The organism is Sulfitobacter sp. SBS6 (assembly GCF_048285585.1).
In the GTDB taxonomy this organism is placed as follows: Bacteria; Pseudomonadota; Alphaproteobacteria; order Rhodobacterales; family Rhodobacteraceae; genus Sulfitobacter; species Sulfitobacter pontiacus.
The window spans coordinates 57,672-168,825 of sequence record NZ_JBLWBA010000004.1 but is presented as its reverse complement, the minus strand read 5'-3'; the positions used below and the strand labels follow the sequence as shown (position 1 = coordinate 168,825).

111 protein-coding genes (2 of these 111 only partly in view) are annotated in these 111,154 nt (G+C 61.1%); 48 read left to right on the top strand and 63 right to left on the bottom strand.

Features of this window, described 5'->3' with window-relative positions:
- Positions 1–347, bottom strand: partial view of a hypothetical protein gene (locus ACNQ62_RS02085; protein ID WP_037965461.1) — the 5' portion only. It extends 250 nt beyond the left edge of the window; only the first 347 of its 597 coding nucleotides appear in the window; it begins with the start codon at positions 345–347; the stop codon falls past the left edge of the window.
- Positions 328–2,094: a dihydroxy-acid dehydratase gene (gene ilvD / locus ACNQ62_RS02080; protein ID WP_005850463.1), complete on the bottom strand. Its 1,767-nt coding sequence runs from the start codon at positions 2,092–2,094 to the stop codon at positions 328–330. The genes ACNQ62_RS02085 and ilvD overlap by 20 nt, the downstream gene beginning before the upstream one ends.
- Positions 2,095–2,246: 152 nt before the next feature.
- Here ilvD and ACNQ62_RS02075 point away from each other — a divergent pair, with 152 nt between their 5' ends.
- The 5 genes from ACNQ62_RS02075 to ACNQ62_RS02055 all read left to right on the top strand — a co-directional run bounded on the left by ACNQ62_RS02075 (position 2,247) and on the right by ACNQ62_RS02055 (position 9,269).
- A complete protein-coding gene (locus tag ACNQ62_RS02075) occupies positions 2,247–5,348 on the top strand; it encodes an ABC transporter transmembrane domain-containing protein (protein ID WP_418094094.1) in 3,102 nt (1,033 codons plus the stop codon).
- Positions 5,345–6,235, top strand: coding sequence for a CPBP family intramembrane glutamic endopeptidase (locus tag ACNQ62_RS02070; protein WP_304950849.1), 891 nt, complete (start codon positions 5,345–5,347; stop codon positions 6,233–6,235). The genes ACNQ62_RS02075 and ACNQ62_RS02070 overlap by 4 nt, the downstream gene beginning before the upstream one ends.
- Positions 6,236–6,293: 58 nt before the next feature.
- Positions 6,294–7,259 (top strand): acetyl-CoA carboxylase, carboxyltransferase subunit beta, encoded by a 966-nt coding sequence (accD, locus tag ACNQ62_RS02065; RefSeq protein ID WP_005850460.1) that lies wholly within the window; start codon positions 6,294–6,296, stop codon positions 7,257–7,259.
- Positions 7,256–8,530 (top strand): bifunctional folylpolyglutamate synthase/dihydrofolate synthase, encoded by a 1,275-nt coding sequence (locus tag ACNQ62_RS02060; RefSeq protein WP_418094093.1) that lies wholly within the window; start codon positions 7,256–7,258, stop codon positions 8,528–8,530. The genes accD and ACNQ62_RS02060 overlap by 4 nt, the downstream gene beginning before the upstream one ends.
- Before the next feature lie 97 nt (positions 8,531–8,627).
- Positions 8,628–9,269: a hypothetical protein gene (locus tag ACNQ62_RS02055; RefSeq protein ID WP_005850458.1), complete on the top strand. Its 642-nt coding sequence runs from the start codon at positions 8,628–8,630 to the stop codon at positions 9,267–9,269.
- Here ACNQ62_RS02055 and zapE read toward each other — a convergent pair.
- The gene (gene zapE, locus ACNQ62_RS02050; protein WP_418094092.1) at positions 9,266–10,324 is read right to left on the bottom strand and encodes a cell division protein ZapE; all 1,059 of its coding nucleotides are present in this window, start codon (positions 10,322–10,324) and stop codon (positions 9,266–9,268) included. The two genes, ACNQ62_RS02055 and zapE, sit on opposite strands and share 4 nt — an antisense overlap.
- 124 nt (positions 10,325–10,448) lie before the next feature.
- Between zapE and ACNQ62_RS02045 the strand changes: the two genes are divergently transcribed.
- A complete protein-coding gene (locus ACNQ62_RS02045; RefSeq protein WP_009825556.1) occupies positions 10,449–11,690 on the top strand; it encodes an MFS transporter in 1,242 nt (413 codons plus the stop codon).
- Here ACNQ62_RS02045 and ACNQ62_RS02040 read toward each other — a convergent pair.
- The 6 genes from ACNQ62_RS02040 to ACNQ62_RS02015 all read right to left on the bottom strand — a co-directional run bounded on the left by ACNQ62_RS02040 (position 11,687) and on the right by ACNQ62_RS02015 (position 16,529).
- Positions 11,687–12,622, bottom strand: a complete 936-nt coding sequence (locus tag ACNQ62_RS02040) for an alpha/beta fold hydrolase (RefSeq protein WP_418094091.1) — start codon at positions 12,620–12,622, stop codon at positions 11,687–11,689. The two genes, ACNQ62_RS02045 and ACNQ62_RS02040, sit on opposite strands and share 4 nt — an antisense overlap.
- On the bottom strand, positions 12,619–13,539 hold the full coding sequence (locus tag ACNQ62_RS02035; protein ID WP_418094090.1) for an ornithine cyclodeaminase family protein: 921 nt from the start codon (positions 13,537–13,539) through the stop codon (positions 12,619–12,621). Before ACNQ62_RS02035 ends, ACNQ62_RS02040 begins: the two co-directional genes overlap by 4 nt.
- Entirely contained in the window at positions 13,536–14,156 is a 621-nt protein-coding gene (locus ACNQ62_RS02030) for an HAD family hydrolase (protein WP_005850450.1), read from the bottom strand. Before ACNQ62_RS02030 ends, ACNQ62_RS02035 begins: the two co-directional genes overlap by 4 nt.
- 49 nt (positions 14,157–14,205) lie before the next feature.
- The gene (locus ACNQ62_RS02025) at positions 14,206–14,655 is read right to left on the bottom strand and encodes a YaiI/YqxD family protein (protein WP_418094089.1); all 450 of its coding nucleotides are present in this window, start codon (positions 14,653–14,655) and stop codon (positions 14,206–14,208) included.
- A 9-nt stretch (positions 14,656–14,664) separates the two neighbouring features.
- Positions 14,665–15,498 (bottom strand): S-formylglutathione hydrolase, encoded by an 834-nt coding sequence (gene fghA, locus ACNQ62_RS02020; protein WP_418094088.1) that lies wholly within the window; start codon positions 15,496–15,498, stop codon positions 14,665–14,667.
- Positions 15,499–15,599: 101 nt separating this feature from the next.
- On the bottom strand, positions 15,600–16,529 hold the full coding sequence (locus tag ACNQ62_RS02015; RefSeq protein WP_037942638.1) for an AEC family transporter: 930 nt from the start codon (positions 16,527–16,529) through the stop codon (positions 15,600–15,602).
- Between the two features lie 149 nt (positions 16,530–16,678).
- On the opposite strand from ACNQ62_RS02015, the gene ACNQ62_RS02010 reads away from it, so the two are divergent.
- Positions 16,679–17,296, top strand: a complete 618-nt coding sequence (locus ACNQ62_RS02010; protein ID WP_418094087.1) for a TetR/AcrR family transcriptional regulator — start codon at positions 16,679–16,681, stop codon at positions 17,294–17,296.
- Here the strand turns inward: ACNQ62_RS02010 and paaK are convergent.
- The gene (paaK, locus tag ACNQ62_RS02005) at positions 17,293–18,603 is read right to left on the bottom strand and encodes a phenylacetate--CoA ligase PaaK (protein WP_418094086.1); all 1,311 of its coding nucleotides are present in this window, start codon (positions 18,601–18,603) and stop codon (positions 17,293–17,295) included. The two genes, ACNQ62_RS02010 and paaK, sit on opposite strands and share 4 nt — an antisense overlap.
- Entirely contained in the window at positions 18,600–19,037 is a 438-nt protein-coding gene (paaI, locus tag ACNQ62_RS02000) for a hydroxyphenylacetyl-CoA thioesterase PaaI (protein ID WP_386168850.1), read from the bottom strand. Before paaI ends, paaK begins: the two co-directional genes overlap by 4 nt.
- Positions 19,038–19,150: 113 nt before the next feature.
- Between paaI and ACNQ62_RS01995 the strand changes: the two genes are divergently transcribed.
- A complete protein-coding gene (locus tag ACNQ62_RS01995; RefSeq protein WP_407474058.1) occupies positions 19,151–19,501 on the top strand; it encodes a DUF2794 domain-containing protein in 351 nt (116 codons plus the stop codon).
- A 31-nt stretch (positions 19,502–19,532) separates the two neighbouring features.
- On the opposite strand, the gene ACNQ62_RS01990 is transcribed toward ACNQ62_RS01995, so the two are convergent.
- The 3 genes from ACNQ62_RS01990 to ACNQ62_RS01980 form a co-directional block, all read right to left on the bottom strand.
- Complete coding sequence (locus tag ACNQ62_RS01990; protein ID WP_418094085.1) at positions 19,533–20,342, bottom strand: C40 family peptidase; 810 nt, start codon at positions 20,340–20,342, stop codon at positions 19,533–19,535.
- A complete protein-coding gene (locus tag ACNQ62_RS01985) occupies positions 20,339–21,721 on the bottom strand; it encodes a leucyl aminopeptidase family protein (protein WP_418094084.1) in 1,383 nt (460 codons plus the stop codon). Before ACNQ62_RS01985 ends, ACNQ62_RS01990 begins: the two co-directional genes overlap by 4 nt.
- Positions 21,722–21,788: 67 nt before the next feature.
- The gene (locus tag ACNQ62_RS01980; protein WP_005850435.1) at positions 21,789–22,166 is read right to left on the bottom strand and encodes a hypothetical protein; all 378 of its coding nucleotides are present in this window, start codon (positions 22,164–22,166) and stop codon (positions 21,789–21,791) included.
- A gap of 149 nt (positions 22,167–22,315) precedes the next feature.
- On the opposite strand from ACNQ62_RS01980, the gene ACNQ62_RS01975 reads away from it, so the two are divergent.
- Positions 22,316–22,966, top strand: a complete 651-nt coding sequence (locus ACNQ62_RS01975; RefSeq protein ID WP_005850433.1) for a carbonic anhydrase — start codon at positions 22,316–22,318, stop codon at positions 22,964–22,966.
- Positions 22,967–23,006: 40 nt separating this feature from the next.
- Positions 23,007–23,606 (top strand): NYN domain-containing protein, encoded by a 600-nt coding sequence (locus ACNQ62_RS01970; protein ID WP_418094083.1) that lies wholly within the window; start codon positions 23,007–23,009, stop codon positions 23,604–23,606.
- 99 nt (positions 23,607–23,705) lie between these two features.
- On the opposite strand, the gene ACNQ62_RS01965 is transcribed toward ACNQ62_RS01970, so the two are convergent.
- The 5 genes from ACNQ62_RS01965 to ACNQ62_RS01945 form a co-directional block, all read right to left on the bottom strand.
- Complete coding sequence (locus tag ACNQ62_RS01965) at positions 23,706–24,728, bottom strand: aspartate-semialdehyde dehydrogenase (RefSeq protein WP_005850430.1); 1,023 nt, start codon at positions 24,726–24,728, stop codon at positions 23,706–23,708.
- 76 nt (positions 24,729–24,804) lie between these two features.
- Positions 24,805–25,980: an MFS transporter gene (locus tag ACNQ62_RS01960; protein WP_418094082.1), complete on the bottom strand. Its 1,176-nt coding sequence runs from the start codon at positions 25,978–25,980 to the stop codon at positions 24,805–24,807.
- The gene (locus ACNQ62_RS01955; protein WP_184583561.1) at positions 25,977–26,753 is read right to left on the bottom strand and encodes an aldolase/citrate lyase family protein; all 777 of its coding nucleotides are present in this window, start codon (positions 26,751–26,753) and stop codon (positions 25,977–25,979) included. Before ACNQ62_RS01955 ends, ACNQ62_RS01960 begins: the two co-directional genes overlap by 4 nt.
- Before the next feature lie 124 nt (positions 26,754–26,877).
- Positions 26,878–27,552: a winged helix-turn-helix domain-containing protein gene (locus ACNQ62_RS01950; RefSeq protein WP_037942669.1), complete on the bottom strand. Its 675-nt coding sequence runs from the start codon at positions 27,550–27,552 to the stop codon at positions 26,878–26,880.
- 1 nt (position 27,553) lies between these two features.
- Positions 27,554–27,847, bottom strand: coding sequence for a hypothetical protein (locus ACNQ62_RS01945; RefSeq protein WP_009825534.1), 294 nt, complete (start codon positions 27,845–27,847; stop codon positions 27,554–27,556).
- Positions 27,848–28,036: 189 nt separating this feature from the next.
- Here ACNQ62_RS01945 and ACNQ62_RS01940 point away from each other — a divergent pair, with 189 nt between their 5' ends.
- The 3 genes from ACNQ62_RS01940 to ACNQ62_RS01930 all read left to right on the top strand — a co-directional run bounded on the left by ACNQ62_RS01940 (position 28,037) and on the right by ACNQ62_RS01930 (position 30,621).
- Positions 28,037–28,615, top strand: coding sequence for a hypothetical protein (locus tag ACNQ62_RS01940; RefSeq protein WP_341205363.1), 579 nt, complete (start codon positions 28,037–28,039; stop codon positions 28,613–28,615).
- 186 nt (positions 28,616–28,801) lie between these two features.
- Entirely contained in the window at positions 28,802–29,419 is a 618-nt protein-coding gene (locus ACNQ62_RS01935) for a ribonuclease HII (protein ID WP_180828402.1), read from the top strand.
- 101 nt (positions 29,420–29,520) lie between these two features.
- Positions 29,521–30,621 carry a site-specific DNA-methyltransferase gene (locus tag ACNQ62_RS01930; protein ID WP_418094081.1) on the top strand — a complete coding sequence of 367 codons (1,101 nt, stop codon included), beginning with the start codon at positions 29,521–29,523 and terminating at the stop codon, positions 30,619–30,621.
- A gap of 151 nt (positions 30,622–30,772) precedes the next feature.
- On the opposite strand, the gene ACNQ62_RS01925 is transcribed toward ACNQ62_RS01930, so the two are convergent.
- Positions 30,773–31,924 carry an alkane 1-monooxygenase gene (locus ACNQ62_RS01925; RefSeq protein WP_418094080.1) on the bottom strand — a complete coding sequence of 384 codons (1,152 nt, stop codon included), beginning with the start codon at positions 31,922–31,924 and terminating at the stop codon, positions 30,773–30,775.
- 79 nt (positions 31,925–32,003) lie between these two features.
- Complete coding sequence (locus tag ACNQ62_RS01920) at positions 32,004–33,068, bottom strand: A/G-specific adenine glycosylase (protein WP_418094079.1); 1,065 nt, start codon at positions 33,066–33,068, stop codon at positions 32,004–32,006.
- Positions 33,069–33,152: 84 nt separating this feature from the next.
- Between ACNQ62_RS01920 and ACNQ62_RS01915 the strand changes: the two genes are divergently transcribed.
- Genes ACNQ62_RS01915 through ACNQ62_RS01905 form a run of 3 tightly spaced genes read left to right on the top strand, consistent with a single transcriptional unit; the run spans position 33,153 to position 35,483 of the window.
- On the top strand, positions 33,153–33,662 hold the full coding sequence (locus ACNQ62_RS01915) for a DUF721 domain-containing protein (RefSeq protein ID WP_005850403.1): 510 nt from the start codon (positions 33,153–33,155) through the stop codon (positions 33,660–33,662).
- 13 nt (positions 33,663–33,675) lie between these two features.
- The gene (locus tag ACNQ62_RS01910) at positions 33,676–34,371 is read left to right on the top strand and encodes a DsbA family protein (protein WP_009825529.1); all 696 of its coding nucleotides are present in this window, start codon (positions 33,676–33,678) and stop codon (positions 34,369–34,371) included.
- Positions 34,371–35,483 carry a CaiB/BaiF CoA transferase family protein gene (locus ACNQ62_RS01905; protein ID WP_168592305.1) on the top strand — a complete coding sequence of 371 codons (1,113 nt, stop codon included), beginning with the start codon at positions 34,371–34,373 and terminating at the stop codon, positions 35,481–35,483. Before ACNQ62_RS01910 ends, ACNQ62_RS01905 begins: the two co-directional genes overlap by 1 nt.
- Positions 35,484–35,528: 45 nt before the next feature.
- On the opposite strand, the gene lpxK is transcribed toward ACNQ62_RS01905, so the two are convergent.
- The 6 genes from lpxK to ACNQ62_RS01875 form a co-directional block, all read right to left on the bottom strand.
- Complete coding sequence (gene lpxK, locus ACNQ62_RS01900; protein ID WP_418094078.1) at positions 35,529–36,521, bottom strand: tetraacyldisaccharide 4'-kinase; 993 nt, start codon at positions 36,519–36,521, stop codon at positions 35,529–35,531.
- The gene (locus ACNQ62_RS01895; RefSeq protein ID WP_418094077.1) at positions 36,518–37,747 is read right to left on the bottom strand and encodes a 3-deoxy-D-manno-octulosonic acid transferase; all 1,230 of its coding nucleotides are present in this window, start codon (positions 37,745–37,747) and stop codon (positions 36,518–36,520) included. The genes lpxK and ACNQ62_RS01895 overlap by 4 nt, the downstream gene beginning before the upstream one ends.
- Positions 37,748–37,753: 6 nt before the next feature.
- Complete coding sequence (locus tag ACNQ62_RS01890) at positions 37,754–37,996, bottom strand: DUF4170 domain-containing protein (RefSeq protein WP_005850395.1); 243 nt, start codon at positions 37,994–37,996, stop codon at positions 37,754–37,756.
- A gap of 42 nt (positions 37,997–38,038) precedes the next feature.
- Positions 38,039–38,833, bottom strand: coding sequence for a 3'(2'),5'-bisphosphate nucleotidase CysQ (locus tag ACNQ62_RS01885; protein WP_418094076.1), 795 nt, complete (start codon positions 38,831–38,833; stop codon positions 38,039–38,041).
- Positions 38,820–40,166, bottom strand: coding sequence for a TldD/PmbA family protein (locus ACNQ62_RS01880; protein ID WP_418094075.1), 1,347 nt, complete (start codon positions 40,164–40,166; stop codon positions 38,820–38,822). The genes ACNQ62_RS01885 and ACNQ62_RS01880 overlap by 14 nt, the downstream gene beginning before the upstream one ends.
- Positions 40,167–40,261: 95 nt before the next feature.
- The gene (locus ACNQ62_RS01875) at positions 40,262–41,791 is read right to left on the bottom strand and encodes a DUF2125 domain-containing protein (protein ID WP_418094074.1); all 1,530 of its coding nucleotides are present in this window, start codon (positions 41,789–41,791) and stop codon (positions 40,262–40,264) included.
- 233 nt (positions 41,792–42,024) lie between these two features.
- On the opposite strand from ACNQ62_RS01875, the gene ACNQ62_RS01870 reads away from it, so the two are divergent.
- The 3 genes from ACNQ62_RS01870 to ACNQ62_RS01860 all read left to right on the top strand — a co-directional run bounded on the left by ACNQ62_RS01870 (position 42,025) and on the right by ACNQ62_RS01860 (position 44,806).
- Entirely contained in the window at positions 42,025–42,774 is a 750-nt protein-coding gene (locus ACNQ62_RS01870) for an SDR family oxidoreductase (protein WP_037942693.1), read from the top strand.
- Positions 42,771–43,406 (top strand): enoyl-CoA hydratase/isomerase family protein, encoded by a 636-nt coding sequence (locus ACNQ62_RS01865; RefSeq protein WP_306285229.1) that lies wholly within the window; start codon positions 42,771–42,773, stop codon positions 43,404–43,406. The genes ACNQ62_RS01870 and ACNQ62_RS01865 overlap by 4 nt, the downstream gene beginning before the upstream one ends.
- A 197-nt stretch (positions 43,407–43,603) precedes the next feature.
- Positions 43,604–44,806, top strand: coding sequence for a TIGR03862 family flavoprotein (locus ACNQ62_RS01860; protein ID WP_418094073.1), 1,203 nt, complete (start codon positions 43,604–43,606; stop codon positions 44,804–44,806).
- Here ACNQ62_RS01860 and ACNQ62_RS01855 read toward each other — a convergent pair.
- The 5 genes from ACNQ62_RS01855 to ACNQ62_RS01835 all read right to left on the bottom strand — a co-directional run bounded on the left by ACNQ62_RS01855 (position 44,803) and on the right by ACNQ62_RS01835 (position 50,020).
- Positions 44,803–45,393, bottom strand: coding sequence for a glutathione S-transferase family protein (locus ACNQ62_RS01855; protein ID WP_418094072.1), 591 nt, complete (start codon positions 45,391–45,393; stop codon positions 44,803–44,805). The genes ACNQ62_RS01860 and ACNQ62_RS01855 overlap by 4 nt on opposite strands.
- Positions 45,394–45,423: 30 nt before the next feature.
- Positions 45,424–46,422, bottom strand: coding sequence for a DNA polymerase III subunit delta (holA, locus tag ACNQ62_RS01850; RefSeq protein ID WP_037942697.1), 999 nt, complete (start codon positions 46,420–46,422; stop codon positions 45,424–45,426).
- Positions 46,419–46,904, bottom strand: a complete 486-nt coding sequence (gene lptE, locus ACNQ62_RS01845; RefSeq protein WP_009825516.1) for an LPS assembly lipoprotein LptE — start codon at positions 46,902–46,904, stop codon at positions 46,419–46,421. The genes holA and lptE overlap by 4 nt, the downstream gene beginning before the upstream one ends.
- Complete coding sequence (gene leuS, locus ACNQ62_RS01840) at positions 46,891–49,437, bottom strand: leucine--tRNA ligase (protein WP_418094071.1); 2,547 nt, start codon at positions 49,435–49,437, stop codon at positions 46,891–46,893. The genes lptE and leuS overlap by 14 nt, the downstream gene beginning before the upstream one ends.
- Positions 49,438–49,522: 85 nt before the next feature.
- Positions 49,523–50,020, bottom strand: coding sequence for a DUF3576 domain-containing protein (locus tag ACNQ62_RS01835; protein ID WP_418094070.1), 498 nt, complete (start codon positions 50,018–50,020; stop codon positions 49,523–49,525).
- A 289-nt stretch (positions 50,021–50,309) separates the two neighbouring features.
- Between ACNQ62_RS01835 and ACNQ62_RS01830 the strand changes: the two genes are divergently transcribed.
- Together ACNQ62_RS01830 and ACNQ62_RS01825 are read left to right on the top strand one after the other, a co-directional pair.
- On the top strand, positions 50,310–51,287 hold the full coding sequence (locus ACNQ62_RS01830) for a porin (protein WP_064216085.1): 978 nt from the start codon (positions 50,310–50,312) through the stop codon (positions 51,285–51,287).
- Positions 51,288–51,390: 103 nt separating this feature from the next.
- Entirely contained in the window at positions 51,391–52,044 is a 654-nt protein-coding gene (locus ACNQ62_RS01825; RefSeq protein ID WP_168592296.1) for a YggS family pyridoxal phosphate-dependent enzyme, read from the top strand.
- On the opposite strand, the gene ACNQ62_RS01820 is transcribed toward ACNQ62_RS01825, so the two are convergent.
- Together ACNQ62_RS01820 and ribA are read right to left on the bottom strand one after the other, a co-directional pair.
- Positions 52,041–52,532 carry a L,D-transpeptidase family protein gene (locus ACNQ62_RS01820; protein WP_418094069.1) on the bottom strand — a complete coding sequence of 164 codons (492 nt, stop codon included), beginning with the start codon at positions 52,530–52,532 and terminating at the stop codon, positions 52,041–52,043. The genes ACNQ62_RS01825 and ACNQ62_RS01820 overlap by 4 nt on opposite strands.
- Positions 52,529–53,617, bottom strand: a complete 1,089-nt coding sequence (gene ribA, locus ACNQ62_RS01815; RefSeq protein WP_418094068.1) for a GTP cyclohydrolase II — start codon at positions 53,615–53,617, stop codon at positions 52,529–52,531. The genes ACNQ62_RS01820 and ribA overlap by 4 nt, the downstream gene beginning before the upstream one ends.
- Before the next feature lie 165 nt (positions 53,618–53,782).
- Between ribA and ACNQ62_RS01810 the strand changes: the two genes are divergently transcribed.
- From ACNQ62_RS01810 to ACNQ62_RS01790, 5 genes are all read left to right on the top strand, one after another.
- Positions 53,783–54,469 (top strand): response regulator transcription factor, encoded by a 687-nt coding sequence (locus ACNQ62_RS01810; RefSeq protein WP_005850360.1) that lies wholly within the window; start codon positions 53,783–53,785, stop codon positions 54,467–54,469.
- A 243-nt stretch (positions 54,470–54,712) separates the two neighbouring features.
- On the top strand, positions 54,713–55,501 hold the full coding sequence (locus tag ACNQ62_RS01805) for an exodeoxyribonuclease III (RefSeq protein WP_009825509.1): 789 nt from the start codon (positions 54,713–54,715) through the stop codon (positions 55,499–55,501).
- Positions 55,502–55,553: 52 nt separating this feature from the next.
- Entirely contained in the window at positions 55,554–56,474 is a 921-nt protein-coding gene (trxA, locus tag ACNQ62_RS01800) for a thioredoxin (protein WP_278374948.1), read from the top strand.
- Positions 56,475–56,501: 27 nt separating this feature from the next.
- Complete coding sequence (locus ACNQ62_RS01795) at positions 56,502–57,146, top strand: LON peptidase substrate-binding domain-containing protein (protein ID WP_005850355.1); 645 nt, start codon at positions 56,502–56,504, stop codon at positions 57,144–57,146.
- A 29-nt stretch (positions 57,147–57,175) separates the two neighbouring features.
- Positions 57,176–57,328: a Trm112 family protein gene (locus ACNQ62_RS01790; protein WP_386170634.1), complete on the top strand. Its 153-nt coding sequence runs from the start codon at positions 57,176–57,178 to the stop codon at positions 57,326–57,328.
- A 22-nt stretch (positions 57,329–57,350) separates the two neighbouring features.
- On the opposite strand, the gene ACNQ62_RS01785 is transcribed toward ACNQ62_RS01790, so the two are convergent.
- Positions 57,351–58,577, bottom strand: a complete 1,227-nt coding sequence (locus tag ACNQ62_RS01785; protein WP_418094067.1) for an FAD-dependent monooxygenase — start codon at positions 58,575–58,577, stop codon at positions 57,351–57,353.
- Positions 58,578–58,666: 89 nt separating this feature from the next.
- On the opposite strand from ACNQ62_RS01785, the gene ACNQ62_RS01780 reads away from it, so the two are divergent.
- The 4 genes from ACNQ62_RS01780 to ACNQ62_RS01765 all read left to right on the top strand — a co-directional run bounded on the left by ACNQ62_RS01780 (position 58,667) and on the right by ACNQ62_RS01765 (position 65,000).
- Positions 58,667–59,995 (top strand): amidase, encoded by a 1,329-nt coding sequence (locus ACNQ62_RS01780; RefSeq protein ID WP_418094066.1) that lies wholly within the window; start codon positions 58,667–58,669, stop codon positions 59,993–59,995.
- Positions 59,996–60,104: 109 nt separating this feature from the next.
- A complete protein-coding gene (locus ACNQ62_RS01775) occupies positions 60,105–61,286 on the top strand; it encodes an aminotransferase class I/II-fold pyridoxal phosphate-dependent enzyme (RefSeq protein WP_418094204.1) in 1,182 nt (393 codons plus the stop codon).
- Positions 61,287–61,303: 17 nt separating this feature from the next.
- Positions 61,304–64,225 (top strand): DNA translocase FtsK, encoded by a 2,922-nt coding sequence (locus ACNQ62_RS01770; RefSeq protein WP_386176031.1) that lies wholly within the window; start codon positions 61,304–61,306, stop codon positions 64,223–64,225.
- A gap of 172 nt (positions 64,226–64,397) precedes the next feature.
- On the top strand, positions 64,398–65,000 hold the full coding sequence (locus ACNQ62_RS01765) for a LolA family protein (protein ID WP_005850339.1): 603 nt from the start codon (positions 64,398–64,400) through the stop codon (positions 64,998–65,000).
- Between the two features lie 57 nt (positions 65,001–65,057).
- Here ACNQ62_RS01765 and ACNQ62_RS01760 read toward each other — a convergent pair whose 3' ends face one another.
- Together ACNQ62_RS01760 and ACNQ62_RS01755 are read right to left on the bottom strand one after the other, a co-directional pair.
- Positions 65,058–65,648 carry a lytic transglycosylase gene (locus ACNQ62_RS01760; RefSeq protein WP_174226590.1) on the bottom strand — a complete coding sequence of 197 codons (591 nt, stop codon included), beginning with the start codon at positions 65,646–65,648 and terminating at the stop codon, positions 65,058–65,060.
- Between the two features lie 71 nt (positions 65,649–65,719).
- Positions 65,720–66,601, bottom strand: coding sequence for an AEC family transporter (locus ACNQ62_RS01755; RefSeq protein WP_418094065.1), 882 nt, complete (start codon positions 66,599–66,601; stop codon positions 65,720–65,722).
- 84 nt (positions 66,602–66,685) lie between these two features.
- Between ACNQ62_RS01755 and hspQ the strand changes: the two genes are divergently transcribed.
- Entirely contained in the window at positions 66,686–67,012 is a 327-nt protein-coding gene (gene hspQ, locus ACNQ62_RS01750; protein ID WP_005850331.1) for a heat shock protein HspQ, read from the top strand.
- A gap of 36 nt (positions 67,013–67,048) precedes the next feature.
- On the opposite strand, the gene ACNQ62_RS01745 is transcribed toward hspQ, so the two are convergent.
- From ACNQ62_RS01745 to ACNQ62_RS01735, 3 genes are all read right to left on the bottom strand, one after another.
- On the bottom strand, positions 67,049–68,626 hold the full coding sequence (locus ACNQ62_RS01745; protein WP_418094064.1) for a gamma-glutamyltransferase family protein: 1,578 nt from the start codon (positions 68,624–68,626) through the stop codon (positions 67,049–67,051).
- A gap of 344 nt (positions 68,627–68,970) precedes the next feature.
- A complete protein-coding gene (locus ACNQ62_RS01740) occupies positions 68,971–69,450 on the bottom strand; it encodes an ATP-binding protein (protein ID WP_418094063.1) in 480 nt (159 codons plus the stop codon).
- Positions 69,447–69,788 (bottom strand): STAS domain-containing protein, encoded by a 342-nt coding sequence (locus tag ACNQ62_RS01735; protein WP_074636394.1) that lies wholly within the window; start codon positions 69,786–69,788, stop codon positions 69,447–69,449. Before ACNQ62_RS01735 ends, ACNQ62_RS01740 begins: the two co-directional genes overlap by 4 nt.
- A gap of 87 nt (positions 69,789–69,875) precedes the next feature.
- Here ACNQ62_RS01735 and ACNQ62_RS01730 point away from each other — a divergent pair, with 87 nt between their 5' ends.
- From ACNQ62_RS01730 to rarD, 4 genes are all read left to right on the top strand, one after another.
- Complete coding sequence (locus ACNQ62_RS01730) at positions 69,876–71,048, top strand: thiolase family protein (RefSeq protein ID WP_317937333.1); 1,173 nt, start codon at positions 69,876–69,878, stop codon at positions 71,046–71,048.
- A gap of 76 nt (positions 71,049–71,124) precedes the next feature.
- Positions 71,125–71,580 carry a GAF domain-containing protein gene (locus ACNQ62_RS01725; protein WP_037942737.1) on the top strand — a complete coding sequence of 152 codons (456 nt, stop codon included), beginning with the start codon at positions 71,125–71,127 and terminating at the stop codon, positions 71,578–71,580.
- Positions 71,581–71,615: 35 nt separating this feature from the next.
- A complete protein-coding gene (locus ACNQ62_RS01720) occupies positions 71,616–72,239 on the top strand; it encodes a LysE family translocator (protein WP_005850320.1) in 624 nt (207 codons plus the stop codon).
- Between the two features lie 105 nt (positions 72,240–72,344).
- The gene (gene rarD, locus ACNQ62_RS01715; RefSeq protein WP_340237035.1) at positions 72,345–73,271 is read left to right on the top strand and encodes an EamA family transporter RarD; all 927 of its coding nucleotides are present in this window, start codon (positions 72,345–72,347) and stop codon (positions 73,269–73,271) included.
- 56 nt (positions 73,272–73,327) lie between these two features.
- Here the strand turns inward: rarD and ACNQ62_RS01710 are convergent, their stop codons facing one another.
- On the bottom strand, positions 73,328–73,738 hold the full coding sequence (locus tag ACNQ62_RS01710; protein WP_037942746.1) for a nuclear transport factor 2 family protein: 411 nt from the start codon (positions 73,736–73,738) through the stop codon (positions 73,328–73,330).
- Positions 73,739–73,797: 59 nt separating this feature from the next.
- Here ACNQ62_RS01710 and ACNQ62_RS01705 point away from each other — a divergent pair, with 59 nt between their 5' ends.
- Complete coding sequence (locus ACNQ62_RS01705; protein ID WP_005850315.1) at positions 73,798–74,445, top strand: RluA family pseudouridine synthase; 648 nt, start codon at positions 73,798–73,800, stop codon at positions 74,443–74,445.
- A gap of 74 nt (positions 74,446–74,519) precedes the next feature.
- Here ACNQ62_RS01705 and ACNQ62_RS01700 read toward each other — a convergent pair whose 3' ends face one another.
- Complete coding sequence (locus ACNQ62_RS01700; RefSeq protein ID WP_418094062.1) at positions 74,520–75,959, bottom strand: aldehyde dehydrogenase family protein; 1,440 nt, start codon at positions 75,957–75,959, stop codon at positions 74,520–74,522.
- 165 nt (positions 75,960–76,124) lie between these two features.
- Here ACNQ62_RS01700 and ACNQ62_RS01695 point away from each other — a divergent pair, with 165 nt between their 5' ends.
- Positions 76,125–76,778, top strand: a complete 654-nt coding sequence (locus ACNQ62_RS01695; RefSeq protein ID WP_037965330.1) for a peroxiredoxin — start codon at positions 76,125–76,127, stop codon at positions 76,776–76,778.
- Between the two features lie 10 nt (positions 76,779–76,788).
- On the opposite strand, the gene ACNQ62_RS01690 is transcribed toward ACNQ62_RS01695, so the two are convergent.
- The 12 genes from ACNQ62_RS01690 to ACNQ62_RS01635 all read right to left on the bottom strand — a co-directional run bounded on the left by ACNQ62_RS01690 (position 76,789) and on the right by ACNQ62_RS01635 (position 86,967).
- Positions 76,789–77,505, bottom strand: a complete 717-nt coding sequence (locus ACNQ62_RS01690; RefSeq protein ID WP_418094061.1) for a glycosyltransferase family 25 protein — start codon at positions 77,503–77,505, stop codon at positions 76,789–76,791.
- A 44-nt stretch (positions 77,506–77,549) separates the two neighbouring features.
- Positions 77,550–78,350 carry a substrate-binding domain-containing protein gene (locus ACNQ62_RS01685; protein ID WP_037965326.1) on the bottom strand — a complete coding sequence of 267 codons (801 nt, stop codon included), beginning with the start codon at positions 78,348–78,350 and terminating at the stop codon, positions 77,550–77,552.
- The gene (locus ACNQ62_RS01680) at positions 78,347–79,063 is read right to left on the bottom strand and encodes an energy-coupling factor ABC transporter ATP-binding protein (RefSeq protein WP_418094060.1); all 717 of its coding nucleotides are present in this window, start codon (positions 79,061–79,063) and stop codon (positions 78,347–78,349) included. The genes ACNQ62_RS01685 and ACNQ62_RS01680 overlap by 4 nt, the downstream gene beginning before the upstream one ends.
- Positions 79,057–79,761 (bottom strand): ABC transporter permease, encoded by a 705-nt coding sequence (locus tag ACNQ62_RS01675; RefSeq protein ID WP_418094059.1) that lies wholly within the window; start codon positions 79,759–79,761, stop codon positions 79,057–79,059. Before ACNQ62_RS01675 ends, ACNQ62_RS01680 begins: the two co-directional genes overlap by 7 nt.
- A 40-nt stretch (positions 79,762–79,801) precedes the next feature.
- Complete coding sequence (locus ACNQ62_RS01670; protein WP_005850301.1) at positions 79,802–79,933, bottom strand: hypothetical protein; 132 nt, start codon at positions 79,931–79,933, stop codon at positions 79,802–79,804.
- 57 nt (positions 79,934–79,990) lie between these two features.
- Positions 79,991–81,193: a formate dehydrogenase subunit gamma gene (locus ACNQ62_RS01665; RefSeq protein WP_317937329.1), complete on the bottom strand. Its 1,203-nt coding sequence runs from the start codon at positions 81,191–81,193 to the stop codon at positions 79,991–79,993.
- Between the two features lie 86 nt (positions 81,194–81,279).
- Positions 81,280–81,873 (bottom strand): formate dehydrogenase FDH3 subunit beta, encoded by a 594-nt coding sequence (gene fdh3B, locus ACNQ62_RS01660; protein WP_005850298.1) that lies wholly within the window; start codon positions 81,871–81,873, stop codon positions 81,280–81,282.
- Between the two features lie 13 nt (positions 81,874–81,886).
- Positions 81,887–84,865, bottom strand: a complete 2,979-nt coding sequence (locus ACNQ62_RS01655) for a formate dehydrogenase subunit alpha (protein WP_005850296.1) — start codon at positions 84,863–84,865, stop codon at positions 81,887–81,889.
- Between the two features lie 101 nt (positions 84,866–84,966).
- The gene (locus ACNQ62_RS01650) at positions 84,967–85,155 is read right to left on the bottom strand and encodes a twin-arginine translocation signal domain-containing protein (protein ID WP_005850294.1); all 189 of its coding nucleotides are present in this window, start codon (positions 85,153–85,155) and stop codon (positions 84,967–84,969) included.
- Positions 85,156–85,211: 56 nt separating this feature from the next.
- Positions 85,212–85,820: a TorD/DmsD family molecular chaperone gene (locus ACNQ62_RS01645; protein ID WP_009825482.1), complete on the bottom strand. Its 609-nt coding sequence runs from the start codon at positions 85,818–85,820 to the stop codon at positions 85,212–85,214.
- The gene (locus ACNQ62_RS01640) at positions 85,817–86,434 is read right to left on the bottom strand and encodes a DUF3306 domain-containing protein (protein WP_418094058.1); all 618 of its coding nucleotides are present in this window, start codon (positions 86,432–86,434) and stop codon (positions 85,817–85,819) included. The genes ACNQ62_RS01645 and ACNQ62_RS01640 overlap by 4 nt, the downstream gene beginning before the upstream one ends.
- Complete coding sequence (locus tag ACNQ62_RS01635; protein ID WP_005850288.1) at positions 86,431–86,967, bottom strand: DUF3305 domain-containing protein; 537 nt, start codon at positions 86,965–86,967, stop codon at positions 86,431–86,433. Before ACNQ62_RS01635 ends, ACNQ62_RS01640 begins: the two co-directional genes overlap by 4 nt.
- A 365-nt stretch (positions 86,968–87,332) precedes the next feature.
- On the opposite strand from ACNQ62_RS01635, the gene ACNQ62_RS01630 reads away from it, so the two are divergent.
- The 8 genes from ACNQ62_RS01630 (at position 87,333) to ACNQ62_RS01595 (ending at position 101,210) form a co-directional block, all read left to right on the top strand.
- The gene (locus ACNQ62_RS01630; protein ID WP_418094057.1) at positions 87,333–89,285 is read left to right on the top strand and encodes a 4Fe-4S binding protein; all 1,953 of its coding nucleotides are present in this window, start codon (positions 87,333–87,335) and stop codon (positions 89,283–89,285) included.
- 37 nt (positions 89,286–89,322) lie between these two features.
- Positions 89,323–89,523: a DUF6494 family protein gene (locus ACNQ62_RS01625; protein ID WP_009825478.1), complete on the top strand. Its 201-nt coding sequence runs from the start codon at positions 89,323–89,325 to the stop codon at positions 89,521–89,523.
- Positions 89,520–90,587 (top strand): iron-sulfur cluster carrier protein ApbC, encoded by a 1,068-nt coding sequence (apbC, locus tag ACNQ62_RS01620; RefSeq protein WP_009825477.1) that lies wholly within the window; start codon positions 89,520–89,522, stop codon positions 90,585–90,587. Before ACNQ62_RS01625 ends, apbC begins: the two co-directional genes overlap by 4 nt.
- Positions 90,584–91,285, top strand: coding sequence for a DUF4444 domain-containing protein (locus ACNQ62_RS01615; protein ID WP_418094056.1), 702 nt, complete (start codon positions 90,584–90,586; stop codon positions 91,283–91,285). Before apbC ends, ACNQ62_RS01615 begins: the two co-directional genes overlap by 4 nt.
- On the top strand, positions 91,282–91,800 hold the full coding sequence (locus ACNQ62_RS01610; RefSeq protein WP_064217021.1) for a DUF6505 family protein: 519 nt from the start codon (positions 91,282–91,284) through the stop codon (positions 91,798–91,800). Before ACNQ62_RS01615 ends, ACNQ62_RS01610 begins: the two co-directional genes overlap by 4 nt.
- A gap of 368 nt (positions 91,801–92,168) precedes the next feature.
- Complete coding sequence (locus tag ACNQ62_RS01605; RefSeq protein ID WP_243250790.1) at positions 92,169–92,681, top strand: hypothetical protein; 513 nt, start codon at positions 92,169–92,171, stop codon at positions 92,679–92,681.
- Positions 92,682–92,728: 47 nt separating this feature from the next.
- Positions 92,729–95,374, top strand: a complete 2,646-nt coding sequence (locus tag ACNQ62_RS01600) for an NEW3 domain-containing protein (protein WP_132997868.1) — start codon at positions 92,729–92,731, stop codon at positions 95,372–95,374.
- Between the two features lie 97 nt (positions 95,375–95,471).
- Positions 95,472–101,210 carry a hypothetical protein gene (locus ACNQ62_RS01595; protein ID WP_418094055.1) on the top strand — a complete coding sequence of 1,913 codons (5,739 nt, stop codon included), beginning with the start codon at positions 95,472–95,474 and terminating at the stop codon, positions 101,208–101,210.
- A gap of 87 nt (positions 101,211–101,297) precedes the next feature.
- Here ACNQ62_RS01595 and pnp read toward each other — a convergent pair whose 3' ends face one another.
- The 8 genes from pnp to rbfA form a co-directional block, all read right to left on the bottom strand.
- Positions 101,298–103,433, bottom strand: coding sequence for a polyribonucleotide nucleotidyltransferase (gene pnp, locus ACNQ62_RS01590; protein WP_009825473.1), 2,136 nt, complete (start codon positions 103,431–103,433; stop codon positions 101,298–101,300).
- A gap of 215 nt (positions 103,434–103,648) precedes the next feature.
- Positions 103,649–104,122, bottom strand: coding sequence for a GNAT family N-acetyltransferase (locus tag ACNQ62_RS01585; protein ID WP_418094054.1), 474 nt, complete (start codon positions 104,120–104,122; stop codon positions 103,649–103,651).
- A gap of 103 nt (positions 104,123–104,225) precedes the next feature.
- Positions 104,226–104,495: a 30S ribosomal protein S15 gene (rpsO, locus tag ACNQ62_RS01580; RefSeq protein ID WP_005850267.1), complete on the bottom strand. Its 270-nt coding sequence runs from the start codon at positions 104,493–104,495 to the stop codon at positions 104,226–104,228.
- 194 nt (positions 104,496–104,689) lie between these two features.
- Positions 104,690–105,634: a calcium-binding protein gene (locus ACNQ62_RS01575; protein ID WP_418094053.1), complete on the bottom strand. Its 945-nt coding sequence runs from the start codon at positions 105,632–105,634 to the stop codon at positions 104,690–104,692.
- Positions 105,635–105,739: 105 nt separating this feature from the next.
- A complete protein-coding gene (locus ACNQ62_RS01570; protein ID WP_037965287.1) occupies positions 105,740–106,249 on the bottom strand; it encodes a DUF1643 domain-containing protein in 510 nt (169 codons plus the stop codon).
- Entirely contained in the window at positions 106,246–107,163 is a 918-nt protein-coding gene (gene truB, locus ACNQ62_RS01565; RefSeq protein WP_418094052.1) for a tRNA pseudouridine(55) synthase TruB, read from the bottom strand. The genes ACNQ62_RS01570 and truB overlap by 4 nt, the downstream gene beginning before the upstream one ends.
- A gap of 118 nt (positions 107,164–107,281) precedes the next feature.
- Positions 107,282–108,028: a phosphodiester glycosidase family protein gene (locus ACNQ62_RS01560; protein ID WP_005850259.1), complete on the bottom strand. Its 747-nt coding sequence runs from the start codon at positions 108,026–108,028 to the stop codon at positions 107,282–107,284.
- Positions 108,025–108,444 (bottom strand): 30S ribosome-binding factor RbfA, encoded by a 420-nt coding sequence (gene rbfA, locus ACNQ62_RS01555; protein WP_037953962.1) that lies wholly within the window; start codon positions 108,442–108,444, stop codon positions 108,025–108,027. The genes ACNQ62_RS01560 and rbfA overlap by 4 nt, the downstream gene beginning before the upstream one ends.
- A gap of 79 nt (positions 108,445–108,523) precedes the next feature.
- On the opposite strand from rbfA, the gene dapB reads away from it, so the two are divergent.
- A complete protein-coding gene (gene dapB / locus ACNQ62_RS01550; protein WP_418094051.1) occupies positions 108,524–109,339 on the top strand; it encodes a 4-hydroxy-tetrahydrodipicolinate reductase in 816 nt (271 codons plus the stop codon).
- Positions 109,340–109,429: 90 nt separating this feature from the next.
- A complete protein-coding gene (locus ACNQ62_RS01545; protein ID WP_235183737.1) occupies positions 109,430–109,786 on the top strand; it encodes a dihydrodipicolinate reductase in 357 nt (118 codons plus the stop codon).
- Between the two features lie 100 nt (positions 109,787–109,886).
- Here the strand turns inward: ACNQ62_RS01545 and ACNQ62_RS01540 are convergent, their stop codons facing one another.
- Positions 109,887–110,162, bottom strand: coding sequence for a DUF1674 domain-containing protein (locus ACNQ62_RS01540; RefSeq protein WP_418094050.1), 276 nt, complete (start codon positions 110,160–110,162; stop codon positions 109,887–109,889).
- A 90-nt stretch (positions 110,163–110,252) separates the two neighbouring features.
- Between ACNQ62_RS01540 and ACNQ62_RS01535 the strand changes: the two genes are divergently transcribed.
- Positions 110,253–111,154, top strand: partial view of an RsmB/NOP family class I SAM-dependent RNA methyltransferase gene (locus ACNQ62_RS01535; RefSeq protein WP_418094049.1) — the 5' portion only. 370 nt of this gene lie beyond the right edge of the window; 902 of the gene's 1,272 nt are visible here — the first part of the coding sequence; its start codon is at positions 110,253–110,255; its stop codon lies off the right edge, out of view.

Here is a 111,154-nt window from a genome sequence, read left to right as displayed (position 1 = left end):
ACATTCTGGAGCGAGGTTTCAGCCGCGATCTGCTGGGCGCTTGGCAGGGAGCCGGGTTTGGACTGGGTCAGGCTGACCGTGATCAACCCACGCGGTGCTGCCCCCGCAGAGGCAGGGGCCCCTAATCCGTCACAGCGTGCAATCACGGCAAAGCGCGCCTCGAGGCTGGTTTGGTCGATGCAGAAACCATCGGGGGCGACCAGTTCGACCCCTCCGGCCATTTTCGCGCGTGACAACGGCGGCTTGGCGGCACCCGAGGACGCGCCAAGCCCCTGACCGCCCTCGCAGGCGGTCAGAAGCATCACGCCAAAGGCGGCAAGCGGACCTTTACAGGTCCATATAGTCATGTGTTTCCGCCTTCGCGCCGGGATGCGTCACCGCACCAAGATAGGTTGGGCCCACAAGCTGCGCGTATTTCCACAGTGCACCGCTTTGATAGTTTGTTTTGCGGGCACCGGGCCAAGCCGCTTTGCGCTCTGCCATTTCCTCGTCCGAGATATCGACAGAGATCGAACCGGTGATCGCGTTCAGCGTGATCATGTCGCCCTGTTTGAGCAAGGCAATCGGCCCGCCATGTGCGGCTTCGGGGCCGACGTGACCAACGCAGAAACCCCGTGTCGCGCCGGAGAAACGGCCGTCGGTGATCAGCGCCACCTTTTTGCCCATGCCTTGACCGGACAGGGCCGCCGTGGTCGCCAGCATTTCGCGCATGCCGGGGCCACCAGCGGGGCCTTCGTTGCGGATCACGAACACGTCGCCTTCGCTGTAGGCCCGGTTTTGCACGGCTTCGAACGCGTCTTGTTCACATTCAAAGATCAGCGCCGGACCGGTAAAGACGATGTCTTCTTCGGACATGCCCGCGATTTTCACGATGGCTCCTTCGGGTGCCAAGTTGCCCTTCAGACCAACGACGCCGCCGGTCTTGCTGATCGGTGTTTCGATCGCGTGGATCACCTTGCCGTCGGCTTCGCGTTCGATCTTGTCGAGCTCTTCACCGATGGACAGGCCCGAGGCGGTCAGACAGTCATCATGCAGCAGGCCAGCCTTGCGCAATTCTTTCATCACAACAGGCACGCCGCCCGCGTCATACAGGTCTTTTGCCACATGCGACCCGCCGGGTTTCATGTCGACGAAGTAAGGCGTGTCGCGGAAGATGTCGCATACATCGCTGAGGTTAAAGTCGATACCCGCCTCGGCGGCCATAGCGGGCAGGTGCAGACCGGCATTGGTCGATCCGCCGGTGCAGGCCACGATGCGCGCCGCGTTCTCGAATGCTTCGCGGGTGCAGATGTCACGCGCGCGGATGTTCTTTTCGATCAGGTTCATGACGGCTTCACCCGAGGCCGCCGCATAGGCGTCGCGGGATTCATAGGGCGCAGGCATGCCAGAGGAGTTCAGCAGCGCCAGACCGATTGCCTCGGACACGCAGGCCATGGTGTTGGCGGTGAACTGGCCCCCGCAGGCACCGGCTGTCGGGCAAGCGACGCGTTCCAGAACCTCAAGCGCGGCTTGCGACATGCTGCCGTTCTGGTAGTTGCCCACGGCTTCGAAAACGTCTTGCACAGTCAGGTCGCGGCTGGCGAAATCGGCAGGCACATCGGCCCCTTCCGGGACTTTGCCCGGCAGGATCGACCCACCATAGAGGAACACGGAAGGGACGTTCAGCCGCAGCATCGCCATCATCATGCCCGGCAGCGATTTGTCACAGCCCGCAAGACCGACAATCGCATCGTAGCAGTGACCGCGCATTGTCAGCTCTACCGTGTCGGCAATCGCTTCGCGCGACGCTAGGGAAGAGCGCATGCCCTCGTGGCCCATGGCGATCCCGTCGGTGACGGTGATGGTGGTGAATTCGCGCGGCGTGCCTTGCTGCGCCTTGACGCCGACCTTGACCGCCTGGGCCTGACGGTTCAGCGCGATGTTACAGGGGGCCGCTTCGTTCCAGCAGGTTGCCACACCCACCAGAGGCTGGTGAATCTCTTCTTCGGTCATGCCCATTGCGTAGTAATAGGACCGGTGCGGCGCGCGCTCTGGCCCCTCGGTCACGTGCCGGCTTGGCAGTCTGGATTTATCAAAGCGGGTGTTGGTGGACATGTGGCAGGCCTCCCTGAGTGGACGTTTACACCGGAATAGCCACCCAGCCCTGTCGCTGCAAGGCTCAAGCCACCAGTTGAACAGCGCGGGCTGTGGGCTTAGGTGTTAAATAATCCTTGGCTCTGTGCCGCCCCTAGCGAAAGCGACCCTGCATGGAGCATTCGATTTTTTCCTTTATTTGGAAATACTCCCGTCGTGACCAACTGGTTTTGCTTGTCCTCACGCTGATTACCTTCCCGATCCTCTACATCACCCTCGAACTGCCCAAGCGCATCATCAACGATGCCATTGGGGCAGAGACCGATGTGATCGACGTTTTCGGGATGTCGTTCAGTCAGGTGCAGTTCCTGATGGTGCTGTGTTTTGCCTATCTTTTCTCGGTGCTGATCCACGGCCTGATGAAGATGCGTCTGAACACGATGAAGGGGGTGCTGGCAGAGCGGCTACTGCGTCGCTTCCGCTATCAGTTGATCGCGCGGATGATGCGTTTTCCGCGTAGCTATTTCGAAAACACCAGTCAGGGCGAGCTGGTGTCGATGGTCACCTCGGAGGCAGAGCCGATGGGCGGGTTGATGGGCGATGCGGTCGCCCAACCTGTGTTCCAGGCGGGGCAGATGCTGATCATCCTGCTGTTCCTGTTCCTGCAATCCCCGTGGTTCGGGTTGGCGGGCGTCGCATTGATCCCGTTGCAGGCGTATCTCATCCCGATGCTGCAGCGGCAGATCAACCTGCTTAACAAACAGCGGATCAAGGAAGTGCGGCACCTGTCGTCGGAAATCGGCGAGACCGCCGCCGGTATCACCGATCTGCGCACCAACGGCGGCTGGCGCTACCGACTGGCGCTGTTCACCGACCGGCTGGGCCAGCTTTTCGAGGTCCGCTTCCAGATCTATCAGAAGAAATTCTTCATGAAGTTTCTCAACAACTTCATCACCCAGCTGACACCGTTCTTTTTCTATGCCGTGGGGGGATATCTTGCGATCAAGGGGCAGATCACGGTGGGCGCGCTGGTCGCGGCCTTGGCCGCCTACAAGGATTTGTCGAGCCCGTGGAAGGAACTGCTGACCTATTACAACCAGACGCAGGACATGTCGCTGCGGTGGGATGTGGTCATTGAACGTTTCGCCCCGCGGGGCGAGATCGACGCGCGCCTGTTCGAAGGCGAGCCCGATGAAGTCCCGCATCTGCGCGGCCCAATTGTGCTGGAACATGTGTCTTTGCGCACGCCGGACGGGAATACGATCCTGGATGATCTGAACCTCGAAATACCCAAAGGCACGCGCGTTGCGCTTGAGATGCCCAACCAATCCGAACGCAACGCGCTGGCAGAGCTTTTGGTGCGCGAGGCCGTGCCGAGCCGCGGGCGGATCACGATGGCGGGGCATAATCTGGCAGAGCTGCATCAGGCCGTGCTTGCGGCGCGGATCGGCTATTCCGATGCGCACCCCTATCTGTTTCAGGGCACCGTCGGGGACAATCTGCTGATGCCCCTGCGGTCGAGCCCGAAAACCGTCCTCTGGGACCCCATGAAAACCGACCGCGCCGCGATCGAGACAAAGAGGTCGGGCAATAGTCTGGACAGCACCAAGGCGGATTGGCTGGACCCCGGGCTCGCCGATCTGAGCACCCGCGAGGACATTAACGACTGGTGGTATGAGCTGGCCAGCGCCGTTGGCACACAGGACATGATGTTCCGTCGCATGGCCGCCGACCGGATGGACCCGGACAAACACCCCGAGCTTGCGGCTCGCGTGGTTGCCCTGCGCGACGAGGTGCACGAGCGGCTGAAAGAGCAAGGGCTGGACAAGGTGGTGCACCGCTTTGACCCAGATCGGTTCAACCCGGCGCTGCCGCTTGGGGGGAACCTGATGTTCGCCGCGCCCATCCGCAGCATCTCGCAGGCGGGTCTTGCGCTTGAACGCAGCTTTCTGGCGATGATCATCGAACAGGGTCTGGCCGAGCAGGGCATCGCGATTTCACAGACGCTGGTAGAAACGTTGCACCAGACCTTTGGACGTGATGGCACCGACCACCCGCTGTTCACCGCGCTCGGCATCGAGGAAGAACTGTACGAACAACTGGTCGATATCGCGCTACGGCGTCGCGCCAAAGGGGATGAAGCGCTGAGCGAGGATGAATTCTCGTTGCTGCTTACTGTGCCCTTTGCCTTCACGGCCGAACAGATCGGCCCGGCTTTCCCTGCGACCTTCAAGGACGAGATCCTGAAAATCCGTAAGCAGCAGGGCGCCGAGATGCGCGAACGGGCGCGGGATATGTTCGTGCCGATCACACCTGACCAGTATCTGCCGCGTCTGACGATACTTGAAAACGTGTTGTATGGTCGGATTTCCGCCGTGGCGGGGCTTCAGGCGGATCTGGTTCTGGATGTGGTGTCGGACGTGTTCAAGAAACACGGGCTGCAACAGGATGTCGCGCTCAACGTCTTTGATCTGCCGGTCAGCATCGGCGGGTCAAATATCGCGATGATGTTCCAGGAACGCGCCGGATTCAGCCGCGCGGCGATGAAACGACCCGATATCCTGATCCTGAACCAGTCGCTTGCGGGGCATGACGCGGAAAGCTTGCAACGGTTGCGCGACAAGGTCAGCGAACTGCTGCCCGAGACGACCCAGATTTACATGGATAGCTCCTTTGTTAATCCTGACGATTTCGACATGTACATCAAGATCCGTGGCGGGCGCATTGACGGTCTGGCGCAGGTTGATACTCCCAGTCAGGACGACAGCATCTCGGACGATTTGCGACGCAAGCTGCGGATCATCGCGCGCAACGACTTGTTCGGCAACCTCGACCCGCGCAACCAGCGTCTGCTGGCCTTTGCGGCGCAGTGGTACACCGTCGCACAGGGCGAGATGGTCTTTGCTCAAGACCAACGGCCAGATGCGGTCTACCTCTGTCTGTCGGGGAAGGGAGAGCTGAGCTGGCGCGACCCTGAAGGGTTGGCGCATCACGTCTCGACCGTCGAAAAGGGGCGGTTGATCGGTGACCTTGCGGTCATCGTGAACGAGCCGCGGCAGATGGATTTTGTCGCCCTCGAAGACAGCCGTTTCCTTCGGATCGGTGCGGATCAATTCAAGTCGGTGGTTGAAAACGACCGTGTGATCCTGCTGAGCCTTCTACGCACGGTATCAAGCCATCTGACCAACGCCGCCGACTTGCTTCGTGCGGCACGGGTGGATATCCCGCGCGAAGACGAAGCCTTGCCCCCACCCGTAGGAGATGACCCCGCGTGACCCGATACGCTGCCCACAAAGCCTTTGTCGCCCCTGCGATCCCCTCGGCGGCGCTGTGGCGGCTGATCCTCGGGTTTCTTGCGGCAACCGCGATCTACCTGCTGCTCAACAACCTGATGTTCACCACCCTGTTCAACCTGATGGGGCCGCGTGCGGACGGGTTTTATGACAGCTTGCTGTCAGGCAAGACGCCGATGGCGATGTTCCTGCTGCTTGGCAGCTTCGGGTTGATGATCATCGGTGTGGCCGTGGTGACACGGGTGATCCACAAACGTCCCGTGCGTGGCCTGATCGGCCCGTCGGGGCTGGTGGTGCCGCAGTTCTGGGCCGTGCTCAAGATGCTGGTGCTGCTTGGTGCGGTGACCTATTTGCTGCCGCCTTGGAACCTTGGCGCGCCCTATGTGCCCAACCTCGCGCTTGGCACATGGCTGATGCTGCTGCCGTTTTCGCTGCTCGGGGTGCTGGTACAGGTCAGCGCCGAAGAGATCGTCTTTCGCGGTTATGTCCAGCAGCAATTGGCGGCACGGTTCAACTCTCCGCTGGTGTGGATGGTGCTGCCGGCCGTGATTTTCGCGCTTGGGCACTATCTTCCCGATCAAGCCGGCGAAAATGCGCTGGTCATAGCACTTTGGGCCGGTGTCTTCGGGATGTTGATGGCCGATCTGACCGCGCGGGCAGGGTCGCTGGGGCCGGCCATTGCAGTGCATTTCTGCAATAATGTCGCGGCGATCGTCATCACCTCTTTGCCCGATGACCTATCGGGTTTGGCGCTGTATCTGACCCCCTTCGGGATGGATGATGTCGACGCGTTGCGCGCGTGGTTGCCCGTCGATTTCGCGCTGATGCTGGTCAGCTGGCTTGCCGCACGGTTGGCGATCCGCCGTTGATTGCAATTTACTGCGCGTCAGCTTATTTGGAAGGCGAAACTGGAAGCAAAGGTTCACCATGAACTGGATCAACAACTACGTCCGTCCTCGGATCAACTCCATCTTCTCGCGTCGCGAGACGCCGGACAATCTGTGGACGAAATGCGAAGAATGCGGCACCATGCTGTTCCACCGCGAGGTGTCGGACAACCTGAACGTCTGCACCAGCTGTGGTCACCACATGGCGATTACCCCGCGTGAACGCTTCAAGGCGCTGTTCGACGGCGGCATCTTTACCGAAGTCAAAGTCCCCGCGCCGACGCCGGACCCTTTGCACTTTCGCGATCAGAAGAAATACCCCGACCGTCTGAAGGCCGCCCAGAAACAAACGGGCGAAGCCGAAGCGATGCTGGTCGCCACCGGTGAAATCGGCCGCACGCCGATCGTCGCGGCAGGTCAGGACTTCTCGTTTATGGCCGGGTCCATGGGCATGTATGTCGGCAACGCCATCATTGCCGCGGCTGAAAAAGCGGTTAAGCTGAAATGCCCGCTGGTGCTCTTCTCCGCCGCCGGGGGTGCGCGTATGCAAGAAGGCATCCTGAGCCTGATGCAGATGCCGCGCACCACCATCGCCGTGCAGATGCTGAAAGAAGCGGGGCTGCCCTATATCGTCGTTCTGACCCACCCCACGACCGGTGGTGTCACGGCGAGCTATGCGATGTTGGGGGATGTCCAGATTGCGGAACCCAATGCGCTGATCTGCTTTGCCGGCCCGCGTGTGATTGAACAGACCATTCGCGAGAAACTGCCCGAAGGCTTCCAGCGCGCCGAATATCTGCTGGACCACGGCATGCTGGACCGCGTGACTCCGCGCACCCAGATGCGGGATGAGTTGATCGACATCACGCGGATGCTGATGAAACTGCCCCCCGCGGTGCGCGGCGATCTGCCTGCGCCTACCGAAGGCGGCGATATTGCCCATGCGCTGACGCCAGAACCCGATGCGGCCCCCAAAGCCGAAGCGGCGGAACCCAAGGCGAAATGACGCAGAACACATCGGATGCAGTGCTGGCGCGTATGATGGCGCTGCATCCCAAGATTATCGACCTGACGCTGGATCGCATGTGGCGGCTGCTGAACGCTTTGGGCAACCCCCAGAACGACCTGCCCCCTGTGATCCATATTGCCGGTACCAATGGTAAAGGATCGACACAGGCGATGATCCGTGCGGGGCTTGAGGCGGATGGCCACCGCGTCCACGCCTATACCTCGCCCCATCTGGCGCGCTTTCACGAACGCATCCGCCTTGCCGGAGAGCTGATTTCCGAAGCCGCGCTGACCGAGATGCTGGATGAATGTTACGCCGCCAACAACGGCGAGAGCATCACTTATTTCGAGATCACAACCTGCGCCGCGCTACTGGCCTTTGCCCGTACTCCGGCGGATTATACCCTGCTTGAGGTCGGCCTTGGCGGGCGTCTGGACGCGACCAATGTGATCGACCAGCCCGCATTGACCGTCATCACGCCGGTGTCGATTGATCACCAACAGTTTCTGGGCACGACCCTGCCGGAGATTGCGGGTGAAAAAGCCGGCATCATCAAACGTCGCGTGCCCTGCATCGTCGGCCCGCAACAAGATGCAGCGCTCGAGGTGATAGAGACGCAGGCGGCACGCCACCACGCCCCCGTTTTTGCCTATGGTCAGCAGTGGCATGTGGCCCCCGAAGCCGGACGCATGGTCTATCAGGATGACTCGGGGCTGCTGGACCTGCCCAAGCCTAACCTGTTGGGCGCGCATCAGATTTCCAACGCCGGTGCGGCTTTGGCAGCATTGCGACAATTGGGGGCCTCCGCGCACGCCTGCGAGGTCGCTGTGACCCGCGCCGAATGGCCCGCCCGAATGCAACGTCTGCGTCACGGGCCGCTGATCGACAGTGCGCCGCAGGCCGAATTATGGCTGGACGGCGGGCATAACCCTGCTGCGGGCGAGGCCATCGCAGCGGTGCTAGAAGACATGCCCGCCCGCCCTACATTCCTGATCTGTGGCATGTTGAATACCAAGGATATCGGCGGCTATCTGCGCCCTCTGGCCGGTCATGCAGAACAATTGTTCGCCGTCTCGATCCCGGGCGAAGCAGCGACGTTGCCGGCCACCGAAACCGCGCGCGCAGCGATCGACGTCGGCCTGACCGCGCAAGAGGCACCTAGCGTCGCCGAAGCGCTTGTAACCATTGTCGCGAAGGTGCCCCACGCGCGGGTATTGATCTGCGGTTCGCTCTATCTGGCAGGAGCAATTTTGCGGGAAAACGGATAGGCTTTTAACAATTAGAATTGGCTATATTTACGATTTGTAGGGAATTTGCGTCCTAAGGTCCGAGGGTAACATTTTTGCCTTTGGGGGGACCAATGCAATGACCAATACGTATCAGAATTTCCTTGCGCTGCGCAGGATGGTGTTCGGCCATCTCCGTCTGCTCACGATCTTTGTCGGTGTGACCTTTATCGTCGATCACTGGCGATCTTCCGGGGGCCACGACACCGCGCAGGGCTATGCCAATGGACAGGTGGCGTATCTGGCCTCCGGTGGGCCAGCCTTTGTGCCGCTGTCGCCTGCGACGCTGCTCAACAAGATGCACAAGGACGCTTCTTTTGACGTGGGCGATGCAGTTAGCGCGATCGTCCAATCGTTCGATGATAGCAAACGCGGCCAAGTGCTTGAATCCTACCTGATCTGGGCGATCAGCACGGAACGGTCGGACAGCTATATTGATACGTTGCTGAACAGCGCGGCGGCCAAAGGCGATTTCAAAGTACCACCGGCGCTTACGACAGCCTCTGGTGCGCTGGATACGGCAGGTTTGCTGACGGCGGTTGTTGTCGCTGAACGCAAGGCTTTGGCCGCCCGCCAGACTGACGGCGATCAAGCGCATGCTCGCGACGGGCAGCAGATCCGCCAATCCGTCGCCTTTTACCACAATCAGGCCGCGCCACTCTATCTGGCCGCAGTCGATCTGCAGCGGGATGGATACGCCCCGGGGCGGCGGCGCAATTAAGCGCCCCAGCCTTCCCCCTGCATTTCGCGCAAACGCGATGCCGTACGCTCGAACTCGAAGGTGCCTTCCCCCTCAAGATATAGCATTTCGGGTTCGGCCGCGGCCGAGCAGATCAGCCTCACCTTAGCCTCGTATAACGCGTCGATCAGGGTCACAAAGCGTTTGGCTTCATTGAAGTTTGACCGGCCAAGACTGGGGATATCGTCCAGCATCAACACGCGCACGGCCTCTGCCAATGTCAAATAGTCTGCCGCCCCTAGGGGCCGACCACAAAGCGCGTGGAACTTGGCGCGGGCGACACCGTTGCGAAACTCCGGCACGACGACATCGCGCCCCTTCACCCGCAGGATCAACTCCTCCCCCGGGCCGCCAGCCAGATCATCCCAGACGGCATTCATCGCGGCGCGGCTCTCTGGGTTGACGGGGGTGAAATAGGATTTCGTACCCGCCAATCGGTCCTGTCGGTAGTCGCGCGGGCTGGCGAGCTCCATCACCTTCATCTTCTCTTTGATCAATTCGATGAAGGGCAGGAATATCTGGCGGTTCAGACCGTCTTTATACAGATCATCCGGTATCCGGTTCGACGTTGTCACCACCACCACACCAGCTGCAAAAAGCGCTTCAAACAGCCGGCCAACGATCATCGCGTCGGTGATGTCGGTGATCTGCATCTCGTCAAAGGCCAGCAGCTTCACGCTATTCGCGACCTCGGCTGCGACTGGCGCAATCGCATCGTCGACGCCTGTTTTCCGCGCCTCATGCATCGCGCTGTGAATTTCCTGCATGAACGCGTGGAAATGCACCCGCCGCGTTGGCACATCGCTCATATTTGCCGCGAACATATCCATCAGCATCGACTTGCCGCGACCAACACCACCCCAAAGATACAGACCCTGCGGTGGCTCGGGCGCGCGCTTGAAAAAGCCCTTTTTCTGCGGGGCCATCAAGGCGCTGCGAATGCGGTCAAGCTCCGGCAGCACGGCCTCTTGCGCGGGGTCCGGCGTCAGGCTGCCGTCGGCAACGCGGTTATCGTAAATGGTGCGTAAATCGGTCATGCCTTTGGCTTACAATGTGCCACAGGCTTTGGGAAGAACCCCCGCGGGCCGATAGGCGCGCAGTTTTGAAATTGACGGCCCCGGTTTCAAAGCTACGGTGGCGGCACGTGCTTCGGGGGTCATCATGGAAAAAAATACGTCAATCTTCACACCGGTGCTTATCGTCGGGTGTCTGATCATCATGGTGAGCTTTGCCGTGCGTGCCTCTTTTGGCGTCTTTCAGATTCCCATCGCGGAAGAGTTCGGCTGGCTCCGCTCCGAATTCTCGCTGGCGATCGCGATCCAGAACCTCGCCTGGGGCATCGGCCAACCGATCTTTGGCGCGATGGCCGAGAAGATCGGAGACCGCCGCGCCATTATCATCGGGTCCGTGGTCTATGCCGTGGGGCTGGTGCTGTCGGCCAATTCGGTGTCACCGATTGAACACCAAACCTATGCGTGGTTGGTGGGTTTCGGGATCGCGGGCACGGGCTTTGGCGTGATTTTGGCCGTGGTGGGCCGCGCCTCAACGGCCGAGAACCGGTCCATGTCGCTTGCCATTGCCACGGCGGCGGGCAGCGCGGGACAGGTCTTTGGTGCGCCGGTGGCGGAATGGTTGCTGGGGTTCCTCAGCTGGCAGGCGACCTTCCTTGTCTTTGCGGGCGCGATCATGGCGATGTTGTTGACGCTGCCGTTGATGCGCGCCCCCGCGATGGCCAGCAAGGCCGAACTGGAGGAAAGCCTGTCGCAAATCCTGGGCAAGGCGCTGCGCGACCCGACATTTACCTTCATCTTTATCGGCTTCTTTTCCTGCGGCTATCAGCTGGCCTTTATCACCGCGCATTTTCCTGCCTTCGTGACCGAACTTTGCGGTCCGATCCTTGCGGGTGGCGTGCTGCATAACATCGGGATCACAACAACCTCTGCCCTGGGTGCGGTGGCGATTTCCCTGATCGGTCTGGCCAATATCGCCGGAACATTGTTGGCGGGGTGGGCGGGCAAACGCTATTCCAAAAAGTACCTGCTGGCTGCGATCTATACCGGACGTACCGTGATTGCGGCGTTGTTTATCCTGCTGCCGATCACGCCGGTGTCGGTCATCCTGTTCTCCATCGGGATGGGGGCATTGTGGTTGGCGACGGTGCCGCTGACCAGCGGGCTGGTCGCGCATATCTATGGGCTGCGCTATATGGGCACGCTTTATGGGATCGTGTTTTTCAGCCATCAGTTGGGCAGCTTTATGGGGGTCTGGCTGGGCGGGCGGATGTATGACGCTTACGGCGATTACACCGCCGTGTGGTGGATCGGTGTGGCCGTGGGCGCGTTTAGCGCGCTGATCCATTTGCCTATCCGCGAGAAGCGGTTGCCCGGACTGGTGACGAGTTAATCCGTTGCTTTATCCGCCGTGTCGATATGCGCCTTGATCGCTGCAATGATCTGGGGCGCATGGGTATAGGGTAGGCCGTGGCCCGCGCCTTTGATCACCTCGTGTTCGGCGGCGCGGTTCCATTCGGCAAGGCTGCCGATGGCTGACGCGGGGATCACCTGATCGTCCTGCCCCCAAAGCGCCAGCACAGGGATATCATGCGTCCGGATCGCGCGGTGTTCATCCCGCAGCACATCCGCCAGAATACCGCGACGGCTGGCCAGTACCGCAGGAACATAGTGCTTATAGTCCAGCTGTTCGGCCTGATGGTCGTGGATGTGGCGGACCTGTACGGGGATGTCACGTTCGGCTCTGATGCCGCGCCGGAAGGTCGGCGGGAACAGCGCCAGCATCAGCCAATCGCCGAGCAGCGGGGTTTTGGCCATAAAGTCCACCAGCTTGTTCGGCACCAGCCCCATCCCTGCGGGCGCCAGCAGGATCAGCCGTTCGACACGTTCGGGGAAAGCGGCGGCAAAGCACGTCGCGATCGAGCCGCCCATGGAATACCCCAGCAGGGTGAAGCTGCCGGTGACGTCCTGATCTTCCAGCAAGTCTTGCAGCTGTTTGATAAAGAACTGGCGGTCCTGCGGGCCAGACGGACGGTCGGAATAGCCGCGCCCGTAAAGATCATAGGTGAGCGTCCGGTACCCCATCGACGCCAAGCCGCGGGCGACCGCGCGCCAGACAATGCTGGGAGTGGTCAACCCGTGGATGCAAACGACAACAGGGCCTTGGGCGGGGCCGGTCCACGCGTAATGGGTCACGCCGTCGGGCAGCTCTGCGAATTGGCCAAGGGCGCTGCCGCGGTCCGCGTCCTCCATTTCGGCACGGTTGCGTTCGATCACAAGCGGGATTGCGATGATCAGAGCCGCAATGAGAAGAAACCAGATCATCTGTGAGCGCGCCACCGGTCAAGGATATAGCGGCTGGTCATCAGGTCCAGATGCGCGCCGCCGCCGTTTTTGAACAGGGTGATCTCATCCTCTGACCGGCGGGTGAACGCGCCGAGATCATAGTAATCCGCGACGATGTCACCCGCGCTCAGCACACCTTGGGCGATCGGGATCTTCAGCTCGCCGATATGATCAACCGTGGTGTCGAGGCTGTCGACAAAGACCCGGGCACGGGTCAGCGCCGTATCATCCACCTCGCGCATGTCGGGGCGGTAGGCACCGATCAGGTCAAGGTGCTGGCCGGGTTGCAGCCACGCGCCCTTGATCAGCGGTTCGGTCGACATGGTGGCGCTGGTGATGATGTCCGCGTCGCGCACCGCGGTCTCAAGATCATCGGCAACGCGCAGCCCGTCGATATCACGTGCCATCGCCTGAGCATTGGGGGCGGATCGGTTCCACACCGTGAATTCGGCATCGGGAAACGCCGCCCGGTAGGCAGCGTGCAGTCCGCGCCCTTGGGTGCCCGCGCCGACGATCAGGATTTTGCGGCTGTCGGGGCGGGCAAGCCTGCGCGCGGCGAGCAGGCTGTCACCGGCGGTTTTCCATTTGGTCACGAGGTGGAAATCTACCAAAGCCTCGAGCGCGCCGTAATCATCTGCGTAAAGCGACACGCCACCGTTCACCATCGGTGCCCCTTTGGCGGGGTTGTCGGGAAAGATGGTGGCGGATTTCACCGCCAAACCCAGCCCGTCGATCCATGCGGCGCGGTTCAGCAAGGTGTCCTTGCCCCGATACAAAAACGTATCCGCGATTTCGGCGCGCGGCAGGTTGTGCCCCTCGGCCAGTGCGTCGGTCAGGCCGATCCAGTCCAGCAGGGCGTCGCCGGCGTCGAAGGGGATGATGTCGAACTGGGTCATGCGGCCTCTGCTTCCGTCAACAGCCCCGCAGCGACGAGCCTGTCAGCCCAACCGTCCGGCCCGGTGAAATGATGGGTCTGCCAGCCGCGGGCGTTGGCGGCGTTGATATTGTCGATACGGTCGTCGGTGAACAGAAGCGCGTCGCCGGACAGGCCCGATCCTTCCTCGAGCGCTGCATAGATCGCGGGATCGGGTTTGATCATACCCATATGACCCGAGATGAAATCGCGATCAAAGGCGCGCAGGAAAGGATAGTGTTCTGCCGCATGATCATAGGATTGGATGCCGAAATTGGTCAGCGAAAACACCGGCACGCCCTTGGCCTGCAGCGCCTCTTTCAGCCTGAGAGAGCGGGGGATCACGGGGGCGGCCATTTCGATCCAGCGATCATGCCACATGCGGATCTCATCGCGCCAGGCGGGGTTGGCCTCTGCGGCGGCATAGATCGTGTCGGTGAAATGCTGGCCGCTATCGACAAGATCGTTCATGCCATGCAGGTCCACCTCGGCGAACATGGCGCGGCGGCGGTCCTCTCCGATCACGGAGTCATAGAACCGTTCGGGCTGCCATTCGATCAGCACATTTCCGATGTCAAAGACGACTGCCGCTGGTTTCATGTGCTCTTCCTTTTGCCGGGTCGGTGGGGGCACCTGCGCCGCCCTTGCCCTATCGTTGTGCCGCGCGAAGCTCGCGTTCTAGCGCGTCCAGAAAACGGGAGCGGTCGTCCTTTGTAAACCCTTTGCCGCCGCCCTGGCGAAACGGGTCCGCGGCGCGCAGGTCGGCCATCAAATCACGCGTTGCCAGCACATTGCCAATATTGGCTGCGGTCAGCGCTTCGCCGTTGTGTTTCAGCACCCGCGCGCCGGCTTCGACGCAGCGGGCGGCAAGGGGAATGTCGCCGGTCACCACGACATCACCGGGGCCGCAGCGTTCGGCGATCCAGATGTCGGCGATGTCGGGGCCGTCGGGGACAATCACGGTTTCGACCAGCGGGTTCTGCGAGGGACGCAGCCCGCCGTTGGACACCACAAACATCCGCACCTTGTGGCGGGTGGCAACACGTTCCGCCTCTGCCTTCACGGGGCAGGCGTCCGCGTCGATATAAAGCACCGTCATCGCCGGGCCCTATCGCGCATAAAGCGCATCGGCGTGGAAGGCGATGTGGTCTTCCATGAAGGTCGAGATGAAGAAATAGCTGTGATCATAGCCCGGCTGCATCCGCAATGTGGCGTTCTGGCGGGCTTTCGCCATCGCCTCGGCCAGTGCTTCGGGTTTCAGCAGATCAAGGAATTGGTCATCGGTGCCCTGATCAATGAGGATCGGCCCGTCAAAGCCGCGTTCCGCCATCAAAAGCGTCGCGTCATATTTGGCCCAGGTCGTCTCGTCACTGCCTAGATAGGCAGCCAGCTGTTTGCGGCCCCAGTCACTGCTGGTTGGATGCGCAATCGGCGCGAAAGCCGAGACCGAGGTAAAGCGCCCCGGCAGGTTCATCGCCAGCGTCAGCGCCCCGTGCCCGCCCATGGAGTGGCCGCAGATCGCCTGCCGGTCCATGTCCAGCGCGAAGTTTTCACCCAACAGCGCCGGCAGTTCGTCGGCGATATAGTCCCACATCCGGAAATGCGGTGCCCACGGGTCTTGGGTGGCGTTCACATAGAAGCCCGCGCCCTTGCCCAGATCATAGGCGTCGTCGTCGGCCACATCCTCACCGCGGGGGGAGGTGTCGGGAAAGACCACCGCGATCCCGTGTTCCGCGGCCCATGCCTGCGCCCCCGCTTTGGTCATCGCGTTTTCATGGGTGCAGGTCAGCCCCGACAGGAACCACATCAAGGGCACCGGGCCCTGCTGCGCCTCTTCGGGCAGGAACAGAGCAAAGGTCATATCGCAGTTGCAGGCGGTGGAACGGTGGGAATAGACGCCTTGGGTGCCTTTGAAGCTGGCGTTTTCGGAAATCGTTTTCATCTGGCGTCTCCTGTGTCTGGTTGGTCTATGGCTATCGGCCCTCGGTCTGCGCGGCAAGGGCAGGACGCTTCGCTGGCTGAGTATTTGCAAAAGGGTGAAGGCTAAAGCGCGGTGACCCACGCGATGACGAGGCTAACGCTGAGGATGCTGAGCAGTGTCGAGACAAGGATTGCGGCAGACACCCGTTGCGGCCCGACGTTATAATGTTGGGCCAGCATATATACATTGCCCGCGACCGGCAGCGCGGCGGTGGCGATGATCACGCCCGCCTTATACGGATCGACGTTGAACAACCACAGCGCGGCAAAACCCACAAAGGCCGGGTGCAGCACCAGTTTGCAAAACGATAGCCAGCCCGCGACATGCAGCTTCTCCGCTGATTTCGTCGCCAGCGACGCCCCGATGGCAAAAAGCGCGCCGGGGGTCGCGGCCCCGCCGAGGATGGCGAGAAATTCGTTCATCGGATCAGGGATCGGGATCTGAAGGCCGGACCAGATAAAGCCAAGGGTCATGGCGACGATCATCGGGTTTTTCACCAGCCCCACGGAAATCGTGCGCAGGGCGCGGAGGCTCAGCTGACCATCGCGCGCCCCGGTGATCAGGATCACGATGAGGCTGGAAAACACGATCAGATCCACCGCCAAGGCCAGCACGACGGGGCCGATTGCCTCTGCCCCGAGCAGCAGGGTCAGCATGGGCACGCCGAGGAAGCCGGTGTTGCCGATCACGGCACATTGGGCCTCCATCGCGGTGGCGGGGACATCGAGGCGGCGCAGAAAGCCTGTCAGCGTTGCGATGCCATAGACAAAGCCGGTGCCCCATAGATAGGCCGCGACAAGGCGGCTGTCCCAGACCTCGGCCAAGGACAGGTTGGCGGAGAAGCGGAACAGCATGGCAGAGAGGGCGAAGTAGAAGACGAATTTGGTCAGATAGGCCGTGGCCTCTGCGGTGAAGAACCGCGTGCGCCCGGCCCAATAGCCCAAGCCGATCAGCGCGAAAAAGGGAAGTGTCTTGAGAAAGATCGCCAGCATGTGAAATTGGTAGCGGCTGGCTGTGCTTCGTGCAACGGGGCAACAGTGCTGTGACGCAAATACACAGGCTTTGGGGTGGGGGGCTGCATTTGGGACTTGGAACTGAACGGTTCAGTTTATACTCTGCCTTTCAAACTGCCGGAGCCTTCATGACCAGTGACCAGACCAAGGTTCGTAAGGGCCGTAAATTCGATCAGGTTCTTGCGGGGGCACGTGATGTCTTTATGGCAGACGGGTTTGAGGGCGCGAGCGTTGATGCGATTGCCCGTGCCGCCGGCGTGTCCAAGGCGACGCTTTACAGCTATTTCCCCGACAAACGTCTGTTGTTCATGGAGGTCGCCGATACCGAATGTGCCCGCCAGTCACGGCAGGCTTTCGAAGGTATCGACACAGATGCGCCGCCGCGTGTGGTGCTCGGGCTGGCCGGTCGGCATTTGCTGGGGTTCATCACATCGACCTTTGGTCAGCAGATGTTTCGCCTATGCGTGGCCGAATGTGATCGGTTCCCCGAGCTTGGCCAGCGCTTTTACAACTCCGGCCCAGCTGTGGTCCGGCGCGAGATGGCGGGGTATTTCGAGACCGCCGTCGCCCGTGGGCAGTTGTGTATGGAGGACCCGCTACTGGCGGCCGACCAATTCGGAGAGCTCTGCAAGGGGGATGTCTGGCTGCGACTGACCTTTGGGATCATCGACAGGATTTCTCAGGCAGAGATCGACCGCGTGATAGACAGCGCGGTCGATATGTTTCTGGCGCGCTACGCGGCTTAGCCCTTGGGCCGGTTGTCGATAATCCGCACCGCTTTGCCTTCGGAACGGGTGATGGTGTTCACATCGCCCACGTCGATCATCACGCTGATGCCCACGGTTTCCTTGATCTGCGCGGCCAGCTGCTGTGCCGCTGTTTGCCGGGCGGCATCGTCGACGGTGGCGTCGACACATTCGCACAGCACCCGCATCTGATCCATGCGGTCGGGCTTGCTGAGCTCGATCTGGAAATGCGGGGCGAGACCGGGGGTGGCCATCAGCGCCTCTTCGATCTGGGTGGGGAAGACGTTGACGCCGCGCAGGATGATCATGTCGTCGCTGCGGCCGGTGACTTTCTCCATCCGGCGCATGCTGCGGGCGGTGCCGGCGAGCAGGCGGGTCAGATCGCGGGTGCGGTAGCGGATGATGGGAAACGCCTCTTTGGTGAGCGAGGTAAAGACCAGCTCCCCCTGTTCGCCATCGGCCACGGGCTGCCCGGTTTCGGGGTTGATGACCTCGGGGTAGAAATGATCCTCCCAGATGTGCAAACCGTCTTTGGTTTCGACACATTCGCAGGACACGCCGGGGCCCATAATCTCGGACAGGCCGTAGATATCGACAGCGTGCATATCAAACGCCTGTTCAATCTCGAGCCGCATGGCATTGGTCCAGGGTTCAGCCCCGAAGATACCCACTTGCAACGAAGACTGGCGCGGATCGATGCCTTGACGGGCGTATTCATCCAGGATCGACAGCGCATAAGAGGGTGTGACCGTGATGCCGTCGGGTTTGAAATCCTCGATCAGGCGGACCTGTCGCGGGGTCATCCCGCCCGAGATCGGTACGGTGCTTAGCCCAAGGCTATCTGCCCCCAGATGCACCCCCAACCCTCCGGTAAACAGCCCGTAGCCATAAGCGTTATGCAGCATGTCGCCGGGTTTCAGCCCTGCCGCGCGCAAGGACCGCCCCATGACGCTGCCCCAATTGGCGAGGTCATTCTTGGTGTAGCCCACGACCGTCGGCTGGCCGGTGGTGCCCGAGGACGCATGGATGCGCGCCAGCTGGTCGCGGGGCACGGCGAACATCCCGAAGGGGTAGTTGTCGCGCAGGTCGGTTTTTACGGTGAAGGGGAATTTCGCCAGATCGCTCAGGTCGTTCAGATCGTCGGGGTGGACGCCTGCGGCATCAAAGCTTTGACGGTAGAAAGGCACATTCGCATAGGCGTGGTGCAGGGATTTTTTCAGCCGCTCCAGTTGCTGGGCGCTGATTTCATCGCGGCTGGCAAGCTCGATCGGGTCAAGCGATGATCGGGCAGGCGTGAGGTCTTTCATGGGGTCATTTCCTCCTCGAAATGGTGGCCTTTGATGGTGCGTGACAGGCCACGGAACAAGGCGATGGTGCGCCCGTCCTCCCCCGTGACAGTCACGTCATAGACGCCGGAGCGTCCGGTTCTGGATAGTTCGCGCGCCGCCGCGTGCAGCCGTTCGCCAGCCTTCCCCGGTGCGAGGTAGGAAATCTGGTTCTGCTGGGCGACGGCAAGCTGGTTGTAGCTGTTGCAGGCGAAGGCAAAGGCGCTGTCGGCGAGGGTGAAGATATACCCGCCGTGGGCGATGCCGTGGCCGTTCAACATGGCCGCGGTGACCACCATCGACAGATCCGCCGCGCCGGGGGCGATATGGTCGATGCGCATCCCCAGAGATTGGCTGGCCGTATCGGTGGACCACATGGCAGCGGCGGATTTTTCGGCGCGGAGTTGCGGGGTCATGGCGGGCCTTTATGTTTCACAATTTGGATGCTTGCACAGATAATGTAACGCTTTCAAGAGAATTGATCGGCGGCTCTCTTGATTTGAGCGGCGAAGGGCGCAACTGTCAAAACATGACAGTGCATATTCATCCCTCACACCCGCAGAATGAACGCGCGCCCGAACAGGTTTCCTTTCACCGGACGGAGCTTGGTCCGATCCTGTCGCTCTATGGGCGCATGGTCGCGGCGGGGGAATGGCGCGACTATGGAATCTCTTCGCTGCGCGAGGTCGCGGTGTTTTCAATCTTCAGACGCACTGCAGAGATGCCGCTTTACCGGATCGAGAAACGCCCCAAGCTGCGGTTGAAGCAAGGGATGTACGCGGTGATCGGGTCCAATGGACAGGTGTTGCGCCGCGGTCAGGATCTGGCTGCCGTGCTGCGCGTGCTGGAACGCAAGATGATCCGCGCCGTCGACCCCTAGACCGCCGCGCTGGTCGAGGGGGCGGATGGATTTAAGGCCATTTGGAAGGGCTGAGCCGTTTGTGCCCGGTCAGCGGGCCGTCGGTTTTGGCGATACGGGTCAGCGCGTCCTGGATGGGTTCGCGGGTGACGGCCATATGATGCGCATTGGCGTGGATCATGGTGGCGGGGTCGAGGACCAGCGCCACATGGCCTTTCCAGAACAGGAGGTCATTGCGTTGGATGTCGCGCGGGACGGGGCCTGCACCTGCTACGGTGTCGGCAACGCTGATCTGCTGCTGGTCGCTGTCACCGGGGCAGGGAATGCCGCAGGCGAGGAAGGCGGCCTGAACGAGGCCCGAGCAATCGATCCCCCAGCGGCTGTTCCCGCCCCAGAGGTAGGGCGTGCCGAGAAACAGCTCTGCCACGGCGGCGGGATCCGGGAAAGCGTGCGGCAGCGGGGCGAGGTGTTGGGTCGGGATATGGCCAAGCGAGGTTTGGGCAAATCGGCCTTCCGTTCCCGTCACCACAACGCGGCTGCCAAAGCTGAGGCTGCTGACATCCGGTGATTTCAGATCGGCACGCGTATAGGCGTGGGTGGCGGGTGCGGTGACGACGTGAGTCGGGGGGACCGCAGGGCCGATGGCGGTTTCGGATATATAACCGCAGTAGTTGTCCTTGGTCAGTTGCACATAGGCGGTGCCATCGGTGCGATCCAGCACGGTCAGCGCCTCACCCAAGAGCGCTTGTCGGTCGCGGGGGCCGTCGGGGCTGCGGTTCAGATCAACGACCGGTAGGGTGATCTGCGCCGCTGTCTTTTCGGTGATCCGCTTGGGGTCGGGATGCAGGCGTCGGTCGGTCATTTTGACAAGATCGCCCCGAGGCTGGCATGCAGCGCGCGTGTGGCCTGACCCACGCCGCCTTTGGCGCGGGCAGGGGCGGCGCTTGGTTGCCAGCCGTAGATGTCGAAATGCGCATAGGCGCTGTCGGTGACGAAGCGACGCAGAAACAGCGCGGCGGTGATACAGCCTGCGAACCCACCAGAGGGGGCGTTATCCAGATCGGCGATACCGGGTTCGATCAGCGGCTCGTAGGGGGTGTGGAAGGGCATACGCCAGACGGGGTCGGCGTGGGTGGCGGCAGCGGATTCCAACGCGGCGACGAAATCGGGATCGTCGCTGAAATAGGGGGCAAGATCGGGGCCCACGGCGACCCGTGCGGCACCGGTCAGCGTCGCCATAGAGATAATCTGGTCGGGTTTGTCCTCGTCCGCCAGTGCCAGCGCATCGGCCAGCACCAACCGGCCTTCGGCGTCGGTATTGTTGATCTCGACCGTGAGGCCCTTGCGCGAGGTCAGGATGTCTTGGGGGCGGAAAGCATTGCCGGAGACCGCGTTTTCAACCGCGGGGATCAGCACGCGCAGTTGCAGGTCCATCCCCGTGGCCATGATCATATGCGCCAGACCCAGTACCGCCGCCGCGCCACCCATGTCCTTTTTCATCAGACCCATCGATGCGCCGGGTTTCAGGTTCAGCCCACCGGTGTCAAAACACACGCCTTTGCCCACCAGCGTCAGCTTTTTCCCGGTTTTGCCCCAGTTCAGGTCGATCAGCCGGGGCGCGCGGTCGGCGGCACGGCCGACAGTATGGATCAGCGGCAGGTTCTGTGCCAACAGATCGTCGCCCGTGATGACAGAGATCCGCGCCCCGTGTTGATCTGCCAGTTTGCGCGCTGCGGCTTCCAGATCGGGCGGACCCATATCCGAGGCGGGCGTGTTGATCAGGTCACGGGTTAGCATCTCCCCTTCGGCGAGGGCGCGGATGTGATCGGCGTCGATCCCAGCGGGCGCAACAAGGCGGGCGGCCATCGGCGATTGCGTGGCATAGCGGTCAAACCGATAGGACGCGAGCAGCCACCCCAGAGCCTCCACCGCGAGCTCTGTCGCGGGCAGGTCGGCGTGCAGTTCATAGTCGCCCTTGGGCAGCTTTGCCGCGGCACCTGCCAGATGGAAGCGCCCCCGTTTGCGGGCGCTGGCCGTGCCGTAGCCCGCCAGAGCCATGCGCAGCGCGCCATCTTCGCCCGGCAGCGTCAACGCCTGCCCCAACGCGCCGGTAAACCCCTGTGCCGCGACCCAAGTGCGTGTGGCATCGGATTGCCCGTCGAGCCAGTCAGGCAGGGCATCGGAGGCAATCAGATGCAGCGGGATCGCAGCGGAGGAGGGATCGGCGAAGAGAGCGGACATAGGGCTGGGCCTTTCGTGCGTGATAGTCGCGCGCAGCCTAGACGTATCCTGTGGCGCTGCAAGCCCGTCAAAGGGTCACATCCTGCGTGTCCCAGATCGCGGTCAGCGACCGTTCGCCGATGCGGATAAGTCGCGTGAGCGTCGCCCCGATCGCGACGTGACTGTTCTGGTCAATCGCGCAGATCACATCCCCCGCGACGTTTGCCAGCTTTTGCAGCCCCACCTGTTCGGCAATCGCAATCAGCGACCGGCAGTTTTTACGCAGCTCAAGCCAGTTGGATGCCTGATACAGACGGTCGCAGTGGGACATGCGCAGGGCCAATTCCTCCATCGCGCGACAGACGACATCTTCGGCCCCTGATTCACCCAGTTGGTCATACAGGATACCCAGACGTTCCTGATCTACGCGGACTTGTTCGACTGGCCGCATTTGCAATACATACATTTGAGTCACCTCATCATTACGCCCCCACAGCGCATCTGCACTATGTCGGCCAATTGATGTCCAATTCGTTTACGGCCGTGTGCGTTTTCGCTCGAATGTGATGCGAATTCAGAGTATTTTGGCTAAAATTTAGTAAAGGCGAGACAGAGATGGATAACGCGAAACCGCTCCCGAATTATCTGGTTCAACGGTATCACGGATGGAAAGCAACCAGTTACGCTGAAAACGAGGCATGGTACCGCCGTTTGGCCACCGACGGGCAGCATCCTCGTGCGATGATCATTTCGTGCTGCGATAGCCGCGTGCATGTAACATCGATCTTTGGGGCGGATCAGGGTGAATTCTTTATTCACCGTAATATCGCCAACTTGGTGCCACCTTACCAGCCTGACGGGCAGCAGCACGGGACGTCGGCCGCGGTTGAATATGCGGTTCAGTCGTTGAAAGTCGCGCATGTTATCGTGCTCGGTCACTCCAGCTGTGGCGGTGTGCAGGGCTGTCTGGACATGTGCAAAGGCAACGCGCCAGCGCTGGATGCTAAAGACAGCTTCGTCGGTCGGTGGATGGATATCCTGCGCCCTAAGTACGATGCGGTATCGGACATCGAAGACCCGAAAGAGCAGGCGCGCCAGCTTGAGAAACACGCTGTTATGACCTCTCTTGAGAACCTGATGACGTTCCCCTTTGTGGCGCAGCAGGTCAAAGCGGGCGAGCTGACGTTGCACGGCCTGTGGCACAACATCGGCGAGGGCGGGCTTGAGTGCTATAGCGCCGATAAAGAGATGTTCCGGCCCGTATAATGGGCTGGTCTGACAGGGACGGTTCCGGCGGCACCTGCGCGTGATCGTTCCTGCGCTTTTGCTGACCGTGTCGATCATTGGTACGGTCATCGCGACCTCCCAGCCGGTTTGGGGGGATCTGGTTTTGCTGGCGGGGCCTTGTGCCATCGCCAGCGCCATCTTGCTCCTGCGCGAGGCCCGGGTCTGGTTGGCGGGGCAATCCCGGCGCAGTGCCCGTGGGGCGGTGGTGATTGACGGATCAAACGTCATGTACTGGTGGGGTGGTACGCCGCTGATCACGCCAGTGCAGGACGTGGTGCGCACCCTGAAAGACCTTGGCTTCAAGACAGGCGTGGTCTTTGATGCCAACGCAGGGCATCTGCTGACGAACGCTTACAAAGATGATGCGGCGCTGGCGGCGATGCTGAAGCTGCCGGTGGATCAGGTGATGGTCGTGCCAAGCGGATCGCCGGCCGATCCCTTCATCCTCACCGCCGCGCGCGAGATGGGGGCGGTTGTCGTGAGCAATGACCGCTACCGTGACTGGGCCGATGACTTTCCCGAGGTGCTGCGACGCGGGCATCTGATCAAGGGCGGATACCGGCAACAAGAGCTGTGGTTCGACTTTGCCACGCTGTCAGACAAACAGAACGCCGCCTGATGGCCAAAGCGCCCGCGGCAGCGTTGATCTGAACATGCCCGACATGAAAAAGGCCAGCGCATCGCACTGGCCTTTCCCGACATAAAGATCAGGGGGCGCTTAGCCTTTTTTCAACACTTCGCGGCCCAGCAGTTCCGCGATCTGCACGGCGTTCAATGCGGCACCCTTGCGCAGGTTGTCGCTGACACACCACAGGTTCAGACCGTTGTCGATCGTGCTGTCCTGACGGATGCGGCTGATGAAGGTTGCGAAATCGCCCGCACATTCAACGGGGGTGACATAGCCACCGTCTTCGCGCTTATCGATGACCATGATACCGGGGGCTTCGCGCAGGATGTCGCGGGCCTCGTTCTCGTCCAGATGCTCTTCGAACTCGATGTTGATCGATTCGGCGTGGCCCACGAAGACCGGAACGCGGACACAGGTCGCTGTGACCTTGATTTTGGGATCGACGATTTTCTTCGTCTCTACCATCATCTTCCACTCTTCTTTCGTGTCACCGCTATCCATAAAGACGTCGATATGCGGGATCACGTTAAAGGCGATCTGTTTGGTAAATTTCTTCGCGGGCTTGTCGTCGGTGGGGTTGTAGATCGATTTGGTCTGGTCCCACAGTTCGTCCATGCCGTCTTTGCCCGAACCGGACACTGACTGGTAGGTCGACACGACAACACGTTTGATCGTGGCGCGGTCGTGCAGCGGCTTGAGCGCGACAACCATCTGCGCGGTCGAGCAATTCGGGTTCGCGATGATGTTTTTCTTGGAATAATCGTGGATCGCGTCGGCGTTCACCTCTGGCACGATCAGCGGGATATCGGGATCGTAGCGGTACAGCGACGAGTTATCGATGACCACGCAACCGGCCTTGGCGGCCTTGGGCGCGTATTTTTTGGTCGCTTCCGAACCGACGGCGAACAACGCCATATCCCAGCCCGTGAAGTCGAACGTATCCAAGTCTTTCGTCTTGAGCGTCTTGTCGCCAAAGCTGACTTCGGATCCCATAGACTTGCGCGAGGCAAGTGCCACGATTTCGTCTACAGGGAAGTGGCGCTCGGCCAGAATGTTCAGCATTTCACGGCCCACATTGCCTGTGGCACCCGCGATGACGACGCGATAACCCATCTTAAAACTCCAATACTAAAATGTGATGGTGCGGGCCTCTTATACCGCTTGGGCCCGCGGGGGAAGGGGGCGCGGCCTATTCGCCTGCATCGCGGGAAAACAGGTAGACGAACAGACCCGCTGCCATGAGCGCGGCAAACAGGGTGAAAATCATCACATAGGGGGCCTGCGCGGTGACGGCGGGCTGGCTGGCCGCATAGACGCGGCCCGACAGGAACTGCGCCACGCCAACGCCACCAATGCTGCACAGGTTCAACAGGGTCATGCCCCGCCCGACCAGCTGCGGCGGCATAAAGCTGCGGCCGTGGGCGATGATCACCGCATAGGTCGCGCCAAAGAAACCGACAGCGGCCATCAGCGCGGTGGCAAGAATGATGCCACTGTCGGGGAAAAGCATAAGCGCCACCAAGGCCGCGAGGTTCAGCGCCGTGCCCCCGACAATCACCCATTTCGTGCTGCCGATCACGCGGTCCAGCGGGCCATAGGCGAGGCTGCCTGCCACCATCGCGATCCCCATCAACAGGGTCGCCCAGCCGATCTGGTGAGCGTTCGCGGCAAAGACATCCTCGAAATAGGGACCGATCCAAAGCCCGCGCAACGCTCCGACCTGGGCGTAGCTGACGCTCATGATGGGAAAGATGAACCACAGCGCCTTGATCTTGAACACGCCAAGAAGGCTGCCGCGTTGTTCCCCTTCGGGGGTGGCGGGGTCGCGCACGACGCTCCAGATGCCAATCGCCGTCAGCGTGGTGATGGCGCAAAGCCCCCAAAGCGACGCGCGCCAGCCGATCGTTTCCGCCGCAATCGCCATCGGATAGGATGCGACGAGATTGCCAAGCGTGCCGATGCCCACCATGATAGAGGCGAGCACGACAAAGCGGCTTGGTGCGAATTCACGCGCAAAGATATAGTAGGCTCCCATCAGCACCGGCGCACAGCCGATCCCGATCAGGACCATCGCCAGATTGATGTGCAGCGGCTGCGTCGCCACCGCGAACAAAGCCGCCCCGCCGCCTCCGCCCACCAGCAGCAAGCTGGCCGCCGTGCGCCGCGGCCCGACTGTATCCAGCGCCCATCCCACAGGCAGTTGCATCGCCGCAAAGGAGAAGAACCAAAGCCCCGACGCAAAGGCGAGGTCTTCGGGCGTGGCCCCCAGATCAACGCGCAGTGATGGGCTGAGCACGGCCAGAAAGGCACGGAAAAACTGGCTGAGCACATAGCCCAGCCCCAACAAAGCTACCCCGCGTGTCATGTCAGTGTGTCACGCCATTTGCCCGCAAGCGCTTGCGCCGCGTGGCTGAGCAGCAGAACATCCGCCCCGACCGCAACAAACTGCGCCCCGGCCTCAAGCGCGTCGCGGGTCATGTCGTCGTGGGTCGACAAGATGCCCGGTGCCTTGCCCGCCGCGTGTATCTTGTGCAGCGCGGTCATGATCGCGTCTTGCACCTCGGGGTGGAGCGCATTGCCCATGTACCCCATATCAGCCGCCAGATCCGCAGGGCCGATGAACACGCCGTCGATCCCGTCGACCGCGAGGATCGCATTCAGGTTCTCAAGGCCCTTCACGCTTTCGACCTGCACCAGCAGGCAGATCTCGTCATCCGCCGTGGTGCCGTAATCCGCGATCTGCGAGAAACGCGCGGCGCGGGTCAGCGCATAGCCGACACCGCGGTCGCCGTGAGGCGGATAGGTGACATCGCGCACCAGCTGGCGGGCTTGATCGACGTTATCCACCATAGGCACCAGCAGGGTCTGCGCCCCCGCATCCAGCATCTGTTTGATCAGATAGGTCTCCCCCACGGGGACGCGCACGACGGGGTGGCTGTCAGAGGCTTCAAGCACCTGAAGCTGCGCCATGATAGAGCGCAGGTCGTTCGGCGCGTGCTCTCCGTCAATGACCAGCCAGTCAAAACCGGCGGTCCCCATCAGTTCGGCGCTATAGGTGTCCGCAAGGCCCAACCAGCAGCCAAAGACGGTGTCGCCTTGTTTCAGAGCCTGTTTGAATGCGTTGAAGGGGGCTGGCATGGGCATGATCCTTGATGCTGTTTCAGCGTACCCTAGGGTCAAGCATCACGGAGTGTCCAGAGGGGGCGCTGCCCCCGTCGCGCAGGCGCGACTCCCCCGGAGTTTTCAGGGTAAAATGAAGAGTTCAGATGACCTTGATCACGTCTTTGTCGATGGCCAGCATATAGCCGCGCCGCGCGATATTCTTGACCAGCAGTTCCGACACGATCTGGTTGCCCAATGTATCGCGCAGACGTTTGATGCGCGTGGCCCCTGCTGCCTCGTCGCAGTCAGCGGCGGTCCGGCCCGAGATCATGCCCTCGATCTCGGAGCCTGAGAGCACGTCGTCATCCATGCGCGCTTCGGCAAGGACCGACATCGTTTCCATCGCGGCGGCGGTCAGTTTGAAGCCGAGGTTGTTGAGATAGACGGTGTTTTCCTCGCGGCTGATCAGGAGCGAGTTTACTTGTATCCCCACCCGTTCGATCTGCGCCATGCGGCGGTTGAAGCCCACGAGCATGATCAGGAACACCAGCGCCGCGACCAGCATGGCCGTCGCAAAGACCAGCAGCACGATGATCACGATCCGGTAGCTCGACAGGGTTTCTGAAAACGCGGTGCCCGATTGTGCGAGAATTTCAAGCAGTTTGATTTCGGCCTGAGTCGTCAGATCGTCGTTCTCGACAAAGATGCGTTCGACCTGCGCGTTAAAGGCATTGGCGTCGGGCAGGGCCCATAGCAACAGCCCTGCGCCGATCAGAATGATCGCCACAACGGCCGCGATACCACCGCCGACAAAACGCCCGCCCGTGCGGCGCATCTCAGAAGCGGAGGAAATTTGGTCCGGCACTCGCTTTCCTTTGGTTTAGGCCATCCTTGCCAAAGACAGAGACGATCGTCAGCAACGTCCAGCCATTTGCAGCCAGCCGGTCCGTCAATTGGGCCTGCGCCGAGGCACGGCTGCAGTCACCGGATACCTGCGCCACACCATAATGCAGGCGCAAGGGGTTTTCCTGCTTTGCCTTGTAGTCGGCAAAACATTCCGCCGCTTGGGCAGAGGGGGCGGAGAGGGCCAGAAGCCCCGCAGCAGCCAGGGAAAGGAGGATGTGTTTCATGACGATCAGACTGCGCCTATCCGGGCGGATATTCAATATCCATTGGGTCTGTACCGCTTTGTTATTCGATAACAGGGGGGTGTTATTGCCTGTCTGAGGGGGGTGCGGCCAGTTTGATCCCACGGCCTCGCTCTTGATGGCTTTGCATGGGGTGCTTCCCATGTTGCCCCCAACCGAAAGGATCAGACAATGCGCTTTACATTGCACCATAAATTCATCGCCTCGATTGCAGCCGCAGCCGTCGCTATCACCGCCTTGACTGCTGCCCCCGCCGCCGCGGGCGACCGCAACAGGGATCTGGCGAAAATCGCGGTCGGTGTTCTGGGCGTGGCCATTGTCGGTAAGATCATTCACGACAAGAACAAGCGCGACGAAGAACGTGCCCGGCAGGAAGTGTCAAAGCACCGCCATGCGCCAAACACTGTGTACCGCGCCCCACGCCCTCCACGGGCCGAGCGCGTGCCCGTCTACCGCGCGCCGCAATCGCGCCACCGGGTAGAGCCGCGTCCGCTGCCCAAGGGCTACAAGCGCAAGCAGCATCACACCCATGCCAATGCCAAGCTGCTGCCCAAACAGTGTTTCCAGAGCTTCGACACGCGTCGCGGTCAGGTGCTGATGTTCGGCCGCCGCTGTCTTGAGAATAATTTCCGTCATGCCAACCGTCTGCCGCAGCAATGCGCGCAGCAGATCCGGACCCATCGGGGCACCCGCTATGGATATGACGCCCGCTGCCTGCGCGGCGCGGGATACAGTTTGGCGCGCGGTTAATCTCAGCGTGCCAATACCGGGGGCATTTCGATGCTCTCGGGTGGGGAAGGGAGGGATGTTCGGGCATCCCTCCCTTTCTTATGTGCTGTGGATATCTTTTGCGATTGTGACATCGCAGTCTTTGCAAGGTCACAATTCGCGTGGGCGGGGCTTGAGCTTTGGCGCGGGTTGGGGTTTTCACGGATCATGAAACCAGATTTTGAATTTGAACGGGCCGCCCATGCGCGCGGCTTTGAGCGGGTCGCCGGCGTGGACGAGGTGGGGCGCGGGCCCTTGGCGGGGCCGGTCACTGCCGCTGCGGTGGTGCTGGACCCGGATCGCATTCCCGAAGGGCTGAACGATTCAAAAAAGCTGACCAAACCTGCGCGAGAACGCCTGTATGAAGAGCTTTTGCAGGTTGCGGATGTCAGCGTTGCCCATGCCTCGGTCGAAGAGATTGAAGAGCTCAACATCCTGAGGGCGAGCCACCTTGCCATGCTGCGCGCGCTGGAGGGGCTGAAGACCCCCGCCGATTATGCGTTGATCGACGGCAATATGATCCCGCGCGATCTGACCTTGCCTGCCGAAACCGTGGTCAAGGGAGACGCCCGGTCGCAGTCGATTTCCGCGGCCTCAATTGCGGCCAAAATATGTCGAGATTGTGTCATGTTGTCCTTGGCGCAACAGCACCCCGGATATGGCTGGGAAACCAACATGGGATACGGGTCGAAAAAGCACATGGAGGCGTTGCAGAAAATTGGTGTGACCCCACACCATAGACGTTTGTTCAAGCCCGTACACAACATGTTGTATCAAGATAAATAACTAACCACTTGATTCAAAAAAGAAATTGACCAGGAATCGTCTGTCGGGGCATCTTGTGGATAACCAAGAGCACACAATGTGCCGGGCAAGAGGCAGCTATTATGAAGACGATGACCAAGGGTGCGGCAGCACTCCCTTTAAACACGATCATTTCTGGCGACTGTATCGAAGCGATGAATGCGCTTCCGGCAGAGTCGGTGGACCTTATCTTTGCAGATCCCCCCTATAACCTGCAGTTGCGTGGCGACTTGCATCGCCCCGACAATTCAAAGGTGGATGCGGTCGATGATGCGTGGGACCAGTTTTCCAGCTTTGCCGTCTATGACAAGTTTACCCGCGAATGGCTGAAAGCCGCGCGGCGTCTGTTGAAACCCAATGGCGCGATCTGGGTCATTGGCAGCTATCACAATATTTTCCGCGTTGGTGCCGCATTGCAGGATGCGGGTTTCTGGATCTTGAACGACGTGGTGTGGCGCAAGTCGAACCCGATGCCGAACTTTCGCGGCAAGCGCTTTACCAATGCGCACGAAACCATGATCTGGGCCGGCAAGGACGAGAATTCCAAATACACCTTCAACTACGAAGCGTTGAAAGCGCTGAACGAAGGTATCCAGATGCGCAGTGATTGGGTGCTGCCGATCTGCACCGGTCACGAACGTCTGAAAGACGAAATGGGCGATAAAGCGCATCCGACGCAAAAGCCCGAAAGCCTGTTGCACCGTATCCTTGTGGGGTCCACCAACCCCGGTGATGTCGTGCTTGATCCGTTCTTTGGCACTGGCACCACAGGCGCCGTTGCCAAGATGCTGGGCCGCGACTTTATCGGGATCGAACGGGAAGACGCGTATCGCAAGGTTGCCGAAAAGCGGATCAAATCCGTGCGCAAGTTCGATAAGGAAGCGTTGCAGACCACCACCTCGAAGCGCGCCGAGCCGCGCGTGCCGTTTGGCCAGCTGGTTGAACGTGGCATGCTGCGCCCGGGCGAAGAGCTTTATTCCCTGAACGGCCGGTATTCCGCCAAGGTTCGTGCCGATGGCACGCTTGTCGGGAACGAGGTCAAAGGATCGATCCACCAAGTCGGTGCGGCTTATGAGAAAGCGCCAAGCTGCAATGGTTGGACATATTGGTGCTACAAGAAAGACGGCAAACGCGTGCCGATCGATATCTTGCGCCAGCAGATCCGGGCAGAGATGGCCAACTAGGCCTCTCCCCACTTTCACACCCTATTTACGAACACCGCCGGTGTCCTTGCCGCCTCATGAGAAGGCGTGCCCATAAGGACACTCACCTTGGCCCCGCCTTTCATTGGCGGGGTCTTTTTCGTTTCAGGCGGTCACGAAGGTTCAGCGATGTTCAGCGGGGATAGGGGGTCTTGCCCGCGTTATACTCGGCCCAGTCCGTGATCTCGGGGTAGTAGGTCCGGCGCCATTCCCGCACCCGCGGATTCATCACACGCCGCCAGACCCAGGGCATCATCGCGGCCATTGTCATGACGGGGTAGCCATAGGGCAGCTGCGGCGCTTCTGCGTCGCCATAGGTTTGCAGCACGGGAAACCGCCGGTCGGGTTTATAGTGGTGGTCGGAATGGCGTTGCAGATTGATCAGCAGCCAGTTGGACGCCATATGCGCTGCGTTCCACGAATGACGCGGCTGGACGTGTTCGTATTTGCCGTCACCCAGATGTTTGCGCGTCAGACCGTAGTGTTCGATGTAATTCACCAGCTCAAGCTGCCAGATCGCCACGCCCGCTTGCAGCAGGAACAGGCCCAGCCCGACCCAGCCGCCAAGGACCACGGCGAGGATCAGGCAGCCTGCTTGCAGCGCCCCATATTTGAAAAACGGGTTGCTCAGGTCGGTCCAGGGTTTGCCCTTGCGTGCCAGCATCGCTTTTTCGGCCTGAAAGCTGGACACCAGAGATTGCCGCAGCACGCGCGGGTAAAAGCGGTGGAACCCTTCGTTATAGCGTGCGGTCACCGGATCGCGCGGGGTGGCGACATAGCGGTGGTGCACCAGCAGATGTTCAGACCGGAAGTGCGAATACAGCACCATCGCCAGCAGTGCATCGGCCCAGAAGCGTTCGCGTCTATTGCGTTGGTGCATCAGCTCGTGGGCGTAGTTGATCCCGATGGTGCCCGTCATGACGCCGACGCCGAAGAAGACGGCGGCTTTCTCCCAGCCGGACAGATGCGCGGCCTGTGGCACGTACCATAGCAACCCGAATAGCGTGAGAAACTGCACCGGCATCCACGCGGTCGTAATCATGCGATACCAGAACAGGTCGCCGTCTGACGCGTCCGGATCGGCGTTATCAAGGTTCAGCCCCGCGATCGCGTCGATGATCGAAAACAGATACCATGTGACCTGCGGCATCAAGATCACGGTCCAGCCGCCGACGGTGGCGGAGACCCAGACCAGCGGGATCAGCGCAAAGGACAGGGCAAAAGGCAGCGCACGCCGGAACTGCGACAGCTGGTCGGTGCTTATGTTTGTGGTGGGTGAGGTCATGCTGCACGGCCTTTTCGGGTTATCTGGCCCAAGGGGATCGGGCAAAGCTTTGGCTGCGATAAACTATGCCGCGCCGCCGCTACCGGAGCAAGTCATAGGCTTTGCGCATCACCGTGGGCAGGTCCGACGGGCGGAAATCATCCCGCACGACAAAGTGCCCGCGTGCTGGCACCGTGTCATTCGGTAGGCGCGCGTGCATGACGGTCAGCATCAGGTGGAAATGCGTGAACGTGTGCCGCACCTCCCCCGCAAGGGGCTGCCAGTCGGCAGGCGCAGGCGGTGTGCCTGCGGGGCGTGGGCCTTCTGCCTCGATCCAGTCCGTGCCGGGCCAACCGAGCATACCGCCGAGCAACCCTTTGTCGGGGCGCGTTTCAAGCAGCCAGGCACCATCCGCGCGCTGCCCCAGATAGACCGTGCCATGCCGGATCGGCTTCGGCTTCTTCGGTGTCTTCTTGGGCAGTTCGGCCGCCGTGCCATTGCGGCGGGCAAGGCAGGGATCGCGCCACGGACAAATGCCGCAGGCCGGGGATTTGGGGGTGCAGATCGTGGCCCCCAGATCCATCACCGCTTGGGCGTAATCTCCGGGACGGGTGATTGGGGTCAGCGCCTGAGCGCGTGCCATGAGGTCGGGCTTGGCGGCGGGCAGGGGGGTGTGGATGTCATAGAGCCGCGCCATCACCCGTTCGACATTGCCATCCAGCACGGTGAACGGCAGATCAAACGCGATGGAGGATACGGCCGCAGCGGTATAAGGGCCAATCCCCGGCAGCTTCAGCAAGGCCGCGTGGTCGGCGGGGAACCGGCCGTCATGATCGGCCATCACAGCGCGGGCGCATTTCAACAGGTTGCGGGCACGGGCGTAATAGCCCAATCCGGCCCATTCGCCCATCACATCCGCATCCGCAGCCGCTGCCAGATCAGCGACCGTCGGCCAGCGCGCGGTGAACCGCTGGAAGTAGTCGCGGACGGTTGCGACGGTGGTTTGTTGCAGCATCACCTCGCTTAGCCAGATGCGGTAGGGATCGGGGCGCACGCCCGCCGCCCGCGCCGCTGGCGGCACGCGCCAAGGCATCGCACGCGCATGGACATCGTACCATTCCAGAAGGATCAGCGGGAGGTCGCCGGAGGGGTCGGTGTCACGCAATGTTTATAACCTTTTCGGTTGGGTATGGCTGGTGATACGAGGCGGGATCGCTATGTTGTGGCTAGTCATTCGGGAAAGATAGTCATGGCGCCACGGCGTACCAGTACAAAAGGGTTCAAAAGGACGGATAGCCTGCTTTCGGCCAAGATCCGTCAAGCGAGCGAGACTCGTGGCTTTGCCCAATCCCGTCTGTTGACCCAATGGGCCGAAATCGTCGGCCAGGACGTCGCGGCCATCTCGCGCCCTGTTGAGGTCAGCTATGGCCGGGGCGGTATGGGGGCAACGCTGACCTTGCTGACGACAGGGGCAAATGCGCCCATGCTGGAGATGCAGAAGGAACAGCTGCGCGCCAAGGTGAACGCCATCTACGGGTTCAACGCGATTGCGCGGGTGCGGGTGACCCAGACGGCTGCTACCGGCTTTGCCGAAGGCCAGGTCGCTTTTGCGCCGCAACCCAAGACCCATCCCGAACCGCCGAACGACCCCGTCTTGCAACAGCGTGCTGCCGAAACCGTCAGCCCTGTCGCGAACGAGGCCCTGCGCGATGCACTTGCACGTCTGGGCGAGAACATATTGAACAAGACCAAACGCTGAAAAAGGAAATCACATGAAACCGACATTCCCCATCCTTGCGGCTGTTGCCGTAGCTGCCGCAGGTGGCTGGTACGCTTTCAGCGGTACAAATGCCGTGAACAGCACACCGATCAACCCGCTGGTCAGCGCGGCCAACGCGCAGTCAGCCGACACGGCAGAGGCAGATGCACCTGCTGCAACCACCGAAATTCAGGACATGACATTGGGCAACCCCGATTCAGCGGTCCAGATCATCGAATACGCATCCTACACCTGCCCGCATTGCGCTGCCTTTGACCAAGGCCCGTTCCAGCAGCTCAAGGCGGATTACATCGACAACGACAAAATCGGCTTCACCTACCGCGAGGTCTATTTTGACCGCTACGGCCTTTGGGCGTCGATGGTGTCGCGCTGCGGTGGCGAGGACAAGTTCTTTGGCATCACCGACATGATCTATGCCGGTCAGTCCGAATGGGTCCGCGCCGGAGAGCCTGCCGCGATCGTCGAAGAGCTGCGCAAAATCGGCCGTCTGGCCGGGCTCGACAATGCTGAGCTGGACGCCTGTCTGCAAGACGGTGAAAAAGCACAGTCGCTCGTCGCATGGTGGGAAGAAAACCAGAAGGCGGATGACATCAACAGCACGCCAAGCTTCATCATCAACGGCAAGAAATACTCCAACATGCCCTATGCCGAGATGAAAGAGATCATCGACGCGGCGCTGGAAGAATAATGGCGGCCCCGCTGGCAGGGCTCAAGGTTATTGAGCTGGCACGTATTCTGGCAGGCCCTTGGGCCGGTCAGACGCTTTCGGATCTCGGCTGCGAGGTGATCAAGGTCGAAAGCCCGGCGGGCGACGACACCCGCCAGTGGGGGCCTCCGTTCATCGAGCGCGGGGAAGATAAATCCGCCTCGTATTTCCATTCGGCCAACCGGGGCAAAGCCTCGGTTGTTGTCGATCTGACCACCGATGAAGGTCAGGCCAAGATGAAAGAGCTTTTGGCCGATGCCGACATCCTGATCGAGAATTTCAAAACCGGCGGGCTTGCCAAATACGGGATGGATTACGCCAGCCTGTCCAAGCAGTTCCCCAAGCTGATCTATTGTTCGATAACCGGTTTCGGGCAGGACGGCCCCTATGCGCATCGCGCGGGCTATGATTTCATCATCCAAGGCATGTCCGGTCTGATGTCGATCACGGGTGAACCCGACCGTCAGCCGCAGAAACACGGCATGGCGATCACCGATATCTTTACCGGCATCTATGCCACCACGGCCATTCTGGCAGCGGTACACCAGCGCAGCCAGACCGGCGTGGGCCAGCATATTGATATGGCACTGCTGGATTGCGCTGTTGCGGTGACGGGCAATCAGGCGATGAACTATCTGACCACGGGCAATGCGCCGACGCGGATGGGCAACGCACACCCGAACCTGACCCCCTACGAGGTGTTCACATCCTCTGACGGGCATCTGATCATCGCCACGGGCAATGACGGGCAGTTCCAACGGCTGTGCCGGATGCTGGGGCTGGATGATATGGCAACCTCGGCAGACTATGCCAAGAACGCCGACCGCGTCGCCAACCGGCCCGAGATGATCCGCCGTTTAAATGGGGCTACCAGCCAACGCACCCGCGACGATCTGCTCGCCGCCTGCGAGGCAGAGGGCGTGCCGGCCGGGCCGATCAACGACATGGCCGATATGTTCGAAGACCCCCAAGTCATCGCGCGCGGCATGAAGGTCGAACTGGACGGGGTGCCGGGCATCCGGTCGCCGTTCAAATTCTCGGGCGCTGAACTGGCTTTGCATCGCGCCGCGCCAAAGCTGGGGCAGGACGACTAGGTTCGCCCCGAGATGCCGCCCGGGCTTCGCTAGAAGCTCTGGCGGTTATGCCGGTTTCGGCAGTCGATCCAGCGCGGCAAAAAGCGCGTTTTCAGGATCGAACTCCAGACGCACCGGCAGGGTTATCACCTTCATTCTGAAAGACGCGGGCAGACGCACCGCGTCTTTTTCCGTTGTGACCAGCTGTGCGCCGCGCAGGGCGGCATCCGCCTCTAGCCGTCCCATCAGCGCAGGGTTCAGCGGCTGGTGATCCTCCAGCGCTTCGGCGTGGACAATCTCTGCCCCCAGATCGCGCAGGGTGGCAAAAAACTTCTCGGGGTGGCCGATGCCTGCGAAGGCCAGCGCGCGGGTGTCGGACCAATCCATCCCCGTTTGCAGGGGGGCGAGTTCGGCACGCACATGCGGCAGCTCGTCGGGCAGGTCGGTCGCGTCAAACTGCGCCTGATCTTCTGCGCCACCGATGGACAGCACGATATCCGCCCGCGCCAGACCCGTAGCAACGGGTTCGCGCAAGGGGCCTGCCGGCAGGCACAGCCCGTTGCCAAATCCCTTGGCCGCATCCACCACCACAATCGATAGGTCCTGATGCAGCGCGGGGTTCTGGAAGCCGTCGTCCATCACAATCACCGATGCCCCCGCTTCCGCCGCGGCCTGCGCCCCCGCTGCGCGATCCTGCGCAACCCAGACATCGGCAAAGGCGGCCAGTAGCAGCGGTTCATCCCCCACCTGCGCGGCACTGTGGCGCGACGGATCAACCTGCACCGGTCCCTTCAGCGTGCCACCATAGCCGCGCGACACCACATGGGGCGTGTGATACCTGTCGCGCAGGTGTTCGACGACAGCCATGACCGTTGGCGTCTTGCCCGTGCCCCCGGCGTTGATGTTGCCGACGCAGACCACCGGAATATCCAGACGCAGCGGCGTGCCCGCCGCCAGCCTGCGGGCAGTGGCCTTGGCATAAAGCGCGCCCAGAGGTTGCAACAGGCGCGCGCGCCAATCGGGCGTGGGACGGTGCCAAAAGGCGGGGGCGCGTTTCATGATGTGGCCTCTCGCTGGTCAAGCGTTTCCTGCACAAGGTCGATCACCTTGTCGGTGACGCCCGCACCGCGGCTGATCACATCCCACCCCGCCTGCGCCATCGTCGCCGCCTGATCTGGCGCGATCAGCCGGTTCACGGCGGTACCAAGCGCTGTGGCATCATTCACGATCCGCGCGGCTCCTTCGGCAGCCAGCCGGGTATACAGCGGCAGATACCGCCGGACTTTCGGCCCGTACAGCACAGCCGATCCCAGGGCCGCGGCCTCGAACGGGTCACAGCCACCGCTGCCGTTGATCAGCGAGTTGCCCAGAAAGGACACAGGGGCCAGCCGGTAAAACAAGCCGATCTCTGCCGGATCATCGGCGATCATCACCTGGGTCGAGGCGTCGGGATAGCCCGCGTCGCCCCATCGCAGCACGCGAAAGTTCTGATCCTCCATCCGCTGCGCGAAAACATCGGCCTGCTTGGGGTCGGCGGGCGCGAGGATCAGCAACAGCCGGTGAGATAGGCGGAGCCCTTGGCGGTGCGCGGTGAGCACGGTGTTCAGCTCACCCTCGAGCACCTGATTGGCGAACCAGATCGGACGCCCCACGACCGCAGCCGACAGATCGGCCAGATCGGAATCCATACAAGGCAACACGCGGCCACCGGCCTGAAGGGCGGGGGTCAGCTCTATGTCCTTGCGGGCGAGCCCAAGCCGGACAAGCCGTTGCATCCCCGCCTCCGACCGCGTCATGATCGCCGAGAAATGCATCAGCAGATCGCGGGTCAGATCGCGCAGCCACCGGTCGCGCCGCCCGTCAAAGCCGTCGCTGTCGGCATCGATCAGGAACATCGGGCAGGCCTGTGTGGTCATCTCTGCAATCATATTCGGGTGCAGACGCCCCCATGCCCAGACACAGGCGTCGGGCTGCCAGTAATCGATAAAGTTTTTGGCAAGCGTCGGGTGGTCCTCGGGCAGGGTATCGATCAGCACGTCGGCTTCGCTACACGGCGGCAGGTCCACCGGCACCAAGGCTTGGGGAACGGTGATCAGAACACTCAGCCCCGGACGGCTCCGGCACAGGCGAATGGCCAGATCCTGTATCGCGAACAAGCTGCCGGGTTCGGGAGCGTGGCACCAGACCAGCTCTCCGGTGGGGCGCTTGGCCACGGGGGTGAATGGCGGCACGCCCCCGCGACCGGTAAAGGCGCGATAGGCCGACAGCCCAAGCGACCGCGCCATAAGAGTTTACCCCAGTTCTTCGGTAGAGGAGGCCGCAGCCTCTTCGTCGCGCAGACGGTGCAGATGCGCGATAAAATACCGCATATGCGCATTATCGACCGTGCGCTGTGCCTCGTTTTTCCAGGCGTCATAGGCGCTGGCGTAGTTCGGAAAAATCCCGACGACATGGATGTCATCGACGTTTTTGAACGCGGTACCGGTGGGCGAAATCAGTTCGCCCCCAAAGACGAGGTGCAAGCGTTGGGTCATATCGCGGTCCTTTGTTTTCAAACAGATGGCCTTGGGGGCAATCTAAGGGGTGGCTTGGGTCTGGGCAAGGCCGCTTAGCAGCGCCGCATGGACGGCATCGCCCCCCGCGACGACACCGTTCAGGCGTGGATCGGGGTTGTTGAACCGCAGGGGTTGCCCTGTGCGGTCGGTGCATTGCCCGCCTGCTTCGGTGACAATCAGCGCCCCTGCGGCGATGTCCCATTCCCAGCTTTTGCGCAACGTGACCATGCCGTCAAAACGACCCTGACCCACCAGCCCCAGCCGATAGGCCAGCGACGGACGGTGCGCGCGTTTGAAGCCGGGGTCGCCCTTGGTCCAATGCTGCATTTCCATCACCGGTTTCGTGGCCAGCACGGTCGCCTCGGGCAATGTGGCGATGTCGGAGACAGAGATGCTTTGCCCGTTCAGGGTCGCACCGGCCCCCGCCGCCGCGGCATAGAGCCGGTCGAGCATGGGCAGGAACACCACCGCCGCCGTGATCCTCCCGTCGCGCGCAATGGCAAGGGAATGGGACCAGGTGTCGGACCCTTCGATAAAGCTGCGTGTGCCGTCAATCGGGTCGACGATGAACAGATCACGCTGCCCCAGCCGCCGTGTACCGTCGTCGCTTTCCTCGGACAGCCAGCCATAATCCGGGCGTGCCGCCGTCAGCGTTTGGTGCAGCATCGCGTTCACCGCAAGGTCAGCCTCGGTCACCGGACCGGCATCATCGGGCTTGTCCCAACGCTGCGCGGTCTTGCCAGTGAAAGAGGTCGCAATCTCGCCCGAGCGGCGTGCGGCCTTGATCAGAAGTGAGAGGTCATCAAGCGCCGGCAAGGGTCATTCCCGAGACAAGAAGCGACGGCACAACGCGGCTCAGATGCGCGCGCGCGTCATTGGCCGGTACGATCGATTGCAGCATATCACGCAGATTGCCCGCGATGGTACATTCGTTGATCGCGTGGGTGATCTCGCCGTTTTCGATCCACAGACCGGACGCCCCACGAGAGTAGTCGCCGGTATTGGGGTTGATGGTCGACCCGATCATCGACGTCACCAAAAGGCCTGTGCCCATATCGCGGATCAGGTCTGCGCGGGTGGCATTGCCCTGGGACAGCGCGATATTCCATGTGGCCGGACCGGGGTTCGAACCGGTGCCGCGTGCGGCATTGCCGGTCGGGGATAGCCCCAGCTTGCGCGCGGTGGCCAGATCAAGGGTCCACCCCTGCAACATCCCGTCGTCCACGATGGTGCGGCGCGACGTGGGCAGCCCTTCGCCATCGAACGGGCGCGAACCTGCGACGCGGGGGCGAAACGGGTCTTCGATCAGGGACATGCCCTTTGGCAGCACCTGTTCGCCCATAGCGTCGCGCAGCCACGAGGCACCGCGTGCAATCGCCGTGCCGCTGATCGCAGACAGAAGATGCCCGATCAGCGCCGAGGAAATACGTTCGTCAAACAATACCGGATAGCCCCCCGTGGGCGGTTTGCGTGCACCCATGCGTTCAAGAACGCGCTCACCGGCTTTGGTGCCAATGTCTTCGGGGCTGCGCAGGTCGGCCTGGAAGATGCGGCTGTCGCCGTCATAGTCCCGCTCCATTCCTGTGCCGGTGCCGGCGATTGCAACGCAGGACAGCCCGCGGTCGGTACGGCGGTATCCGCCTTCGAACCCGTTGCTTGCCGCCATAAATACCTGTTGCGCGCCATAGCCCGCACCCGCGGACTGCACCTGACTGACACCTTTGACGGCTAGCCCTGCGGCCTCGGCGCGGGCGGCGTCATCCTGCAGCGCTTCGGGCGAAGGCTCGGGCGCGGGGTCGTAAAGCTCAAGCGCCTCGACATCCCAATCCGTCGCCAACTGGTCGGGATCGGCAAGACCAATGTAGGGATCTTCGGGGGCCTCTTTCGCCATTGCCACCGCGCGGATCGCCATTTCCTCGATCGTGCGGTCCGATGTGTCGGAAGCAGAGACATTGGCAGAGCGTTGCCCGACAAAAACCCGCAGCCCGATATCGACGCCTTCGGCGCGTTCGGCCTGTTCCAGCACCCCGCCACGCACATCGACGTTCACCGACGTCCCGCGCACGGCCATCGCATCAGCACTATCCGCACCCGCTTGACGGGCGGCATGCAGCAACGACTTGGTCAGCGCCTCAATGGATTGCGACATGGGGGGATACTCCTTGAATGGGTGAAAGACTGCTAGCGCCCCTGCCGCAGCTGTGCAAGGGACGCCAGTCGCTGGAGGGCCGTGGCCGCAAAGGGTTACTTGATCCGCTGCCCATTGGCGAGGATTTGCCCGTCGCGGGTAAATTCGAGCTTGGATTTCAGCGTATCCTCCTCACCCTCGGCCGGGACGGCGAACATGCCCATCATCATACGCGCACCCATCGCCATCTGCGCGGGCAGCAAGCCCGAGGACACCAGCGTATCGATCAAGGTGTTCCCGCCCACCAGCTTGAGGTCAACAGCGCCCGACGGCTTGAGCGCCGTGGGGTCGCTCTCGTCATGCTCGAACGTGACCGCGCCATTGCCGGTCAGCTTGGCCCCCAGTGCATCCACGATCAGCGCATTCAGGTTCACGCTATCCAGCTGTGCTGGCACCTGTCCGGTCTCGGCCATTCTGGTCGCGGCCTCGGGGTCAAAGTAATCCATCAGCAGCCGCGCCTTGCCGGACACATCCAACGACAGGTTGGCCGGATCGCGGGGCAGGGTGCCTTGCGGGTTGATCATGCCCCAGACCATATCCGACATGGTGAACCCTTCGAGGTTCAACCCAAGGGCCACATCCTGCGCATCGTCGGTCTTGAGCACCGGCGCGCTCAGGTTGAACGCCGCATTATCAAGGCCGAAGGACAGAAGGAAAGGAAACTGCTGCGGCTGCACTGACAGCGCCATGCCTTGACGCGAACCGGCATAGCTCATGCCGTCGGAGCTGGTTTCAACCGTGAAACGCCCCCCTTCAGAGGCGACAGCGGCAGACATACTGCCATTCTCGGGATCTTCGATGTCGACCGTCATGGTGCTGTTGCCGCTGGTGAACGTGCCCGCGCCGGTCATACCTGCCCGCAGCATCGCGGCCATATCACTGGCCTGCGCAATACCAAGCGGCAAACGCCCGTCGCCGTCGAACGTCATATCCGTCGAGGTGCCGTTGATCGTCGCGATGGCGGGCTCTTTGGGGTCTTTGAAGCGCATGTCAAACGTCATCGACGCAATGGACCCGTCCTGCGCATAGGTGCGCATATCGTCCAGCACCGATTTAGAGGCGTATTCGACGTTGTTCAGCACCACATTCAGCGACGCGTTGTCGGGGCCGAAGGTCTCGTCGCCCACCGTCATCTGATCCAGCGTCAAGCCTAGAAGACCGGCAGCATAGGCGCTGCTCAGGTCGGTCGGCGTCCCGCTCACGCGCATGTCCTGGCCGGTCTGGTTCACGACAAGCGCTGCGCGCACGCGGTCTTCATCCGGGTCGGTCGGGGTGATTTCGAACACCAAGGGCATTGCGTCGGGCATGACCACCGACACGGTGCCATCATCGTTTTGCACAAGGCTCAACTGTTCAAGCGACATCGAGATCTGGCCCAGATCAGGCTCGCTCGTCAGATCAAAGCGGACATTGCTCACCGCGAGCGTATCCCCGGATACCTTTTCGGTGGCCGTCAGCGCATAGCCCATGCTTTGCATATGGTCCTGCCAGTCACGCCACACATCCTGCGGCGTCACATCCGCCAAAGCGCTGGACGAGGTGAAAAGAACTGAGAGGGCGGCACTGCCGAAGAGAGGGCGGATCATGAAAAATTCCTTTGTCGCAAATCGCGGGCGGCTATCCGGTGACAGCGCGGTTGCGCTAAAGGTAAGCGCCCGACGCCACCTTACAAGGCAAAGCGACCCGCGCCAATCTGCGATGTTCCGCCCGCGGGGGCGCTTTTGATTGGCGCTGGCGGATGTTGTTGCTAACGATGTCACCAAACGCCGTGTACGGCAGGCCCCGTGCGGGTCTTATTGATGACAAAGGGAATTATACGATGGATATGACAGGTAAAACCGTGATGATCACCGGTGCCAGCCGCGGGATCGGGGCCGAAGCGGCACGGGTTTTTGCAGACGCAGGGGCGAATGTCGTGCTGATGGCGCGGTCTCAGGACGCGATTGCCGATCTGGCGGGCGAAATTGGCAAGCAAGCCATCGCGATCCCCTGCAACGTGGCCCGTTTCGGTGAGATGTCCTCGGCGGTGGAAACGGTGCTGGGAGCCTTTGGCGGCGTCGATGTGCTGATCAACAACGCCGGTGTGATCGAACCGATCTCGCATCTTTCCGCGTCGGACCCTGACGAATGGTCGCAGGTCATCGATATCAACCTCAAGGGCGTCTACAACGGCATGCGCGCTGTCTTGCCCGTGATGAAAGACGCAGGCGGCGGGTCGATCCTGACCATCAGCTCGGGTGCCGCGCATCACGCCATCGAAGCCTGGAGCCACTATTGCGCGTCCAAAGCGGCGGTGAACATGATGGGCCGGTCGATCCACCTGGAGGAAGCCGCGAACGGGATCCGCGCCATCGGCCTGTCGCCGGGCACGGTCGCAACCCAGATGCAGCGCGAGATCAAGGCAAGCGGCATCAACCCCGTCAGCGAACTGGCATGGGAAGATCACATCCCCGCCGATTGGCCCGCGCGAGCCCTGTTGTGGATGTGCAGCGCCGAGGCCGACAAATACTGTGGCGAGGAAATCTCGCTGCGCGACGAGGGCATCCGCAAAGCGATTGGTCTGGTATGATCGATTTCGACCGCGAAGGCCCCGTCTGGGTCGCGACGATCAACCGGCCGGACAAGGCGAATTCTCTCACCCACGAGATGCTGGTCGCCCTGGCCGAGTTCATGGAAGACGCCCAAGCCGCCCGCGCGGTGATCCTGACGGGTACTGGCAAAGTGTTCAGTGCTGGTGCCGATCTGGACGAGGCGCGCGCGGGGCTCGCTGTCTCTGACATATGGGAGCGGCTGTCGGGCGCGATTGCCGCGCTGCCGGGGCTGAGCATCTGCGCGCTGAACGGGACGCTGGCGGGGGGCGCTATGGGGATGGCCTTGGCCTGCGATCTGCGGATCTGCGTGCCCGGGGCCAAATTTTTCTATCCGGTGATGAAGCTGGGGTTCTTGCCGCAACCCAGCGACCCCGCACGTATGGCAGCCTTGATCGGCCCTGCGCGCAGCAAGCTTATTCTGATGGGCGGGCAGAAGATCACCGCCGAAGAGGCACTGACGTTCGGCTTGGTCGATCGTATTGTGCCAACGGAGGAGTTGATGCAAAGCGCACGCGATATCGTCGCCGATACCGTTGCCGCCACGCCCGAAATTGCCACCGGGATCAAAGCGATGTGCGCCCCGCCCGAAACCCCTGCCGAGATGCCCTAGTTCAGGCGGCTAGATAAACGGGACAAAGGGCACGCCGCAGCTTGCCAGCAGTGTAAGGCCCGAGATGATTAAAATGATGCGCATATTCTGTCCTTTTATTGGAATAAGCACGATCGTCGTGCATTTGGTTTAAGGTCAAGTTAATGGTGCCGCTGTAACTCACAGCTATATCCTTAACCCGAATGGAAGAGCACGTCATGACATCAGAAAATTTGCCCGCCCGCCGCGGGGTTGTCATCGGCGCGGGGCCTGCAGGGCTGATGGCGGCCGAAATGATGGCCGCGGCAGGCTTGGCTGTGACGGTCTGCGATCATAAGCCATCCGTCGGGCGCAAGCTGTTGATGGCGGGTAAATCGGGGCTGAATATCACCAAGGCCGAAGAACACGCCAAATTCCTGAACGCTTTTTCGACGGCGAAAGAACCGCTTGAACCCATTCTTAACAGTTTCGATGCTACGGCGGTGCAGGAATGGGCCAAGGGATTGGGGCAAACCCTGTTTACCGGCTCTACCGGGCGGGTTTTCCCGACCGTGATGAAGGCGTCGCCGCTGCTGCGTGCGTGGCTGGCGCGGCTGGCCGATTCAGGTGTTGCGGTGAACACCCGTTGGCGTTGGACCGGATGGGAAGACGGCGCGCCGGTGTTCGATACGCCAGAAGGCATGAAAGGCTTGCCGGCCGATGTCACTGTGCTGGCCATGGGCGGGGCAAGCTGGTCACGCTTGGGGTCCACCGGTGCCTGGGCTTTGCCGCTGCGCGACGCGGGCGTCGATATCGCGCCTTTTGCGCCTGCCAATGCAGGAATCGCGATGAACTGGTCGGCGCATATGGAGGCGCATTTCGGCGCGGCGCTGAAAGGGATCGGCTTGAAATCAGGCACCTACCGATCCCGGGGGGAGGCTGTTATTTCCGCCCGCGGATTGGAAGGCGGCGGGATCTATACCGTGTCGCGCGGGCTGCGTGAAGGGCACCCGCTGATGCTGGACCTGCTGCCGGACCAATCCCGCGAGGCGCTGGTCGAAAAGCTGGCTAAGCCACGTGGCAAGATGAGCGTGGCAAACTATCTGCGCAAAACGCTCAAACTGGACGTGGCCAAGATTGCGCTGCTTCAGGAAATGGCGCGCCCCTTGCCGGCGAACGCGACTGACTTGGCGAGGTTGCTGAAAGCGCTGCCGGTGAAACACGCAGGGCTGCGCCCGCTGGACGAGGCGATTTCCACCGCAGGCGGGGTAAAGCTTGATGCGCTGGATGACGGGTTGATGCTACACGCCCGCCCCGGCGTTTTCGTTGCAGGCGAAATGCTGGATTGGGAGGCCCCGACGGGCGGGTATCTGATCTCGGCCTGTCTTGCGACAGGCCGATGGGCCGGCCAACACGCTGCCGCTTGGGCGCAGCGGGATTAACCTTCGCGGGTGGCGGCGGCCTTGAACGCGGGGCGGTCACGCATGGACTTGGCCCAATTTCCCAGCTTGTCATCCACCCGCGCAAATCCCGCGCCGATGGACCAGTTGATGCAATGAGTCGCCAGCAAATCCGGTATGGTGACTTCCTCCCCCATCAGGAACGGCCCGTCCAACCTGTCTGACAGGATCGCGGCGGAGCGGGCGAATTCGGCTTTCAGGCTATCCTTGATCTCGGGAACGCGCTGTTCCTGCGGGAAAACAAAGCTGTGTTTCGCCGCAGCCCAAAGGATCGCATCCATTTCGTCGATCAGCCAGAAGGTCAGCGCATCCTGATGCGCACGGGCCGCGGTGCCAGGGGGGGCGGTCAGCGCGCCATGCTTGTCCGCCAGATACTGCATGATCGCGACAGAATCGGTCAGCACGTCGTCGCCGTCCACAAGTGCGGGAATTTTGCCGGACGGGTTGTATTGCTTGGCCTCGTCCGAACGTGGCGCACAGGGCAGGTGATCGTAGGGCTGGCCCAACTCCTCGAGCATCCACATCACCCGCATCGCCCGCGATTTGGTTGCCCCGATTACCTTATACATCGACATTTCCTCCCAAGAATTAACCTGAATTTAGCGTTGTGCCCCCAGCATGGCGAGGCGGATAAAGGCGCGTTCGACCAGCGCCATCGTCGGCGCGTGTTGGCCTGCTGACCGAAGCGTCAGGTCGGTGTCTGTCAGCACGGTCAATGCGGTTTCCAGTTTGGCCGCACCCCAGTTTTTGGCCTGACGCATGGCGCGATCGCGGTCGCGCACACCCCAGATCTGGCCGCCCGGATTGCTCGCGATGCGGTAAAGAGTGCGGAAATGACGTGTCGCCATTATGATCAGCGTCACGGCGTTCACCCCTTGGGCCTGCAGCTTGGCCATCACGGGGCCGATGTCGCCCGCGCGCGCCTCTGCCACGACGTGGAGAATGTCGTCGACCTCTGCCTCTGTCGAGGTGGGGGCGCAGTTGGCCACATCCTCTGCCGTGAGCGGGCCTGCGTCGCCGATCTTATAAAGCGTGATTTTATCGACCATTTGACGAAAATCGCCCGGATCAAGTACCCGCGCCAGTTCACTAAGCGCCCCCATCGCATCCGCCTCGGGGCTGAGCTTTGCTTCGGCAAGCACGCGTTCAATCTCTGCCCGGTCGGGCGGATTGTCGTAGATCGGGGTGGCGAAAGCGTTCTTATGTGCCTCGAACGCCTTGAGCACCTTGGAGGTCTTTTTCAGATCCCCCGCCGACACGACGATCTGCGCGTCGCCCGGCTGCCAGTCGGCCAGCGCATCGGTCAGGATTTTGGCGATATTGTCGTTGGCGTCTTCCACAAAAGCCGCGCGCGGCCCCGGAAAGAAACCCACGGCCTTGATCGCGTCCAGCAACATGGGCGCATCCCGCCGCAGGTCAGCGGCCTGAATACGGGTCAGGCGCATTTCTTCTTCCGCATTGGGGCCCAGCAGGTTTTTCAGGAAACTCTGCCGTTTCAACGCGACGCGCATCGCATCGCCGCCATAGATCAGCAGCCCGGTCTTAGTCGGATCGGGCTTGGCGAAATAGGCATTCGCGTCGCGCGGGGGCAGCTTCATGGGGTCAGATCGGCCGCGTAAAGGCGGGTGACCAGCTGGTCGGCCAACATGACCATCAAGCGTTTTTGGGCATCCCGTTCTGCTGCGAGCGTTGCAACAGTCGAACCGGTCGCGGAATAGCCGGTAAAGTTTTCGACATTTCCTGATACCTCGATCTGACCACTGCTGAGGTTGCGCAGGGCGAAATCGACCTTGCCGACCAGATTATACCGTGTGGTGTTGTCTTCGCTGTCGATCGCCAACCCCTCTTCCGAGGTATCGACGGTCAGGGCCAAAGCATAACGAGGACTTGCGGCGCGGCCCAACCGCGTCTCGATCTCGCGAACGAGCGTGTAGGAATAGGCATCATTCGGCGCGTCGACCTGCACCGCGTTTTGCAGCGCCGTGCCAGTGCCGCCGGGGCCGTAAACGGGTTGAAACCCGCAGGCCGCCAGGACCAGCAGTGGCAATGCGATAAGAAAACGGCGGTTAAGCAACGACATTGACGATCCGTCCGGGCACTACGATGACCTTTTTGGGCGTGGCCCCATCAAGGGTACGAATGACAGCTTCGTGGCTCAGCGCGATCTTTTCAACCTCTTCCTTTGGCATATCGGCAGGTACCTGAATTTCCGCGCGGCGTTTGCCGTTGATCTGGATCGGCAGGGTCACCGTATCGTCGACCAGCATCGCCTCGTCTGCTTGCGGCCAAGTCGAGGTGGTGATCAACCCGTCGCCGCTTTGCGCGGTCCAGATTTCCTCTGCCAGGTGGGGCGTCATCGGGGCCATCAACTGGGCCAGCGTCATGATCGCTTCGCGCTGTGCGGCTTTGCCTGCCTTGGATTTCTGCAACGTCGCGGTAAAGGCATAAAGCTTGGCAATCGCGGCGTTGAAGCCAAAGGATTCCACACCCATCGTGACATCGTGGATGGTCTTGTGCATCGCGCGCAGCAGATCGTCGTCGCCGGTGCCTGCGGCGCTGTCGTCCATCTCGGCGATGCGGCTGCTGATGTTCCACACGCGGTTTAGGTGCTTATACGCCGCTTCTGCCCCAGATGCGGTCCATTCGACATCGCGTTCGGGGGGCGAATCGGACAGGACGAACCAGCGGGCGGTATCCGCCCCGTAGTTCGCGATGATCCCCAGCGGGTCGACCACGTTTTTCTTCGACTTCGACATCTTGGCCGAGGGGATGATTTCAACCTCTGTCCCATCGGCGAGTTTGCCGTCGGTCACATCTTCGGGCAGGTGATAGACGGGGCGGTCATTTGCGTCGCGGGTCTGGTAAATTTCATGTGTTACCATGCCTTGCGTGAACAGCGCGTTAAACGGCTCAATCGCTTTTTCAGGCAGGTGGCCGGTAATCTGCATCGCGCGGGCGAAGAAGCGCGAATACAGCAGGTGCAGAATCGCGTGTTCGATGCCACCGATATATTGGTCCACATTCATCCAGTATTCCGCATCCGCCATATTGGTCGGCGTGTCAGCGCGTGGCGCGGTGAAGCGGGCGAAATACCAAGAGGAATCGACGAATGTGTCCATCGTATCGGTTTCGCGTTTCGCGGGCGCACCGCAAGACGGGCAGGCGCAGTCGCGCCACGTGGGGTGTCGGTCCAACGGATTGCCGGGCGTGTCAAAGCTGACGTCATAGGGCAGTTCGATCGGCAGGTTCTCTTTCTTTTCGGGCACCACGCCGCAGGTGTCGCAATGCACGACCGGGATCGGGCAGCCCCAGTAGCGTTGCCGGGACAGGCCCCAATCGCGCAGGCGGTATTTGGTCACGCCTTGGCCCACCCCCTGCGCTTCGCAGGCGTCGATGGCCGCAATGATCGCCTCTTCGCCGGTTTGCCATTTCTCGCCGGCAAAACCGCCATTGTAGTACACTTTTTCGGATTTCGCTGGCACGAAGGGCGCGGCGAGCTTTGGGTCTGCGTCCTCGGACGGCAAGAAGGTCGACGTGATCGGCAGCCCGTATTTGGTGGCGAATTCAAAGTCTCGTGCGTCATGGGCGGGGCAGCCAAAGATCGCCCCCGTGCCGTAGTCCATCAGGATGAAGTTCGCGATATAGATGGGCAGTTCCCACGCGGTATCGAAGGGGTGGCGCACACGCAGGCCGGTATCCATCCCCAGCTTTTCGGCAGTCTCGATCGCTTCTTCGGTTGTGCCACCCTTGCGGCATTCGGCACAGAAGGCCGCGATTTCGGGGCTGTCTTTCTCGAGCAGTTTGGCCAGCGGATGATCGGGGGAAATGCCGACAAAGCTTGCGCCAAGCAGGGTGTCGGGGCGCGTGGTGTAGACTTCGATCCGGTCGAAACCTTCTGGCGCGTCGATGGTCGAGAACGCGAATTGCAGACCGCGCGATTTGCCGATCCAGTTCGCCTGCATCAGCTTGACCTTCGCGGGCCAGTTATCGAGCGTGTCCAACGCATCAAGCAGCTCTTCCGAGTGGTCGGAGATTTTGAAGAACCATTGCGTCAGCTCGCGCCGTTCCACCAGCGCGCCGGAACGCCAGCCGCGCCCTGCCTCGACCTGTTCGTTGGCCAGAACGGTCATATCGACCGGATCCCAGTTCACGATGGCGTTCTTGCGATAGACCAGCCCTTCCGACAGGAAATCGAGGAACAGCGCCTGCTGCTGGCCGTAATATTCAGGGTCGCAGGTGGCAAATTCGCGGGACCAGTCGATCGACAATCCCAGCGGTTTCATCTGGTCGCGCATGTCGGCGATGTTGCCATAGGTCCAGTCTTTGGGGTGACCGCCAATGGCCATCGCGGCATTTTCAGCGGGCATCCCGAAGGCATCCCAGCCCATCGGATGCAGCACGTTATGCCCCGTAGCGATCTTGTAGCGTGCGATCACGTCGCCCATCGTATAGTTCCGCACGTGCCCCATGTGGATGCGCCCCGACGGATAGGGAAACATCTCAAGCACGTAGTACTTCGGCTTGTCGGCCTTGCGTACCGCTTGGAACACATCGTTCTTTTCCCAGGCGGCTTGCCAGCGGGCTTCGATTTCGGCGGGGGAGTAGGAGGGCATCTTGGCTGACCTTATCAACGAAAAACGCCGGGCGAGCGACTAGCGCGTGGCCCGGCGTGATAATGGGGAATAGACGGGTGCGGGCTCAGAATTTGGCGTCGGCAATGCGCATTTCACGCGCACGGCTCAGGATCGCGTCTTCGACCGCGCGAGAGGTTGCTTTGCTGACCGTGCGGCCGCCACGGGTTTGCAGCGCGATGTTCAGCGACCGTGCATCAAGCGCGGGATCATCAATCAGGACCGTCGCGCGATAGGATTGGTTGCCCCCCGGGGGGGTGCCATAGCCGGTCACGATCACACCGGTATAGGGGTCGATGGATTGCACTGGCAGGAAGTTGAGAACTTCGAGCGACGCGGACCACAGGTATTTGTTGACCGACACGCTGGTGTCATTGTCTTTGCGGTTGAAGATCGCCCAAATGGTGTTGTCTGGGTTCGTCTCGACATAGTTGGGGTTCGTCGGAGACAGCCCGAGGTTCGGGTCGTTGTCGTTGGGCGGGCCGAAGTTCAGGCCACCGCATGCGCCAAGCGCTGAGACCACCACGAGGGCTAGTGTAGATTTGAATACCGAACTGCGCACCATCTCGACCGTCCTTTGCCTGTTTGCGCACAGGTCTATCCAAGCGGGGTTCTGTGGGCAAGCGCAATGTCAGTATATACTAGAGTACAGGGCACCTGTGCATCTGCGTTCTTGGCCCGTCCGTGCTTTCTGCGGGTGTGCGCAACTGTGACATAGCTGCATCACAGTTTTTTCCAATGATGCCAAGGCTTCCGCGATCCTTGCCAAAACTAGGGCAAACGCTGAAAACACCTCTCATACCTTTACCGGATTCCCCGGTATGGGCATATGAATTCAAACCGAGGGATAACTCATGAAAAAAGTTCTCTTCGCTACAACAGCTCTGGTTGCGACCGCTGGCGTTGCAGCTGCAGACGTTACATTCGGCGGCTACGGCCGTTTTGGTGTTCTTTACCAAGAAAACGACTCCGGCAACGATGAAACAAACGTAACAAGCCGTTTCCGTCTGCAGATCGACGCGACTGCTGAGTCCGACATGGGCGTTACATTCGGTGCACGTGCACGTATCCAGCAGAACAACTCCGACACACAGCAGTCCATCGACGACGGCGACGACGGCATTCTGGGCAACGCGGATGACTTCGCTGTTGCAAACGGTCCTGCCGGCACAGGTATCAACGGCGTACGCTTCTTCGCGCGCACCGGTGGTTTCGAAGTTGGCGTAGGCAACATCTACGGCGCTCTGGAATCCATGCCTGGCATGTACGAAATCGACCTGGGTCTCACCGGCCTGTCGTATGAGTACACAGCATACAACTTCCGCGGCGACGCGTACTCCTCCGGTGGTGACGGCGCAGCCGGCTCTAACGGTGTTGAAGTTCTGTACTCCATGGGCGATCTGAAAGTACACATCTCTGCTTCCGACACAAACGACCGTGTTGCAGGCTACGTTGCGTACACATACAACGGCATCACATTTGCTGCCGCTGCTCAGGACTCCGACTCCGAGTCTGACACTGACTACGCTCTGTCCGTCGTAGGTAACGTTGGCCCAGCCACAGTTTCCTTGGCATATGCTGACAACGGCGATGACAACGACATCACCGGCACAGGCGGCAACGGCGACCACTACGCCCTGACCGCGTCCTTCGACATCGGCGCAGCGACCAACCTCGACGTTTACGTTGCAGACGCTGACTACTTCGAAGAGACTTCCTACGGTATCGGCGCTCACCACGATCTGGGTGGCGGCGTGTCCCTGCGTGGCGGTGTTATCAGCCGCGGCGACGACTCGATCCGTGCCGACATGGGTGTTCGTTTCACTTTCTAAGTTGAACGATACAGTCTAAAAGAGGGGCAGGCCGTTGGTCTGCCCCTTTTCTTTTGCGCCAAGCTGTTGTTCTGTGCGCCCTCAACAACAAGGGCCGACTGACATGAGCTTGCACGACATCACATCCCGCATCGCCAAAGCCGAAACCGACGCAGGCCGCGCGCCGGGCAGCGTCGAGCTGATCGCCGTGAGCAAGGTGCAGCCGGACGCGCGCGTTGCGGCGGTGCTGTCGGAAGGTCACCGCTGTTTCGGCGAGAACCGCGTGCAGGAGGCCGAAGGCAAATGGCCCGCTTTCCGGCAGGAGTTTGACGGCGTCAAGCTGCATCTGATCGGCCCGCTGCAAAGCAATAAGGCACGTAGCGCGTTCGAATTATTCGACGTCATCCATACGCTTGACCGCCCCAAACTGGCGCAAACCTTTGCGCGGCTGGCGCAGGAAATGGGGCGCTGTCCTGACATGTTCGTGCAGGTTAACACCGGCGAAGAGGATCAGAAGGCCGGTGTTCTTCCAGCGGATGCCGACGATTTTATCAAGGAATGTCTGTCGCTTGATCTGCCCGTGCGGGGGCTGATGTGCATCCCGCCGGTTGATGAAGAAGCCGCGCTGCATTTCGCGCTGCTGGCCAAGATCGCGGCGCGCAACGGGTTGCAGGATTTGTCGATGGGGATGAGCAGCGATTTTGAAAAGGCCATCGCGCTTGGGGCGACCCATGTGCGCGTCGGCTCCGCCATCTTCGGGGAACGTACCGCAGGCTAGACGATCAACCTGCTGTACCGGGTCAGCCGCACGGCGATCTGGTGCAGATGCGCGCGTGAAAAGGCGACGCAGCCTTCGGTGGGATACCCCGGACGACGCTGCTGGTGGATAAAGATCGCCGACCCGCGCCCTGCAACGGCATCGGGCCAGTTCCAATCTGTCAGGATCACCAGATCGTATAGGGGGTCGGCACGGCGCAGAACCTCGTGGCTGTGCGGGTAGGGGGTCTGCACAAGGCTGTTGTAGTCGTCCTGCGTCCCATCATCAGACCAAAGATCACGCGGCCCGATCGGCATCGCCCACGGCACAGGGGCGGGAATGCGGTCGGGACGGTAAAGCATCCCGACGATGCGGTGAATGCCTGCGGGCGTCGCCTTGTCGCCCTCGCGCTTATTGCGGGTGATACCGGTTTTGCCGATGGTGCAGGGGTAAAGTTGCCCCTGAAACCGGACGCCCCGCGGCGTAAGGACCAGATCGTCGGGTGTCACAGAAGGTGCCCGGATTTGGCGGCTTTTGTGGCAAGGTAGGCGTGGTTGTGGCTATTCTCGCCGACCTTGAGAGGGACGCGCTCTGCGACTTTGATGCCGCTTGCCTCCATCATCTCGACTTTGCGGGGGTTGTTGGTCAGCAGGCGCACCGACGAAAACCCCATTGATGTCAGGATGTCCGACCCCAATCGAAAATCCCGTTCATCGTCTTCAAAGCCCAGACGGTGGTTCGCCTCGACCGTGTCAAAGCCTTGATCCTGAAGGGAATAGGCGCGCATCTTGTTGGTCAGCCCGATGCCGCGCCCCTCTTGGTTGAGGTACAGCAACACGCCGTGCCCTTCCTTGCCCATCTGGGTCAGCGCGGCATGCAACTGCGGCCCGCAGTCGCATTTCAGACTGCCCATGATATCGCCGGTAAAGCAGGCCGAATGCAGCCGCGCGAGCACGGGTTTGCTGCGGTCGGGGCGGCCGATTTCGATGGCGTAGTGTTCCTCCCCGCCGTCGTCGGGGCGGAAAATATGCAGACGTCCGGCCTCTGACACCTCCATCGGGAGACGCGCATTCACCACCGGATGCAAGGGGCTGCGCGCGGCAAGGATCGGTTGTGCCGCGCTCAGGTTGATCATCGTCAGGCCGTTTTGCTGGGCGAACTGACCTGCATCCGCAAGGTCGAGTATCACAGCAGCGGGCAGCAGGCGCGCTGACTTGATCAGATCAATCGCCAAGCCGTGCGGCGTCGCATCGCCCCCACGTGCGCAGGCCAGCGGGCCTTTCAGGGGGCTGCGCAGATCGTCCGCCGGATCCGCGATGGATTTCAACCATCGCAACGTGGCGTCCCGGGGCAGGAGAACGCGCGCAAAACTGCCGTCGTAGGCGCGCGCTTTCAGGGTTTCGGCGCGCCGGGCGCTGATCACCAACACCGGTTCGCCACCCATGGCCAGCAGCCCGGTCAGCCGCGCGGGCGTCAGCGTTTCGGCAGCCATAACCAGAACCGGCCGCGATCCCGCCAGTACAATGGGAACGCCCAAACGCAGGTCCGCACGGGCGCGTGCCAGTTGCTCGGTTATATCGGGCCCAAAAACCATGATTTGAAATCTTTCATGTTATGTTGTCACATTTCTTACTGCAGAAACCGGCGGATTGAAACATTGCGCGACAATTTCGCACGGTCGTGTGATCAAACACCTGCTACTCTTGCACGCACGGCTTTGTGAACACATCTAAAGTAAAGTTGTAGAGGATGAGTTGATATGGCCCAGCTAAAGAAAATCTTGCTCGTAGATGATGACGACGACCTGCGCGACGCGCTGAGCGAGCAATTATTGCTGACCGAAGACTTTGATGTATTCGAAGCAGGCAATGGCGCAGACGCCAAAACCCGCGCCGCCGAAGCATTGTATGATCTGGTCATTCTGGATGTTGGACTGCCGGACATCGACGGGCGTGACCTGTGCCGCGACCTGCGTACCCAGGGCGTGAAAAGCCCGATTCTGATGCTGACGGGGCATGACAGTGACGCGGATACGATCATGGGTCTTGATGCGGGCGCGAATGATTACGTCACCAAGCCGTTCAAATTCCCCGTTCTCTTGGCGCGCATCCGGGCACAGCTGCGCCAGCACGAACAATCCGAAGAGGCGATTTTCCAGCTTGGGCCCTATACGTTCAAGCCGTCGGCCAAGTTGCTGATCACCGAAGACGACAAGAAAATCAGGCTGACCGAAAAAGAGACGAATATCCTCAAGTTCCTCTACCGTGCTGCCGCGGGCGTCGTCCCGCGGGACACGCTTTTGCACGAGGTCTGGGGCTATAACGCCGGTGTCACGACGCACACGTTGGAAACCCACATCTACCGTCTGCGCCAGAAGATCGAGCCTGATCCCTCGAACGCAAGAATTTTGCTAACTGAATCAGGTGGATACAGAATTATTTCATAATTTTGGAACCCAAGCGGGTGCCACTCGTTATTCCTGCGAGAGACGGGGTTTTCATGACCCGTCGATCGGTTTGAACCCGAAGTTTGTATCCGGGAAATGATACATACCTCCCTGTTGGACTAGGCCGGGCCCTTGTGCCCGGTCTTTTTTTGTCCGCAGCCCGGAAGTCCCGGGAATTCGGCATGGTGGACGCTGCGCATTTCGCGGTAGGGTGCGCGCGATCTGACCCAAGGGAGCTGCCTCATGCCTTTCACGCTGGCCACATGGAATATCAACTCTGTCCGGTTGCGCGAACCGATTGTGCTCAAGCTGCTGGCTGAACATGGGCCGGATGTGCTGTGTTTGCAGGAATGCAAAAGCCCGGTCGACAAAATCCCCACCGCGGCCTTCATCGAAGCGGGCTACACCCACATGGTGGCGCGAGGACAAAAAGGATACAATGGTGTGGCAATCCTGTCGCGTCTGCCCTTGGTGGATGCCGGTGATCAGGACTTTGCGACGCTGGGCCACGCGCGCCATGTTGCGGCAAAGCTCGAAAACGGGGTGACGGTGCATAACTTCTATGTGCCCGCTGGCGGCGACGTGCCCGACCGCGAGGTGAACGAGAAGTTTGGCCAGAAGCTCGATTATCTGGCGGACATGCGCGACTGGTTCCACGGCGACAAACCCGAGAAATCCATTCTGGTGGGCGACCTGAACATCGCACCGCGCGAGGATGACGTCTGGGATCACAAGAAGCTGCTCAAGGTGGTAAGCCACACACCGATAGAGGTCGAAAAGCTGGCCGAGACGCAGGACGCCGGTGGTTTTGTTGACGTAACGCGGCAGGATATCCCGCAAGGCAACCTGTACAGCTGGTGGTCCTACCGCGCTAAGGATTGGGATGCGGCAGACAAGGGTCGCCGGTTGGATCACGTCTGGGCAACCCCCGATATCTCGGGCGCGGCACATTCCAGCCGCGTGTTGCGCGACGCCCGTGGTTGGGAAAAGCCCAGCGACCACGCCCCGGTCTTTGCGACATTCGACCTTTGAAATAGACAGACGCGCCCTCATATAAAGGGCAACCCCAAGCGAGGATTTTGATATGATGGATTTGAACCTTTCCCCCGCCGGTGCCGGTGATGCCGATCTGATCAAAGACACGAGCGAAGCGACCTTCATGGCCGATGTTGTCGAGGCATCGCAAACGGTGCCGGTGATTGTCGATTTCTGGGCTCCGTGGTGCGGCCCGTGTAAGACCCTTGGTCCAATGCTCGAAGACGCGGTGCGCGCGGCCAAAGGCGCGGTCAAGATGGTCAAGATCAACGTTGACGAGGCCCAACAGATCGCAGGCCAGTTGCAGATCCAGTCGATCCCGACCGTTTATGCTTTCTTCAAGGGCCAGCCGGTTGACGGGTTTCAGGGGGCCCTGCCACAGTCCGAGATCAAGGCGTTCATCGACCGCGTGATCAAAGCGGGCGGCGGCTCTGCCCCCGGTGAAGAGCTGTCAGAGGCCGTGGCCGCCGCGGATGACATGCTGGCCGAAGGGGCGGCGCAGGACGCGCTGGACACTTTTGCCGCGATCCTGGGCGAAGACCCGAACCATGCCGGTGCTTATGGTGGGATGGTGCGTGCCTATATCGCGCTGGATCAGCTTGATCAGGCCGAAGCGCATCTGAACGGCGCACCCATCGAAATCTCGAAAGCGCCCGAGCTTGAGGCCGCGCATGCGCAGCTTCAACTGGCACGACAGGCAGCCGATGCGGGCCCTGTGGCAGAGCTTCAGGCGGCGGTGGATGCCAATCCTGATGACATGCAGGCGCGTTTCGATCTGGCGCAGGCGCTTTATGCGCATGGCGACACGCAAGCCGCTGTGGACCAACTGCTGACGCTTTTCGGCAAGGATCGTGAATGGAATGACGGGGCCGCCAAGACGCAATTGTTTACCATTTTCGAGGCGTTGAAACCCAACGATCCGATTGCCCTGAATGGTCGTCGTAAACTTAGCTCTATGATATTTGCATAAGGCTGTGCGCGCCCTAGGTATGCTTACATGATACAGCAATCGGACCTGCCAGACACAATCGCGATCTTCCCGTTGTCGGGCGCATTGCTGCTGCCGCGCTCGCGGTTGCCGCTGCATATCTTTGAACCGCGCTATTTGCAGATGATCGAAGACAGTCTGAAAACGCCGGGGCGTTTGATTGGCATGGTGCAGCCCAATGTGGTGCCGGGGCGCGACGGTCCGGGGCTGCAAACCATCGGCTGCGCAGGACGGATCACCCAGTTCTCCGAGACAGAGGACGGGCGCTATATGATCACCCTCGCGGGGATTTCGCGTTTTCGGGTGGTGAAAGAGGTCGAAGGCTTCGCGCCCTACCGCCGTTGCGATGTCAACTGGGACGGGTTTGAACGCGATCTTGGCAAGGATGAACAGGACAGCAGTTTCGACCGCGATAATTTCCTGAACACGCTTGGCCGTTACTTCGACGCGCGAAACCTGTCGGCAGATTGGGATACGTTGCAAGAGGCCGACGATGAACTGTTGATCAATTCACTGTCGATGATGCTGGATCTTGACTGCGAAGACAAACAGGCCTTGCTCGAGGCACCATCCCTCTCTACCCGACGCGAGACGTTGCTGACGTTGATCGAATACACCCTGCGGGGTGGCCAAGAAGGGGAGATGATGAATTGAACGCCGAAGAGATACCATTCGACCGCCGCATGCTAGAGGCGCTGATTTGCCCCCGCACGCAGATGCGCCTGACCTATGACGCCGACAAGCAAGAGCTGATCTCGGACGCGGCCGGTCTTGCCTATCCGATCCGCAACGGTATCCCCGTGATGCTGGTGGACGAAGCGCGGATTATCGACTGACACGGCGGGGGCGGATAGCGCCCTAAAGCGCCTTACCCTGCATCAGACGGGGCAGGGTGCCCGTCAGACCCGCCGCCTCGCGCATGAAACCGCGACGGGCATCGGGCAGGGCGTTAATCGCGGCCATTCCCACATCACGTGCAAGACGCAGCAGCGGGTTGTCGTTGGAAAACAGCCGGTTGAAGCTGTCCGTCGCCAATGCCAGCGCGGTGTTATCAAAGCGACGCCACAGCTGATATTGCTCAAGCACCGTGGTGCTGCCGACATCCTGCCCGCGCCGTTGCGCATCAGCGATCACCTCTGCCAGCGCGGCGACATCGCGCATGCCGGCGTTCAACCCCTGACCGGCAATCGGGTGCACCCCATGTGCGGCATCCCCCAGCAGCGCGACACGCGGTGCCACCATCGAATGCGCCAGCGACAGGCTCAGAGGGTAAGTGTACCGCGCACCGGCAAGGGAAATCTCGCCCAGAAAATCACCAAAACGCGGGCGAAGCACGTCGAGGTATCCCGCATCCGGCAGCGCGTGGATATGCGCTGCGTTGGCGGCGGTCTCGCTCCAGACGATGGAGGACCGGTTTTCGGTCAGCGGCAGGATCGCCAGCGGACCGGGGGGCATAAAGAACTGATGCGCGACCCCGTGATGCGGCTTTTCATGGGCGATGGCGCAGACCAGCGCGGTTTGCGCATAATCCCAGCCGATGCGTTTGATCCCCGCCCGCGTGGCGGCGCCCGAGGCGCGACCATCCGCGCCGACAACCAGACGCGTGCGCAGGGTCTTACCGTCTTCCAGTGTCAGGGTGACGCCCGCCGGGGCGGCGTCTTGCGCGATGACCGTTTCGCCGTCCAGCCGCGCGATGCGGGCCTCAGCGCTCACGGCTTCTGCCAAGGCGCGGCGCAGGTGGCGGTCCTCGACCATATGGCCCATCGGCCCTTCTTCGATCTCTGCGTGATCGAAATGCATGAAGAAAGGGGAGGGGCCTTCGCCCGCGCGCCCGTCCGTCACTTTGATCTCAAGCATCGGTTGCGCGTGGGGTTTCACGCCCTCCCAGATCCCGAGCGCCCCGAGCATCCGTGTCGAGGTCAGCGCTAGCGCATAGGATCGCCCGTCAAACGCCGCATCTTCCCGCGTGGCAGCGGGCAGCCTGTCGATCAACGTGACCCGCAGCCCGATCTGCGCCAAAGCCAAGGCAAGTGTCGGGCCATTCAGCCCCCCACCGACGATTGCGATATCTGTATCAAAATCCATAGCTTTAGATATGGGCGTGCGGCAGGGATTGTCCATGCGCGCTGGCGTCGCTACCGTCCCTTTTCCAAAGCATTATTCGAGGAAGCAACATGCAAGAGTGGTTAACCATGACAGCCGCAGATCTGGGACGGGGCATCGGGGACGGCCAGATCGACCCTGTTGTGCTGTGCCAGACCTATCTTGACGCGATCGACGCCCACCCCCTGCGGGATCGTATCTATGCCCGCGTGACCGCCGAACGGGCCCTGGCCGAAGCCGGTGCCGCGCGGGATCGCGCGCGTGCGGGCCAGCGTTTGTCGCCACTGGACGGGGTGCCGATCAGCTGGAAAGACCTGTTCGACACCGCCGGCATCGCGACAGAGGCGGGCAGCGCCCTGCTGAAAGACCGTGTGCCGGACCGCGACGCGCGCGTGTTGGCAAATGCCACCGCGATGGGGTTGGTCTGTCTGGGCAAGACCCATATGAGCGAGCTGGCGTTTTCGGGGCTCGGATATAACCCCAGCACCGCCACCCCCCCTTGCGTGAACGATGAAGGTGCCGTGTCGGGCGGGTCGTCGTCCGGGGCTGCGGCCTCTGTCGCTTTCGGTCTGGCAGCGGCGGCGATCGGGTCGGATACCGGCGGATCGGTGCGGGTGCCTGCCGCGTGGAACGATCTTGTGGGGCTGAAAACCACCTCGGGCCGTGTGTCGCTTGAGGGGACCGTGCCGCTGGCGGCCAAGTTCGACACGGTGGGCCCGCTTTGCCGCTCGGTCGAGGATGCGAGCCTGCTGCTGGCGCTCACCGAAGGGTCCAAGCCGATGGACATGGGCAGCACCGACATCGAAGGGCGTCGCTTTGCGATCCTGCGCACGGTGGCGTTCGACGACATCGAAGACGCCCCCGCGGCGGCTTTCGACGATGCCGTCGCGCGGCTGAAGGAAGCGGGCGCGGTGATCGAGGACATCGATTTCGACCCTATCAAAGAGGCGATGCCGCTGAGCGGGTGCCTTTACACCGCCGAAGCCTACGGCCTGTGGCGCGACGTGATCGAGGCGAACCCGGATGCGATGTACGGCGAAATCCTTGAAAGGTTCCGTCTGGGTAAATCCCACTCCGGCCCCGATTATGTGGCAGCCTGGGCCAAGATCGACCAGATCCGCGCGGCCTATGTGAAAGCTGTGGCGGGCTATGACGCGGTGCTGATCCCCACCGCACCGCTGTTGCCCCCCAAGCTGGACCGGCTGGAAACCGAGCATGACTATTACGTCTCGGCCAACCTCATGACCCTGCGCAACACGCGTATCGGGAATCTTATGGGCCTGGCGGCGGTGACCCTGCCCACGGGCACCCCATCCTGCGGGATCATGCTCATGGGCCAGCCCTTTGGCGAAGAGCACCTGCTGCGCATTGCCGCAGCCGCCGAAGAGGCATTGGCCTAAATGACACAAACCTTGCCCTGCGTCCTGCAATGTCTGGACGCGGGGCAAGCCCTTGGGTACTCTGGAACAAACGGGGCGTGAATGATCCCGAACCCGAGGCAGTGAAATGATGTACCCCGAGCGGTTTTCGAACCTTCCGGCCCACGCGTGGCCGCGCCTGCGCGCATTGCTTGATGCGCATGAAGGCGGTGGCACGCCGATCCACATGACGATTGGCGAGCCGAAACATGCTTTTCCGGCATGGGTCACCGATGTGATTGCCGAAAATGCTGCCGGATTTAACAGCTACCCGGCCAACGACGGCACGCCCCAGTTGCGCGGCGCGATTGCCGGATGGATCAACCGGCGCTACGGTGTGGAGGTGGATGCAGACACGCAGGTGATGCCGCTGAACGGCACCCGCGAAGGGCTGTATAACGCCGTCATGGCCACCTGTCCCGAGACGAAGAACGGCCGCAAGCCCGCCATTCTGATGCCGAACCCGTTCTACCAGGTCTATATGATCGCCGCGATTTCCGGTGCCGCTGATCCGGTGATGGTGCCTGCCACGCGCGAAACAGGGCATCTGCCCGATTTTGCCAGCCTGCCCGAAGATGTGCTGAACCGGACCACCGCGGCCTATATCTGCTCGCCCGCCAACCCGCAGGGGGCCGTGGCCACCCGCGCGTATTGGGCCGATCTGATCGCGCTGGCAGAAAAATACGATTTCAAGATTTTCGCGGATGAATGCTATTCAGAGATCTACCGCGACACGCCGCCCGTCGGGGCGCTACAAGTGGCGCAAGATGTCGGGGCCGACCCGGATCGTGTGGTGATTTTCCATTCGCTGTCGAAACGGTCGAACCTGCCCGGGCTGCGGTCCGGCTTTGTCGCGTCGGGTGCCAATACCATGCGCGAGATCAAGCAGCTGCGGAACTATGCCGGTGCACCGCTGCCGTTACCGTTGCAAGCGGCGTCGGCTGCGGTCTGGGACGACGAAGCCCATGTGGCCGAGAACCGCGCGCTTTACATCGAGAAATACGAGGTCGCCGACCGTATTCTCGGCAACGTCCCCGGGTACCAAAGCCCCGAGGCCGGGTTCTTTTTGTGGCTGCCGGTGGAAGATGACGAAGCTGCGGCGCTGAAACTCTGGCGTGAAACCGGCGTGCGGGTGCTGCCGGGCGGCTATCTGGCGCAAAGCGTGAACGGCGAAAACCCCGGGAAACAATATATTCGGGTGGCGATGGTCGCCCCAAAAGAAGAGACAACGCGCGGGATCGAAGCGATCCGCCGCTGTCTCTATCCAGAATAAGACGAGGGATCAGAGCAATGGCATATCAGACACGTGGGCGCGACCCTTTGCTAGACACCAACATGGCCGAAGCGATCGAAAAACGCGGCAAGGAGCTGCTGGGCCTCGGGCTGATCGCCCTGGGCCTTATGGCCGCCATGATGATCGGCAGCTACACCCCTGACGATCCCAACTTTATGGTGTCCACCGATGCGCCGGTGCAGAACTGGCTGGGGCGCATGGGCGCGTCGCTGGCCGCGCCTTTGTTCATGATCGTGGGCTGGGGCGCGTGGTCTGTCGCGGCAATCCTGCTGGCCTGGGGCGCACGCTTTGCCCTGCACCGCGGCGAGGAACGCGCCGTAGGCCGTTTGATCTTTGCCCCGATTGCTGTCGCCTTGTGTTCGATCTACGGGGCAACGCTGACGCCGGATGCGTCTTGGCTGCAAACCCATAGCTTTGGTCTGGGCGGGCTTTTTGGCGACACGGTCATGGGTGTGATCCTGACCGTCCTGCCGATCGGGTCGACCTTTACGATCAAGCTGATGTCGCTGTTGATGGGCGTGGCGATCCTTGCCTTTGGTGCCTTTGTTGTCGGCTTCACCCGACTTGAACTGCAACGTCTGTTCCGCTTCATGCTGGTCGGGCTGATCATGGCTTATGCCGGATTGATGACCCTTCTGGGGCGTGGTGCGTCGGGGGCGGTTGCAGCTGCGCAGGGCATTCAGGCCCGCCAGCTTGAACGCCGCGAACGCAACCGGATCGAGGCCGAGGAGAACGCGCAATTCGCGGCCAGCCAAGGGTACTATGACGACGAACTGGCCTATAGCGACGCGCCTGCACCTGCGCCAAAAACCGGCCTGCTGTCGAAAATGCCGACGCTGGTCAAACGCGCCGACCCGCTGCCCGAACCTGAACTGGTCGAGACATGGGCTGAACCCGAACTGGACGAAGCCCCCAGCAGCGACCGTATCAAATCCAAGATCGCCGATGTGATCAAAAGCCGCGTGCGCACGGGCGGGGCTGTGCATACGGCCACCACCGCCCCCTTGACCCGTGGTCGCGGGCGTGGCCCTGACCCGCTTCTGTTGGATACCACCGCCCGTGGTGCCCGCCGCGAAGAGCCGCCATTGACCGGTGCGCCGGCCCCCTCCCCTACTCGGGCGGAGCCGCCTTTAACCGCAAGCCGTGCACCTTTGGTCGCGGAGCGCCCCGTGCTTGAGCTAACCCCCTCCGAACCGGATCACGACGCGGATATGGCGGTTCTGGATGATGAACCGATGACCGACAGCCACCTGCCACTGCAAGAGGCAGAGCGGGAACCGGCCATGCAGATCCCCGTGGCTCAGCCGCGCAAGGTGGTGCAGCCGCAGATGCGCAAGCCGGTGCAGCCCAGCAAACAAGCTCAGGCCGAGGCACAGCCTGCGTTGACCTTTGAAGACACGCACCCTGGATTTGAACTGCCGCCGCTGAACCTGCTGGAAAGCCCGGATAATGTCGAACGCCTGCACCTGAGCGACGACGCGCTGGAAGAGAACGCGCGCATGCTGGAAAACGTGCTGGATGACTATGGCGTAAAGGGTGAAATCGTCGCCGTCCGTCCGGGCCCCGTTGTCACCATGTACGAGCTGGAACCGGCACCGGGCCTCAAGGCGAGCCGTGTGATCGGTCTGGCGGACGATATCGCGCGCTCTATGGCGGCATTGTCGGCACGTGTGTCCACCGTGCCGGGGCGCAGCGTGATTGGCATCGAACTACCCAACGAGAACCGCGAGAAGGTCGTGCTGCGCGAAATTCTCGCCGCGCGTGATTTCGGCGACAGCACCATGCGTCTGCCGCTGGCCTTGGGCAAAGACATTGGCGGTGACCCTGTGGTCGCGAACCTTGCCAAGATGCCTCACCTGCTGATCGCGGGGACCACCGGTTCGGGTAAATCTGTGGCGATCAACACAATGATCCTGTCGCTGCTGTACAAGCTGACGCCGGAAGAATGCCGGATGATCATGATCGACCCCAAGATGCTGGAACTGTCGGTCTATGACGGCATCCCGCATCTGCTGTCCCCCGTTGTGACCGACCCGAAAAAGGCCGTTGTCGCGCTGAAATGGACCGTGGGCGAGATGGAAGAGCGCTATCGCAAGATGTCCAAGATGGGCGTGCGCAACATCGAAGGCTATAACGGTCGTGTCCGCGAGGCCCTGGCCAAGGGAGAGATGTTCAGCCGCACCGTCCAGACCGGCTTTGACGAGGATACGGGCGAGCCGATTTTCGAGACGGATGAATTCAAGCCCGAAGCGCTGCCCTATATCGTCGTGATCGTGGACGAGATGGCCGATCTGATGATGGTCGCGGGCAAAGAGATCGAAGCCTGCATCCAGCGTCTGGCACAGATGGCGCGGGCCTCGGGTATTCACCTGATCATGGCGACACAGCGTCCTTCGGTCGATGTCATCACCGGCACGATCAAGGCGAACTTCCCGACGCGGATTTCCTTCCAGGTGACCTCCAAGATCGACAGCCGTACGATCCTGGGCGAGATGGGCGCCGAACAGCTCCTTGGCATGGGTGACATGCTCTATATGGCGGGCGGGTCCAAGATCGTGCGCTGCCACGGCCCCTTTGTCAGCGACGAAGAGGTCGAAGAGATCGTGAACCACCTCAAGGCCTATGGTGAACCTGATTATGTGTCGGGTGTGGTCGAAGGGCCATCCGATGACCAAGAGGGGAACATCGACGCGGTTCTGGGGCTGGGCGGCAATACCGACAGCGAAGACGCGCAATATGACACGGCCGTGGCGATCGTTGCAAAAGACCGCAAATGTTCGACATCCTACATCCAGCGGAAACTGGGCATCGGCTATAACAAAGCCGCGCGTCTGGTCGAACAGATGGAGGACGCGGGCCTTGTTTCGCCAGCCAACCACGTGGGCAAGCGCGAGATCCTGATACCAGAGCAGGGGTAGCGCGCAAAAATAATCGGAACGTCATTGCGACGCCGGGGGTTGGCTTGGGAACAGGCCAGCCCCTTTTGCATTTCGGGCGTGTTAGGCGATATCCTGCTGCGTGATATCGTATATCATGACGCGAAGCCCTATGTCGAAGGCAAGGCACTGGAATAAGAATAGGAAGACTATGATGCGTTTTGTTACCACCACCGTTCTGGCCATTGGTCTGGGGTTGGCAGCTGTGATGCCCGCCGCCGCCGACAAACTGCCGCTGAACGCGATTTCCGGCTATCTTAACGATCTGAAAACCGCCAAGGGCGAATTCACCCAGATCAACGACGACGGCTCGATCAGCACCGGCACGATCTACATCAAACGTCCGGGCAAAGTGCGCTTTGAATACAACGCACCGGATTCGGGGATTGTCGTGGCGGGCAGCAATACGGTTGTGATCTACGACAAGAAATCCAACCAACCGGCAGAGACATACCCGCTGTCCAAAACGCCGCTGTCGATCATTCTGGCCGCGAATGTGAACCTTGGTCAGGCCAAGATGGTGACGGGGCATAACTATGACGGCACCGCGACCACCGTGCGCGCCCAAGACCCCGCGCATCCTGAATATGGCAATATCGAGCTGAAGTTCACCGGCAACCCGGTCGAGCTGCGCCAGTGGATCATCAACGACGGCAACGGCACCAAGACCACCGTGGTTCTGGGCGACCTGCAGAAGGGCGGCAGCCTGCCCAACAAACTGTTTGACGTCGGCAGCCCCGGTCAGGTGAACCGCTAAGGAAAAAGGGCCCCGAACATACGTTCGGGGCCCTTTCTTTATCCGGTGTGGGTCAGCTTACCAACGTGACAGGCGACACCCTGCAATCTGCTGCTGGTACATATCGGAGCGCGCGCGCACCTTGCGGGCCACAGCGACCAGCCAGGGTTTCGAATTATAGCTTTGGCGCGCATAGCCTGTGTTGCCTTCGTGATAGGCCAGATACTGGTTTTCCGCGTCATGCAGGGGGATACCGTTCTTGTCGCGGCTCTTGTTCATGTACCACCCCATGAAATCCGACGCGTCGTTGATCCGGTCTCGCTTGGCGCGGAAACCGCCAGCTTCGGCCAAATATTCATCCCATGTCGCATCAAGCGCTTGGCTGTAGCCAAATGCGCTGGACTGGCGGCCCATGGGGATCACGCCGATGACATAGCGGAACGGCGTACGGGCGTCCGCGATGAATTTGCTTTCCTGATGGATCGTCGCCATCTGCACATGGACAGGCACGCCCCAACGGCGTTCAGCTGCACGGAATGCGCGGTAATATTCTGGGCGCTCTTTGAGAATCGCACATGCGTTATCAAGGTCTCGTGGGGCACTGGTCGGACCGCCACTACATGATGCCAAAAGCACAGCAATTATCAGGGCGCAAAAGGTTCTGCTCATCGGCCTCTCGCTTTTATCGTGTTTTTATTACATTTAGTTTATCAGATTGCCCTGCCGACGCCCACCAGAAATTACAGCAGAAACCCCAGCATAAGCGGTAAAGCGGCAACCGATAGCACGGTAGAGACGACAACCAGCCCCGCGACAGACTGCGCATCCGCACCGTATTTCTCTGCCAGCAGGTAGGATGTCACCGCCACCGGTGTCGCAACCTGCAAGACCAGCACGCCAAAAGCGATTTTATCAAGGTCAAAGAACCAGCCCGCCAAGGCGGCGATGCCGATGCAGATCGCAAGCTTGATCAGCGACAACACCACCGCGCGCCCGATCCCGCCGGGGGACAGCCGTGCCACGGCAACGCCCAATGTGATCAGCATAATCGGGATCGCCATCTGACCGAGCAGGGACAGCGTATTGGTCAGAAACACCGGCGTTTCCCAGCCTTGCACCAGAAACAATGCGCCCAATGCCGTGCCCCAGACCAGCGGTTCACGGATGACCTTGCCAAGGGAGCCAGAGCCCGCGACCAGCCAGATGCCAAAGGTGAACGACCAGATGGCCATAATGGCAAAGACCACAACGGCATAACCCAACCCCGTGTCGCCAAAGGCAAAAAGCGCGAGCGGCAGACCCAGATTGCCGGTATTCCCGAAAATCATCGGGGCCAGATACGTCCGCCGGTTCAACCCGAACACGCGCACGATCACCGCAGCCAGCAGCGTCACCCCGCCATAGGCCGCCACTGTCGCCAGTGACAAAGCGCTCAGCGCGGCGGGGTCGATCTGCGTTGTCATCAGCGACACGAAAATCAGGCAGGGCACCGATAGGGTCATCGCCAGCTGGGTCACAAACTGGATGCGATACTCGAACCCCAGCTTTACCCAGGCAAAGCCGATCCCCGCGAGCAGGAACACAGGAGCCACAATTTCAAGCACTGTCAGGACGAGGTTCACAAACTGTTTCCTTGGTTACGCGTCGCAGGATTGGACAAAAGCCCCTTGAAGGGACTACGAACGAACGGTAGGTGCACCGATGTTATGATAAGAACGCGCGCGAAATACCACTTGGGCCAGATCGTCCGGCACAAAAAACATCCCTTCCGAGGGGTGATTTTTGACGTGGACCCCGAATTTGCCAATACCGAAGAATGGTACGAAGCTATTCCGGAAGACAGCCGCCCCGAGAAAGACCAGCCCTATTATCACCTGCTGGCCGAAAACGAACAAAGCTACTACGTGGCCTATGTGTCCGAGCAGAACCTCGTGGCCGATTACTCGGGCGAACCTGTGGACCATCCCGATATCCCCGATCTCTTCGGCCCGTTCACCGATGGGGCCTATCCGCTGCACTTCCAGCTGAACTGAGGCAAAGCGTGGGTGACCCGCGCCCTGCATCCTTGTTCAATAGCCCAGGGCACAGCCATCCTTGCGTGCGTCGCTCGCCCCCTCCAGCAAACCGTTGTCATGCAGCTGGATCGCCTGCGCGCCGCCGATGGCTGTGGCCGGAATTTCGACCTTATGCCCCATCTCGGCCAGCTCGGCACGGACCGCATCGCTATAGCCGCGTTCGACCTTGAGGATGCCATTATCGGAAAACGCGCGGGGGGCGTCGATGGCGGCCTGAGGGTCTAGCCCGAAATCCGTCAGGTTAGAGACAAACCGCGCGTGGCCATTGGGCTGGTAGGCCCCGCCCATCACACCAAACGGCATGATCACCTTACCGTCGCGTTTGATCATCCCCGGAATGATCGTATGCATCGGCCGCTTGCCGCCCTTCAGCTCGTTCGCGTGCCCTTGGTCAAGGGTGAAACCCGCACCGCGGTTTTGCAGCAGGATACCGAATTTATCCGACGCGATGCCCGACCCGAAACCGTGGAAGATCGAATAGATCAACGACACGGACATCCCATCCTTGTCCACCACGGTGATATAGATCGTATCCTTATGCACCGCCTCTGACAGGGCGACGGGGTTGGGCATGGCTTTCTTCGGGTCGATCAACGCCGCCAGCTCTCGCGCCGTTTCGGGCGCAAGCATATGGGCCAGACGTGCGGTATGGTCCGGGTCCGCCAGAAAACGATTGCGTGCATCATACGCCAGCTTGGCGGTTTCCGCCTCGATATGCACACGCTCCGCGCCCCAAGGATCCATGGATGCAACGTCGAAATGCGACAGCATGTTCATCATCAACAGTGCAGTGGCCCCCTGACCGTTCGGCGCATGTTCCAGCACCTCAACGCCCTGATAAGTGGAGGCAAGGGGCTCACCGGGGGTGCAAGCGGTGGCGGCGAAATCCTCTGCCTTGTGCTTGCCCCCCATAGCATTGAGAGAGGCGACGATATCTTCGGCCACCTCACCGGAATAGAAGGCATCGCGCCCGTCCTTGGCGATGCGACGCAGGACTTCGGCCTGTCCGGGGGCGCGGAAGATGTCGCCGGTCTTTGGGGCCTCGCCGCCGGTCAAATAGAAATCGCGTGCGGCCCCCTGCAAGGTGCCCGCATCATTACCCCAATCAAAGGCGACACGTGCCGCGACGGGTACGCCTTCTTCGGCATAGCGGATCGCAGGGCCAAGAATCGTGTCCAGACCCATGGTGCCGATGGTGTCGGACAGGTGGCAAAACGCGTCGATCGCGCCGGGAATGGTCACGGCATGGGCGCTGCGCAGTGGTACCGTCTTTTCACCAGCGTCGCGCAAATGGGCGGCATCCAACGCAGCAGGGGCGCGGCCCGATCCGTTCAGCGCGTGCACTTCGTCGCTGCCCGCTGGCGAATACAGCACAAAGCAATCCCCACCGATTCCGGTCATCTGCGGCTCGCAAATCCCCAGCAGCACGGCACCGGCAATCGCGGCATCCATCGCGTTGCCGCCCCGCTCAAGAATATCGACAGCGGTCTTTGCGGCCAAAGGATGGGACGTGGCACACATGCCATTGCTCGCCAGAACGGGGGATCGTCCGGGAAGGTGGAAGTCGCGCATGTCATTGGCCTCAGGTTGCTGTCATCGGCCTGAGCGTAGCGCGGTGCAGGACGGGCGGGCAATCACTAAAGGGCAGTTGGGCACTTAAAGGGGAGCTGGGTACATAAAGGGGAGCTGGGCACAGTAAATGTGCCTCGGCGTTGCGTACTGGGTGGGGGCTATTAAAACGCAACGCCGAGGGAAGCCATATGCAGCTACAGAACCGACGTTGCCCGCAAAGCTGGGCGGAATTATGAAACCTTTGAGGCGCTATTGCGAAGCGTTGCTTCAAGCTGCCCCAAAGGTGACCAACACTTAACCCTTGGCGGCAAAGGCCCCCCTTGTGGCGGCCCCCCGTACCCAGCTTATCCCGCGGCAAGCGGAATGCGCAGCGCCAGCAGGTTCATATCACCGGTGCGCGAATATTCCAGCTCGCAGCTCAGCAACCGGATCAGGCTCCAACCGAATCCCCCTTCGGGCAACTCGCCTGCAAGTTTCAGCACATCGAATGCTTCACCCGGGGGGAGGGTGAACCCCGGCATCGGTTTGCCCAGATCGGTGATGCGAAACCGCAAGTCATCAGGCGCATAGGCCCCGCGCACCCCGATTAACCCCGCTTGGGGCAATCCGGCATAGGCGTGTTCAACCACGTTATTCAACGTCTCGGCCAGCACCAGTTCCACAATCTCGAGGTTTTCTTGCGATAGCCCCCGATCGGCCAGTTCTGTGCGGATATGTCCAAGGGCCGCGCGTACCGCATCGGCAGAGGCTTCCAACGTCACCTCGAACCCATAGGGGGTATCCGCCTGACCGACTGTGCCTTCGTTCCGGTTCGGGGCGCTCATGCGGGCACCTGCGCGGCCAATGCGGCGTCCAAGGTGGGGAAAAGGGGAAAAACGCTGTCCATCCGCGTTAATCGGAACACCCGATCAACCGAGGGCGTCAGCCCCGCCAGCGTCAGGCTGCGGTCCGGCAACAGAAGTTTCAACGTCGCCACCACCGCGCCAAGCCCGCTGGAATCAATAAAGGTCACCTGCCCCAGATCCAGAATAACCACAGGTGGCCCATCTTCGATCATATCCCGCATGGCTTCTTTAAAGGCGCGGGCAACGGCGGCATCAATACGGTCTTCCATCACGGATATGATTTGCAGCTGCCCTTCTGTTCTGGTTGAGAGTTTCATATGGTCATCTCCAAGGTGTCCCGGACGCCAGAAGACATAGCGCCGATACCTTACCAAAAGGTGATCATTTCCCGGGGAGGGGACGAAATGGAAAAAGTCGTGATAGCAGGGGCTGCGCGGACGCCGATGGGCGGGTTTCAGGGGGCTTTTGCCGATCTGACCGCGGCCGATCTGGGGGGGCACGCGATCAAGGCGGCGCTGGACGGTGCCGGCACCAATACTGTGGACGAGGTGCTGATGGGCTGTGTGTTGCCCGCAGGGCAGGGCCAGGCTCCCGCGCGTCAGGCCGGCTTCAAGGCAGGTCTGGGCGAAGAGGTGCCGGCGACAACGCTGAACAAGATGTGCGGCTCGGGGATGAAGGCGGCGATGATCGCCTTCGACCAGATCGCCTTGGGTCAGACCGATACCATGATCGCCGGCGGGATGGAGAGCATGACAAACGCGCCCTATGTGTTGCCGAAAATGCGCGGCGGCGCGCGGTTGGGGCACGGTCAGGTGATCGATCACATGTTCCTCGACGGGTTGGAAGACGCCTATGACAAGGGCCGCCTGATGGGCACCTTTGCCGAAGACTGCGCCGAGACATTTCAATTCACCCGCGCTGTGCAGGATGACTATGCGCTGGCCTCCCTGTCCCGCGCGCTAGAGGCGCAAAGCAGCGGCGCGTTCGATGGCGAGATCGCAGCGGTTGATCTGAAATCGCGTAAAGGGTCGGTCACCATCTCGGCGGATGAACAGCCCGGCAACGCACGGCCCGAGAAGATCCCCGAACTCAAACCCGCCTTCCGCGAGGGCGGCACAGTAACGGCGGCGAATGCGTCTTCCATCTCGGACGGGGCGGCGGCATTGGTGCTGGCATCTGAAACAGCAGCCAAATCCCAAGGGTTGAATGTCCGCGCGCATATCCTCGGCCACGCCAGTCACGCGCAGGCACCGGGGCTTTTCACCACCGCGCCCGTACCGGCGGCGCAGAAACTGCTGGACCGGTTGGGCTGGCAGAAAGACGACGTTGATCTGTGGGAAGTGAACGAGGCCTTTGCCGTCGTGCCACTGGCCTTCATGCATGAAATGGGGCTGTCCCATGACATCGTGAACGTGAACGGCGGTGCCTGTGCGCTTGGCCACCCCATCGGGGCCTCTGGCGCACGTATTATCGTGACCCTGCTGAACGCACTGGAAAAACGCGGGCTGAAACGGGGCATCGCGGCGATCTGCATTGGCGGCGGTGAAGGCACCGCGATTGCGATCGAACGCCCCTGATTTTCCAAATGGACTAAATCCTCGGGGGTCGGGGGGCAGACAGCCCCCCGGTCCGACAGTAACAAAAGGCAATTTTATGCGCGTTGACTATCCTACCCTCTCCAAAACCCTCCACGCCTTGACGGACGGCGAAACCGACAGCGTGGCGCTGATGGCCACCGTCGCCTGCGAGGTGCACCACGCCGACGACCGCTTTGACTGGACGGGGTTCTACCGTGTGACCGCGCCAGAGCTGCTTAAGATCGGGCCCTATCAGGGCGGGCATGGCTGTCTGGTGATCCCCTTCGCGCGTGGGGTGTGCGGTGCTGCCGCGCGCACGGGCGAAACGCAGCTGGTTGCGGATGTGGATGCCTTTCCGGGCCACATCGCCTGCGCGTCCTCCACGCGGTCTGAACTGGTCCTGCCCGTTTGGAACGGCACCGGAGAGCTGCTGGGTGTCTTTGATATCGACAGCAACCAGCCCGCCGCGTTTGACCAGACCGACGCCGACGAACTCGCCGCGATTTTGAAATCCGTTTTCGCAAACGTCTAGGCCGGTGATCCTGCCCGTCGATCAAAGGAAATGTCATGAGCTTTGACGCTTGGCTCGTGTTTGCCCTGTTCTGGGTGGTGTTTGTCACCACGCCGGGGCCGAACGCGGTGAACTGTATCAGCAACGGGATGAACCTGGGCTTTGCGCGGGCGATGGTGGGCGTGCTGGCGATCCTGACGCAGGCCTCGCTGTTTCTGGCGCTGTCAGCGATTGGCGTGACGGCGCTGCTGACGGCCTCCGCCACGGGGTTCTTTGTGGCCAAGATGATCGGGGCAGGGTTTCTGATCTATCTGGGCGTGCGCGGGCTGGTCCTGGCGGGCAAGCCCGTGGTGATGGAGGATCGCCCCGCCGCGTCGGTCTATTGGCGTGCCTTTGCGATTGCGACGATCAACCCCAAATCGGTCGCCGGGTATCTTGCAGCCTTCAGCCAGTTCGTGCAGCCGGATGTCCCGATCTGGGACCAGATGATCGTGATCGTGCCGACGGCGCTGACCCTGACCGCGGCCAGCTATACCGGGTTTACAGCGCTTGGGGCGGGGCTGGGGCGGGCTGCCTTGGGGGCGGTGTTCAACGTTTGGTTCCGCCGCGTGATGGCCGTTAGCTTTATCATCTACGGGGTGCTGTTGGGCAGCGCGCATACGCCGATGCCTAAGGGGTGATCAAGGGCTGATCCCGCGCGCCTGTGGGGCAAGTGCCCTTGGGTCAGTCTTTCCCTCTGGCCCCTGCGGTCCTGCGGGCGTAAGCAGACCCCAAGGAGACACGATATGCGCAACCCAGATACCCTATCCAACACCCAGCCCGCCCCGCCCGAGGACACGCCCCAAGGGCTTGCCTTTGCGATCGGGGCCTATGGTCTTTGGGGGTTTCTGCCGCTGTACATGAAGGCCATTGCCCATATTCCCGCGGCAGAGATTGTCGTGCATCGGGTCATCTGGTCTGTGCCCGTGGGCGCATTGGTGCTGATCCTTCTGGGGCGCACCGCCACCCTGCGCGAGGCGTTCCGGTCGCCGCGTACCTTGGCGATGGGCTGTGTCACGGCGACGCTGATCTCGGTCAACTGGGGCATCTATATCTGGGCGGTGAACTCGGGTCATGCGCTGGACGCGGCCTTGGGCTATTACATCAACCCGTTGTTCAGCATCTTGCTGGGGGCGCTGCTGCTGGGGGAACGTCTGTCGAGACTTCAGCTTGCGGCAATCGGGCTCGCAGCCGTCGCCGTCGCGATCCTGACGCTCGATTCCGGTCGCTTCCCTTGGGTCGCGCTGAGCCTGACATTCACCTTCGGCCTGTATGCGCTGGCGAAAAAGCGGCTGCCGATCGGGCCGAACCAGGGTTTCCTGCTTGAGGTCCTGATCCTGCTCGCCCCTGCGCTGGCTTATCTGGTTTACCTGATTATGACGGGGCAAAACCACTTTGGTCAGGGCGTGCCGTTTAATACGTGGATGCTGGTGGGCTGTGGCGTGGTCACGGCGGTGCCGTTGATCTTTTATGCCAACGGAGCCAAGCGGCTGCGGCTGTCGACCATCGGTATCTTGCAGTATATCGCGCCGACGATGATCCTCCTTTGCGCGGCGCTGGTCTTTGACGAACCCTTTGGGCGGGCGCGTATGATTGCCTTTCCGCTGATCTGGGGGGCGCTGGTGATCTATTCGATCTCGCTGTTCCGGCAGATGCGGCACAAACCGGCGTGACAAGGGGGGAGGAGGGGCGCAGACATGTCGCGCCCCTCGATCATTATATCATTCGCTCAGGACAGCGCGTCCTTGAAGGCGAGGAAGCTGGGGTCTTTCATCACCCGTGCGTTCATCGCCTCACGTAGGGCACCGATGGATTTATAGGGGCGCATCACCACCTCGAATTTGGCGATCAGACCGTCGTCACCCAGGGTGATCAGATCGACGCCAACGGCATCCAGATCCCCGATCTTGCACTGGAACTCCAGCGCCCAATCTGTCCCTTCCCCCATGATCCGGCGGTATTTGAAATCGCTAAAGACATTGCCGACGTGCCCCAGAACCGCTGCCACAGGGGCGCGGCCGGTCCAGGTCTTGTAATATGTCGGCGGCATGAAGGTGACGTCTTCCGCCAGCAGCGGGGCGATCTTTTCCGAATCCCCCTTGGCGACAACATCAATCATCTTGGTAATAGTAGGATGCATTCTGGGTCCTTTGGTACAGATTGGCTTGAAAACCTACCCTAACTCTGAGACGGACACTTATGGAAACAGAATATAATCCGCCCCAAGATCCGCTGGTTGTCCTGCATGAAGACGCCGAAGTGTTGCTGGTCGACAAGCCCGCGGGCTTGCTGTCGGTGCCGGGCAAGGGGCCGCATCTGGCCGATTGTCTCATCGCGCGGGTGCAGGATGCATTTCCGGACGCGCTGCTGGTGCATCGTCTGGATCGGGACACCTCGGGCGTGATGATCTTTGCGCTGACGCCCCATGCGCAGCGCCATCTGGGATTGCAGTTTGAAAAACGGATGACACGCAAGACCTATGTCGCGCGGGTCTGGGGGGTGCCGCAGGAAAAGACCGGCACCATCGATCTGCCGCTGATCGTGGATTGGCCGAACCGCCCGCGCCAGATGGTCTGCCATGAAACGGGTAAACCCGCACAAACCGACTGGCGTGTGCTGAAAGACGAAGGCGACACCGCGCGGGTGCGCCTTAGCCCCAAGACAGGGCGCAGCCATCAGCTGCGGGTGCATATGCTGAGCCTCGGCCATCCGATTCTGGGCGATCCGTTTTACGCTACGGGGCCCGCGTTGGCATATCCGCGCCTGATGCTCCATTCAGAGGAACTGCGGTTCAACCATCCTCAGGGCGGGCATTCGACCAAGATCCGCGCCAAGGCACCGTTCTAAAGGCCATAGGGTGCAGACGAAAAAGGCCACCCCGCAGGGTGGCCTTGGTTTTTACAGCGTGTCCGAAGGACAGCTTATTCAGCGGCCCAGCCAGAGACGGCCTTGATCTCGGTAAAGTCCTCGATCCCGTACATGCCACCCTCGCGGCCATTGCCCGACTGCTTCATGCCGCCAAAGGGCGACCCTGCGGCGCGGCTTTGGCCGTTCATCTCGACCATGCCCGACCGTAGCTGACGCGCCAGACGGTTGCGACGCTCGCCATCTTGCGACTGGACATAGTTGGTCAGGCCGTAAACCGTGTCATTGGCGATCTGGACCGCTTGCTCTTCGCTGTCGAACTTCATGATCGACAGAACCGGCCCAAAGATTTCCTCGCGCGCGATGGTCATGTCGGGGGTCACGTCTGCAAAGACAGTGGGTTTGACAAAGAACCCGCGGTTCAAGCCGTCGGGACGCCCGGTGCCGCCCGCAACCAAACGCGCGCCTTCGTCGATGCCCTTCTGGATCAGGTCCTGAATCTTGTTGAACTGCGATTCATTGACCACGGGGCCGATATGACGCCCATCTTCGGAGGCAGGACCAACGGTAACCTGCGACGCCACAGCGCCTGCTTCTTCGACGGCTTTGTCATAGACATCCGACTGCACCAGCATACGGCTGGGGGCGTTACACGACTGGCCAGTGTTGTTCATCATGTGCAGCACGCCGCGTTTGACAGCCTTGTCATCCGCATCGTTGAAGATGATGTTCGCGCCTTTGCCGCCCAGTTCAAGGTGGACCTTTTTCAGCGTATCCGCCGCCGCTTTCGAGATCAGCGTGCCCGCGCGGGTGGAGCCGGTGAAGCTGATCATGTCGATGTCTTTATGCGACGACATCTGGCTGCCGACACCGACGCCATCGCCGTTCACAAGGTTGAATACCCCTTTGGGGAAGCCTGCCTCGTCGATCAACTCTGCAAAGATCATCGCGTCCAGCGGGCTTTCCTCGGAAGGTTTCAGCACCATCGTGCAGCCCGACACGATCGCCGCGCCGACCTTGAGCGTGATCTGGTTCATCGGCCAGTTCCACGGCGTGATCAGACCGGCAACGCCCACGGCTTCGCGGATGATCCGGTCATTCGGGGCGTGATTGCCAAGCGGCTGTTCGAATTTGAACTCTTTCGCGGCCTTGATGAAGTTGCTCAGGTGATAAGAGCCGGCACCAACCTGCGATGTACGGGCCAGATCCATCGGCGCACCCATGGCCGTGCTCATCGCTTTGGCCAGATCCTCGGCGCGGGCCTGATAGACCTCTAGCAGCTTTTCCAGCAGAGCGATGCGTTCCGCCGGAGGCGTCGCCATCCAGCCGGGCAGGGCGGCCTTGGCAGCGGCAACCGCGGCATCGGTATCCGCCTGATCCCCAAGCGAGATGACCGCGCAGGGCTCCTCTGTGGTGGGGTCGATCACGTGATAGTCATTCGGCTTGGCGGGGGATACCCATTCACCGTTGATGTAAAACTCGCGCTTCTCCAGCATGGGAAAACTCCTTTTGTCATGCGGTGCCGGGGACGTTTCCCCCAGCCTGTTGCGCGTACCATGTCACCACATCTGGGGACCCGCAAGTGAGGGGGTGAAACCGGCAGCGCAACGTCCTACATAAGTGGAGAACGACAAACCGAAACCATGAAGCCGGAGAATATTATGTCCTTGCGCATCAACGATACCATCCCCGATCTGACCGTCGAAACCGATCAGGGCACGATCAGCCTGCACGACTGGGTGGGCGACAGCTGGGCGATCCTTTTTTCGCACCCAAAGGATTTCACGCCGGTCTGCACCACCGAATTCGGGGCGGTCGCACAGCTTGCCGACGAATGGGAAAAGCGCGGCACCAAGGTGATGGGCATTTCCGTGGACGGTGTTGAAGAGCACAAGAAGTGGAAAGGCGATATCGAGACCTTCGCCGGTGCCAAAGCGGGCTTTCCGATCATCGCGGATAACGACCTGACCGTTGCCAAAGCCTTCGACATGCTGCCCGCCGACGCTTATCTGCCCGATGGCCGCACCCCCAACGACAGCGCCACAGTCCGCGCCGTATTCATCATCGGGCCGGACAAGCAGCTGAAGCTGTCGATGACCTACCCGATGACCGTGGGCCGCAACTTTGCCGAGGTTCTGCGCGCGCTGGACGGGCTGCAAACCTCGACCGGCAAGGGCGTGGCGACACCGGCGAACTGGAATGTCGGCGACGACGTGATCATCCCCGCAACCCTGTCGGATGACGATGCCAAAGCGAAGTTCGGCGACTTCAACAAGATCCTGCCCTACCTGCGCACGACAAAAGCGCCCAGCTAAGGGCCGGATCTCAGGCTTTCTGAGGTCGCAATTTAACCTGCGTGCGATACCACGCCCGCTTTAATTCCCGCATCAGCTTGCCGCTGGTGCGGGTTTTTTGCTGGATGGTCGACCCGCCGATCTGGTTGGCGATTTCGCTTAGCCCATTGGGAAGCAGGGCGTGGAGCTTTTGCCCCGTCACCCAATGCATCTGCAGCCATGTATCGACAGGGCGGTCAATCTGGGTCGATCCGTCAAGCAAGCGCTGCGCGGCGTCGCGCCCCACCACCTGACAGCAACACTGCAAGCCGATCCGCTTGGGCAGGATCAACGCCATATCCCCGTCACGCGCCACGACATCTGCGGGCAGCTCTCGCATCTTGGGCGGCAGGCGCAGGTACATATCGGGCGTCAAATTCTGGTGGATAAGCTGCAACGCGCGGTCCAGCTCTGGCCGCGACACGGCGAGGTCATCCTCGACAATCATCGCGCAATCCCAGCCCTGATCGACGATCATCTGCCAGCATTTGCGATGGCTTTGAAAGACGCCGATCTCGGCCGGTGTCAGGGCGAAGGGATAGGACGGGCTGTGCAGGTTGCCAGAGTGGGTGCGCACATCTGCGACCTGCGTAGGGTCGCGGCCATTTACCGCTTCGACGACCTGCGCATCGGGCAGATCCTGCAGCAACCGCGCGACATTGGCGTGCCGCGCGGTGCTGGTGGACATATGGATGATCAATGATTTCATACGGTTTGATCCCGAGCTTGGCGACGTTCTCAAACCGTTTAAAATCACTGCTCGGCGTTAAAGGTGAACAGCTTTTCGCCGTTGATCGTATAGCTGTCGATCAGGTCTTTGGCGCGGTCGCCGACCAGCCAGTCTTCCAACTGGGCCGCGGCGTCTTTGTTAACATGCGCGTGTTTCTCGGGGTTCACCGGAATATAGGCATATTGGTTGAACAGCACCGGATCGCCTGCAAAGAGGATTGCCAGATCGGCCTTGTTGTCAAAGTTCAGCCAGCTTGCGCGGTCGGACATGATATAGGCTCCCATCCCTGCAGCGGTGTTGAGGCTCGCGCCCATGCCCGCGCCGACAGCTTTGTACCATTCACCGAATGTCGCGGGGTCCAGATCAGCACCGGCCCAAAGCGAGAGTTCTTTCTTGTGGGTGCCGCTGTCGTCGCCACGGCTCACGAAAGGCGCCTCGGCCGCTTCGATCTTGGCAAGCGCGTCCTTCGCAGCCTCTGCGTCTTTGATCGCGGCGGGGTCGTCATTTGGGCCGATCAGGACGAAATCATTATACATGATCTCGCGGCGGTGGGTGCCATAGCCATCGGCGACAAAGGCCTCTTCGGCTTTCTTGGAGTGTACCAGAATGGCATCGACGTCGCCCGCTTCGCCCAAGCGCAAGGCTTGACCGGTGCCGACGATCAGCAGTTGCACGTCAAGGTCCAGATCTTCTTTGATGGCGGGCAGCAGAACGTCGGACAGACCAGAGTTGTTGAAGGACGTGGTGACAGCCATTTTCATGGTGTCCGCCTGCGCAGCCGTGGTGCCAAGTGCGAGAACAAGAGCGGTAATCAAGGATTTCATATCAAAATATCTCCATTCAGGAACGATTTGAATTCCGGGGTCTGCGGGGCGTCAAACGCATCGGGCGCCGGGCCAGCCTCGTGAATGCGACCTTTAAACAGAAACAATATTTCAGTTGCAAGGCGCCGCGCCTGACCCAGATCATGGGTCGCCATCACGATGCGCGTCCCTGACTGATGGGCAGACTGCAACAGCGCCTCTATATCCTTGACGGAGCGGCCATCCAGATTGGCGCAGGGCTCATCCAGCAGCAGCATCTCGGGGGTGCGGATCAAGGCGCGGGCGAGGGCGAGCTTTTGTTTCTCGCCACCGGACAACCCCGTCGCAGGGCGATCCAGCGCGGGCGTCAGGCCGATGCGAGCCGCCCATGCCTCTACCGCTTTGTTCACCTGCGCCTTGGGCTGGCCAAGTATCGCCAGCGGATAGCCCAGATTGGCGCGCACCGACCGGCGCAGCATCACGGGGCTTTGGAAAACATAGGCCTGCCGCATCCGCGCAAGGTCATCCGGAACGGCCCATGTAACCGTGCCCGTCGACAGCCGTTCAAGCCCGTGCAGCGCCTTGAGGAATGTCGTCTTGCCCGCGCCATTGGGCCCCAGCAGGATCGTGAAGCCGGTTTTGCCAAGGGTCAGGTCCAGGGGGCCCAGCAATCGCTTGCCGCGGCGGGTGACGCTGACATCGCGCATATGGGCGGGCAGCAGGGGGGTCACCATCTGCCCTCTCTTTCTGTGCGCGACAGTGCGTGGATGATCAGGTTTACGGTCAGCGCCAGCGCGATCAGCACAAAGCCCAGACCAAGCGCCAGTGCGAAATCACCCTTGCCGGTTTCCAGCGCGATGGCGGTGGTCAGCACGCGGGTGGCGTGGTCGATGTTGCCGCCCACGATCATGATCGCGCCGACCTCCCCGATGGCGCGGCCAAAGCCTGCCAGCGCCGCCGTCAACAAGGCCCGCCGCCCGTCCGAGATCAGCGTCAGGATGCGCCGCGTCGGGGTGGTGTTCAGCGAGATCAGCAGATCGTGGTATTCGGCCCAAAGATCACGCATCGCCTGATGGGTGATAGAGGCGATGAGCGGCGTGATAATGATCACCTGCGCAATGATCATCGCCGTCGGCGTGAACAGCAGCCCCAGCACCCCGAAGGGACCGGCGCGCGACAACAGCAGATAGACGATCAACCCCACCACGACGGGCGGCAATCCCATGAGGGAGTTCAGCACCGCAATCGCGGTACGGCGGAAGCGGAAACGGCGGATGGCGAGCCATGTGCCGAAGGGCAGCGCGATGGCCGAGGCAATGACCAGCGCCGTCAGGCTGACCTGCAACGACCTGAGCGTAATCTCGATCAGGTCGGGATCGCCGGTGACAACCAGCCAGAACGCAGAAGAAAGGCCCGCCCAGATATCATTCATCGGGCGGGCCGTCGGAGTTTGCTATGCATAGGATGCGGTCTTAGTCGCCCAGCCGGACATTGCGATCAGACGAGGTCTGCTCGGCCGCGGAGAACCCTGCGTTGTCCAACGCAAAGTTCATGCCCGCAGCAAGGATGACCAAGGCGACGATGGCAGTGATAAAAGCTTTCATTCCGTACCTCGTTGATGCGCATTGGCACGTTGGGTGGGGGGCGTTGGGTGCATCATATCACTCTGCCGGCTGCGTGCCAGAGGCAGGTTTACCCTGCTTCGCGACAACTTCGTCGGCCCAGATGCTGTGGTGCTCGCGCGCCCATTCAAGATCGACATCGCCCGACCCCATCGCCTCGAACGCGCCTTCCATGCCGAGTGTCCCGATATAGATATGCGCGATGATCACAGCCATCAGGACAAAGCTGATAACGGCGTGCCACAGCTGGGCGTATTGCATTTCCTCTTGCGGGGTCAGCGTGGCGTCTATTGTGCCAAGCCCCAACAGTTGCGGCACGCCCATGTCATTCAACAGCGCCAGCGTAGGTTCGAACATCGTCAATTCGAACGGGAAGAGCAGCGAGATACCCGAGACAGAGATCGAGGTGCCCAGAATGATGACGGCCCAGAAGATCAGCTTTTGACCGGCATTGAACTTCTTGGCGGGGGGGTGACCCTTGCCGAAGATCCCGCCGCCCTTGAGGATCCAGTTGATGTCTGTGCGATCCGGTAGATTGTGGACGATCCACATGACGAACACCATCACCAGCCCGAGCATAAAGGCCCATGACACGTTGTTGTGGATCCACTTGCCCGCGATGGCGAAGGTCGAAAACGCCTCGTGGCCGAACAGCGGGATCAGCAGTTTGCGCCCCGCAAGCGATAGCAGACCGGTGATGGCCAGCAGGATGAACGAGCTTGCAATCAGCCAGTGGCCGAAGCGTTCGATGAATTTGAACCGTTCGATGGTGATACCCGCGCGCCCGTGTTCGATACGGATACGTCCGCGGATCAGATAGAAAATCGCCATCAGCACGACGGTGACACCCAACAGCAGGCTGCCATAGGTCAGCAGCGGGCCGTGACGGAAGTTCAGCCACCACATGCCGCCGTCCTGCATGAGAACCTTGGCCGCAGGTCCGCGGTTGCTGGCGCGCGCGTCGGGCAGGGCGTCGGCCCGGATCTCGCGCCACAGGTCGGCGTCGGATGCGCTACCAAGCGGTCCAAGGTGAGATTCGGCCGGGGGCGGGTTGCCCTCTAGCGGTAAGGGAAGCTCGGCCCCAAAGGGCACGTCCTCGCCGCGTTGGCGGGCCATGATGTCTTCAAGCGACTGTTGGCCCGGTTGCAGGACCGAGGCATCGCCCGAGGTGTCCTGCGCGGCGGAAAGACCGGCAAAGGACACAAGAAATATGAGAGGCAGCAGAACGCGCAGCAATGTCATCGGGACCTCCGACAGGATAAAGATAGTTGGCCCGCCAGCAGCAGGTGCCAGCGGGCCAAGGAAAGCATGAATATGCAAAGGGGGGATTAGCCGCCCTTTTGCTCGTATGCCGTGCCCCAGCCCCAAGCGCCCGAGCCAAAGCCGCGCGCGACAACGCGTTCGCGGTAGATGCCCGAGACGACATCGCCGTCACCGGCCAGCAGCGCTTTGGTCGAACACATCTCGGCGCAGATCGGCAGCTTGCCTTCGGCGATCCGGTTGCGGCCGTACTTCTGGAATTCCGCTTCGGAGTGGTTTTCCTCGGGGCCACCGGCGCAGAAGGTACATTTGTCCATCTTGCCGCGCGACCCGAAGTTGCCCGCCTGTGGATACTGCGGCGCGCCGAAGGGGCAGGCGTAGAAGCAGTAACCGCAGCCGATGCACAGGTCTTTTGAGTGCAGAACGATGCCGTCGTCGGTCTGGTAGAAGCAGTCTACAGGGCAGACCGCCATACAGGGCGCATCGGAACAATGCATACACGCGACCGAGATCGACCGCTCGCCGGGTTGGCCGTCCTGAATGGTGACGACCTTACGGCGGTTGATGCCCCACGGTACTTCGTGTTCGTTCTTACAGGCCGTGACGCAGGCGTTGCATTCGATGCAGCGTTCGGCGTCGCAGAGAAACTTTGCTCTTGCCATCTTGATAGTCTCCTTACGCTGTCCAGATTTTGCAGAGAGTAGCTTTGGTCTCTTGCATCTGAGTTACTGAGTCATAGCCATATGTTTGCGCGGTGTTGGTGGATTCACCCAGGACGTAAGGGTCGGCCCCCTCTGGGTATCTGTCCCGCAAATCAACGCCTTCCATGTGGCCGCCAAAGTGGAATGGCATGAACGCCACGCCGCTTTCGACACGTTCCGTGACCATCGCCATCACCTTGACCTTGCCGCCTTCGGGGCCTTCGACCCAGACATCGGCACCGTCACGCACACCCAGATTGTTGGCGTCGCGGGTGTTGATCTCGATGAACATGTCCTGCTGAAGCTCGGCCAACCAGGGGTTGGATCGGGTTTCGTCGCCGCCACCTTCGTATTCGACGAGACGACCAGAGGTCAGCACGATCGGATAGTCCTTGGAGAAGTCATTCTCTTGGATGGACTTATACATGGTGGGCAGGCGCCAGAACTTCTTGTCGTCATAGGTCGGGTAGTCGGCGACCAGATCACGACGGTTGGTGTACAGCGGTTCGCGGTGGATTGGCACCGGATCGGGGAAGGTCCAGACCACGGCACGGGCCTTGGCGTTGCCGAAGGGGGCGCAGCCATGCTTGATCGCGACACGCTGGATGCCGCCCGACAGGTCGGTTTTCCAGTTCACGCCACCGGTGTCGGCGATATAGTCCGACGGGGTCTCGCCGGTCTGGGATGTTTCACCGACTTCCTCATCCGGCTTTGCGTTCGCCGGTTGGCCTTCGGGATAGCCCGCAACATAGTTGATCACGGCCATCTCTTCGTCGGTCAGATCTTTGTCCCAGCCCAGCTCACGCAGCATGGCCATGGTGAACTCGGGGTAGCCGTCCTTGATCTCGGAACCAGCGCTGTAGACGCCTTCGGCCAGCAGGTTGTCCCCGTCACGTTCCACACCGAAACGGGCGCGGAAGGTCAGACCGCCTTCGGCAACGGGCAGCGACATATCGTACAGGTTCGCTGTGCCGGGGTGGTTCATCTCGGGTGTGCCCCATGCGGGCCAAGGCAAACCGTAGAAGTCACCGTCGGCCGGTCCGCCTTTGGCGCGCAGCGTGGTGCGGTCAAAGGTGTGCTGGTTGGCCATGTGCATCTTCATGCGCTCGGGGCTTTGTGCGGTGTAACCGATGGTCCACATGCCGCGGTTGAACTCGCGGGTCAGGTCCTCGATGTTGGGTTCGTCCCCGTCCAGCGCGATGTTCTTGAACAGACGGTCGCTGAAACCGAACTTGTCCGCGAACAGCTTGATAATCGTGTGGTCGGGCTTGGATTCGAACAGGGGCTCGACGACCTGATCACGCCATTGCAGCGACCGGTTGGACGCGGTGACAGAGCCGCGGGTTTCGAACTGGGTCGTTGCGGGCAACAGATACAGCCCGTCTTGGCGGTCCTGCATCACGGCGGACACCGTTGGATATGGATCGACAACGACCATCAGGTCGAGTTTCTCCATCGCGGTGACCATTTCCTTTTGACGGGTCTGAGAGTTGGGCGCGTGGCCCCACAGAACCATCGCGCGGGTGTTGTCCGGCTGGTCGATATTTTCCTTGTCTTCCAGCACGCCGTCAATCCAGCGGCTCACGGGGATACCAGTCAGGTTCATCATCGAGGTGTCGTTGAACGACGCCTTGGAGAAGCGGGATTGCAACCATTCAAGGTCTTCTTCCCAAACCCGCGCCCAGTGGGCCCATGCCCCTGCGGACAGACCATAGTAGCCCGGCAGCGTATCGGCCAGAACGCCCAGATCGGTGGCACCCTGCACGTTGTCGTGGCCGCGGAAGATGTTTGTGCCGCCACCCGCGGTGCCCATGTTGCCAAGAGCCAGCTGCAGGATGCAGTACGCGCGGGTGTTGTTGTTGCCGTTGCTGTGCTGCGTGCCGCCCATGCACCAGATCACGGTGCCGGGACGGTTGTTGGCCAGGGTGCGCGCAACACGTTCAAGCTGCGACGCGGGTGCGCCGGTAACGCGTTCGACTTCTTCGGGTGTCCACTTCGCGACTTCGTCACGGATCTGGTCCATGCCCCAAACGCGGGTGCGGATGAATTCCTTGTCTTCCCATCCGTTTTCGAAGATGTGCCAGAGGATACCCCAGACCAGGGCCACGTCCGAACCGGGACGGAAGCGGACATATTCATCCGCGTGGGCCGCTGTACGGGTAAAGCGTGGATCGCACACGATCATCGGCGCGTTGTTCTGCTCTTTCGCTTTCAGCAGGTGCAGCAGCGATACGGGGTGCGCCTCGGCAGGGTTGCCGCCGATGACAAAGATCGCCTGGCTGTTGTGGATGTCGTTGTAGCTGTTGGTCATGGCGCCGTAGCCCCATGTGTTCGCAACGCCCGCAACGGTGGTGGAGTGACAGATACGCGCCTGGTGGTCGACGTTATTGGTGCCCCAATAGGCCGCGAACTTGCGGAACAGATACGCCTGTTCGTTGTTATGCTTGGCCGAGCCGAGCCAGTAGACGGAATCGGGACCGCTTTCTTCGCGGATCACGTTCATCTTGTCGCCGATCTCGTTGATCGCCTGCTCCCAGCTGATCCGGACCCACTGGCCACCCTCTTTTTTCATCGGGTACTTCAGGCGGCGTTCACCGTGGGCGTGTTCGCGTACCGACGCCCCTTTGGCGCAATGCGAGCCAAGGTTGAACGGGCTGTCCCAGCCGGGTTCCTGACCCGTCCAGACGCCGTTCGACACTTCGGCGATGACGGTACAGCCAACCGAACAGTGGGTGCAGACAGATTTGATCGTCTCTACCGCGCCGCTGACGGCGGTGGCAGCTGACGCTTGTGTGACAGAGCCCGCGGTCGATGCGATCGCCGCAAGGCCGCCGATGGCCAGACCGGATCCGCGCAGGAATGCGCGACGGTCAACGGATTTTTCCGCGATGTCGGATAGCATGCCCGCCCGCTGGGGCCGCCGTGCCATCCCGTTGGTCTTTTTCCGAAGCATAATAGTCTCCCTTGATGCCCGCGTGCTCTGACCGCGTGGGTCGGACCGGGGCTGAGTTTCCCTCCCGCGGTGGTTAGGCGCGCGGGTTGTTGATCATTGAATTAGAAGCGTGTGCTTTCCAGATAGGCGCGGGTGTGCGCGGTATCTTGCATCTTGTCCGATTGCAGATCGACTGGCTGCGCCTCGGCGGCGGTGCCGCTGCTGGCCACGGCAACGGCGGCTGCCGGTGCGGCTGTCCCTGCCAGTTTCAGGAAATTGCGGCGGTTGGTGCCTTTGGTATCCTGGGTCATGGGTTGTACCCCTTTCCTTGGTTATGCGGGGGGAAGCCCCGCCTGATGTAGTGCGGTTATCCCGCCGTCATACGAAATGCTTCGCGTTCAATGTCCATGAAGGCGCTGCCGACTGCGGCAACCCCGGCATATAGGACGGAGTTCTTGGCCCCTTGCAGGTCGGTAAAGAAGTGACCCGCCCAAGGCGCGATGTGTTTGTTGAAAAACGCCCGCTGCGTGGCGTCGCTGGCCGGAGCCCCAAAGCGCCCGACGATCATACCGCCCATCATCTCCATCAGGGATGCGATGTTGTCTTCGGGTTCAAAGACATTCTCGGCGCGGCTGATGCGCTGTGCGGCCATATCGCTGCGCAGGGCGGCGAGGGGCTTTTCGTTCAGAAAGCCGGTCAGGTAGTAGCTGGCATAGGGCAGCAACTCGCCCCGACCAAGACCAATGAACAGCGCGTTGAATTCGGTTTGCACTTTCTTGGGCGTCATGGCCTTGGCCACACGCGCAAGCCCGTTGATCGCCTCGCCCAACGGGCTGTCATCGCCGGACAGGCCGGCGGTCTGGTCCAGCAACATCTGATCCGCAGGGCGGGCCAGCATCACGCCAAGGTAATTGTACAGATCGGCGCGCAGGCGATCTTCGGCAGAGACTTGGGTGGCTTGGGCGGCAGCGGTCATGCGCTTTGCTCCTCAAAACGAAAGGCCATGCGGCGCGGGGGCAGGGCTGCGGGTTCTTCCATCGCTGTTTCGGCGACGGGGGGCTCTGCGGGGGTATCCGCTTGGACCACGGCGACGGCGGGTGCGTCGACCTCTGGCGGAACGACGGGCGGGGTCTGCTCTGTTTCAGCAGGTGTTTCTGCCGCATCGGTGGTGGTGTCGAGCGACGCCGCAGCCTTGCGCGCGACATCTTCGATATGACGGCGCAGCCCCTTGCCAACCTCATAGCTGGTGGTGAAATTCGTCACGGCAGAGGCTTGGGTATAGTCGTCAGCGTAGTCGACCAGATCATCCAGACAGGCCAGCGCCGGATCGGACACCCACAGTTTGCGCAGCGCACGGCGGCGCAGGTGTTCGGGGATGGCACGCGCCATAAAGGCCGAGAAATCATCGCCCGCTTTCAGCGTGTCAGGGTCGGGCAGATCAAACTCGGCCAGCAGTTCGGCGTCGGATTTTTCCGCCAGCGTGGCCTGATGCTGCGCCTCTGCCTGCTCTGCGGCGGCTTGCTGCGCGGCGGCTTCCTCTGCCTTGACGGCAGCGCGGCGGCGGTCCCAGAAGGATGTGTGACGGGTCATTGTGACGACCCCGAACGCGACGTGCGCGGTGCGCGGTAGACATCGGTTGTCTGCGAGATGCGCGCGTCCCCGATCCCGTCTTGCTTCGGCTCTTGGTATTTGTCGCGCCGACGCTTCACAAAGGCTTCTTCTTCGTGGTGCGTGTCGACATAGGCGCTGATCCAGGCATGCACCTGCGGGGTCATCATGACCTTTTCGACGATATCCTCGCCATTGTCGCTGTAATCCTGCGCCTCATAGGGAGAGGCGGTGACCATCACCACCTCAAGCGGGCGGGCAGGGTCGCGGGTTTCGCGGCAGATGACATAAAGGCAGGGCACATTCGCGGCGAGCCCGTGCACATAGGCTTCGGTGTCAGAGCGGTACAGCGTTAGCGGCACAGTGGTCACGTGATAGTCGGACACCTCGCCCTCGGTACGCAGCAGCTTCCAGTCGGCGGGGTCGGCACCGGGCAGGACACAAACCGCACGCCAAACGACCTTCGCCCATTTCGTCACGCCGGGTGACTTGCGAAGGACTACCCCGACGGGCATCGTTTGCGCTGATTTAAGCGGTGCGTTCAATTTGGTTTCCGATGATGTTTCAGGCGTTTCCGGCCTCATATTGACGTAATCATAACGCGTATCAAAGAGGATTCTAGGGTTGAATCACACAGTTTTGTGATTGCTGCAATGCGGCATTTCCCATGCGTCAGCATTTGCCATATTTGACTGGGGTTTCTGCCTTTCCGACTGTTTTTGTTAGGTAATTCATGCCGTAGGTGCGAACAGCCCTTTTGCGGGACGCAGGGGCAATTAGGGGTTTGCGGCGGGTCGCGAACACCACTAGCTTGGCGTGCGAGCGCTGACAGCGCCTTGCCGCTTGACCCATCCCATCCGGTGCTGTCCCCGAGGAGATTATGGAAAAGACTTTTCTGCTGTGCGACTGTCTGGGCAGTCAGGATATTGACGCGCCTGCCTTGTCAAAGGCGACGGGTCTGCCGTGCTCCAAGGTCTATAGCTGTCTGTGCACCGACCAGATCGGCACCGCGGCAGAGGCGATGGCCGCGGGCAACACCGTGATCGCGTGCCAGCAGGAACGCCCCCGTTTCGAGGAGCTGGCCGCCGAGATCAACGCAGAGGTGCCCCAGTTCGTCGATATTCGCGATCGCGCCGGCTGGCACGACGATCAGGGCGACGCGACGCCCAAGATGGCCGCCCTGATGGCGGAGCAGCAGCTTGCCGCACCGGCACCACGGGTGATGGATGTCGTGTCTGAGGGCACGTGTCTGATCATGGCCCCGCCCGCCCTCGCGCTTGAGGTGGCAGAGATGGTGGCCGATACGCTTGCGGTGACGGTACTGTGGCAGGGCGATTATGACGGGGCGGTTGATCCGCGTTTTGACGTGGTCAAAGGCGATCTGCGCAAGGCGTCGGGCGCATTGGGCGATTTCAGCCTGACCTTTGACCAGTTGCAGATGTTGATCCCCGGTGGGCGCGGCGCGCCTTCGTTCACCGCGCCGCGGGACGGGGCCAAGTCGCAATGCGATATCATTCTGGATTTGACGGGGAATACATCGCTGTTTCCCGCGCCGCACAAACGTGACGGCTATCTGCGGGCCGATCCGGGCAGCAAGCCCGCCGTGGCAGAGGCCGTGCGCGAGGCCATGCAGATGGTCGGCACCTTTGAAAAGCCGCTTTACGTGCGGCTGAGTGAAAGTCTTTGCGCCCATTCGCGGGCCGGGCAGCCCGCCTGTTCCAACTGTCTGGACCTTTGCCCGACGGGGGCGATCACCTCGGCCGGTGAACATGTGGCGATCGACCCGATGATCTGCGCGGGTTGCGGTAGCTGTTCTGCGGTTTGTCCTTCGGGGGCGATCACCTATGACGCGCCGCCCGTGGATACCCTGTTCCGCCGGTTGTCGACGCTGGCATCGACCTATCGCAAGGCGGGTGGCACCGCGCCGCGCTTGCTGGTGCATGACGACGACCACGGGGCCGAAATGATCCGCCTTTACGCGCGTTTTGGCGCGGGCTTGCCGGTTGATGTCATCCCGCTGGCCGTGGATGCGCTGGCAGGGTTTGGCCATGCGGAGATGCTTGCCGCACTTGGCTGCGGCTTTGCACATGTGGATGTATTGCTGTCGCCGCGTACAGAGCGTGACGTGATCGAGGTGCAGGCTGACATCGCCCGCGCGATCAGCGGCACCGATACGATCCGTCTCATTGATGTGGCCGACCCCGATGCGCTGGAAACCGCACTGGTCACCGAAACCGCACAGCCCGCGCATGACACGCTGCTGCCTCTGGGCACCCGCCGTCAGGTCGCACGGCTTGCAGGCAAGACCCTTCAGCCCGAGGCCAAGGTGATCGACCTGCCCGACGCCGCCCCCTATGGCGCGGTGCTGGTGGATACCGATGCCTGCACGCTCTGCCTGTCCTGTGTGTCGCTGTGCCCGTCCGGGGCGCTTGGCGATAACCCCGATCTGCCCCAGCTGCGCTTTCAGGAAGACGCCTGCCTGCAATGCGGGCTATGTGCGAACGTCTGCCCCGAGAATGCGATTACACTAAAGCCGCAGTTGAACCTGACCGCGCAGGCCTTCACCCAAGTGGTGCTGCACGAGGAAGAGCCCTTTGCCTGTATCGAATGCGGGTCGCTTTTCGGCGTGAAATCCACGGTTGAGAAGATCACCGAAAAGCTGGCAGGAAAACACGCGATGTTCGCCTCGTCCGAGGCGGCGAAGATGATCCAGATGTGCGACAACTGCCGGATCAACGCGCAGTACCACGCGCAGAACAATCCGTTGGCTGGCAAAGAACGCCCGCGTGTGCGCACATCCGAAGACTATTTCAGCAAGCGCAAAGATCACTAAGCGCTGTGCCGATCCACCCAAAGAACAGGAGAAAATCATGAGCGATGATTTCAACATGTCGATGCGCAAGTTCCTCAAGCAGGTCGGTGTGACCTCGCAGCAGGCGATCGAAGAAGCGATGCGCGAAAACGGCGACACCGGCGGCAAGACATTCGAGGCCAAGGTGGTGCTGACCATTGACGGGCTGGACCTTGAACATGTCGTGACTGGCAAGATCCAAGGGCAGTCCGAAGCGTGAGCGTCACCCGTGATGCCGTACTGGCCTGCCTGAAAACCCTGAATGATCCCGTCTCCGGAAAGGATATTGTAGAGCTTGGGCTTGTGAAGGCACTGACCGTCGACGACGGCGCGGTGCGCTTTGTGCTTGAGGTCAACCCGAGCCACGCCGACGCCTACGCCAAGCTGCGCGACGAGGCCGACGCCGCGGTGAAGGCGCTCGAGGGCGTTGCCTCTGTCTCGGCCGTGCTGACGGCCCATTCCAAGCAGGCACCGCCGCCCGACCTGAAGTTGGGGCGCAAGTCCGAACCCGCGGGGCCCGAGAAGATCCCCGGCGTGGACCGGATCATCGCCATTGCGTCGGGCAAGGGCGGGGTGGGTAAATCTACCGTTGCCGCGAACCTTGCCTGTGCGCTGGCCGCCGAAGGGCGTCGCGTGGGCATGCTGGATGCCGATGTCTACGGCCCCTCGCAGCCGCGGATGCTGGGCGTGTCCGGGCGGCCTGCGTCCCCCGATGGCAAGACGATCCTGCCGATGCGCAACTTTGGCGTGACGATGATGTCGATCGGGTTGATGACCAATGACGATCAGGCGGTCGTCTGGCGCGGCCCGATGCTTATGGGCGCGTTGCAGCAGATGATGATGCAAGTCCAATGGGGCGCGCTGGATGTGTTGATTGTTGATCTGCCCCCCGGCACCGGCGATGTGCAGATGACGCTGGCGCAAAAGGCCCATGTGGACGGCGCGATCATCGTCAGCACACCGCAGGATGTGGCGCTGCTGGATGCCCGTAAGGGGATCGACATGTTCAACCAACTGAAGACCCCGATCCTCGGGATGATCGAGAACATGAGCACGCATATCTGCTCTAACTGCGGGCACGAGGAACATGTCTTTGGGCATGGGGGCGTCGCCGCCGAGGCTGAAAAGCTGGGCGTGCCTTTGTTGGCCGAGATTCCGTTGCATCTGGATATCCGTGTCGCGGCTGACGGGGGCGCGCCGATTGTGGTGTCGAAACCCGACAGCACGCAGGCCGAAGGCTTCCGCAAGGTGGCCAAGGCCCTGATCGCGGGCGGGCACGCATGAGCGACAGCCCCGTCTTCCCCCCTTTGTTGACCGGCGCACAGGCGGAGGACCCGTTCGCTCAGGCCTGCGCAGAGGCGCGGCAGGGGTGTGATGCGGGGCTGGTGCTGTATAATCTGGGGCCAAGCGTATTGCAGGCCGCCATCGTCTTTGCGCCCGAGGTGCCGTTGGCCCAAGCGATGGCGATGCTCCCGCTTTGTGCGGTGGGCTTCCAGAACGCGCTTGGCGCGCTCGCCCCGCCAGAGGTGGGGGTGCATCTCGCCTGGAACGGCGATCTGCGTTTGAACGGTGCGATCTGCGGCCAGATGCGGGCGGCGGCGTCTGATACAGACCCTCATCACGTGCCCGATTGGCTGGTCGTTGCGTTTCACGTGAAGCTATTGCCGCAATCCGACACGCCGGGCGAAACGCCCGATGTCACCACACTTTATGGCGAGGGGTGTGCCGAGGTGAGCCCGGTCGAGCTGCTAGAGGCCTGGGCGCGGCATATGCTGGTGGCGCTGAACCGCTGGGATGACGAGGGCGCGGGCCCCTTGCATAAGGAATGGACCGGATTGGCCTGGACCATGGGAGATCAGATCACCCATGGCGATATGACGGGCGACTTTACCGGTATCGACGAAAACTTTGGCCTGCTGCTGAAAACCGATACGACCACGCATCTTATCCCTCTGACCGACCTGCTGGAGCCAACCCCATGAGCGATCTCTTCCTCGCCCGCGCCATCCACTTTGATGAAAGCGACCGCAATGTGTTCCACACGCCAGCGCGCACGGGCGAATGGTGCGTCTCTGGCGGGTTTGAATTTTCGAACTGGTCCGAAGGTGATCTGACCGGCAAGGCGCGGCAGGCCTTCGCGAATGGCTGGATGGGCGTAGAGACGTTTGGCCGCGTCACCTTTGTTGCCGTGACCAAAGCCGAACCCTTCGAGGTTGAAGCGATCACCTTGCAGCTGATGAAGCATTTCGTCGAGATCTATGGCGCGCCATCGCCCGAAGCGGCCCGCCCCGTCGCGGAAGAGGAAGTCGCCCAGATGATGGAGCTTTGCGCCGACCACGCGCCAAACACCTTGCTGACCGTCGCACGCGAGCTTTCAGACAGCGGTGTGCGCGAAAGCTATCGTTTTATTGAACCGCAGGATGCGGGAATTGACCAGTTTGCGGTACACGGATCGTTAGACGATGACGATCATGGCGGGCACGGCCATTCTCACTGACAGTTAACTATACGAAACGCCCTGTCCGGCTATCCGGTCGGGGTTTTCCCTGATCTGGGCCCGGATCGGGCCAAACATTCCCCAAAATAAATAGAATCAACGCCCTTTTGCATGAGGGTGACTCGCCTGCTTTGCGCGGCGAGATGCGGGTTTTCGTCTGCAATCACCGCGCGAATTGCGTGTTTCGCCATCGAATTGATAGCGCCGCATATACGGACGGGTAGGGGGCTGCCCAGCAGATCAAAAACCTAGCCCTAAGCGAGAATGCACCCCGAGACATTTCCCCTGATGATGAGTTCAGGACAGCCCAAACACTGGGCCGGTTCATCAAAACCGCCGGCGGTGGTCGGCAACTAGGGGAAAAAATTATGACTTTCAAAACTCAACAAATCGCCCGTGCACTGCTTGCTGGTGTCGCGATTTCTGTCGCCGGCGTGCCGGCTTTTGCTGACGCACTTTCCAGCACATTTTCTTTCCGCATCGTCGAAACCAATGACGGTGGCGAAGAGGAGTTGATCGAGCGGGGCACCGTCCGCCCCGGCGAGGTCATCCAATACCAACTGCAGCACGAGAACACGACTGCAGACGCACTTGCGGGGATCGTTATTGCGGCCCCCGTACCCGAAGGGGTCACCCTGACGCTTGGCGCACAGAGCACATCGATCAAGGCCGTGTTTGAAGTCCAGGCTGATCTCGACCCTGAAAACGATGGCCTTGAATGGTCCACACTTCCCGCCACCCGCATGGTCGCCGGTGCAGATGGCACACTCCAACCAGAACCACTTCCTGAGGATCAGATCGCTGCCGTCCGTTGGACGCTCAGCGAACCTTTGGAGTCAGGCGAAATCGCACTCAACAGCTATCGGGTGCGCGTCAATTGATCGGGGGGAACCTGATCCAATTTACCTAATCTAGATAAATCAAAGGAATGACTAACGTGAAACATCAATCTTTCTTCATGCGCTCTGCAAGCGCGATGGCGGTGACTGCCGCATTTGGCGCAGCCGCTTTGGCCGCCGCACCAGAAGCCGGGTCCGTGATCGGCAACCAAGCGGTTGCGACCTATACAAACCAAGCCGGCGATACCATCACGGTCACGTCGAACACGGTTGAAACGATCGTTCAGCAGGTTGCTGGCGTGACATTGACCTCGGACAACAACGAAACCATCGCACCCGGTGGTAAAGCCTTCCTGCCGCACATCGTTACCAACGAAGGGAACGGCGCAGACTTCTTCGCACTGACCGCAGTAGAGACAGACACAGGCACGCTCGATACCTCTGCCATCGTCTTCTATCCGGATGCGAACATGGATGGTGTCGCGGATAGCGCCACACCGCTGACCGAAACGCCAACATTGGCACCGGGCGAGCAGTTCGGCGTCGTCATCGAAGTCTCTGTCCCCTCCAACGCAACAGGGTCGGACAGCATCACAGTGACCGCAAGGTCTGATCTTGATGGCACAGAGACAGCCGTCAACACCGATACGCTAACCATCTCGAACGACGCCATTGTCGAACTGGTCAAGTCCATGGTCGCTGATGCAGCGTCCGGCGGTAACCCCAACATCGTCGATGCCGGCGATACCGTGAGCATCGAGCTGACATATTCCAGCACCGGTCTGGCTGCTGCGAACAACTATACCGTCGATGACATTCTGGACGGTCGCCTGGCCTATGTGCCCGGTTCGGCACGGTGGTCTGACGCCGCGGGTATTCTGGATGACGCCAACGGGTCTTCTTCGGTCGATGCGACCAATGGCTCCGGCGAGACAATCGCCTTTGATACCAACGGCCAGAGCGTCAACTTCAACATCTCGAGCGTCGGTTCCGGCCGCTCCGGTAGTGTGACGTTCCAAGCTGTGATCCTCGACACTGCTGATGCGGGTATCATTGAAAACGTCGCCACACAGGAAATCGACAACGTTGCCTTCCCACCCTCGAACACAGCTTCGATCATTGTGGATGACCAATTCGCGGTCTCTATCGCTGATACAGCCATCGACGGTGCTGGTGCAGCGGATCCAACGACGGCTTCGGCAACAGATGATGACGCGGCAAACAACGATGTCGTGACCGAAACTGGCGATGCGGCCCAGGGTGGCACAGTGAAGCATGAATTCGTGCTGACCAACCGGTCGAACCAGACCGACAGCCTGACGCTTGATGTCAGCAACATCGACTACCCCGCGGGCACAACCTTCCGCTTTGTGGGTGCAGATGGTGTGACGCCGATCATCGGTTCCGTCGGTCCGCTTGCTGCGGGTGACAGCGCCAAGGTCACCTTGATCGCAACACTGCCAACAGATGTGGCCCCAACGGCTGCTGCCAACTTCAACGCCACCGTATCCACTACCTCCGATGCCTCGGGTGTTTCCGATACATCGACAGCGACCTTCACCGGTGCGATCCTTGCCTCTGCCGTTGATCTTGAGAACGCAGTCGCAGGCTCCGAAGGCGATGGCCTTGACCCCACCAATGCCGGCGCGCCTTGGGTGAACTATGCCACCGACCCCGGTGCACCGGTCACCTACGACATGGTCGTTGAAAACAACGGCCCGGTATCCGACAGCTACAACCTCTCGCTGGCACAAGCGCTGCCCGCCGGTTGGACCGTCGAATTCCGCTCCGCTGACGGGTCCGCGATCAGCAACACCGGGACCATCCCTGCTGGTGCAAGCGATACCTTCACCGTTGTGGTAACCCCGCCGGCAGATCAGGCACCGGGTGACACATTGGTCGACATCGCGCTGGTGTCCTCTGTCTCGGGCCAAGGCGACCGGATCGTCAACGAAGTGACCGTGAACGAGATCTACAACGTAGAGATCATCGATGACCAGAACGCCCAGGCCTCGCCCGGTGGTATCGTCGACATGGTGCACACCATCACCAACACCGGTAACGTTGCAATCACCGAAGGAGCGATCAACGACACAGGGTTGAACAACTTCTCGGGCGCTTTGTTCTGGGATGCAAACGGCAACGGTGTGATCGACCCCTCCGAGCTGGTGATCGACAACTTTGATGATCTGACGGACGGTGTATCGGCTGGTGTGAACGGGCTTGCCCCCGGTGAAAGCATCTCGGTTATCTACCGTGTGCAAACACCATCGACAGCGACAAGCGGTGTGACCGAAATCGGTACCATCAGCCTTGACCCCTCGCTGAACGGTGGCACAGCGACCGACGCGGATACTGCTGACAACGCAGTAGAAGACCGGATCGTGATCATCTCTGGCGACGTCACGCTGAGCAAGTACCAGTACATCGACGCCAACTGCGACGGCACCGTCGGGACCTTTACCAAGACCCGTCAGGACGTCTCTCCCGGTCAGTGCATCCGCTACAAAGTGGAAGCTGAAAACACCGGCTCTTCTCCCGCTGCAAACGTCATCATCTCTGATGCCGCCCCTGCCTACACATCGGTAACCGACTGTGGTGGCACATGCAGCGAGACGCTCTTCCCGGCAGGTAGCACCGCCACAGTCACCTCGAGCAACATCTCGAGCGACCACGGCACGGTCCTTCCGGGTGGGTTCGCCACGCTAGAATTCACCGTTCAGGTGGACGAGTAAACGAACCCCAGGTTTCCCCGGAGCACCCTTCCCCCCCTCGCTCCGGGGGAACCACACTTCCTCTCCTCTTAGAAAAGATAGAACAGGGATTGATCAAATGGACCGCAACTTTCACAAAACCGCCCTCCGCATGATGTCGTGTTTCTGGATCGTCGCGCTGGTGATCTCCCTCCTGCCGCACGGCGCCGCTGCCAAGCAGGTACCCGCAGGCACCTTCATCCGGAACGTCGCGCAGACCACCTACTTTAACGAAGCGCTGGGCATCATCGAGACTGTATACTCGAACGCCGTAGACGCCAAAGTAGCCGCAGTGCCTGCGCTGGATGTCAACGGATACTCCGAACTGATGCTGACCCGTGGCGCGATGGCGCAATACTACTTCGAGGTCGCCAACATCGGGAACGTCCCACTGAACGCCGCCATGACCATGCAGCACCAAGAGGGTGCCGGCATGATGAACGACGCCCGCCTTGTCTATGACGCGAATGCCAATGGCCGCATCGACAATGGCGAAGCCACGATCAGCGCAGGCGCGCCGATGTTCATGGATGTGGGCGATAGCGCTCAGCTCATCTACGAATTCCGCACCTCCTTCTACGCCACTCCCGCCACGTTGATGCAGTCGGTGTTGTCGGTATCTGCCACAAGCACAACAGGCTTCGCGGCCCGTCGCATCCTGACGGGTGCCGCAGCTGGCAAGACCACCATCATGGGCAGTTCGCTTGAGCTGCAAAAGGAACAATCCGTCCGCGAGATGGAAGACGAAACACAGCTGACCTACACGCTGCGCCTGCGCAACGACTCGGACGGTGATGTGCTGGCCTATGGTGACGTACACGGTGCCCAGATCCGCATCGACGGGGCCGCCGCCACAGGTGTTCTGCTGCGCGACGAGGTGCCCCTGAACGCCCGTTTCCACAGCATCACCGACCCAAGCGGCATGGTTGCCCTGTATCACGCGGCGGGCGATGCGCGTCATGATTACCAGACTGCGCGCCCCGCTGGCGAGGTCGACGCCGTGGCCTTCTTTCACGAGGGCGACTACGAAATCGGTTTTGCCCGCGACCCCGCGTTCACTGTGACCGTGCCCATGAACTTGGGCGACGTAGAGGTCGCCAACACCGCCCGCAGCTTCGTGAAAATGGAAGATCGCACAGTTGATGTAGACTCTAACACAACAGTTTACAGCCGCGATGCTGCCGGGACCGGTGCCCTGCAATTTGAACATCCTGAAACCGCAGCAGACCAGCCTCATGCTGTGCCAAACAGCGATACCCGCCTGCGTCTGACCGCCGGTGCGTGCAACGAAACGATGTCCGCAGATCGTGCGATCATCACGCTGCGCAGCTTCCTGACCGGCGATGTAGAGCGTGTGACCGCCACGGAAACAGACCCTAACAACGGTGTTTTCCTTACCGCCGCCGTTCCTATGGCGCGGATGGATGTGCCCGTATCCGGCGACAATGTGATCGCGACCACCGACGGTGACCGTCTGATCGCCACTGCCGATTGTGCCGGTGCCGCGCTGCAAGACGAGCTGCTGATCACCCCCGGTAACTTCCTGTTCAATGCGCTGACCAACGAGCCGATCGGGAATGTGGCCATCGCGCTGATGGACATGAACAGCGGTGCCGAAATGGCGCGCCGTATGACCGATGCCCGCGGCTTCTTCAGCTTCGGTGACATGCCTGCCGGTGAATACCAGTACGCCGTGATGAACGCCCCCGCATGGGACGTTCCTTCCGTGCGCGCCGACTTCCCCGGCTTTAACCGTCGTGTTGCGGGGGCCGGTTATATGGCAAGCTTCCGCCACGCCGGTGGGATGCTCGACATCTCGGACATTCCTGCGGACCCACACTATGGCGTGCCGCTGGCGCTGGACAAGCAGGCCGACAAGGATATGGTCGGCGCGGGCGAGTTCGTGGTCTACACCCTGAACTTCACCAACAACATGAACCAGGCGCTGATCGGTGCCGAAATCATGGATCGCCCCGCCTATGGCAGCCAGCTGGTTGCAGGGTCGGTGACCTTCAACGGCGAGACAATGGAAGACCCTGCCGTCGATGCGTCGGGTGACATGACCTATGACCTGGGCATGCTGGCCCCCCTGTCGAGCCACGAGCTGACCTATGTCATGCAGTTCACCGCAGCCGCCCGCGAAGGCCGCAACGAGAACACCGCGGTTCTGACGGGTCGTCAGGCGGGCACCGGTACCGTGATGCAGTCCCAGACTGCCCGCGCGATGGTCAAACTGAACAACAGCGGTGGCGTCTTCGCCCGTGAAGCCACTGTCATCGGGTCGGTCTTTATGGACTGTGACAAAGACGGTATCCGTGGCGACCACACTGAACCAGGTATCCCCGGCGTCCGTATCGTGACCCAAGAGGGCCTGTCGGTTGTGACCGATATGGATGGTAAATACTCCCTTTTCGGTCTGCGCCCCGTGACCCATGCGTTCCTTGTGCAGGACGAAACCCTGCCCGTTGGTACCGAAGTGACCGTAACCCGCACCAATGATCTGCTGCGCGGTGGGTCGCGCCTGATCCCGCTGCGCAAGGGGGAACTGCGCGCCGAGCACTTCGCCGTGCTGGACTGCACCCCCGAAGCGATGGCCGAGGTTGACCAGCGTCAGAAGTACTTTGCCGAGCAGCCGCAATCCAACGCGCTGACCGCTGCCGACCTGCCGATTGAAGGCCAGCGTGCGCCGGTACGTTCGGTGCGCAGCGAAGCCGGTGTGGCGACCACCACGCAGCTGAGCTCGCGTCTGATGCAGCGTCTGGATGAAAACCGCGCGGCGAACTCCGTCTCTGAGAAAGCGTCCGGCAAGGCACAGCGCCAGTCGCTCGAGATGCTGATCAAAACGCTGGACGATGCACCCGGTTTCGTGGACCTGACCGATGGTCAGACACTGGATCGCCGCACCCAAAGCGTGCGCGTCAAGGGCAAGGGCGATCTGTCGCTGGGCCTGCTGGTGAACGGCCGCGAGCTGAGCAGCGACCGCGTAGGCGAGCGTACAAGCTTCGAGAAGAACAACACGCAGGCACTGGATTTTGTCGCGGTGAAACTGGACGCGGGGCAGAACACCCTGACGCTGGTCGGCCGTGACGGTTTCGGCATCGAACGTGTCCGCGAGGAAATCACCGTGGTTGCCCCCGGCAAGCCCGCCAAATTCGAGGTGATCATGCCCGACACCGCGCCCGCATCGCCGACCGACGTGATCCCGGTTGTGGTGCGTGTGCTGGATGCCCGTGGCATGCCTGTACCTGCCTCCGGTACCGTGACACTCAGCGCCAAGCTGGCCCTGTGGGACGTGGCCGACATCCGCGAAGGCACCCCCGGCGTGCAGGTCTATCTGGACAACGGCGAGGCCACCTTTGGGCTGATCCCGCCACAGGTTGCAGGCACAGACCGTATCACCATCAGCGGTGCCTTTGGCCGCGCCGAAGAAACCATCACGTTCACCCCCGATCTGGACCAGCGCATCATGGTTGGCGTGATCGAAGGGGCCGTGGCCTTGGGCGGCGCGAAGGGTGAGCTGCTGGACGCGGATCGTTTCAGCTCTTTCGAAGACACAACCACCGGTCTGCGGGGTGAAGTGTACCTTAAGGGCGTGATCTCGGGTGATGCGCTGCTGACACTGCGCTATAGCTCGGACCGTGACACCGAAGACCGCCTGTTCCGCGACATCCGTGGCGACGAGTTCTACCCTGTGTATGGTGACAACTCCGAACGTGGCTTCGACGCGCAATCCTCGGAAAACCTGTACGTTAAGGTCGAGAAGGGTCGTTCGTACATCCTTTACGGTGACATCGCGATCGAACCCGAAGCCAGCGCGCTGAAGCTTGACGGCATGCGTCGTGTGGTGACCGGTGCCAAAGCCCATTGGGAAAACGACAAGGTCGGCGTGACCCTGTTCGGTGCCCGTACTGCCCAAGAGCAGCGCGTGCAGGAATTCCTCGGGCGTGGTGTGTCCGGCCCCTATGACCTGGATCTGGACGGCTATGTACAAGGCTCCGAGCGGGTTGAACTGCTGGTGCGCGATGAAGAGGGCGGGGATGTCATCTCGACCACGCCGCTGCGCCGCGGCAGCGACTACCTGCTGGACTTCTTTGGCAACTCGATCACTTTTGACGATGCGGTGCGCCAGTTCGACGGTCAGGGCAACCCTGTGTCGGTGCGCGTCACCTACGAAGTCGATGTGGAAGGGGCCGACCGCTACTGGCTCTATGGCGGTGAGGTGAACCTCGCGCTGACCGACCGCACCACCGTTGGCGCACGTATCGTGCATGCCGATGCCGACCGTGGCAATACCGCCCGCGAGCGTCTGCACTCTGCCTATATCCGTCACGAGGGGACGCAGGGTGGCGTGTGGGAAGCCGAGGCTGCGCGCTCCGAAGATGCGAATGGCGTATCGGATACGGCCTACCGTCTGTCCTACGACATCCGCAAGGAAACCGGACACTTCAACTTCGAGATGGTTCACACCGGCGAGAAGTTTGCCTCGCGCGGCGGTCTGGCACTGCCCGGCACCACCCGCGCACGTCTGAACTACGGTTTTGAGATCGACGGGACCAGCGACTTTGTTCTTGGTGTGGACTATGTACGTGACCGCACCTCTGACATCGAGCGTCTGACCGTGGATGCCGTCTATGCCAAAGAGTTCAGCACGAATTTCAAAGGCTACATCGGGCTGGAGTATCGCCTGGATCACACCGCAACCTCGAAGAAGGCCCATCCCGGTCTGATCCTTGGCGGCCACTGGACCCCTGCGAACCGCCCCGGCACCGTCATCACCGCAGAGCTGCGTCACCCCTTTGGCGGCTCGGACCGCCCGACCGAGCTGACCCTGGGCATGTACCGCGAGCCCGTGCCCGGCTGGCGTGCCTATAGCGAGGTCGAAATGACCTTTGGCGACGACAGCATGGCCACACACTCCAAGCTGGGTTTCTCTTACGACCTGAATGACTGGCTGCGCGGAAGCACCGATTTCGTCAAAGGTCTGGGATCTTCGGACACCATGTTTACCCAGGTGATGATGGGCAAATGGGCCATGAACGGGAACACCAGCTTCAGCTTCGGGATTGAACATTCCCGCAGCATGGAAAGCGACGATCACCGTCTGACCAGCGTTGCCCTTGGCGCGAAGTGGGGGTCCAGCGCGGAAAGCTGGGTGGGCGATGCCGATGCGGACACCACCTTTGAAGACAGTGGCAACACCCATTACGCCAGCTTTGGCATCGCGGGTAAGATCACACCTGACTTCACCGTGCTGGGCCGTACCCGTGTTGCACTGGACAAGCGCGACGGTCGTGACCACCGCCGGATCCGGTCGCGTGCGGGTATCGCCTACCGTCCGGTTCACGATCCACGCCTCGAAGTGCTGGCATGGTACGAGCACCGCATCGAACAGCGCGAGACCAAATCGGTGACCCATATGTGGTCCGTAGACGCGGCCTATGAAGTAGACGCCGACCTGCGCCTGAACGCGAAATACGCGGGTCAGTCGCAAAAGCTGACCACCCTTGGCGGGTTCTCTGCCCGCGCCACCACCCAACTGGTGCAGGCTGGCTTTAACTACGAGTTCGGCGACAACCGGTTCCAGATCGGCTTGAACGCCGCGCATTTGTGGGACAACCAAGGCAATGCCACCAACGGTATCGGCGCAGAGATTGGGTTTGCCCCCACCAAAGGTGCGCTGGTTGCATTGGGCTATAACCGCGCGATGAACAAATCGGCCCTGCGCAGCGATCTGTATCAGGAAGGTTTCTACCTGCGCTTCAAGCTGCTGCTGGATAACTCGCTCTGGGACCGTCTGGACAGCTTTATGGAAAGCTAAAGCCAAACGGGACTAACCCGTCACGGCACAAAAAAAGCCCCGGCACATAGGCCGGGGCTTTCGTCATTTCAGAACGGGTGGAGAAGCTTACGCTTCGCCGCCTTCTTCTTTCTTGATTTCTTCGCCGGTTTCCTGATCGACAACTTTCATCGACAGGCGCACCTTGCCGCGATCGTCAAAGCCAAGCAGCTTCACTTTCACTTCCTGACCTTCCTTCAGAACATCCGAAGGGTGGTTCAGGCGGCGGTTTTCGATCTGGGATACGTGTACCAGACCGTCGCGCTTGCCAAAGAAGTTCACGAAGGCACCGAAATCAACGATCTTGACGACGGTACCGGTGTAAACCGCACCTTCTTCAGGCTCGGCCACGATGGACCAGATCATGTCATAAGCTTTCTTGATCGAGTCGCCGTTTGGCGATGCGATCTTGATGATGCCTTCGTCGTTAATGTCGACTTTCGCGCCGGACACTTCAACGATCTCGCGGATCACTTTACCGCCGGACCCGATCACTTCACGGATCTTGTCGGTTGGGATCTGCATCGTTTCGATGCGAGGGGCGTGAACCGAGAATTCACCCGCGCCGGAGATGGCTTTGTTCATCTCGCCTAGAATGTGCACACGGCCCGCTTTGGCTTGTGCCAGAGCTTTCTCCATGATCTCGGGCGTGATGCCGGCGATCTTGATGTCCATCTGCAGCGACGTGATACCTGCTTCGGTACCGGCCACTTTAAAGTCCATGTCGCCCAGGTGGTCTTCGTCACCCAAGATGTCGGACAGGATCGCATAGGAGCCGTCTTCTTCCAGGATCAGACCCATGGCAACACCCGCGACGGGCGCTTTCAATGGCACACCTGCGTCCATCATGGACAAGGAGCCACCGCAAACCGACGCCATCGAGCTGGAGCCGTTCGATTCAGTGATCTCGGACACAACGCGGATGGTGTAGGGGAAGTCGGTGGAGGCAGGCAGAACCGCCTGCAACGCACGCCAAGCCAACTTGCCGTGACCGATTTCGCGACGGCCGGGGCCACCGACACGGCCAACTTCACCAACCGAATAGGGCGGGAAGTTATAGTGCAGCATGAAGTTGGATTTGAAGTTGCCGTGCAGCGCATCGATGAACTGTTCGTCATCGCCGGTGCCCAAAGTGGTCACAACCAGACCCTGTGTTTCGCCACGTGTGAACAGCGACGACCCGTGTGTACGGGGCAGGATGCCGGTTTCGGCCACGATGTCGCGGATTTCGTCGGTCTTACGGCCGTCGATACGCTTACCGGTTTTAACCACGTCACCACGCAGGATGGACGCTTCGAGGCCTTTCAGAGCGGACCCGAGGTTCGCGTCTTCCAGTTGCTCTTCGGTCAGCGCGGCTTTGATTGTTTCGCGGGCAGCGGCAACAGCGGCGGTGCGCTCTTGCTTGTCGGCGATTGCAAAGGCGGCGCGCATAGCGTCTTCGCCAGCAGCTTTGACAGCTGCGGACAGGTCCGAATAGTCAACCGGCTGGAAGTCAAACGGCTCTTTCGCGGCGTCTTCGGCCAGATCGATGATCAGGTCGATAACAGGCTGGATCTGCTCGTGCGCGAATTTCACCGCACCCAGCATTTCTTCTTCCGACAGCTCATAGGCTTCGGATTCAACCATCATCACGGCTTCTTTGGTGCCGGCGACAACCAGATCAAGACGTTGATCAGGGTTCAGGCGCAGGTCCTGCATGTCGTCGACGGTCGGGTTCAGAACGTAATCGCCATCCTCGAAACCAACGCGGCAGGCACCGATCGGGCCGCGGAACGGCGCGCCGGAAATGGTCAGCGCTGCGGAGGCAGCGATCATCGCGACCATGTCGGGATCGTTAACCAGATCGTGGCTGAGAACGGTACACATCACCAGAACTTCGTTTTTGAAGCCGGGAACGAACAGCGGACGGATCGGACGGTCGATCAGACGGGCTGTCAGGGTTTCCTTCTCGGTGGGGCGGGCCTCACGCTTGAAGAAGCCACCCGGTACTTTACCGGCGGCATAGTATTTCTCTTGGTAGTGGACGGTCAGCGGAAAGAAGTCCTGACCGGGTTTTTGCTGGCGTGCAAAGGTGACGTTCGCCATGACGCTGGTTTCGCCCAGTGTCGCAATCACCGAACCGTCTGCCTGACGGGCCACTTTGCCAGTTTCCAGTGTCAGCGTCTCTTCGCCCCACTGCATGGATTTTTTCGTTACATTAAACATCTACGTTTCCTGTTTCGGCCCGGATCGGGCCATTTGCGTAGAGGGCATATTCCCCCTGACTCCGGTATCTTCTTTGTCGGGCGCTGGAGTCCGGGCGCCGGCTTTCAGATTGTGCGGCCATACAGCAGTTTGCCTGCGATGGGAAGGGAAGCGTTGCCCCCTACACGCGGCCCTGCACGCCACAGATTGCAAGCCGCAGCAGAGCGGCAAGGGGGTCAGCCTGACAAGGTCTTGAACATCTTGTAGTTTTGCAAGCTGACCCCGCCTTTGGTGACAATATTGGGGGCCTCGACGGTCCAGCCCATACGCGTGAAAAATGGCTTTGCCTTTTCGCTGGCAAAGGTCCGAAGACGTCGCGCGCCGAATATGCGGGCACGGTCTTCGATGGCAAAATACACAGTGCGCCCCACGCCTGTGCCCATATGATCGGGGTGCACAAAGGCCAGATCGATCAGCCCCTCGCGGTCAAGGGTCATGAAGCCCGCCATACGGTTGTCTATCTCGGCCACGATACCCGACACGGTATCAAACCGCCCTCGCCATGTGGCGGGTGCGGGGGCTTTTCCGGCCCAAGCGATGCGTTGTTCGGCCGAATACACATCCGCGGTGCCCTGATGCACCGCAGCAAAGAAAAGCAGCGCGGCTGCATCGGTATCTTGCGGGGTGAGGTCACGCAGGTTGATTGGCATAGGCTCTCCTTGTGGCGCACATCACTAAAGCACAGGGGGAAACGAAAAAACCGCCCCCTGTTGCCAGGGCGCGGTTTTCATCGTTGTGGCGGTGCAGCGCTGGTTAGCGGCGCAGGCCCAAACGTTTGATCAGGTCCTGATAACGCGCGTCATCTTTACCTTTGACATAGTCCAGAAGCTTCCGGCGTGTCGCAACCATTTTCAAAAGGCCACGGCGACCGTGGTTGTCTTTCTTGTGGGTTTTGAAGTGCTCGGTCAGCGTTGCGATGCGCGAGGACAGAATGGCAACCTGTACTTCGGGCGAACCGGTGTCGCCTTCTTTGGTGCCGAATTCTTTCATGACGCGTGCTTTTTCTTCTTGCGTAATCGACATCGGGGTCTCCTTTTCGAAGGGTTAAAGTGATGGCACAGGCCGGGATGTCGTCCAGCACAGGCCCATGGAGTATCACCCGCTGACAGGAATCATCGGGCGATGGGGGCGTATAGGAAAGTTTCGCCCCCTTGGCAAAGGATTAATGCGTCGCGGGGCGCGTTGGCTTCTTTGCCCGTTGAGAGGGCATCGGCGGTTCAGCCGCGCGTTAGCCCCGCAGCGAGGGCCGAGCTGAGGGGGATAAGCGATAGGTCGCCCGGCATCAGCAACTGGTCCGACTGCACCATGGCCACAATCGCCCCGTCCATTGATATCAGATGGGAGTGCAGATCCTCCGGATCCGGTTCAACTGCCACCTTGGGCGCTGTCGCGGCTGCATCGCTGTCGTCCCAGACCAGCAGCAGACTGTCATCTTCTATGTCGAAACTGCGGATATCGACGATGCCATCGGGGCTGACCCAATCGCCAAGGATCACATCATCACGCCCTGCGCCCGGGGTCACCGTGTCGTTTGTTCCCGCAAGGATCACATCATCGCCGCCACCGCCATTCAGGTAATCCCCTTCGTCGATATCGGTGACGCGCGCATCCTGCCGGTCCGGATCGACGGTGCCGTCAATCGTATCGTTCCCCCATCCACCAAAGAGCGCGTCTTGCCCGCGCCCCCCAATCAGCAAGTCATCGCCCAAACCGCCCATCACGGCGTCATCCCCGCTATCCCCGAAAAGCGTATCACCCCCGGCAGAGCCGTTTAGCGTATCGTGGCCCGCGCCGCCCTGCAGGATGTCATCGTCATTATGGCCGGTAAGCCCATCCGCATCCTCGGCCCCCGCCAATAGATCATCGCCATCATTGCCATGCAGGTCATCGTTGCCCGCGCCGCCCCTCAATGTATCATCGCCGCTGTCCCCAAACACGGTGTCATCGCCATTGCGCGCCTCCACAAGGTCATCACCGCCATAGCCCGCGATCTGATCGCTGCCGCCCGAGCCGATAATCAGGTCATCCCGGGGGGTGCCGGAGATCACATCGCCGGCCGGTGCATCTTCGTCGGTGGTTGTCTCCTCCTCCTCGACCCCGATGTCGATAAAGGCGGCGGCCCCGACGGTGATCAACCCCATTAATCCGGCAAGAAACAGCATGTGCAAACCCGACCCTATTGCCCGCATCACGCGGGGATACAGATGAAACAGCCCCAAAACCCAAGGCCGCATCAGCACCATAGAATCAAGAAAGTTAAGCTTGCCCTAAAGGCCCCAGAAAATCGGTTCCTGAGCATAGCGGATATACAAAGGATGCTTGGGATGCCCGTCCTTGGACAGGCCCAAATGGTACACGGGCGTTTGGCTGCGCGACAGCAGTTCTTGCACCTGCGCACCCCGTCCAAGATGTGCGCCATGGGTGCCCCAAGCCGCGATCACCTGATCGGCCCACAAGATACCTTCGTTCAAAATCATATCGTTATCAGGGCCGACGGGGTCTTTGGCCTGACGCATCAGCTTGGGGCTGGTTTCGCGCCAGGCAAAGATATTGGTGACCTGAAACCCCCCGAAGCCCAAGGCGCGGGCACGGCGCTCGCACCGCTCGACCGTTGGGTCGTTTTCGATTTCCGTCGCTTTTGACGGATTTAGCATGACGAACAGCACCCGCTCCGCCTCGGGGGTCCAGACGCGGGTCAGACTATAGCGGTAGTTTTCGCAGTCCGAATAGACAGCCGTCGAAGGCGCATCGCCCTTGGTATGGCTGCGCGTGATCACGCAGAACCGGGCTGGTTGAACACACGCGACGGATGCAATTCGCCCGCCTTGAAACGCCCAACAGCAACGGCGCGGCCCTCAAACGACGCCCAGACCTCGTCGCCATATTCAACGTCATGGGCGATCACCATACCGGGGTTGCCGTTGCGCAGACGAGTGGCCCCTTCCGGCGTGGCTTTCACCTCTGGCAGGTCCTGCAACCCTTGCTCTAACGGCAGCAAATGCGCGTCCAAAGCGTCTGTGCGCGCCATATCTTCGATCTGCGCCAGCGTCAGCCCTTCAGAGGCCTCGAACGGGCCCGACCAGATGCGGCGCAATTCGCGCACGTGGCCCAGACAGCCCAAGGCTTGTCCCAGATCGCGCGCAATCGACCGGACATAGCCGCCCTTGCCGCACACCATCTCCAACGTCACGTGGTCGGCATCGGGGCGGTCCACCAGCAGCAGCTGTTCGACAAAAAGCGGGCGGGCGGCCAGATCCATCGTTTCACCGTCGCGCGCCAGTTTATAAGCGCGCTGGCCGTCGATCTTTACGGCGGAAAACTGCGGCGGCACCTGCTGGATGTCACCGATAAACTTGCCCAAAGCATCCTTGATCGCGTCGTCATCAGGCCGCAGCTCCGAGGTTGCGATGACCTCGCCCTCGGCATCATCGGTATTTGTCGCGATCCCAAGGCGGACCGTGAACTCATAGGCTTTCATCGCGTCCGTGATAAAGGGAACCGTCTTGGTTGCCTCGCCAAGCGCGATCGCCAGAACGCCGGTGGCTTCGGGGTCAAGGGTGCCCGCATGGCCCGCCTTATTCGCGTTCAGCGCCCAACGGACTTTGTTCACCACGGTTGTAGAGGTCGGGCCAGCGGGCTTGTCCACCACCAACCACCCCGAAATATCCCGTCCCTTGCGCCTGCGTCCCATATCAAATGCCCTTAACTGATTTGCCCGCCTCCTATCAAAGGTCCGGCAAGATTGCCCAGAGACTCTGGCTTCCAAATGGTGAAAAATCCTCGCCGAAGGCAAGAAAACTCTTGTTGCGCTACGGTGCGTCGGGCTTCACGACGCCAATGATAGGGCCAAGCGCGCTAAAGCCCAAGTCATTGCGGCCCAGATCGGGTGCGCGCATCCTCGAGATATTGCCATCAAAATAAAGCGCATTTGGCAGCTTTAGGTGATCCCGGAACAGCAGCGCGAAATCATAGAAGTTCACCGTCTCGTTCGAGATGGCAAAAACCGCGCGTTTGCCATCGGCGCTGGTACCAACGCCGTTGCGGATATAGCGCGAGGTGCCATCTTTCAGAAAGCGCGGGTGCATCTTGCCATCGATCACCAACATCGGTCCCGATTGTGTGGCGCTGCGGCAGTCGGGGGCGTCGCGCAGAAAAGCTTTGGTTTCGATCACATCGGCACGCCCGTCGCGCAGGCAGAGCACGCCATTGGGCAGCAGGCCAAAGTTACCGGGGCCGTCGCTGCTGATCACCTGCTGATATTCTTTGCCGTTCTCAAGGTAATAGCCCACCGGCGCACGGGTATCGTGATACATGCCCGCGTTCATCGCAAAGCCCAGCTGTGCGCCGCGCTTTTTCAACGCCGTATTCAATGTGTTGAAATACCCATGCGGTTTGCCGTCCGCATCGTAGAGGAACAGCTCAAGCCGGTCCTGCGTCAGGTCGACGTGGCACAGGGTATAGCCGGTGCCGTTGTAGGTCAGGGTTTCGCAGGTTTCGGCTTGGACGGGCGCGGCGGCCCAGCCCATGAAGCCAAGCGCGGCCCAGAACCGTTTCACGCGTCTTCCGATCCGCGGTCGGGGGCGTCAGCATCGCGGCGCACCACGTCCTGCGCCAGCATCCGGCGCGTTTCGTCCATACGGTCGAATGTTTCGTCCAGTTGGAACCGCAGGTCCGGTGCGTATTTCAGGACCAGCTTCTTCGCCATCAACCGGCGGAGCTCGCCCTTGTTGCGCGCCAGCAGCTTAAGCACGTCTTCCTGACCGTCTCCGCCCAAAGGCAGCACATAGGCCGTTGCGATCTTCAGGTCGGGGGAGGCGCGTACTTCGCCCACGGTGATCGACATCCGGTTCAGCTCAGGGTCGTGGACATCGCCACGCGCCAGAACATCCGATAGGGCGCGACGAATGGTTTCGCCTACGCGAAGCTGCCGTTGCGACGGGCCTGAGCCCTCATGAAACTTGTTCTTTGCCATGCGCTTCATCTAAGGGTTCGCTGAGGTTTTGCCAAGCAGATCACCACGCGCTAAACCGGAACCGAATAAGGAGCATAACATGAGCGATACACCCGGCATAGTGATTACAGGGGCTTCGGGCCGCATGGGCCAGATGTTGATTGGGCAGGTTTCTGCCAGCGACAGGGTGCATCTGGCGGGTGCGGTAGAACGTGCCGGGCATGCGTGGGTCGGTCAGGATATCGGTGTTGCTATGGGCGGCACTGCTGTTGGCGTGATCGTGACCGATAACGCGGCAGAGGCGATGCAAGACGCGCAGGCGGTCATCGATTTCACCGCTCCGGAAGCGACACTCGCCTTCGCCAAGATCGCGGCTGACGCGGGTGTGGTTCATGTTATCGGCACCACCGGTATGACCGACGCGCAGATCGGCGCGCTGGACGGACCTTCAACGCAGACGGTGATCGTGCGGGCGGGCAACATGAGCCTGGGCGTTAACCTTTTGACCCAGTTGACCAAACGTGTCGCGGCCGCGCTTGATGAAGACTTTGATATCGAGGTGATAGAGGCGCATCACAACCAGAAGGTCGACGCGCCGTCGGGCACTGCGCTGATGCTGGGCGAAGCCGCCGCGGAAGGGCGCGGCGTCGCGCTGGCGGATGTCTCTGACCGCGGGCGTGACGGGATCACCGGTGCGCGCAAGCGGGGTGACATCGGGTTCACAGCGATCCGCGGGGGCGACATTGTGGGCGAACATGACGTGATGTTCGCTGCCGCGGGCGAGCGAATCATCTTGCGCCACATCGCGTCGGATCGCGCGGTTTTTGCGCGCGGTGCCATCAAAGCTGCCGTTTGGGGGCAGGGGAAACCTGCCGGAGCCTATGATATGCTGGACGTTCTGGGCCTGAACGACTGACGCCTCCTGCCGCCCTGTCACTTAACCGTGGTGAAACTATCTTAACCTCTGGCCCGTATATTCATGGGAACAATCTGGTTGGAGGGTGTGATGAAAAAACTGACGTTACTGACCTGCGCAGCGTTCTTTGCGCTGACCGGGGCCGCTTGGGCAGAATTCCAGAAACTGGACAGCCAGCGCGATTTCGTTTCGGTGGTGGAGGGTAAAACACTGACTCGCCCGCTGGTCGAATTGCGCGTCACCGAAAGCGGCGGCATATCGGGTACAGGTGCCGTGTGGGACGTGTCGGGCCAATGGGTCTGGAAGGGCGGGTATTTCTGCCGAAGCCTGATCTGGGGCGATGACGACCTTGGCTACAATTGTCAGGAAGTCGCTGTAAACGGTGGGAAAATCCGCTTTACCTCGGATAAGGGGGCAGGGCAGTCAGCGGTCTTCTCGTTGAAGTAGCCTCGCCTATGTTCAAGCGCCACAGGGCGCTTGGCCGTAATCTTGATCTGCGCGACGCATTGTCAGCGCATAGGGAATTCAGCGCATGGGGAAAGGTGTCTTAAAAATCGATAGCGATGCCCTTTTTCTCCCAATCGCCATAGCGGACAGGTTCTGGTCCGTCGCGACCACCAAGCTCTGTCGGCAGGTCCAGTGCCTGCGCGGCCTTGCGGCGTTCGGCGGCCTCCGCCAGCGCGCGTTGCGCGGCGGCGGGAAGCTCTTGTACCATCGGCATCGGATCGGGCGTGGGTTCTGGGGGAATATCCGGCCCGGGCTCCGGCATGGGTGTCGGATCATGGGGTGGGCTTGGCATGGGGCGTTTGCCGGCTTCGGTCATACTCTCATCCTCTTGAGGCCACTGTCCCCTTGATATACGCCGGAACCAAGCCCAGACAACCCGGGCACCCCAAAGAAGAAAGCGTATCGCATGTCAGACACCGGCGTTCAGGCCCGCAGAAGTGCGGTGTACCTTTTGGATATGATCCTGGGGGAAGAACGTCTGATGTCAGAGCTCTTGTCGGCGGGGGCGTTGGACAAGCTGCCCCCCGATGACCGCGCACGGGCGCAGCGTTTGGCAATGGATACCCTGCGCGGAATGGAACGCGCCGACCGTCTGTTGCAGAAACACCTGTCGAAATACCCGCCGCTGACCGTGCGCAACGCGCTGCGCGTCGGCACCGTCGAACTGTGTCAGGGCGGCGCTGCCCACGGCGTGGTGAATGCGATGGTCGAACTGGTCGCGACGCATAAAAAACTCGGGCACCTCAAGGGGCTGACCAATGCCGTTTTGCGCAAAATCGCCGCCGACGGCCCAGAGGCATGGGAGGCCTTGCGCGCGCCGCGCTTGCCAAAATGGCTGCGGGGTCCGCTGACCGAAGCCTGGGGGCCCGACGCGATGACGGGTATCGAAGCCGCGCATTTCGCAGGTGCGCCACTGGATCTGACCGCGAAACGAGATCCTGAAAGTTTGGCCGCGGCCGTGGGCGGCACCGTCTTGCCCACCGGTTCGGTGCGCGTCGCCGATGCGGGGCAGGTCACCACCATGCCCGGTTTTGCCGAAGGCGATTGGTGGGTGCAGGACGCCGCCGCGGCGCTGCCCGTTAAAATCCTTGCGCCACAAAAAGGCGAGGCCGTGCTGGACCTTTGTGCCGCACCGGGGGGTAAGACCATGCAGCTTGCCGCCGCAGGTGCGCAGGTGACGGCGGTCGATAACTCCAAGCAGCGGATGCAGCGGGTTCGGGAAAACCTTGCACGGGTGCATCTGCCGGCCAAAGTCGTTGTCGTCGATGCGCGCCGGTTCGAGGGGACGTTTGACGCGATTCTGCTGGA

What these genes read in the sequence shown, in the direction of transcription:
- ACNQ62_RS01575 (WP_418094053.1), bottom strand. Translation starts at nt 105,634, where the DNA reads ATGCTGTTTCTTGCCGGATTAATGGGGTTGATCACCGTCGGGGCCGCC.
- ACNQ62_RS02040 (WP_418094091.1), bottom strand. Translation starts at nt 12,622, where the DNA reads ATGATCTGGTTTCTTCTCATTGCGGCTCTGATCATCGCAATCCCGCTT.
- rpsO (WP_005850267.1), bottom strand. Translation starts at nt 104,495, where the DNA reads ATGTCGATTACGCAAGAAGAAAAAGCACGCGTCATGAAAGAATTCGGC.
- ACNQ62_RS01915 (WP_005850403.1), top strand. Translation starts at nt 33,153, where the DNA reads ATGGCGCCACGGCGTACCAGTACAAAAGGGTTCAAAAGGACGGATAGC.
- ACNQ62_RS01585 (WP_418094054.1), bottom strand. Translation starts at nt 104,122, where the DNA reads ATGCCAATCAACCTGCGTGACCTCACCCCGCAAGATACCGATGCAGCC.
- ACNQ62_RS02025 (WP_418094089.1), bottom strand. Translation starts at nt 14,655, where the DNA reads ATGACGGTGCTTTATATCGACGCGGACGCCTGCCCCGTGAAGGCAGAG.
- hspQ (WP_005850331.1), top strand. Translation starts at nt 66,686, where the DNA reads ATGATAAGAACGCGCGCGAAATACCACTTGGGCCAGATCGTCCGGCAC.
- ACNQ62_RS01605 (WP_243250790.1), top strand. Translation starts at nt 92,169, where the DNA reads ATGACTTTCAAAACTCAACAAATCGCCCGTGCACTGCTTGCTGGTGTC.
- ACNQ62_RS01775 (WP_418094204.1), top strand. Translation starts at nt 60,105, where the DNA reads ATGTACCCCGAGCGGTTTTCGAACCTTCCGGCCCACGCGTGGCCGCGC.
- ilvD (WP_005850463.1), bottom strand. Translation starts at nt 2,094, where the DNA reads ATGTCCACCAACACCCGCTTTGATAAATCCAGACTGCCAAGCCGGCAC.
- ACNQ62_RS01760 (WP_174226590.1), bottom strand. Translation starts at nt 65,648, where the DNA reads ATGAGCAGAACCTTTTGCGCCCTGATAATTGCTGTGCTTTTGGCATCA.
- ACNQ62_RS01830 (WP_064216085.1), top strand. Translation starts at nt 50,310, where the DNA reads ATGAAAAAAGTTCTCTTCGCTACAACAGCTCTGGTTGCGACCGCTGGC.
- lpxK (WP_418094078.1), bottom strand. Translation starts at nt 36,521, where the DNA reads ATGAAACGCGCCCCCGCCTTTTGGCACCGTCCCACGCCCGATTGGCGC.
- ACNQ62_RS01710 (WP_037942746.1), bottom strand. Translation starts at nt 73,738, where the DNA reads ATGCATCCTACTATTACCAAGATGATTGATGTTGTCGCCAAGGGGGAT.
- ACNQ62_RS01625 (WP_009825478.1), top strand. Translation starts at nt 89,323, where the DNA reads ATGAGCGATGATTTCAACATGTCGATGCGCAAGTTCCTCAAGCAGGTC.
- pnp (WP_009825473.1), bottom strand. Translation starts at nt 103,433, where the DNA reads ATGTTTAATGTAACGAAAAAATCCATGCAGTGGGGCGAAGAGACGCTG.
- ACNQ62_RS01910 (WP_009825529.1), top strand. Translation starts at nt 33,676, where the DNA reads ATGAAACCGACATTCCCCATCCTTGCGGCTGTTGCCGTAGCTGCCGCA.
- ACNQ62_RS01685 (WP_037965326.1), bottom strand. Translation starts at nt 78,350, where the DNA reads ATGAAATCCTTGATTACCGCTCTTGTTCTCGCACTTGGCACCACGGCT.
- holA (WP_037942697.1), bottom strand. Translation starts at nt 46,422, where the DNA reads ATGAAGCTGCCCCCGCGCGACGCGAATGCCTATTTCGCCAAGCCCGAT.
- ACNQ62_RS01810 (WP_005850360.1), top strand. Translation starts at nt 53,783, where the DNA reads ATGGCCCAGCTAAAGAAAATCTTGCTCGTAGATGATGACGACGACCTG.
- ACNQ62_RS01875 (WP_418094074.1), bottom strand. Translation starts at nt 41,791, where the DNA reads ATGATCCGCCCTCTCTTCGGCAGTGCCGCCCTCTCAGTTCTTTTCACC.
- ACNQ62_RS01980 (WP_005850435.1), bottom strand. Translation starts at nt 22,166, where the DNA reads ATGTATGTATTGCAAATGCGGCCAGTCGAACAAGTCCGCGTAGATCAG.
- ACNQ62_RS01975 (WP_005850433.1), top strand. Translation starts at nt 22,316, where the DNA reads ATGGATAACGCGAAACCGCTCCCGAATTATCTGGTTCAACGGTATCAC.
- ACNQ62_RS01925 (WP_418094080.1), bottom strand. Translation starts at nt 31,924, where the DNA reads ATGACCTCACCCACCACAAACATAAGCACCGACCAGCTGTCGCAGTTC.
- ACNQ62_RS01865 (WP_306285229.1), top strand. Translation starts at nt 42,771, where the DNA reads ATGATCGATTTCGACCGCGAAGGCCCCGTCTGGGTCGCGACGATCAAC.
- fghA (WP_418094088.1), bottom strand. Translation starts at nt 15,498, where the DNA reads ATGAAAACGATTTCCGAAAACGCCAGCTTCAAAGGCACCCAAGGCGTC.
- ACNQ62_RS01835 (WP_418094070.1), bottom strand. Translation starts at nt 50,020, where the DNA reads ATGGTGCGCAGTTCGGTATTCAAATCTACACTAGCCCTCGTGGTGGTC.
- ACNQ62_RS01640 (WP_418094058.1), bottom strand. Translation starts at nt 86,434, where the DNA reads ATGACCCGTCACACATCCTTCTGGGACCGCCGCCGCGCTGCCGTCAAG.
- ACNQ62_RS01540 (WP_418094050.1), bottom strand. Translation starts at nt 110,162, where the DNA reads ATGACCGAAGCCGGCAAACGCCCCATGCCAAGCCCACCCCATGATCCG.
- ACNQ62_RS01870 (WP_037942693.1), top strand. Translation starts at nt 42,025, where the DNA reads ATGGATATGACAGGTAAAACCGTGATGATCACCGGTGCCAGCCGCGGG.
- ACNQ62_RS01650 (WP_005850294.1), bottom strand. Translation starts at nt 85,155, where the DNA reads ATGACCCAGGATACCAAAGGCACCAACCGCCGCAATTTCCTGAAACTG.
- ACNQ62_RS01935 (WP_180828402.1), top strand. Translation starts at nt 28,802, where the DNA reads ATGAAACCAGATTTTGAATTTGAACGGGCCGCCCATGCGCGCGGCTTT.
- zapE (WP_418094092.1), bottom strand. Translation starts at nt 10,324, where the DNA reads ATGACCGATTTACGCACCATTTACGATAACCGCGTTGCCGACGGCAGC.
- ACNQ62_RS01860 (WP_418094073.1), top strand. Translation starts at nt 43,604, where the DNA reads ATGACATCAGAAAATTTGCCCGCCCGCCGCGGGGTTGTCATCGGCGCG.
- ACNQ62_RS01665 (WP_317937329.1), bottom strand. Translation starts at nt 81,193, where the DNA reads ATGACATTGCTGCGCGTTCTGCTGCCTCTCATATTTCTTGTGTCCTTT.
- ACNQ62_RS01615 (WP_418094056.1), top strand. Translation starts at nt 90,584, where the DNA reads ATGAGCGACAGCCCCGTCTTCCCCCCTTTGTTGACCGGCGCACAGGCG.
- ACNQ62_RS02045 (WP_009825556.1), top strand. Translation starts at nt 10,449, where the DNA reads ATGGAAAAAAATACGTCAATCTTCACACCGGTGCTTATCGTCGGGTGT.
- ACNQ62_RS01955 (WP_184583561.1), bottom strand. Translation starts at nt 26,753, where the DNA reads ATGCCAGCCCCCTTCAACGCATTCAAACAGGCTCTGAAACAAGGCGAC.
- ACNQ62_RS01780 (WP_418094066.1), top strand. Translation starts at nt 58,667, where the DNA reads ATGCAAGAGTGGTTAACCATGACAGCCGCAGATCTGGGACGGGGCATC.
- ACNQ62_RS01895 (WP_418094077.1), bottom strand. Translation starts at nt 37,747, where the DNA reads ATGGCGCGGTCGCTTGGGCTGTCGGCCTATCGCGCCTTTACCGGTCGC.
- ACNQ62_RS01765 (WP_005850339.1), top strand. Translation starts at nt 64,398, where the DNA reads ATGCGTTTTGTTACCACCACCGTTCTGGCCATTGGTCTGGGGTTGGCA.
- ACNQ62_RS02055 (WP_005850458.1), top strand. Translation starts at nt 8,628, where the DNA reads ATGACCAATACGTATCAGAATTTCCTTGCGCTGCGCAGGATGGTGTTC.
- paaK (WP_418094086.1), bottom strand. Translation starts at nt 18,603, where the DNA reads ATGAAAGACCTCACGCCTGCCCGATCATCGCTTGACCCGATCGAGCTT.
- ACNQ62_RS01675 (WP_418094059.1), bottom strand. Translation starts at nt 79,761, where the DNA reads ATGAATGATATCTGGGCGGGCCTTTCTTCTGCGTTCTGGCTGGTTGTC.
- ACNQ62_RS02075 (WP_418094094.1), top strand. Translation starts at nt 2,247, where the DNA reads ATGGAGCATTCGATTTTTTCCTTTATTTGGAAATACTCCCGTCGTGAC.
- ACNQ62_RS01700 (WP_418094062.1), bottom strand. Translation starts at nt 75,959, where the DNA reads ATGCTGGAGAAGCGCGAGTTTTACATCAACGGTGAATGGGTATCCCCC.
- ACNQ62_RS02030 (WP_005850450.1), bottom strand. Translation starts at nt 14,156, where the DNA reads ATGAAACCAGCGGCAGTCGTCTTTGACATCGGAAATGTGCTGATCGAA.
- ACNQ62_RS01735 (WP_074636394.1), bottom strand. Translation starts at nt 69,788, where the DNA reads ATGAAACTCTCAACCAGAACAGAAGGGCAGCTGCAAATCATATCCGTG.
- ACNQ62_RS01670 (WP_005850301.1), bottom strand. Translation starts at nt 79,933, where the DNA reads ATGAAAGCTTTTATCACTGCCATCGTCGCCTTGGTCATCCTTGCTGCG.
- ACNQ62_RS01680 (WP_418094060.1), bottom strand. Translation starts at nt 79,063, where the DNA reads ATGGTGACCCCCCTGCTGCCCGCCCATATGCGCGATGTCAGCGTCACC.
- ACNQ62_RS01945 (WP_009825534.1), bottom strand. Translation starts at nt 27,847, where the DNA reads ATGAAACACATCCTCCTTTCCCTGGCTGCTGCGGGGCTTCTGGCCCTC.
- ACNQ62_RS01995 (WP_407474058.1), top strand. Translation starts at nt 19,151, where the DNA reads ATGACAGTGCATATTCATCCCTCACACCCGCAGAATGAACGCGCGCCC.
- trxA (WP_278374948.1), top strand. Translation starts at nt 55,554, where the DNA reads ATGATGGATTTGAACCTTTCCCCCGCCGGTGCCGGTGATGCCGATCTG.
- ACNQ62_RS02010 (WP_418094087.1), top strand. Translation starts at nt 16,679, where the DNA reads ATGACCAGTGACCAGACCAAGGTTCGTAAGGGCCGTAAATTCGATCAG.
- ACNQ62_RS01855 (WP_418094072.1), bottom strand. Translation starts at nt 45,393, where the DNA reads ATGTATAAGGTAATCGGGGCAACCAAATCGCGGGCGATGCGGGTGATG.
- ACNQ62_RS01740 (WP_418094063.1), bottom strand. Translation starts at nt 69,450, where the DNA reads ATGAGCGCCCCGAACCGGAACGAAGGCACAGTCGGTCAGGCGGATACC.
- ACNQ62_RS01695 (WP_037965330.1), top strand. Translation starts at nt 76,125, where the DNA reads ATGTCCTTGCGCATCAACGATACCATCCCCGATCTGACCGTCGAAACC.
- ACNQ62_RS01965 (WP_005850430.1), bottom strand. Translation starts at nt 24,728, where the DNA reads ATGGGTTATCGCGTCGTCATCGCGGGTGCCACAGGCAATGTGGGCCGT.
- ACNQ62_RS01990 (WP_418094085.1), bottom strand. Translation starts at nt 20,342, where the DNA reads ATGACCGACCGACGCCTGCATCCCGACCCCAAGCGGATCACCGAAAAG.
- ACNQ62_RS02015 (WP_037942638.1), bottom strand. Translation starts at nt 16,529, where the DNA reads ATGCTGGCGATCTTTCTCAAGACACTTCCCTTTTTCGCGCTGATCGGC.
- ACNQ62_RS01545 (WP_235183737.1), top strand. Translation starts at nt 109,430, where the DNA reads ATGAAAAAACTGACGTTACTGACCTGCGCAGCGTTCTTTGCGCTGACC.
- ACNQ62_RS01930 (WP_418094081.1), top strand. Translation starts at nt 29,521, where the DNA reads ATGAAGACGATGACCAAGGGTGCGGCAGCACTCCCTTTAAACACGATC.
- ACNQ62_RS02035 (WP_418094090.1), bottom strand. Translation starts at nt 13,539, where the DNA reads ATGACCCAGTTCGACATCATCCCCTTCGACGCCGGCGACGCCCTGCTG.
- ACNQ62_RS01600 (WP_132997868.1), top strand. Translation starts at nt 92,729, where the DNA reads ATGACTAACGTGAAACATCAATCTTTCTTCATGCGCTCTGCAAGCGCG.
- ACNQ62_RS01960 (WP_418094082.1), bottom strand. Translation starts at nt 25,980, where the DNA reads ATGACACGCGGGGTAGCTTTGTTGGGGCTGGGCTATGTGCTCAGCCAG.
- ACNQ62_RS01940 (WP_341205363.1), top strand. Translation starts at nt 28,037, where the DNA reads ATGCGCTTTACATTGCACCATAAATTCATCGCCTCGATTGCAGCCGCA.
- ACNQ62_RS01610 (WP_064217021.1), top strand. Translation starts at nt 91,282, where the DNA reads ATGAGCGATCTCTTCCTCGCCCGCGCCATCCACTTTGATGAAAGCGAC.
- ACNQ62_RS01785 (WP_418094067.1), bottom strand. Translation starts at nt 58,577, where the DNA reads ATGGATTTTGATACAGATATCGCAATCGTCGGTGGGGGGCTGAATGGC.
- ACNQ62_RS01630 (WP_418094057.1), top strand. Translation starts at nt 87,333, where the DNA reads ATGGAAAAGACTTTTCTGCTGTGCGACTGTCTGGGCAGTCAGGATATT.
- paaI (WP_386168850.1), bottom strand. Translation starts at nt 19,037, where the DNA reads ATGACCCCGCAACTCCGCGCCGAAAAATCCGCCGCTGCCATGTGGTCC.
- ACNQ62_RS01825 (WP_168592296.1), top strand. Translation starts at nt 51,391, where the DNA reads ATGAGCTTGCACGACATCACATCCCGCATCGCCAAAGCCGAAACCGAC.
- ribA (WP_418094068.1), bottom strand. Translation starts at nt 53,617, where the DNA reads ATGGTTTTTGGGCCCGATATAACCGAGCAACTGGCACGCGCCCGTGCG.
- ACNQ62_RS01595 (WP_418094055.1), top strand. Translation starts at nt 95,472, where the DNA reads ATGGACCGCAACTTTCACAAAACCGCCCTCCGCATGATGTCGTGTTTC.
- ACNQ62_RS01880 (WP_418094075.1), bottom strand. Translation starts at nt 40,166, where the DNA reads ATGTCGCAATCCATTGAGGCGCTGACCAAGTCGTTGCTGCATGCCGCC.
- ACNQ62_RS01725 (WP_037942737.1), top strand. Translation starts at nt 71,125, where the DNA reads ATGCGCGTTGACTATCCTACCCTCTCCAAAACCCTCCACGCCTTGACG.
- ACNQ62_RS01790 (WP_386170634.1), top strand. Translation starts at nt 57,176, where the DNA reads ATGCTAGAGGCGCTGATTTGCCCCCGCACGCAGATGCGCCTGACCTAT.
- ACNQ62_RS01645 (WP_009825482.1), bottom strand. Translation starts at nt 85,820, where the DNA reads ATGACCGCTGCCGCCCAAGCCACCCAAGTCTCTGCCGAAGATCGCCTG.
- rbfA (WP_037953962.1), bottom strand. Translation starts at nt 108,444, where the DNA reads ATGGCAAAGAACAAGTTTCATGAGGGCTCAGGCCCGTCGCAACGGCAG.
- leuS (WP_418094071.1), bottom strand. Translation starts at nt 49,437, where the DNA reads ATGCCCTCCTACTCCCCCGCCGAAATCGAAGCCCGCTGGCAAGCCGCC.
- ACNQ62_RS01905 (WP_168592305.1), top strand. Translation starts at nt 34,371, where the DNA reads ATGGCGGCCCCGCTGGCAGGGCTCAAGGTTATTGAGCTGGCACGTATT.
- ACNQ62_RS01805 (WP_009825509.1), top strand. Translation starts at nt 54,713, where the DNA reads ATGCCTTTCACGCTGGCCACATGGAATATCAACTCTGTCCGGTTGCGC.
- ACNQ62_RS01690 (WP_418094061.1), bottom strand. Translation starts at nt 77,505, where the DNA reads ATGAAATCATTGATCATCCATATGTCCACCAGCACCGCGCGGCACGCC.
- ACNQ62_RS01795 (WP_005850355.1), top strand. Translation starts at nt 56,502, where the DNA reads ATGATACAGCAATCGGACCTGCCAGACACAATCGCGATCTTCCCGTTG.
- ACNQ62_RS01655 (WP_005850296.1), bottom strand. Translation starts at nt 84,865, where the DNA reads ATGCTTCGGAAAAAGACCAACGGGATGGCACGGCGGCCCCAGCGGGCG.
- ACNQ62_RS01745 (WP_418094064.1), bottom strand. Translation starts at nt 68,626, where the DNA reads ATGCGCGACTTCCACCTTCCCGGACGATCCCCCGTTCTGGCGAGCAAT.
- ACNQ62_RS01985 (WP_418094084.1), bottom strand. Translation starts at nt 21,721, where the DNA reads ATGTCCGCTCTCTTCGCCGATCCCTCCTCCGCTGCGATCCCGCTGCAT.
- rarD (WP_340237035.1), top strand. Translation starts at nt 72,345, where the DNA reads ATGCGCAACCCAGATACCCTATCCAACACCCAGCCCGCCCCGCCCGAG.
- accD (WP_005850460.1), top strand. Translation starts at nt 6,294, where the DNA reads ATGAACTGGATCAACAACTACGTCCGTCCTCGGATCAACTCCATCTTC.
- ACNQ62_RS01950 (WP_037942669.1), bottom strand. Translation starts at nt 27,552, where the DNA reads ATGCGCCGCACGGGCGGGCGTTTTGTCGGCGGTGGTATCGCGGCCGTT.
- fdh3B (WP_005850298.1), bottom strand. Translation starts at nt 81,873, where the DNA reads ATGGCAAGAGCAAAGTTTCTCTGCGACGCCGAACGCTGCATCGAATGC.
- ACNQ62_RS01720 (WP_005850320.1), top strand. Translation starts at nt 71,616, where the DNA reads ATGAGCTTTGACGCTTGGCTCGTGTTTGCCCTGTTCTGGGTGGTGTTT.
- ACNQ62_RS01730 (WP_317937333.1), top strand. Translation starts at nt 69,876, where the DNA reads ATGGAAAAAGTCGTGATAGCAGGGGCTGCGCGGACGCCGATGGGCGGG.
- lptE (WP_009825516.1), bottom strand. Translation starts at nt 46,904, where the DNA reads ATGTCGTTGCTTAACCGCCGTTTTCTTATCGCATTGCCACTGCTGGTC.
- ACNQ62_RS01635 (WP_005850288.1), bottom strand. Translation starts at nt 86,967, where the DNA reads ATGCCCGTCGGGGTAGTCCTTCGCAAGTCACCCGGCGTGACGAAATGG.
- ACNQ62_RS01770 (WP_386176031.1), top strand. Translation starts at nt 61,304, where the DNA reads ATGGCATATCAGACACGTGGGCGCGACCCTTTGCTAGACACCAACATG.
- ACNQ62_RS01705 (WP_005850315.1), top strand. Translation starts at nt 73,798, where the DNA reads ATGGAAACAGAATATAATCCGCCCCAAGATCCGCTGGTTGTCCTGCAT.
- dapB (WP_418094051.1), top strand. Translation starts at nt 108,524, where the DNA reads ATGAGCGATACACCCGGCATAGTGATTACAGGGGCTTCGGGCCGCATG.
- truB (WP_418094052.1), bottom strand. Translation starts at nt 107,163, where the DNA reads ATGGGACGCAGGCGCAAGGGACGGGATATTTCGGGGTGGTTGGTGGTG.
- ACNQ62_RS02060 (WP_418094093.1), top strand. Translation starts at nt 7,256, where the DNA reads ATGACGCAGAACACATCGGATGCAGTGCTGGCGCGTATGATGGCGCTG.
- ACNQ62_RS01890 (WP_005850395.1), bottom strand. Translation starts at nt 37,996, where the DNA reads ATGACCCAACGCTTGCACCTCGTCTTTGGGGGCGAACTGATTTCGCCC.